General features: G+C 46.6%; 86 protein-coding genes and 4 pseudogenes (2 of these 90 cut by a window edge). 47 read left to right on the plus strand and 43 right to left on the minus strand.

What is annotated here, in order from left to right; genetic code table 11:
* Positions 1 to 1186: the 5' portion of a multidrug effflux MFS transporter gene (locus tag EPB59_RS16345; RefSeq protein WP_154173879.1), read on the minus strand. The gene continues 26 nt to the left of window position 1, outside the view; only the first 1186 of its 1212 coding nucleotides appear in the window; it begins with the start codon at positions 1184 to 1186; its stop codon lies off the left edge, out of view.
* 89 nt (positions 1187 to 1275) lie between these two features.
* Between EPB59_RS16345 and EPB59_RS16350 the strand changes: the two genes are divergently transcribed.
* Entirely contained in the window at positions 1276 to 2163 is an 888-nt protein-coding gene (locus EPB59_RS16350; protein WP_154173881.1) for a LysR family transcriptional regulator, read from the plus strand.
* 233 nt (positions 2164 to 2396) lie between these two features.
* Positions 2397 to 4238, plus strand: coding sequence for a putative bifunctional diguanylate cyclase/phosphodiesterase (locus EPB59_RS16355; RefSeq protein ID WP_055050283.1), 1842 nt, complete (start codon positions 2397 to 2399; stop codon positions 4236 to 4238).
* A gap of 52 nt (positions 4239 to 4290) precedes the next feature.
* Here EPB59_RS16355 and shyA read toward each other — a convergent pair whose 3' ends face one another.
* Together shyA and EPB59_RS16365 are read right to left on the minus strand one after the other, a co-directional pair.
* On the minus strand, positions 4291 to 5538 hold the full coding sequence (gene shyA / locus EPB59_RS16360) for a peptidoglycan DD-metalloendopeptidase ShyA (protein ID WP_055050282.1): 1248 nt from the start codon (positions 5536 to 5538) through the stop codon (positions 4291 to 4293).
* A 232-nt stretch (positions 5539 to 5770) separates the two neighbouring features.
* A complete protein-coding gene (locus EPB59_RS16365) occupies positions 5771 to 6070 on the minus strand; it encodes an isoamylase early set domain-containing protein (protein ID WP_055027939.1) in 300 nt (99 codons plus the stop codon).
* A 329-nt stretch (positions 6071 to 6399) separates the two neighbouring features.
* Between EPB59_RS16365 and EPB59_RS16370 the strand changes: the two genes are divergently transcribed.
* The 4 genes from EPB59_RS16370 to EPB59_RS16385 all read left to right on the plus strand — a co-directional run bounded on the left by EPB59_RS16370 (position 6400) and on the right by EPB59_RS16385 (position 11683).
* Positions 6400 to 8076, plus strand: coding sequence for a SulP family inorganic anion transporter (locus EPB59_RS16370; RefSeq protein WP_154173883.1), 1677 nt, complete (start codon positions 6400 to 6402; stop codon positions 8074 to 8076).
* A gap of 365 nt (positions 8077 to 8441) precedes the next feature.
* Entirely contained in the window at positions 8442 to 9818 is a 1377-nt protein-coding gene (locus EPB59_RS16375; protein ID WP_154173885.1) for a YjiH family protein, read from the plus strand.
* A 300-nt stretch (positions 9819 to 10118) separates the two neighbouring features.
* Positions 10119 to 10586, plus strand: a complete 468-nt coding sequence (locus EPB59_RS16380) for a molybdopterin-dependent oxidoreductase (protein WP_154173887.1) — start codon at positions 10119 to 10121, stop codon at positions 10584 to 10586.
* A complete protein-coding gene (locus EPB59_RS16385) occupies positions 10583 to 11683 on the plus strand; it encodes a GGDEF domain-containing protein (protein WP_055050278.1) in 1101 nt (366 codons plus the stop codon). The genes EPB59_RS16380 and EPB59_RS16385 overlap by 4 nt, the downstream gene beginning before the upstream one ends.
* A gap of 48 nt (positions 11684 to 11731) precedes the next feature.
* Here the strand turns inward: EPB59_RS16385 and pstB are convergent, their stop codons facing one another.
* From pstB to EPB59_RS16405, 4 genes are all read right to left on the minus strand, one after another.
* Positions 11732 to 12487, minus strand: a complete 756-nt coding sequence (pstB, locus tag EPB59_RS16390) for a phosphate ABC transporter ATP-binding protein PstB (protein WP_000858875.1) — start codon at positions 12485 to 12487, stop codon at positions 11732 to 11734.
* A gap of 28 nt (positions 12488 to 12515) precedes the next feature.
* A complete protein-coding gene (pstA, locus tag EPB59_RS16395; protein WP_055031288.1) occupies positions 12516 to 13379 on the minus strand; it encodes a phosphate ABC transporter permease PstA in 864 nt (287 codons plus the stop codon).
* A 5-nt stretch (positions 13380 to 13384) separates the two neighbouring features.
* Positions 13385 to 14305: a phosphate ABC transporter permease subunit PstC gene (gene pstC, locus EPB59_RS16400; protein WP_000150745.1), complete on the minus strand. Its 921-nt coding sequence runs from the start codon at positions 14303 to 14305 to the stop codon at positions 13385 to 13387.
* Positions 14306 to 14383: 78 nt separating this feature from the next.
* On the minus strand, positions 14384 to 15205 hold the full coding sequence (locus EPB59_RS16405) for a phosphate ABC transporter substrate-binding protein (protein ID WP_055050277.1): 822 nt from the start codon (positions 15203 to 15205) through the stop codon (positions 14384 to 14386).
* 370 nt (positions 15206 to 15575) lie between these two features.
* Between EPB59_RS16405 and EPB59_RS16410 the strand changes: the two genes are divergently transcribed.
* Positions 15576 to 17219: a methyl-accepting chemotaxis protein gene (locus tag EPB59_RS16410; RefSeq protein ID WP_154173889.1), complete on the plus strand. Its 1644-nt coding sequence runs from the start codon at positions 15576 to 15578 to the stop codon at positions 17217 to 17219.
* A gap of 85 nt (positions 17220 to 17304) precedes the next feature.
* On the opposite strand, the gene EPB59_RS16415 is transcribed toward EPB59_RS16410, so the two are convergent.
* The 6 genes from EPB59_RS16415 to EPB59_RS16440 all read right to left on the minus strand — a co-directional run bounded on the left by EPB59_RS16415 (position 17305) and on the right by EPB59_RS16440 (position 27270).
* Complete coding sequence (locus EPB59_RS16415) at positions 17305 to 17868, minus strand: DUF1566 domain-containing protein (RefSeq protein WP_055064105.1); 564 nt, start codon at positions 17866 to 17868, stop codon at positions 17305 to 17307.
* Positions 17865 to 19301, minus strand: a complete 1437-nt coding sequence (locus tag EPB59_RS16420) for a DUF1566 domain-containing protein (protein WP_154173891.1) — start codon at positions 19299 to 19301, stop codon at positions 17865 to 17867. Before EPB59_RS16420 ends, EPB59_RS16415 begins: the two co-directional genes overlap by 4 nt.
* On the minus strand, positions 19298 to 21574 hold the full coding sequence (locus EPB59_RS16425; protein WP_154173893.1) for a proprotein convertase P-domain-containing protein: 2277 nt from the start codon (positions 21572 to 21574) through the stop codon (positions 19298 to 19300). The genes EPB59_RS16420 and EPB59_RS16425 overlap by 4 nt, the downstream gene beginning before the upstream one ends.
* Positions 21575 to 21583: 9 nt before the next feature.
* Positions 21584 to 23725, minus strand: coding sequence for a TonB-dependent hemoglobin/transferrin/lactoferrin family receptor (locus EPB59_RS16430; RefSeq protein ID WP_154173895.1), 2142 nt, complete (start codon positions 23723 to 23725; stop codon positions 21584 to 21586).
* Positions 23725 to 25725 carry a prolyl oligopeptidase family serine peptidase gene (locus EPB59_RS16435; protein WP_154173897.1) on the minus strand — a complete coding sequence of 667 codons (2001 nt, stop codon included), beginning with the start codon at positions 25723 to 25725 and terminating at the stop codon, positions 23725 to 23727. The genes EPB59_RS16430 and EPB59_RS16435 overlap by 1 nt, the downstream gene beginning before the upstream one ends.
* Positions 25726 to 25923: 198 nt before the next feature.
* Entirely contained in the window at positions 25924 to 27270 is a 1347-nt protein-coding gene (locus EPB59_RS16440) for a DEAD/DEAH box helicase (RefSeq protein ID WP_055050455.1), read from the minus strand.
* Positions 27271 to 27597: 327 nt separating this feature from the next.
* Between EPB59_RS16440 and EPB59_RS16445 the strand changes: the two genes are divergently transcribed.
* Positions 27598 to 27846 carry an Lpp/OprI family alanine-zipper lipoprotein gene (locus EPB59_RS16445; RefSeq protein ID WP_001038492.1) on the plus strand — a complete coding sequence of 83 codons (249 nt, stop codon included), beginning with the start codon at positions 27598 to 27600 and terminating at the stop codon, positions 27844 to 27846.
* Positions 27847 to 27916: 70 nt separating this feature from the next.
* On the opposite strand, the gene EPB59_RS16450 is transcribed toward EPB59_RS16445, so the two are convergent.
* From EPB59_RS16450 to EPB59_RS16465, 4 genes are read right to left on the minus strand one after another with little or no spacing between them, the layout of a single operon-like run.
* Positions 27917 to 28837: a L,D-transpeptidase family protein gene (locus EPB59_RS16450; protein ID WP_154173899.1), complete on the minus strand. Its 921-nt coding sequence runs from the start codon at positions 28835 to 28837 to the stop codon at positions 27917 to 27919.
* Positions 28838 to 28845: 8 nt separating this feature from the next.
* Entirely contained in the window at positions 28846 to 30255 is a 1410-nt protein-coding gene (phrB, locus tag EPB59_RS16455; protein ID WP_154173901.1) for a deoxyribodipyrimidine photo-lyase, read from the minus strand.
* Between the two features lie 9 nt (positions 30256 to 30264).
* Positions 30265 to 31065, minus strand: coding sequence for a MerR family transcriptional regulator (locus EPB59_RS16460; protein ID WP_154173903.1), 801 nt, complete (start codon positions 31063 to 31065; stop codon positions 30265 to 30267).
* Positions 31055 to 32008, minus strand: coding sequence for a YbgA family protein (locus EPB59_RS16465; protein WP_195707126.1), 954 nt, complete (start codon positions 32006 to 32008; stop codon positions 31055 to 31057). Before EPB59_RS16465 ends, EPB59_RS16460 begins: the two co-directional genes overlap by 11 nt.
* Before the next feature lie 313 nt (positions 32009 to 32321).
* On the opposite strand from EPB59_RS16465, the gene deoD reads away from it, so the two are divergent.
* The 4 genes and pseudogenes from deoD to EPB59_RS16485 all read left to right on the plus strand — a co-directional run bounded on the left by deoD (position 32322) and on the right by EPB59_RS16485 (position 37772).
* Positions 32322 to 33032, plus strand: coding sequence for a purine-nucleoside phosphorylase (deoD, locus tag EPB59_RS16470; protein WP_000224891.1), 711 nt, complete (start codon positions 32322 to 32324; stop codon positions 33030 to 33032).
* 66 nt (positions 33033 to 33098) lie between these two features.
* A pseudogene (locus EPB59_RS16475) lies at positions 33099 to 34567 on the plus strand (transposase).
* Positions 34568 to 34723: 156 nt separating this feature from the next.
* Positions 34724 to 36211: a hypothetical protein gene (locus tag EPB59_RS16480; protein WP_195707190.1), complete on the plus strand. Its 1488-nt coding sequence runs from the start codon at positions 34724 to 34726 to the stop codon at positions 36209 to 36211.
* Positions 36192 to 37772 carry a GGDEF domain-containing protein gene (locus EPB59_RS16485; protein WP_154173909.1) on the plus strand — a complete coding sequence of 527 codons (1581 nt, stop codon included), beginning with the start codon at positions 36192 to 36194 and terminating at the stop codon, positions 37770 to 37772. Before EPB59_RS16480 ends, EPB59_RS16485 begins: the two co-directional genes overlap by 20 nt.
* 56 nt (positions 37773 to 37828) lie before the next feature.
* Here the strand turns inward: EPB59_RS16485 and EPB59_RS16490 are convergent, their stop codons facing one another.
* Together EPB59_RS16490 and EPB59_RS16495 are read right to left on the minus strand one after the other, a co-directional pair.
* Positions 37829 to 41086 carry a S41 family peptidase gene (locus EPB59_RS16490; protein ID WP_154173911.1) on the minus strand — a complete coding sequence of 1086 codons (3258 nt, stop codon included), beginning with the start codon at positions 41084 to 41086 and terminating at the stop codon, positions 37829 to 37831.
* A gap of 142 nt (positions 41087 to 41228) precedes the next feature.
* Complete coding sequence (locus EPB59_RS16495) at positions 41229 to 41516, minus strand: GNAT family N-acetyltransferase (RefSeq protein ID WP_055029280.1); 288 nt, start codon at positions 41514 to 41516, stop codon at positions 41229 to 41231.
* Positions 41517 to 41646: 130 nt separating this feature from the next.
* On the opposite strand from EPB59_RS16495, the gene EPB59_RS16500 reads away from it, so the two are divergent.
* A complete protein-coding gene (locus EPB59_RS16500; protein ID WP_055029279.1) occupies positions 41647 to 42405 on the plus strand; it encodes a PilZ domain-containing protein in 759 nt (252 codons plus the stop codon).
* Between the two features lie 116 nt (positions 42406 to 42521).
* On the opposite strand, the gene gltS is transcribed toward EPB59_RS16500, so the two are convergent.
* On the minus strand, positions 42522 to 43748 hold the full coding sequence (gene gltS, locus EPB59_RS16505) for a sodium/glutamate symporter (protein ID WP_001071813.1): 1227 nt from the start codon (positions 43746 to 43748) through the stop codon (positions 42522 to 42524).
* A 609-nt stretch (positions 43749 to 44357) separates the two neighbouring features.
* On the opposite strand from gltS, the gene EPB59_RS16510 reads away from it, so the two are divergent.
* From EPB59_RS16510 to sstT, 5 genes are all read left to right on the plus strand, one after another.
* The gene (locus tag EPB59_RS16510) at positions 44358 to 45269 is read left to right on the plus strand and encodes a DUF368 domain-containing protein (RefSeq protein WP_195707127.1); all 912 of its coding nucleotides are present in this window, start codon (positions 44358 to 44360) and stop codon (positions 45267 to 45269) included.
* A 168-nt stretch (positions 45270 to 45437) separates the two neighbouring features.
* Positions 45438 to 45860, plus strand: coding sequence for a hypothetical protein (locus EPB59_RS16515; protein WP_154173915.1), 423 nt, complete (start codon positions 45438 to 45440; stop codon positions 45858 to 45860).
* Entirely contained in the window at positions 45857 to 46447 is a 591-nt protein-coding gene (locus EPB59_RS16520) for an SCO family protein (protein ID WP_000042308.1), read from the plus strand. Before EPB59_RS16515 ends, EPB59_RS16520 begins: the two co-directional genes overlap by 4 nt.
* 4 nt (positions 46448 to 46451) lie before the next feature.
* On the plus strand, positions 46452 to 46904 hold the full coding sequence (locus tag EPB59_RS16525) for a copper chaperone PCu(A)C (protein WP_000769875.1): 453 nt from the start codon (positions 46452 to 46454) through the stop codon (positions 46902 to 46904).
* Positions 46905 to 47237: 333 nt separating this feature from the next.
* Positions 47238 to 48497, plus strand: coding sequence for a serine/threonine transporter SstT (sstT, locus tag EPB59_RS16530; RefSeq protein WP_055029276.1), 1260 nt, complete (start codon positions 47238 to 47240; stop codon positions 48495 to 48497).
* A gap of 43 nt (positions 48498 to 48540) precedes the next feature.
* Here sstT and EPB59_RS16535 read toward each other — a convergent pair whose 3' ends face one another.
* On the minus strand, positions 48541 to 49293 hold the full coding sequence (locus EPB59_RS16535; RefSeq protein ID WP_154173917.1) for a phosphatase PAP2 family protein: 753 nt from the start codon (positions 49291 to 49293) through the stop codon (positions 48541 to 48543).
* A gap of 231 nt (positions 49294 to 49524) precedes the next feature.
* On the opposite strand from EPB59_RS16535, the gene EPB59_RS16540 reads away from it, so the two are divergent.
* Entirely contained in the window at positions 49525 to 50355 is an 831-nt protein-coding gene (locus EPB59_RS16540) for an HDOD domain-containing protein (RefSeq protein ID WP_154173919.1), read from the plus strand.
* Positions 50356 to 50415: 60 nt separating this feature from the next.
* Here the strand turns inward: EPB59_RS16540 and EPB59_RS16545 are convergent, their stop codons facing one another.
* Positions 50416 to 52290 (minus strand): PhoX family protein, encoded by a 1875-nt coding sequence (locus EPB59_RS16545; RefSeq protein ID WP_154173921.1) that lies wholly within the window; start codon positions 52288 to 52290, stop codon positions 50416 to 50418.
* A gap of 292 nt (positions 52291 to 52582) precedes the next feature.
* Here EPB59_RS16545 and EPB59_RS16550 point away from each other — a divergent pair, with 292 nt between their 5' ends.
* Positions 52583 to 53143, plus strand: a complete 561-nt coding sequence (locus EPB59_RS16550) for a hypothetical protein (protein ID WP_154173922.1) — start codon at positions 52583 to 52585, stop codon at positions 53141 to 53143.
* Positions 53144 to 53231: 88 nt separating this feature from the next.
* Positions 53232 to 54797, plus strand: coding sequence for a methyl-accepting chemotaxis protein (locus EPB59_RS16555; protein ID WP_154173924.1), 1566 nt, complete (start codon positions 53232 to 53234; stop codon positions 54795 to 54797).
* Positions 54798 to 54874: 77 nt separating this feature from the next.
* On the opposite strand, the gene EPB59_RS16560 is transcribed toward EPB59_RS16555, so the two are convergent.
* The 3 genes from EPB59_RS16560 to EPB59_RS16575 form a co-directional block, all read right to left on the minus strand.
* Positions 54875 to 55711 carry an arginase family protein gene (locus tag EPB59_RS16560; RefSeq protein ID WP_195707128.1) on the minus strand — a complete coding sequence of 279 codons (837 nt, stop codon included), beginning with the start codon at positions 55709 to 55711 and terminating at the stop codon, positions 54875 to 54877.
* Positions 55712 to 55717: 6 nt separating this feature from the next.
* Positions 55718 to 56452 (minus strand): IclR family transcriptional regulator, encoded by a 735-nt coding sequence (locus EPB59_RS16565; protein WP_001006058.1) that lies wholly within the window; start codon positions 56450 to 56452, stop codon positions 55718 to 55720.
* Between the two features lie 376 nt (positions 56453 to 56828).
* Positions 56829 to 59378 carry a glycosyl hydrolase family 18 protein gene (locus EPB59_RS16575; RefSeq protein ID WP_154173928.1) on the minus strand — a complete coding sequence of 850 codons (2550 nt, stop codon included), beginning with the start codon at positions 59376 to 59378 and terminating at the stop codon, positions 56829 to 56831.
* Between the two features lie 433 nt (positions 59379 to 59811).
* On the opposite strand from EPB59_RS16575, the gene EPB59_RS16580 reads away from it, so the two are divergent.
* Positions 59812 to 60447: a DUF2057 family protein gene (locus EPB59_RS16580; RefSeq protein ID WP_154173930.1), complete on the plus strand. Its 636-nt coding sequence runs from the start codon at positions 59812 to 59814 to the stop codon at positions 60445 to 60447.
* A gap of 96 nt (positions 60448 to 60543) precedes the next feature.
* Here EPB59_RS16580 and EPB59_RS16585 read toward each other — a convergent pair whose 3' ends face one another.
* The gene (locus tag EPB59_RS16585) at positions 60544 to 61932 is read right to left on the minus strand and encodes an SLC13 family permease (RefSeq protein WP_154173932.1); all 1389 of its coding nucleotides are present in this window, start codon (positions 61930 to 61932) and stop codon (positions 60544 to 60546) included.
* 313 nt (positions 61933 to 62245) lie between these two features.
* Between EPB59_RS16585 and EPB59_RS16590 the strand changes: the two genes are divergently transcribed.
* Together EPB59_RS16590 and EPB59_RS16595 are read left to right on the plus strand one after the other, a co-directional pair.
* On the plus strand, positions 62246 to 63202 hold the full coding sequence (locus EPB59_RS16590) for an AEC family transporter (RefSeq protein WP_195707129.1): 957 nt from the start codon (positions 62246 to 62248) through the stop codon (positions 63200 to 63202).
* Between the two features lie 130 nt (positions 63203 to 63332).
* Complete coding sequence (locus EPB59_RS16595; protein WP_195707130.1) at positions 63333 to 64358, plus strand: acyltransferase; 1026 nt, start codon at positions 63333 to 63335, stop codon at positions 64356 to 64358.
* Between the two features lie 172 nt (positions 64359 to 64530).
* Here the strand turns inward: EPB59_RS16595 and EPB59_RS16600 are convergent, their stop codons facing one another.
* The 9 genes from EPB59_RS16600 to EPB59_RS16640 form a co-directional block, all read right to left on the minus strand.
* On the minus strand, positions 64531 to 64932 hold the full coding sequence (locus tag EPB59_RS16600; protein WP_154173935.1) for an MAPEG family protein: 402 nt from the start codon (positions 64930 to 64932) through the stop codon (positions 64531 to 64533).
* 62 nt (positions 64933 to 64994) lie between these two features.
* Entirely contained in the window at positions 64995 to 66095 is a 1101-nt protein-coding gene (locus tag EPB59_RS16605; RefSeq protein ID WP_154173937.1) for a hypothetical protein, read from the minus strand.
* 2 nt (positions 66096 to 66097) lie between these two features.
* Entirely contained in the window at positions 66098 to 69382 is a 3285-nt protein-coding gene (locus EPB59_RS16610) for a toxin VasX (protein ID WP_241666235.1), read from the minus strand.
* Positions 69379 to 70245: a DUF4123 domain-containing protein gene (locus EPB59_RS16615; protein ID WP_154173939.1), complete on the minus strand. Its 867-nt coding sequence runs from the start codon at positions 70243 to 70245 to the stop codon at positions 69379 to 69381. Before EPB59_RS16615 ends, EPB59_RS16610 begins: the two co-directional genes overlap by 4 nt.
* On the minus strand, positions 70245 to 72329 hold the full coding sequence (locus EPB59_RS16620; protein WP_154173941.1) for a type VI secretion system Vgr family protein: 2085 nt from the start codon (positions 72327 to 72329) through the stop codon (positions 70245 to 70247). Before EPB59_RS16620 ends, EPB59_RS16615 begins: the two co-directional genes overlap by 1 nt.
* Positions 72330 to 72456: 127 nt before the next feature.
* Positions 72457 to 72975 carry a type VI secretion system effector Hcp-2 gene (hcp-2, locus tag EPB59_RS16625; protein WP_001142921.1) on the minus strand — a complete coding sequence of 173 codons (519 nt, stop codon included), beginning with the start codon at positions 72973 to 72975 and terminating at the stop codon, positions 72457 to 72459.
* A gap of 304 nt (positions 72976 to 73279) precedes the next feature.
* Positions 73280 to 75469: a 1,4-alpha-glucan branching protein GlgB gene (glgB, locus tag EPB59_RS16630; RefSeq protein ID WP_154173943.1), complete on the minus strand. Its 2190-nt coding sequence runs from the start codon at positions 75467 to 75469 to the stop codon at positions 73280 to 73282.
* 212 nt (positions 75470 to 75681) lie between these two features.
* Positions 75682 to 77862 carry a 4-alpha-glucanotransferase gene (gene malQ, locus EPB59_RS16635; RefSeq protein WP_154173945.1) on the minus strand — a complete coding sequence of 727 codons (2181 nt, stop codon included), beginning with the start codon at positions 77860 to 77862 and terminating at the stop codon, positions 75682 to 75684.
* 85 nt (positions 77863 to 77947) lie between these two features.
* Positions 77948 to 80401 carry a glycogen/starch/alpha-glucan phosphorylase gene (locus EPB59_RS16640; protein WP_154173947.1) on the minus strand — a complete coding sequence of 818 codons (2454 nt, stop codon included), beginning with the start codon at positions 80399 to 80401 and terminating at the stop codon, positions 77948 to 77950.
* A gap of 576 nt (positions 80402 to 80977) precedes the next feature.
* On the opposite strand from EPB59_RS16640, the gene malT reads away from it, so the two are divergent.
* Entirely contained in the window at positions 80978 to 83686 is a 2709-nt protein-coding gene (malT, locus tag EPB59_RS16645; protein ID WP_154173949.1) for an HTH-type transcriptional regulator MalT, read from the plus strand.
* Positions 83687 to 83755: 69 nt separating this feature from the next.
* On the opposite strand, the gene EPB59_RS16650 is transcribed toward malT, so the two are convergent.
* On the minus strand, positions 83756 to 84112 hold the full coding sequence (locus tag EPB59_RS16650) for a YibL family ribosome-associated protein (protein ID WP_055050237.1): 357 nt from the start codon (positions 84110 to 84112) through the stop codon (positions 83756 to 83758).
* A gap of 152 nt (positions 84113 to 84264) precedes the next feature.
* Between EPB59_RS16650 and EPB59_RS16655 the strand changes: the two genes are divergently transcribed.
* Positions 84265 to 85926 (plus strand): methyl-accepting chemotaxis protein, encoded by a 1662-nt coding sequence (locus tag EPB59_RS16655; RefSeq protein WP_055050236.1) that lies wholly within the window; start codon positions 84265 to 84267, stop codon positions 85924 to 85926.
* An 82-nt stretch (positions 85927 to 86008) separates the two neighbouring features.
* Here EPB59_RS16655 and EPB59_RS16660 read toward each other — a convergent pair whose 3' ends face one another.
* The 4 genes from EPB59_RS16660 to EPB59_RS16675 form a co-directional block, all read right to left on the minus strand.
* Positions 86009 to 86884 carry an NAD(P)-dependent oxidoreductase gene (locus EPB59_RS16660; protein ID WP_154173951.1) on the minus strand — a complete coding sequence of 292 codons (876 nt, stop codon included), beginning with the start codon at positions 86882 to 86884 and terminating at the stop codon, positions 86009 to 86011.
* Between the two features lie 74 nt (positions 86885 to 86958).
* Complete coding sequence (locus EPB59_RS16665) at positions 86959 to 87678, minus strand: YebC/PmpR family DNA-binding transcriptional regulator (protein ID WP_000533703.1); 720 nt, start codon at positions 87676 to 87678, stop codon at positions 86959 to 86961.
* Between the two features lie 87 nt (positions 87679 to 87765).
* Complete coding sequence (locus EPB59_RS16670; protein ID WP_055050234.1) at positions 87766 to 87975, minus strand: DUF3283 family protein; 210 nt, start codon at positions 87973 to 87975, stop codon at positions 87766 to 87768.
* A 161-nt stretch (positions 87976 to 88136) separates the two neighbouring features.
* The gene (locus EPB59_RS16675) at positions 88137 to 88334 is read right to left on the minus strand and encodes a PA3496 family putative envelope integrity protein (protein ID WP_000026551.1); all 198 of its coding nucleotides are present in this window, start codon (positions 88332 to 88334) and stop codon (positions 88137 to 88139) included.
* Between the two features lie 318 nt (positions 88335 to 88652).
* On the opposite strand from EPB59_RS16675, the gene EPB59_RS16680 reads away from it, so the two are divergent.
* Positions 88653 to 89117 (plus strand): transcriptional regulator, encoded by a 465-nt coding sequence (locus EPB59_RS16680; RefSeq protein ID WP_195707131.1) that lies wholly within the window; start codon positions 88653 to 88655, stop codon positions 89115 to 89117.
* A 213-nt stretch (positions 89118 to 89330) separates the two neighbouring features.
* Here EPB59_RS16680 and EPB59_RS16685 read toward each other — a convergent pair whose 3' ends face one another.
* Positions 89331 to 91307: a replication initiator protein RctB domain-containing protein gene (locus EPB59_RS16685; protein ID WP_154173955.1), complete on the minus strand. Its 1977-nt coding sequence runs from the start codon at positions 91305 to 91307 to the stop codon at positions 89331 to 89333.
* Between the two features lie 1211 nt (positions 91308 to 92518).
* Here EPB59_RS16685 and EPB59_RS16690 point away from each other — a divergent pair.
* Both EPB59_RS16690 and EPB59_RS16695 read left to right on the plus strand, forming a co-directional pair.
* Entirely contained in the window at positions 92519 to 93736 is a 1218-nt protein-coding gene (locus EPB59_RS16690; RefSeq protein ID WP_000817993.1) for an AAA family ATPase, read from the plus strand.
* 7 nt (positions 93737 to 93743) lie between these two features.
* Positions 93744 to 94715, plus strand: coding sequence for a ParB/RepB/Spo0J family partition protein (locus EPB59_RS16695; protein WP_154173957.1), 972 nt, complete (start codon positions 93744 to 93746; stop codon positions 94713 to 94715).
* 61 nt (positions 94716 to 94776) lie between these two features.
* On the opposite strand, the gene EPB59_RS16700 is transcribed toward EPB59_RS16695, so the two are convergent.
* Complete coding sequence (locus tag EPB59_RS16700) at positions 94777 to 95811, minus strand: ABC transporter substrate-binding protein (RefSeq protein WP_055050231.1); 1035 nt, start codon at positions 95809 to 95811, stop codon at positions 94777 to 94779.
* A gap of 219 nt (positions 95812 to 96030) precedes the next feature.
* Here EPB59_RS16700 and EPB59_RS16705 point away from each other — a divergent pair, with 219 nt between their 5' ends.
* From EPB59_RS16705 to EPB59_RS16740, 8 genes and pseudogenes are all read left to right on the plus strand, one after another.
* A complete protein-coding gene (locus EPB59_RS16705; protein WP_154173959.1) occupies positions 96031 to 98037 on the plus strand; it encodes a tRNA(Met) cytidine acetyltransferase TmcA in 2007 nt (668 codons plus the stop codon).
* A 251-nt stretch (positions 98038 to 98288) separates the two neighbouring features.
* Positions 98289 to 98891, plus strand: coding sequence for a thermostable hemolysin (locus EPB59_RS16710; RefSeq protein ID WP_095456454.1), 603 nt, complete (start codon positions 98289 to 98291; stop codon positions 98889 to 98891).
* A gap of 10 nt (positions 98892 to 98901) precedes the next feature.
* Positions 98902 to 100400: pseudogene (locus tag EPB59_RS16715) on the plus strand (AMP-binding protein).
* A 2-nt stretch (positions 100401 to 100402) separates the two neighbouring features.
* Positions 100403 to 101086, plus strand: a complete 684-nt coding sequence (locus EPB59_RS16720; RefSeq protein ID WP_055050228.1) for a TenA family transcriptional regulator — start codon at positions 100403 to 100405, stop codon at positions 101084 to 101086.
* Between the two features lie 9 nt (positions 101087 to 101095).
* On the plus strand, positions 101096 to 101893 hold the full coding sequence (locus EPB59_RS16725; protein WP_154173961.1) for an SDR family oxidoreductase: 798 nt from the start codon (positions 101096 to 101098) through the stop codon (positions 101891 to 101893).
* Positions 101894 to 101920: 27 nt separating this feature from the next.
* Positions 101921 to 102553, plus strand: a complete 633-nt coding sequence (locus EPB59_RS16730) for a tetratricopeptide repeat protein (RefSeq protein ID WP_055050226.1) — start codon at positions 101921 to 101923, stop codon at positions 102551 to 102553.
* 4 nt (positions 102554 to 102557) lie between these two features.
* Positions 102558 to 103214, plus strand: a complete 657-nt coding sequence (locus EPB59_RS16735; protein ID WP_055050225.1) for a response regulator — start codon at positions 102558 to 102560, stop codon at positions 103212 to 103214.
* 43 nt (positions 103215 to 103257) lie between these two features.
* Positions 103258 to 104619 carry a sensor histidine kinase gene (locus tag EPB59_RS16740; RefSeq protein ID WP_154174257.1) on the plus strand — a complete coding sequence of 454 codons (1362 nt, stop codon included), beginning with the start codon at positions 103258 to 103260 and terminating at the stop codon, positions 104617 to 104619.
* A 54-nt stretch (positions 104620 to 104673) separates the two neighbouring features.
* Here EPB59_RS16740 and EPB59_RS16745 read toward each other — a convergent pair whose 3' ends face one another.
* The gene (locus tag EPB59_RS16745; RefSeq protein ID WP_154173963.1) at positions 104674 to 106326 is read right to left on the minus strand and encodes a phosphoethanolamine transferase; all 1653 of its coding nucleotides are present in this window, start codon (positions 106324 to 106326) and stop codon (positions 104674 to 104676) included.
* Positions 106327 to 106922: 596 nt separating this feature from the next.
* Between EPB59_RS16745 and EPB59_RS16750 the strand changes: the two genes are divergently transcribed.
* The 10 genes and pseudogenes from EPB59_RS16750 to EPB59_RS16790 all read left to right on the plus strand — a co-directional run.
* Positions 106923 to 107192 carry an STAS domain-containing protein gene (locus EPB59_RS16750; RefSeq protein ID WP_055030083.1) on the plus strand — a complete coding sequence of 90 codons (270 nt, stop codon included), beginning with the start codon at positions 106923 to 106925 and terminating at the stop codon, positions 107190 to 107192.
* 10 nt (positions 107193 to 107202) lie between these two features.
* Positions 107203 to 107562 carry a response regulator gene (locus EPB59_RS16755; protein WP_055030084.1) on the plus strand — a complete coding sequence of 120 codons (360 nt, stop codon included), beginning with the start codon at positions 107203 to 107205 and terminating at the stop codon, positions 107560 to 107562.
* Positions 107563 to 107609: 47 nt separating this feature from the next.
* Positions 107610 to 108336: pseudogene (locus EPB59_RS19060) on the plus strand (Hpt domain-containing protein); the annotation flags it as partial.
* Positions 108337 to 108554: 218 nt separating this feature from the next.
* Positions 108555 to 109796, plus strand: a pseudogene (locus EPB59_RS19065) (chemotaxis protein CheA); the annotation flags it as partial.
* Positions 109797 to 109805: 9 nt separating this feature from the next.
* Positions 109806 to 110333 (plus strand): chemotaxis protein CheW, encoded by a 528-nt coding sequence (locus tag EPB59_RS16765; protein WP_055031857.1) that lies wholly within the window; start codon positions 109806 to 109808, stop codon positions 110331 to 110333.
* A complete protein-coding gene (locus EPB59_RS16770; protein ID WP_055050220.1) occupies positions 110330 to 110794 on the plus strand; it encodes a chemotaxis protein CheW in 465 nt (154 codons plus the stop codon). Before EPB59_RS16765 ends, EPB59_RS16770 begins: the two co-directional genes overlap by 4 nt.
* A gap of 10 nt (positions 110795 to 110804) precedes the next feature.
* Positions 110805 to 112853: a methyl-accepting chemotaxis protein gene (locus EPB59_RS16775; RefSeq protein WP_055050219.1), complete on the plus strand. Its 2049-nt coding sequence runs from the start codon at positions 110805 to 110807 to the stop codon at positions 112851 to 112853.
* Positions 112854 to 112867: 14 nt separating this feature from the next.
* Positions 112868 to 113698, plus strand: coding sequence for a CheR family methyltransferase (locus tag EPB59_RS16780; RefSeq protein WP_154173967.1), 831 nt, complete (start codon positions 112868 to 112870; stop codon positions 113696 to 113698).
* A complete protein-coding gene (cheD, locus tag EPB59_RS16785) occupies positions 113685 to 114338 on the plus strand; it encodes a chemoreceptor glutamine deamidase CheD (protein ID WP_154173969.1) in 654 nt (217 codons plus the stop codon). Before EPB59_RS16780 ends, cheD begins: the two co-directional genes overlap by 14 nt.
* Positions 114335 to 115343 carry the 5' portion of a protein-glutamate methylesterase/protein-glutamine glutaminase gene (locus EPB59_RS16790; protein WP_154173971.1) on the plus strand. Its footprint extends 32 nt past the window's final position, so only the first 1009 of its 1041 coding nucleotides appear in the window; its start codon is at positions 114335 to 114337; its stop codon lies off the right edge, out of view. Before cheD ends, EPB59_RS16790 begins: the two co-directional genes overlap by 4 nt.

Consider the following 115343-nt stretch of genomic DNA (forward strand, 5'->3'; position numbering starts at 1 on the left):
CTTGTACGTGGGCTTTTTTCGTTGCGATCAACACACTCAACATCGTGATGCCGACCAGAATATAAAACACGCCCATTGCATTTTGGCTAGTCACCCAATGCTCCACCAAATATCCTCCCAGTAAACCTGCGATCCCCATCTGAATCGAACCAGAAAGTGCTGAAACCGCCCCCGCTTGTGATTTATGAGGTGATAACAAAAGCGTTGTAGCCAATGGAAAAGAAATGCCCTGCGCGATGCTCAGCCAAGTAAAAGCCCAAATCAGGTTAAACACGGAGAATTCGGTCAGCAGCAGCCAAAGGCCCGCAAATACCATCAAGCTAATCGCACACCCTAGCAGTTGACGCACCGAGAAACGAGAAGTCAGCATGTTCACAAGCACGCTGCCCAGTAATAAACCAGAGGAGGGAATAATAAGGGTCGAGCCGTAATCGGCTGCGGTCATACCTAGCTGTTTTTGGAGCAGAAAGGGCAAAATGGATAAGGTGACCAAGCTAGCTAAATAACTTAACCAGTTGTAACTTGCACTACTAGTGACTTGTTGATTAGCAAGAAGTTTAGCGTAGTTAATCACAATGCCACGCCATTGAACTCGCCGTTTTGGGTAAGGCAACGTTTCTGGCAGGATCATCAGCCCGAGCGTAAAAATTGCCCCGATATAGATCAGCACAAAAATAAACACAGATTGCCAACTCAAGTGATAGGCCATCCAGCCCCCGAGCACTGGCGCAATAATCGGCATGATTGACGCAGTAATCGACAAATAAGAGAGCGCTTTGGTGAGATGAAAACCGTCATAGCTGTCGCGTAATACACTACGCCCAAGAACCGAAGCACTGCCCGCCCCTAATCCTTGCAATAAGCGTCCAAATTCAAGAGCTTGAAAATGATCCGACATCATCACGCAGAGCACAGTACCTAGCAAATAGATACCTTGTCCAAGCAAAAACGTCGGGCGTCGGCCTACGGCATCGGACAGTGCGCCATAAAATAGCTGTGAGCCACCAAAACCCAGTAAAAAGAGCGTGACGAGCATCTGCGCACTCGCTTGATCGACCTGTAAATCGCGACTAATCAGAGGCAGTGAGGGCAAATAAATGCTCACACCCACTTGGCCAGTCGCGATGATCATCATCGCAAGTAGCATGGGGGTGCGGCGAAAACGAGTAGAGGTTTGTGCGTTCATGGCAGAGAGTCTATATTGGCAACTCTCATTTGATAATCTCGCAAATTGGAAATAAATTAGTTCCAATAAAGAATGAATAAGGTCATGAGATGGATTGGTTACAAAGTGCAAAAACCTACATCAAAGTCGTTGAGGAAGGCAGCTTCAATGGCGCAGCACGCAAACTCAACACCACCAGTTCGGCGGTCAGTAAGCGTATTCACTGGCTTGAGGAGCGTATTGGAGTTCAACTGCTGAAACGCACGACACGTTCTGTTACGCAGACCGAAGCCGGAGCTCTTTTTTATCAACGAGCCAAAGCACAGTTAGAAAGCTGGCAATCCGCGGTCGATGAAACACGCTCGGTCAATCAGACGCCTGCCGGGCTACTGCGAATTGGTGCCACGCTGGCCGTCGGTTCAAAGTTCTTGATGCAATATCTTGATGAGTTTTTGCAACGCTACCCCGATATCCGTATTCAGCTCATCACCACCACTCCGGGACAGTTACCAGAGCTACATCTCGATCTCTTTATCAGCCGAGAAATTGATCAACTCAATTCACTCAGCTTTAAAGCAACCCCGTTGTTTGAGTATCAAGCGGGCTTTTATGCTTCACCTCACTATCTTGCAAAGCAAGGAACACCGCAAACGTTACAACAGTTAACTGAACATAATGTTCTGTGCTGGGGGGAAAACACTTTTCGGGAAGTAAAAACCTCGCAAGGCAAGCGCATTACGCTCACGGGTAACTTTGCCACCACCAACCCAGAAGCCCTATTTTATGCAGGAAAAGCGGGGATGGGCATCATTGTCACCGGACATATCATGATCAAAGATGAACTCAAACAGGGTACTCTGGTACGCATTTTGCCCGATGTCACCATAGATCAAACCACCGTGTTCGCGTATTACCCTAAATTGGAGTATCAGCACACTCGAACTCAGCTGTTCCTTGATCACTTAAAACAAAAACTAGGCCAAGCTAAATCAGCCTAATTAATTTATCTATCAGTTAAATATTGGGAATTTCAATTCACAATCAGATTTTTTTTGTTTTTTTTCGCTCGACTAAACGGTTGAATTCAAAAAGCAAGCTCAAGTAACGCCCAATCCTCTGCCTCGAACGGCTGGAAAATCACCGCGATCTCAACAATAGTAACTACATGCATATAAAAGTATCTCGCGGTGATGAGATCCATTTTGTCAGAAACGGCTAGAGAGATCAGAATATGACTAACAGTCAATTGGTAGCAGAAAAACTGAGTCTGGACGCCATACATCATTTCAGCATGCTTTGTGGTCCAGAGTTGCTTTCGCAAGTGACTCAGTTCCTACATAAAACCTTTAATAGCCACAGCTCAATGGTCATTGAATTGGATAAAATGCGTTATAAAGCTCACAACTTGTGCTGTGCCAGTATTGAACCAAGCAGTTTAGAACAACATTACGAGCTGCAAGGCACCCCCTGTGAACAGGTAGGATTACAGCAACAGCCTTATTGTATTTTCACAAACAAAGTGGCGGAGCTCTTTCCATCAGACACCTATTTGGTCGAAAACAATATTGAAGCGTATTTAGGGATCCCGATTTATTTTTCGAGTGGTGAAAACTACGGGGTTCTGATCTCGACGTTTACTCGCCCACTAGAAGATTTTGCCAACCTCGTTTTAATCCACCAAATTTTGGCACAGATGATCGCCCATGATTTGGAATGCAAACAAATGGCAGCGCGGTCCCAGAGTTTGGTTAATCAATTACGCCATGAAATTTCTCACGACAACTTAACCGGACTAATGAACCGCAATGATTTGGCCGATAAACTCGATGCCTTGATCCAACGTGGACAACACCATTTCACTTTGGCGTTTCTCGATATTGATGAGTTCCGTTCAATCAACGACTTATACGGACATTTTCTCGGTGATGCTGTACTCAAATTTGTCGCCAGCGCGATAGAGCAAGCGTTACCTGAGGAACAGCACGCGTTTAGAATCGCCGCGGACGAGTTCGCGTTTCTGACCACCGATCATGAGCCGATGAAAATCTGCCAAACCATCCTCAATAAGCTCTCACAAGACTATGTTGATCAAGATCGGCGAATTAAAGTCAGCGTCAGCATTGGTATTGCCAAATACAGCGGAGAACGGCTCACAGCTGATCAAATCCTGTTCAATGCTAGCTTAGCCTTGGAAGAGTGCAAACGTAACCACAACACGCATATCCGGTTTTATGATACGTTGCTGAGCAACCAGTATTACCGACGCACACAAATTATCGATGCTCTGCGCAGCGAATTGAGTAAACCTATTCATCAGACCGAGTTGTATGTGGTTGTGCAACCGATTGTGAAAAGAAACCAACAGAAATGGGACTATTTTGAAATTTTGACGCGCTGGAAAAGCAGCTCACTGGGTTTTGTCACTCCTCTTGAATTTATCGAGGCAGCAGAGCAATCTGGCCTGATCATCGAGTTGGGTGAACGTATTTTGGAGCTCGCTTGCATCGCAAAAATGGAGTTAGAACATGGACTAGAGCGAAAAGTGCACCTCAGCATCAACTGCTCTGCCGATGAACTGACCAATTCCAATCGCTATCTTGAACACTTATTAAAATCGATCCAAACCTATGGCTTCCAACCCACAGAATTCACCATAGAACTGACTGAAACTGTCCTACTTTCCAAAGCAGCCGAAGTATGCAGTGTGTTAACAGTATTGCGTGAACTAGGCTTTAGAATTGCCTTGGATGACTTTGGCACTGGTTATTCAAGCTTGAATTACATTCATAGCTACCCGATTGACTGCATCAAAATCGATGCGGCGTTTGTGCGTAACTTACTCACCAACCAAACTTCCGAAAGCATCGTATGGCTAATCATTCAGCTCGCGAACCAACTCAAACTCGACCTAGTGGCAGAAGGGGTAGAGAACCAACAAGCCTTAGATAAGCTTTACCAAATGGGCTGTGAGCAAATACAAGGCTATTACTTTAGTAAACCCGACTTACCCAGTGTCATGGTCGAACGGCAGTTACCTTCAACCCAGCAAACTCCGGCCAACCCGAATCACTAAGATGCAGAAACAACAAAGCCCCTAAGAGGGGCTTTGTTGTGAAAGCTTGGTGCTATTGCGCAGCAAGCATGCTTTCTTGACGAGCGAGCATCTGATCGAGCTCTTTACGTTTCGCGATAAATTGTGCCATCTCTTTCTTTGGCACCGAACTCGCCATCGGAATATTCGCTTTCATCGCATTCACCGCACGACCACGTACGATTAACTCATAATGCAAATGAGGACCGGTCACACGACCTGTATTACCCGATAAACCAATGCGCTGCCCACGGGATACCTTTTGCCCTTTCTTGACCAATATTTTGCTCAAGTGCAGGTAACGAGTCATGTAGGTGCTGCCATGCTGAATCACCACATAGTTGCCCGCATAAGGGTGGTTACGAGTCATCACAACCACGCCATCACCCGATGTGTACACTGGGGTACCAATTGGCATCGCAAAGTCGGTACCGTTGTGTGGTGCAACCCGCTTGGTTACTGGATGAAAACGTTTTGGATCGAAATTTGACGAAATACGCCATTTACTATCAACCGGATAACGCTGGAAAGCGCGCTGTAAGCTATCACCATTCTTATCGTAGTATTGGCCATCTTGGTGCAGATACGCTGTGATTTCTTTACCACGATTAAAAATCTTGATCGCCTGAATTTCAGAGTTACCTGTGAGTTTTTCACCCACAAACTGACGTGACAGCACGACCTCAAAACGATCACCACGACGCAAGTCGCGGCCAAAATTAATTTTATCTTTCAGCAGAGTAACGATTTGATCAACGTCTGCCGTGCCGAGACCAGCGCGGTTTGCTGAGAGAGAAAAACTACCATCCACTTCACCGATCAGCGGTTCAACTTTCCACGTGCCGGGAATTTTCCGCTCTTCAAACTCATAGCTGCCATCGTTAAGGCGGGTGTATACCGCACGATCGACAAGGCTAAACTCAAGCTCCATTTTAGATAGCGTATTATCACTGCCTTTCCAAAAACGCAGCACGTTGCCAGGTCTTAGCGTATCAAGAGCCAGATAGTTTAAATCCGTCTCCATGATCTTCATCAGTTCAGTGTAAGGAAACCCAAGCTGGCTAAAAATCGTGCTTAGATTATCGCCCGGTTTGATTTCATATTCATAATCTGGGTACCCCACTTTCACCACGTCTGAATGTTCAGCAGACGAAAATTGCACGACCGGTGAGTCAGGCAGAGACAACTCAATACGCTGTTGCCGTATTGGACTGTTGAGCGAAGACGAGATCGCAGCCACAGCCAAAAGCGGCAAACCTACCAGTGTCGCTTTCTTTCGCATTGAAAGCTCAGAAAACCGCAAAACAATAGATTTATGTATCACCAATTTACCTGTGGAAAAAAGTCAGAACTCGGCCAAGAGTAAGGGTTTCAGCGCAGCTTGTCACCTACGCTTTCGTCAATTTAAAGCAAAAAGGCACGTATGTGCCTTTCAAAAATATAAGATTTAGTGTGTCAGCAGCAACTTAGTTCTTTGTGATTTTTTGAGCTTTCGCGCAAAAATGCTACCGAAATCACTGATAGGTGGTGAGCAAGCAGTTCTCTTCCCCAAAACCATTCTCGATGTACTGATCGGCATCTGGGTCATTTACCCATTGCTGCTGATCAAGCAAATAACGGAATTGAAATTCGCTGTCTTTCGGCAAGCGCGTTTTAAATTTGAAGGTGCTCGATTTAGCGACTTTTTTCATTGGCTCTGGCTGCCAACCTAAAAAATCCGCCACGATCGCCACTTCAGATGCCGCTTGTGGTGCATCGCATTCAAAAGTGACTTCCACTTCATCTTTTGTTTTAAGGAACTTCTTGTTAATCATGTCAAACTCCATCTTCGAACAAAAAACAACCAACTCAAGGCATGATAGGTAATTTATTCCTTATACTCAACCTAACTATCATTCAATTAAACGCATAATCTATGCGCCAAGGGGAACTAAGGTTTTCCGCATGAAATCCTAATTAACGCCGCCAACCGAGATTAACCTGAGGTTAACGAAAGTTAATCATATGAAATTAAAAGATTAATTTTATCAACACTTCACCACTAACCTCTTTTATCTTGCGGGAAGTATCCCTTTACAGCCTATAAAATGAGCGTAGAATCCACGGCGTTTTCATTTCCCTATTTTTGCTAAGGTGATCAATTATGTTTGCCATCTATGAATCCTATAAAGCCGGTCAGTTGCAACCCAAGCACTGGGTCAACAACATTACAGCGGGGTTGATAGTTGGGGTGGTTGCTCTGCCGTTGGCTATGGCATTTGCTATTGCTTCCGGCGTAAAACCAGAACAAGGAATTTATACCGCTATCATCGCGGGGATCATTGTTTCCCTGTTTGGTGGTTCACGCGTACAAATCGCCGGCCCAACCGGCGCGTTTATTGTTATTCTTGCCGGCATTGTCGCTGAACACGGTATTGCCGGATTACAGATCGCGACCATTATGGCAGGCTTTATTCTGGTCATTCTTGGTTTGGCTCGCTTAGGTAGCATCATCCGTTATATTCCTGATCCAGTTATCGTGGGCTTTACTTCAGGAATTGGTGTGATCATTTGGGTCGGTCAGTGGCGCGATTTCTTCGGTTTACCTGAAATCAAAGGTGAACATTTCCACCAGAAATTAATCGCGATTTTCCACGCATTCCCACAATTCCACCTCACGACAACCTTGCTAGCGCTTTTATCTCTGGCCTTGGTTATTTTCGGTCCTAAAATTCCGAAACTGTCCAAGATTCCGGGGCCGTTGTTGGCGTTAGTTGTTGTAACCTCACTGCAATATGTGATTGGATTTGAAGGGGTAAGAACCATTGGTTCTGCGTTTGGAGGAATCCCTCAAGGCTTGCCTGAGTTTGCCTTGCCGGATTTAAGCCTAAGTCAGATGATTCAGCTGATTGGTCCCGCTTTTGCCATTGCAATGCTGGGCGCAATCGAATCTTTACTTTCAGCAGTCGTAGCCGATGGTATGGCAGGCACGAAGCACAATTCTAACCAAGAGTTGGTCGGCCAAGGCATCGCTAACATTATTACACCGTTATTCGGTGGCATTGCGGCAACCGGCGCAATTGCGCGTACAGCGACCAACATTCGTAACGGTGGCAACAGCCCTATTGCAGGGGTTATGCACGCACTGACATTAGTGATCATTCTGCTGGTTTTAGCGCCCCTTGCCGTCAATATTCCTCTAGCCACCCTCAGTGCAATTCTGTTTGTCGTGGCGTGGAATATGAGTGAAGCCCCTCACTTCGTACAACTGGCCAAACGCGCCCCACGTGCTGATGTCGCGATTCTCTTGCTCACTTTTGGTTTGACGGTCTTCGCCGATCTCGTGGTAGCGGTCAATATCGGGGTGATCATCGCGATGCTGCATTTCGTGAAACGTATGGCTTCAAGTGTCGAAGTCAAAGCGAACGGTTCACAAGATATGAGCTATGAACTCGCCCAACAAGGCAGAAGCGCGTTGCCTCGTGAATTAGCGGTTTACGCATTAGAAGGACCTTTCTTCTTTGCCGCTGCTGAGACTTTCGAACGAGTGATGAGTAGCATTCAGGAAACGCCGCACATTCTGATCCTACGTTTAAAATGGGTGCCATTTATGGATATTACAGGCATTCAAACACTGGAAGAGATCATTCAAAGCTTCCACAAGCGTGGTATTAAAGTGCTGATTTCAGGGGCGAACCCACGCGTTTCGCAGAAGTTGATTAAAGCGGGTATCGTCGATTTAGTGGGAAAAAACAATGTTTACCCCGTTTTTGAAAGCGCACTCCACGCTGCGTTAACGGAAATTGACGTAACAGCTCCCGTTGAAACTCAGCACGGCTGAGTCAAACGCTAACGCACCGATTAATGGTTAAACGCCCCCTGCATGCAGGGGGCGTTTTTTTATCTTTATGCTTTCGATTCGCATATCTTCGCGGTTCAACGTCTTCATCCTCGCCATTTCACCGATGATACATTTAACAATAAATATACAAAACTCCGTCATTATTTGAAACATCAGGAAATTAATTTGAATGCATACCCAAAATAATTGAATAGTATTGCGAACGGTGTGAAAAATAGCTATTCTTGCGCCCGCTGAATCAATCAGGATGATCAGTGAATTTTTATGCCATGGAAGGGTGAGAAAGACCGAACCGCGCGTCTGAAGGACGCAGTCGTCAATGCAGTAATGATAGAGATAAACCCATGCAAGATAACGCGCAAACCCTAGAGCCGCCAGTAAAGAGCCATTCTGCTAATCTGTGGATGTTCCTGATCCCTTCTTTGATCGGGCTTTTCCTGTTTATGGCGCCCATCAGTTACGATGGTGCCTTGACTATTCCTGTAGCCGTATTAGCCAAGTCAGTCCAAGCTTTATTGGGTGATTCTCTGGTCACCGTCGTCACGGTAATTATTGCGTTTATGTCTGTCGCTTCTTTAGTGACAAAATTATTCCAACCAAGCGGGATCATGAGCCGCCCTTTCCTAAACAGTTTGCTCAATCCTTCTTGGCTTTGGCTAACCGTGCGCATTATTGGTGGTGCAGCAGTCATCATGACCTTCTTTCAAATCGGTCCGAAAGCGATCTGGGAAGAAAACACCGGCGGATTAGTGTTACAAGGTTTGCTCCCTACGCTCTTTTCAGTGTTTATCTTTGCCGGCTTACTACTGCCGTTGCTGCTCAATTTCGGTTTGTTAGAACTGTTTGGTAGCCTGCTGAGCAAAGTGATGCGCCCTGTTTTTAACTTGCCTGGCCGCAGCGCAATTGACTGTATGGCATCTTGGCTTGGTGATGGTAGCGTGGGGATCCTGCTCACCAGTAAGCAATACGAAGAAAAGTTTTATACGCAGCGTGAAGCCGCGGTAGTAGGTACCACTTTCTCTGCGGTTTCAATTACTTTTAGCTTAGTGGTGATTGCTCAAGTTGAGCTGGAGCACCTGTTCTTACCTTTCTATGGTGCGGTCTGTTTAGCGGGCTTTGTGGCTGCGGTCGTTATCCCTCGCCTACCCCCACTGTCATGGAAGAAAGATACCTACATCGATGGCACTAAGCCACACCCAGATGCCGATGCGATCCCTGAAGGTCATACCGCTTTTTCTTGGGGCATGGAACTGGCGCTAGCAAAAGCAGCAAAAGTCAGCTCAGTCAAATCGGTGATTGCTGAAGGTGTGCGTAATGCTGTCGATATGGTATTTGGCGTGCTGCCTGTAGTGATGGGCCTTGGTACGATTGCGCTCGTGATTGCGGAGTACACTTCTGTATTCTCTCTGTTAGGTCAGCCTTTCATTCCATTCTTAGAATTGCTAGGAGTGCCTGAAGCGGTGGCGGCATCAAAAACGATTGTGGTCGGTTTTGCTGATATGTTTATCCCAGCCATTTTAGCTGCGTCTATCGATAATGAGATGACTCGCTTTGTAATTGCCGCAATGTCGGTCACTCAGTTGATCTACATGTCTGAGGTCGGTGCTCTACTGCTGGGTAGCCGCATTCCGGTCAATATCGCCGAGCTGTTTGTCATCTTCATTTTGCGCACTCTCATCACTTTACCCGTCATTACTGCGGTAGCACATTTACTGTTCTAACCCGTCTCTTTATTAAGAAGCGCTGCCAATGCAGCGCTTTTATTATTTCAAGTCTCACTATTGAGTCTTTTTATCATCAATTTTATTAATATCAGTGATTTTCATATCATCCAACTCCGCCTATAATTCAACCAAATAATGGTTATTAACCCATCGTGTTGTCATAGCACTAGCGCTCAACGTTGCTAACCCATCAGCAACTCAGGTTGAAATGGCACGCGACAAATATCACTCCCATTGTCCAAACGTTGGTATGGATAAGCATCGGGAGTTCTGTCAAACAGCACGGAATAAAGAATCATGAGATGGATGTGGCTGATATTGACCTTATTGTGCAGTTCTTTTGCTTATTCGTCGGAAATTTCGATACAGATTGCAAATGAGCAACCTAAGGTTTTTTCGCTCAAGCAGTTAAGCACAGATTTACCTAAGGTTTCTTTCTCTACTCAACTACCCTGGCTACAAGGTGAGCATAACTATACGGGTTTCAGGGTGAATGACCTTCTTGAATATTTGCAACAAGATCAAGTCAGTTCTGTCACTTTTATGGCACTCAATGACTATGCTGCTAATATTTCATTAGCAGACATCCAGCAATACAATCCTATCGTGGCTTATTATATGGATGGGACAGAAATGAAGATCCGTAATAAAGGACCATTTTGGTTGGTGTACAACCTAAACAACAACCCGAAGCTGAACAATCCCATTTACTATAACCATATGGTTTGGCAGATAAGTCATATTCTGATTCATAAGAAGCCATGAACACACAGACCCAGAAAACGCTACACCCCTTGATTCTGCACGCTAAGACGCTATTGATCGTCATGTCGGCGATCCTAATTCTGGCTAATTTGTATTTACTCAATACCACTCGTGATTTATCTAAATCCTATTCTTCGCAGACGAATCAAGCGATATGGTTTTTATTTCAACTCAATAAAGAGTTTACGGAGATGCTTTCGCTATCCCCTTATCTATTGAACTCAAATAGCAATCGCCAACAGGTGATGGTGAAATATGAGCTGACATGGAGCCGCTTTGATCTCATTCTTAGTAGCCCAGAAGCCGACGGCATCATCGGAATGCCTAGCACTCGTGACTATTTCCAAGCGGCTTTTGCACGTTTTCAACAGCTTGAGCCTTTACTGTTGGCAGCGAAGGATCCCGATAGCTTACAAACTTTTATTTTAGCGGCCGAGCAGGAATTCGATATTTTCATCCAGTTTATTAACCGTACTTTTGGGGTGCAAAGCCCTTTGTATATGGAGCAGAAAGAACAGGTCAATTACCTCAGCCGCATCCAATTTATGCTAATGCTATTGATGTTTGGTTGTGTGGGATTGGTGAGTTTTATTTTGCACAAAGAGTCCGAATTCCATCGTATTTTAGCCCTAACCGATCCACTCACTGGGCTGGAAAACCGGACGGCGATGTTTAGCGAATTAGAACGCTCCCGCCGTAGCGGTGGATTTTCGCTGTTTCTACTCGACCTTAATGGTTTTAAACAGATTAATGATACCTATGGTCACCAAATGGGTGATGCGGTGCTTAAGCAAGTTGCCTATCGTTTAAATCATTCAATTCCGGCGTTTGATTACCGAGTTTTTCGAATGGGAGGCGACGAATTTGCTTTGATCTTCAGTAGCATCAACACCACAGAGCAAATGATGATGCAGCGCATGATAAAAGAGTGCTTTGAACAAGAGTTTGAGTTAAATGACTCTTTACGCGCCAGACTGAGCACTAGCGTGGGTGTCAGCACTTACCCGCTCGATACCACCAACCTAAGTCAGCTGATTTTTTTAGCCGATAAAAACATGTATGAGATGAAGTTTCTACAAAAAAGCCCCTCATCGTGAGGGGCAAAATTTACCATCGCTTATAGTTATAATTCCATCAAATAAGGCTTAACCGAAATCCCCGTTAACGTAACCGCGAGTACGGTCGTCACGTGGGTTACTGAAGATCACTTGAGTGTCATCGTGCTCCACCAACTCTCCCATTAGGAAGAAAGCGGTGCGGTCAGAAATACGACGTGCTTGTTGCATCGAGTGCGTCACGATAACGATGGTGTAGTTCTTCTTCAGATCTTCCATCAATTCCTCAATCTTGTGGGTCGCAATCGGGTCAAGTGCGGAAGTGGGTTCATCCATCAAAATGACATCCGGTTCCATTGCAATCGTGCGCGCAATGCACAGACGCTGTTGTTGACCACCCGATAAACCAAACGCGTGAGACTTGAGGCGATCTTTCACTTCATCCCACAATGCAGCACCGCGCAGTGAACGTTCAACCACTTCGTCGAGATGCTTTTTGTCTTTAATCCCTTGCGCACGCAAGCCATACGCCACGTTTTCATAAATGCTCATTGGGAATGGGTTTGGCTTTTGGAAAACCATGCCAACGCGGATGCGTAGGTCTGACACATCGATATTGCCATACACATCTTGGCCATCCATGGTCAGTTTACCTGTGATAGTAACCCCTTCGATCAGGTCATTCATACGGTTAAGGCAACGCAGCAGGGTGGATTTACCACAACCTGATGGGCCAATCAGCGCCGTCACTTGACGGGTTGGAATTGGCAGGTTGATCGATTTCAGGGCTTGGTTCTCACCGTAGAACAGATCAAGATTTTCGATATTGAATTTGGTCGTTTTCATTGTGTTATCTCTAAATTCTGTCAATGACTTAGTACGTCGCAGTATTGAATCGTTTGGCGATGAGTTTGGTGACCATGTTGATCAGCAGTACCACCACAATCAGCACCGTGGCGGTGCCATACGCTTGGTTCCATTCTTCAATGGTGAACAGTTCTGTGGTCAGTTTGTACAGGTGAACGGTTAGGGTACGGCCAGAATCCAGTAAAGAGTCTGGAATACGCGCCACCATACCTGCCGTCAAAAATACCGGTGCAGATTCCCCGATAACACGACCAATACTCAGAATGACAGAAGTTAAAATCCCCGGCATTGCACTTGGCAAAATCAACCGACGAATGGTGTAAATTTTTGAAGCTCCGACACCATAAGAACCTTCACGGTACGTTTGTGGTACCGACATTAACGCTTCTTCCGTGGTGCGGATAATGACTGGCAGGATCAAAATACTCAGGGTCAATGCACCGGAGAGAATCGAGAAGCCTAAGCCCAAAATCGCCACGAAGAAGGTCATACCAAACAGACCGAAAATGATCGATGGAATCCCCGCCAGTGACTCAGTACAGAAACGGATGATTTTGACTAAACGGCTGCCCACTTTGGCATATTCCGTTAAGTAAATCGCCGTCATAATGCCGATTGGCGCAGCCACCGCAATGGATGCCACGACCATGTAGATGGTGGAAATGATCATCGGGAAAATACCGTGCTCATCACCAGTATGGGTGTAATTATCGCTAATAAATTTCCAGTTAACGTGCTGCAAGCCGTTCGACAGGATGTACCAGATAATCCAGAACAGGAAACCCACCGTCAGTGCCGCAGAAATCCAGATAAAAGCACGCAGGATATTGTCTTTCAATACACGCGCTTGTTTGAGTTTTACGCGATCCATAGCCATTACCTCGCCTTCTCACGGTTCAAATACAACAATGCTGCGTTCAACATCATGATAAACACCAGCAGTACCACACCGGTTGCGTAAAGCGCGTTGGCATGCACACCACTCGCGTAAGACATTTCAATCGCAATGTTAGCAGTCAAGGTACGAGCAGAATCAAGCAGGCCTTCTGGCATCGCAGGTGCGTTACCCATCACCATGATGATCGCCATGGTTTCACCCAAAGCGCGGCCGATACCCAAGATAACGCCCGTCATGATCCCGGAACGCGCTGCAGGAACCAGCAGTTTGAAGATGGTGTAGATGCTTGAAGCACCCAGTGCGAGCGAACCTTCTTTGTAAGCACGCGGTACCGCACGAATCGAGGTTTCAGACACGGTGATTACCGTAGGCAGAATCATCACACCCAGTACGATAATCCCAGCTAAAATCGTGTTACCCGCAGGAACGTTAAACACGTTTTGGATCAACGGAACGATGATCACCAAACCGAAGAAGCCGTACACCACAGAAGGGATGCCAGCAAGCAGCTCAACCGCAGGACGAATGACATCGGCTACACGTTTGGGTGCCACTTCCGCAATGAAAACGGCAGTGAGTACGCCAACTGGAACACCCACAATCACGGCACCAAAGGTGGAAACAACAGAAGCGACAATCATAGTCGCGACACCGTACAGTGCTGGTGGTAACCAGTCTTGACCAAGCACAATGCCTGTTACGCCAGCCTCTTGGAAAGCAGGAATACTTTCCCGAACAATGAAGTAGGCAATGATGCCAAGAGAAACAATGCCGATCACGGCACTGGTAAGAAACAAACCGTGAAAGATACGTTCTTTCCAGTCAACACGTCGTTGCTCACGCAGACTACGCATAGAGGTATTATCCATAAGCTTGTCACTATTTGTTGCGATGGTCATAAAATCACCTATCGAACTAAGGTCGATGTAAACAAAGTACCCGACCCAAATTGGGTCGGGAAAAGAGTGTAGAACGAATTAATTAATTGCGATGTAGCCTTTGTCAGCGACAATCTTCTGTGCGTCAGCAGACAGCATCCACTCTAGGAATTTTTTCGCTTCCGCAGATGGCTTATCTTGCTTGTACAGCACGAGGAATGGACGAGAGACTTTGTAAGTACCGTTTTTCACGTTATCTACGCTCGCTTCAACGCCGTTCACAGACAATGCATGAACAGAGCTATCCACGGTACCCAGTGAAATGTAACCGATAGAGTATGGGTTTGATGCCACCATCGTTTTCAGTGCACCGTTGCCGTTAGCCACTTGAGCACGTTGAGAAATTGCTGATACTTCTTTATCTGCAATTTTCTTTTTCAGTTCCATGATGTCTTCGAATGCACCACGAGTACCCGAAGCGGTATCACGAGTGATCGCAACGATTGGCTTGTCTTCACCACCGACTTGTTTCCAGTTGGTGATTTCACCTTTGTAGATTTCAGAAACTTGCTCAGCCGTCAGGCCTTTCACTGCATTGCTTGGGTGAACCACTACAGCGATACCGTCCAGCGCAATTTTCTCTTCAACTAGCGTTGTTTCTTTTTCAGAATCTTTCAGACTACGCGATGACATACCGATGTCCGCGCTACCATTTTTTGCGGCTTTGATACCCGCAGAAGAACCTGGGCCTTGTACTTCAATGAAAACTTCAGGATTCATTTTTGCGTAAGTTTCAGAAAACACTTCCATCAGCGGAGTAACACTGCTTGAGCCCACTGCTGAGATTGTCTCTTTCGCCATAACTGGAGTTACTGCAAGTGCGCCCATAAGAGCGATAGCACCGATTACTGTCTTTTTCATCACAAATTTCCTATAAGTGGCTTTGTTGCCGTTGTGTTTCACTTGAACGAGGCTCACTTTAGGCTGCGAATATGACAATTATGTTTCAGTTAATTGAACCCTCTATGACACCTCCCTCTTATTGTTCATAAAATCCACACACATAGCATTTTCACTCCAGTTTTTATCAGGCTTGAAACAAAAAATTAACCACGAAAATTAAATATTTCTTCTATCGACAAGCAGAGATTAAAAGCGTGATTATCGTCAACTTTTTATGGTTGTTTAAGGTTTGCAAGCGATTGCAATCTCACCGCCGATGCTTATTATCGATGGGCATTTATTTCAAATAACGATAATTATTCTTAATAATTTTTAGAAGAGGATCACCATGCGCCAGTTACTCAGCGGCTTGTCTATCAAGCTGCAGGTTGTAGTACCGGTATTTTTCACTCTGTTGTTACTGATCATTGGTATTACGTTCAGTACCTCCAGCTTAAAAACCGCCTTCCACCAAGTTACCGTCTCCACAGAACAACTCATTACCGATAAAGATAATCTCACCACCTTGATTGATAACACTTATGCGATGCGCATTAGCGCCATTTATAGTCTGTTTCGCCCCGCAGAAGTCACCGCCCTTCCTAACGTTCTTAAAGAAAAACAAACCGAAAACTTGGCGCTCTTACGCAGCCTTGCGGATAATCCCGAACTGAAAAATGAAGTCGCAGGGCTTACACAAGCCATGCAGCGTTATGTGGATTACTCGATTCAAACCATGATCCCGTTACTGAACATTCAGCATGGTGACCAAGAGAAAGACGAGCGGTTTACCACCCAGTATGAACAAGCCACCGCCGAGTATCGCAAGGTGGGCAATGACATGATTAAAGCCATCGATGTGCTATCCAATCGCTTAAATCAAGTGGCCATGAATACCATTGATGAAAGTGAACACGAGCACGATTCGGTGATGTCTCAATCCACTTTTGCCTTAATCGGTATTTTACTGGTCGCTGCGCTAAGCAGTTGGCTACTGGCGGGCATCATTGTCACTCCGATTCGTCAGCTGCAACAAACTGTGCGTGAAGTGGCAAAAGGTAACCTACTGGTTAAAGCCCAGGAAGTGGGTAAAAACGAGATCACGTTACTGGCACGCGATGTGAATGCTACCGTGACCCAACTGCGCCAAACAGTAGAAAATCTAGTGCGCATCAGTACCGATGTGGCTTCCGCTTCAACTGAATTAGCAACCGTGATGACGCAAGCCAGTGTTAACTCCGATCAAGAAAAGCAGGAAGTTGAACAAGTGGCTTCAGCCGTCAATCAGCTGCAAAGTACCGCGCAAAGTGTGACCGACCATGCGCACAGTGCGGATGGTGCAGCCCAACAAGCGAACCAGCTTGCCTCACAAAGTTTGCGCATGTTTGAAGAGAGCAATCGCGCCACAGCCAAAATGGCCGATCAGCTTACCGAAGCTGCGCAAGTGGTCAATCAACTCAAAGATCAGTCGGAGCGTATCGGTAACGTGACCGAAGTGATCCGCAGTATTTCAGAGCAAACCAACCTGCTCGCTTTGAATGCGGCAATTGAAGCGGCGCGCGCGGGAGAAAGTGGACGCGGCTTCGCCGTGGTGGCCGATGAAGTGCGAATGTTGGCTGCTCGTACCCAAACTTCAACGCAAGAGATCCAAACCATTATTGAAGAGCTGCAAAACCAGTCAAGCACTGCCAACAGCAGTATGCACTCAAGCTTGAGTCTACTTGAACAAAACCAAGCATTGGCGGCAAAGGTCAGCGCATCACTCACCGAAATCAATCAAGCGATCACCGCATTGGGGCAGATCAACGCTCAAGTCGCAACCGCCTCGGAAGAGCAAAGCCAAGTGACCAAAGACATCAACCGTAATCTAAGCAACATCTATGAGTTGGTTAGCCAAAATGTCACGGGGATTACCCAATCCGCCGCGGCAAGCCATGAACTTTCTGACCTCGCCGAACAGCAACACCAGCAGCTCCAGTATTTCCGCGTGTAAATGACTCGGTGCTCTTTATGACATAAAAAAGGTCTGGCTAAGCCAGACCTTTTTACTTTTCGGCGTATCCGTTGCCCACTTGGGTTTATTCGTCATCCGATACCAGTAGCATCCCCATTTCATAACCGTGAATCGAGTATGCGTAAAGTTCACCATTGATTGCATCCCATACCCAAGCTTGTTCACGCTCAATACGCATGGTGTTACTCCACAGATAACCCGATAGATTGCCGACTTCAGTCACTAAGCCAGAGGCAAACGCTGTCTCATTCGCCGCAGGTGCAAAGCAGGCGTGCTCAGTCAAACTATTGAGCTCTTTGATGTTGGGCATACGCCACTGTTTTACCCCCGCAAACTGGTGCAAACGGTGACGACTGTTGGGATGGTTGATCGCTTGTACTTCTTGCAGCGCCGCTTGCCAACGCAGAGGTTGCACTTGCCCCGAGCAACGCCCTTGTGCGGCATTCCACTCTTTACCAAAGGTGCAGCGCATCCACGTTAACCCGGTGTACAAATCTTTCACCGTTCCTTGAGTGCTGTACACGTAGCGCAAATTGGGCGCAGTGCGCGGAATATCGCTGGCGCACTCCTGCGCCATAACGGGCAAGCTCAATATCAGCCACATTGTTGCCATTGAGAATCGTCTCATTCCTCTACCTCCACAACATCCGCCACCATACGCACGGGAAGCACCAAGGAGGAGCCAGCATCGGCGACCTGATCTTGGTTATAGACTTCAAGTATACTTAACTCTCCCTTGTTCAAGCCTAAGTGACTGATAATTTTATAGTTCCTAACGCCTTCACTCAAAGCGAGTGCATAATTGGTATGGCTCAGTGCCGAAGTCCACGTATGCCCAGAGTAATCTTGGTTTTGGCTCTGTTGCGGGAAATACACCACACTCAGCGCCTGCGCGTCTTCGCCCATGTCACCAAAATCAAACAGATTGAATAGCTCAGCATTGGTGGGTAACCGCCATTGGCGAATGCCACAACGCGCGGTTTGGTTCAAGTGTTCAATGTATTGCGCAGTCGTACACAAAGCATCACCCGCACTGCGGCAAGTCGCTTCAGCTAAATCGTCAGCATAAGGACTAAAGCGACCGGGAATTTCGAGGGCGAATAACCGTTCTTTGTTGTTGGTCGACGCCGGATCTGCACTTTTCACTTCCCACACCAATCCGGTCAGTTCATCACGCACACAAGACCACTCACTCGCACTCTCACTCAGCCGTTTCCCTGCCGCGTCTAACTTACTGAACATAAAGCCTTCTTTGCCCAATTGCGCATCACGACCGTATTCGGCATCCTGCTCAGGGTAATCACTGTTGGGGACATAACCGACTACGCCCCCTTCCTCATAAAAGGTGACCAACCCTGTGTCATTTAACGGCACTTGGCGAGGCACTCGTTTCGCCAACTGCACAACGTACTGCGTTAATTGCGCTTCATCCAAAACGTTGTGCACAATGCCCGGATCCTCTTCACCAAAGGTTTGTGCCAAGGCGGCCAGCACTTGTGGGCGCAGCTCAGGCTCGATCAGCGGCAACATTTCCAACATATTGGCTTCGAGCTGCGCCAAAGCATTGTCAGTCAGTAGGGAGCTCAAATCGCGCGCGGCCACGATGCCACGTTGCTCCAATTGCCCAACAAACAAAGTGAGTGCGTCATGCTCGGTATAACCGGCGAGCATTAACGCGGCGAACAACGTACTCACGCCATTAATCACTCGCTCTCCGGCACGATTGAGCCCAGGAGCGGCTAACACCATGCGGGATGATGTGGGATGGGAGGAACGAGCGGCACTGCCGCTGAATTCGGCCAAAATCGGTAGCGAGTAGAGCGATTTATCCACACTGCGCAACGTGAAGCGGCCATCGCTATCAGCTTGTGTCGTTAACTCTCCCGCATCACACGTAAAATTCTGGTTTTGGTCTAAGCAGATTTTACTGTTTAGGGCGATATTCTGTGCGACCAGAGACCCAGAGACCACATACTCAGGTAAGCTCACGTCCGTGGTTTCCTCACCACCACAGCCCGCTAACAGCAGCGCGCTATAGATCAAAGTGTTGTGAAATTTCATTGTTGATTACCTTTTTTCGCCACACGACGACGGTGAAAAACACTCAGTAACAGCAGCAATATGCCGCTCAAGGAAGTGCCGCCTGCGGTAATTTCTTCCTCTTCTAACGGTTTGTTTTGCTCTTGCGTTGCTTTATCGCAGGTATAGCGTTTAACTTGTCCTACCCCCCACAGCTGCAAGGTGCCGGTATTGCCCGCCACATTGTCGAGGATTTCCAAACGCCAGTAGCCATCTAACCGCTCACCGCGTAACACTTGTAGCGCCTTTTGGTGAGCCAATACCCAATAGTCATCCAATTGCGCAACAGGCGTCGTTTGATTATTGAGGATTTCCACCCGAGTACCCTGCGGCGAAATCAAGGTGATACGAAGATCCTGCATATTGCTGTGATTGAGTTTTAAACGCAGTGCAAAATCATCTCCGACCGTGCGAGCTTCCCCATCCACGAAGAAATTGTAACTTTTGAAGCCAGAAGCAAGTTTGCCATCGTCACCCAACTGTGCATCACGCAGCTTTGAATCAATCGCAGTAAAGGTGTGATCCATGTTCGGAATACCAAACACGACAGGCAGCTCAGCTTGCCAAGTTTGTATGGTTAAGAAGTGGGCATATTGGTAACTAAGATCGACTTGAACCGAGGTCGCGACACCACATTCATAGTGGCTTGGTGCGGGTAATCTCCACACCACACTCGCCAGATTTTCTTGGTTAAACGTTTGGGTTTGCCCTGCCATCACAACGGTTGCTTGGGTGGTGGCAGAACGTTCAGTCGCATTCACGTAGATGTTTTGGTTTGCCAGCGGATCAAGATATTGCTTGGCGAAAGCCACCTTAAACGGTGCTTTAAGCAAACCATGATGCTGAAGATTGCGCTGTAAGATCTGCTGATAGTCTTTTTCTGGATAAAGTGCGTTGGCAACATACAGCATGTTTTGCGCAAGATCGTGCATCAGCACTCCACGCCCGACACCGAACATCGACTCCAACACCACCGTGTTGAATTCATCAAAGGCACCCACACCATACTGCTCCACCGATTGCTTCAAACTTTGAAACAGCGGTGTTGACCACAGTTCATCCCCCAAGTAACCCGCTTCATGTTCATGAGCACGATAATCACCGGCTGAATAATAACGCGCGGCTAAGTTAGCCAGACTGCGAGTGGAAATGGTCGTCCCAAAATAGCCATCCCAGTTGAAAAGAGTATCAACTTCAAATGCTTTGCCCTGCTCAAATTGGTTGCGGTAACTATGCGCTCCTGCCCAATAATCGCCAAAGCCTTCGCCTAAAGCCCCCGAGTGTCCGTACGCCCAATCTGGCACGATCTGGTAATGAATCGCGTGACCAAACTCATGCCAGATGATATCTGCATCGAGCGCGTCGGGAGATCCACCTTGTCCAAATAGGATGGCATTCGGCCCCACATAATAAGACGAGTTATTGGCTGAGAGCGCCGCAGCATCAAACAAAATAGGTTCCTGAATTGGATAACCCAGCGACGTCAAATACTGTATCGAGCTATCCAGATGCGCAAACGCCATGATGTGAGCAAAGCCCTCATCGGCGAATTGCGTCGCTTGTAATGACGCAATCGAATCCCAGCTCACCACGCCTTTTGCTGCTAATAAACTCACATCACTGTCGGTGTAAACCGCACTGTCAGCGGCTTTCTCTTGGATCGCTTGCGCATCAACCATCTTTACTCGCTCGTTAGCAAGATAATAGCGGCCACCCGATTGAAGCAATGACACTTGGGCTCGAACATACTGTGCGGAGTTGGGGTAGTCCTCTATCGTTAACCAAGGCGTCGCAGGAGCGGCCAAACCATCCATGGTGCGCAGATCTGGGTCAACAATCGAGACTTCAACCTTAACCAAAGTCCCCGCCGTTAATTCTGGTGGTTGAAGCGCATTTAAACGCTGTGGGGCAACCAATTCGGCGGCCACACTCGGCACGCCATTCACCAACACGGTATCGTTTAAGCTTTTAAACACCCGCGTGACGTAGCCCTGTTTGTCGGTGGACAGCACGATCGTCTTTTGCCCTTGCAGTTCACCATTTTGGGTCAAGTCAAAATTGTAGTGTGTGCCTAACAAGCTGGTTTTATGGTAACGCAGCGTGGCTTGCCCAACTTGCGGGTAATACTTTTGCACAAACGCTAATGCATCTGCGTCACTAAAAACTTTATCGCTCGTGGCAGGGTAATCCCACTGTGCTGCTAGCGTGAGAGGCGCGAAGAGGCTGGCTAACGTTAGAGTTAGTATTGATTTCATCGTGAACTCCTAGAACACATACTTAGCGTGGAGGGTGAAATAGCGTCCCGGCTCCGTGGAATAACGCGTGTCACTTTGCGCCACACCCGCGACGTCTTGATAGCGGATGTACTCTTTATCAAGTAGGTTGACCACGTTGAAGCTGGCACTCCATTGAGCGTTCCATTGGTAGTTGAACCCCATGTCCCAACTCACCCAACCGGCGGTGGTCGCACATTCCGTTTCACTGCCTTGCTCTGTGACGCAAGTGGAGACTCGGTTCATGGCACTTGCCCAATTCAGGCGGCTGTATGCATCCCACTGTTCACGTTGGTAGTTGATCTGCACATTGCCTTCTAAGGGCGTCAAGGTACGAACATACTGGCCTTGGCCATCTTTTCCGTTCACATACCCCAGTTTGTTTTCAAAGCTCCAACGCTCATCTAGGCGATGAACTAACGACATTTCAGCCCCGTAGGTTTTGACTCCGGCAATATTTTGGTACTGCTGGATCACTGAACCCGTGGTGTCGTCATAGCCGACTTGTTTGACATCGATAAAGTTATCGAAGAGGGAATAAAAAACCGCCACATAGAGCTGAGTCTGACCATTGTCGTATTTGCTTCCCAACTCGAAACTGTCACTGGTTTCAGCGCGCAACTTATTGTTGGGTTTGATCATAAATGGCGTCAGGGGAACGAAACTGTGGTCGCTTGCCCCATAGGCTTTATCGTAACTTGGCGCACGAAAACCGTGGTTATAGCTCAGGTACGTGTTCCACTCTGGATGCCATTGATAGGCAACGGAGGCACTCGGCGACCATTCGCTACTGCCCATCGTCACCACTTTGTAGCCCTGAATGCGATCGGCACTTTTTGGCGTCAGCTTTTGCGCATCAAAGCGTAAACCGGCCGTCAGTGCCCAATCACCGAACGTGAAGTGATCTTGCCCATACACGCCAAAACGATACTCGCGCGCGGGTGCAAAAGGTTCGTCCGGTTGCTGCTGCTCGCCCGACGATTCAATCACACGCATGGTTTTCGGACGTTGATAATCATGCCCATCAACGCTCATTCCATACGTGAACTGGTGCAACTTCTCTGCTTGTGGCCACTCTTTTTGCGCATTGAGTGTGGCTCCTAACGCGGCATCGTCAAAACCTTCATCTCGCAATTCACGACGATAGGAAAGGATGCCCGAGCCAGAAAGATCGTTCGACATTAAACGGTTCGTTTGGGTGATGTTGTTTGTGCTGCGCCAGTAAAGTTTCCCTTCCAGCGTATCCATCCAAGCCAAGTAAGCATCATAATCTGCGCCAACACTTATCAGGCGCGTCTGGCTACGTTGATACTCATTAAACGTCACTAAATCCCATTTATCGTCTTTTTGGATCGAAGCGGAACCTTCACGGCGTTGCGCGTTATCATCAAAATATTCTAAGCGGGTTTTCAAACGCAGCGTATCGTTCAACCAGTAATGGTGAGTAAGCGCGAGGTTGTAACCCTCCACTTCACGGTGATACAAATCCTGCTCAAAGTTACGCGTTTCTTCACCTTGCCAATAGTCTACCGTCAACAAGGTTTCGCCATCACCACGACGCATCGCCAACGCATGGCTGCCTTGGTAACGATTGCTGATACCGCTGTAAGTCAACGCGGCATCGACGTAATAGTCACGGTCATACAGATAATCTTCCGGCGTTTTGCTCTCGATAATCACTACACCGCCAATCGCACCAGAACCGTATAGCGTTGAGCTTGCCCCTTTCACAACTTGCACTTGTTTGACCTGACTCAAGCTAAAGGTATTGCGGCCATATTTGTCGTTAATATCGGCTGCGCCATAGCCATCAGCGCTTTGTACCCCATCGCGCACAATCGCAATGCGGTTGCCGGTCATACCACGAATCGTGATATTTTGTGGACGCCCCGCTCCGCCAGTGACGCTCACGCCCGGCTCTTGGTTCAGTGCATCATACAACTCAGTCTTGCCTTGCTTTTCAAGAGTTTCCCCTTCAAGCACCGCGACTGAACCTGCCACTTCTGACAACGGTTGTTCAATTCGATTGGCTGTTACCACCACTTCTTCATAGTGGCTTGGCTCAGATTCGGCATGAGCGAACCCCGCCGCGAGTACACTAAGTACCGCAGCTGATACTGGAGAAAGCTTCATTACTGCCCCGCTTTTCTGTTTTTATCTAAGGTGAGAAAGAAAGCATATTCACGCGCCTGTTTTTCGAGCGCTTGGCGCCGATCACTGGCGTGACCCGCCTGAAAATCCGTGGATAAAAGATAAGGTCCCGCCCCTTGTGACAAGTCACTCAGACGAGCGAGATAACGAGCCCCTTCCCAATAAGGCACTCGGTTATCCCACCAACCGACATTAACGAATGTCGGCGGATAAACCGCGGCGCGCAGATTGCTCACCGGATCATAAGCAGCCATGACTTGACGCTGTTCCGGTAGTGTTGGGTTACCCCATTCCTGATACTGTTGGGCGGTCAATGCTTGACTGGTATCACTCATACTGGCCAGCACATCGACAAACGGTACTTGCAGTACGGCTGCGGCAAATAAATCAGGCTGCTGATTGAGCGCCGCCGCGACTAACGTGCCGCCCGCACTCCCACCGATGGCATAAATGGCTCGGGTGCCTTGATCAAAATGCGTCAAAAATCGAGCCGCTGCGAGGAAATCGTCAATGCCGTTTTGTTTATTCAGTCCAGCGCCAGCTTGATGCCACGCTTCACCGAGATAGCCGCCGCCACGCACATGAGCAATCGCGTAGATCATGCCGCGATCAAGCAAGCTGACAATTTGCGGCATAAAATAGGGCTTCATCGTCACGCCGTAAGCACCATAGCCATACAGCACCACACTGCTGCTTGGTGTCAACTTGTCTCGCCGATACGCCAACGTGACAGGGACCTTAATGCCGCCTTGCGCAACCCAAGCCGTATGAGTTTGATATTGAGCAGAGTCAAACCCCGCGTAGCTATCTTGACTTAACGTTTGCCACTGTAACTGTGCTACATCCAATTCATGCCAGCTGGCTGGCTCGGTCATCGACATGGCACGCACTCGCAAGCGATTGCTAGGTGCATCACCATTACGGGAAATCCAAGCCACTTGTCCCAAGGCTTGTAACTCAAAGTGAGTACGCACTTCGCCTTGGTAATCGAGAACCCAAATTTTCGGTGCTAAGGATTGATCTTCCACCAACACAATCCCTGCATCAAACAAATAAAAATTGCTCAGTGAGCCTATTTCTTTGTGTGTGATGAACGGTTGCCAATTCAGCTCCGCTTGCGGTAACGGTTGGCGATAAAGCTGGAATGTCCCTTGATGATTACTGTTGATGTAAAGCGTGTCACCCAACACATCGACGTAATACTCCACCCCCTCTTCGGCACTGCGCAACCATGGCATCAAACGACCCGTTTGCGTATCCAAAAGACGTTGTTGGGTCGCGTTTTCATTATTTTGCTGTATCACGACATAACGCGGATTACTGGCAGAATAGAGCGAAAACAGCCACTCAGCCGAGCGCCACTCATCAAGCTGAGTGGATTGGCCACTCGCTAACTCAAAACGTTGCAACTGAGTGTTGCCATTCAAATCGGATAAGTAATAAAGGCTTTTACCATCCGGAGCCCAAACAAAGTAAGTGCTCGCAGTTGCAGAAATAACTCGCTCGGTACGATCGGTTACATGCACTAGGGTGATCCTATACTGCTCGTCACCACGGGTATCTTCCGCTAATGCAATCCACTCTCCTGAGGTATCCGGCATCCACGCCGCTAATTGGTAGTAATCAAAGGCGTCAGCACGCACCGAGAGATTAAGAAGTGGTTTTATGTCATCCGGTGCATTGATTTTGACCAGCTGTCGATCGCCATTCCATTGGATATCGTTGTACTGCTGATGCGATCGGATCAATGCCGGTGATGGCGCTTTATGCTGCGCCGTTTGTTGCCATTCTCCGACCAATGCCTGAATGTCAGAGCTATGCGGTTCAAACCAGCGGTCGGCTTTCACATTTTGATCGTTCAGGTACTGTTTCACACGAGGCTCTGAACGGGAGTCATCACGAAGCCATTGGTAGGAATTGTCTGCGTAGGCATGAAAAACCGACAGAGATGTCGTCAGTGCCAATACATTGAGCAGTTTCATCGAAATAGTGATTACTATAAGAAATAAAAATCGGTCGCCACTCTAACACAAATACAAACAAGATCAATTATCATTTAGATTTATTTAGAGTAAAACCCCTATCGATAAACTCACAGCTCAATAGATAGGTTTTCTTTCGGCATAAAAAAACCGCCAGAAACGGCGGTTTTTATTCAAGCTCAGCTCAAGTTCGAGCAATTATTCGATCTCATTTTCCTGATCAAGTTCAGGCTTCGGTGCCACTTTCTTTTTCGGAATAAATACCGAATCACCCACTGCAACGTTTTGATAGAAACTCTTATCACGCGAAACTGGTTTTTTCGCTTTGGCCGGAGCTTTCGTTTTGTTCACACGTTTACTTGGCGCAGCTTTAGGCATCGCTTGACGTGGTTTTAGGCCTTTAAACTTACCTTGCAGTCCTTCCAGCACTTCAAACTGAATATCTTGTTGTAAGAAAGCTTCCACTCGTTTGAAACTATCCCAATCTTTAGGCCCAACCAGCGACATCGCATCACCTTTGTTACCCGCACGACCAGTACGACCAATACGGTGAACGTACTCTTCCGTATGTTTTGGCATATCAAAGTTGATCACATGGGTGACCGATGGAATATCAAGCCCGCGAGAAGCCACATCGGTTGTCACTAAAATCTTAAATACGGTGCGCTCAAACTGACTCATGATGGTGTTGCGTTGTGTTTGGTTTAGGTTACCGCTCAACGCAACCGCTTTGAGGTTACTCTTATTGAGTTTTTCGGTCAGGCGATCGGTATCAGCACGCGTTGCGGTAAAGATGATCACTTGACGGTACTCTGCATCTGCAAGAATGCGATCCAACAAAGCTTCTTTATGGTCCAAATGGTCACACAGGTAGAAGTGTTGAGTAATGTCTTTATGCTCTTCACAACCCACACCAATAGCGATGCGTTTTGGCTCATTGAGCATTTCCATCGCCATGTCATTCACATCGGCGTGATCCAAAGTTGCAGAAAACATCAATGTTTGACGGCGACGATGCTTCGCAGCGTTATGGATACGGCGCAACTCTTTGGCAAAACCCAAATCCAGCATACGGTCGGCTTCATCTAGCACTAGCGTTTCTAAACCTTCCAGAAACAGTGAACGGTGATCCAAATGATCGGCTAAACGTCCCGGCGTGGCCACAATAAAGCGAGGACCACGAGCTAACGCCTTCACCTGGTCGTTAAAGTTCTCACCACCCGTGATTAACGTCGCCGTGTAGCTAAGGCCTGCAAGCATAGAACGCAGTTCACCATACACTTGTTTTGCCAATTCACGAGTTGGAACCAAAATGACGCCACGAGGATCTTTTGCTGAAAATGCTTTGGTTTTTAAAGATTTGTGCAACATCGGCAGCACAAAGGCCAGCGTTTTGCCCGAACCTGTCTTAGATGAAGCCAACAAATCGCGACCAGCAATCGTTAACGGAATCGCCTGTTGTTGAATCTCTGTCGCTTGTTTGAAATTGTAATGCGCTAGATTTTTCAGTAAGCGATTATCTAAGCCTAAATCTTTAAATTGCAAAGTATTCTCCATCTTTGGTTCTGTTTAAAAGTACGAAGTAGATCACGAAAAAGCCCAGTATGATAACGCAACTCACCCATTCATAGATAGTCGAGGGATAAAATAATCCCAAAATGAATAAGCCTATCGAATACAAAAACTCAACTCATAATCTAAAAAATAAGATGCCCGACAATTTGTTGATTCGTTGTCAAATTCTTGGATTTTTTTAACTTTTGAGGGCTAGTTTTGCGCAAAATAGCGACTACAATTGAAGCGTCCATATTTTAATTTCTCATAAGTATAGGACGTAACTGATACCGACTTTACCAAGTTAAGGAGTTCTCTATGAACAAGATGTTAATCGCAGCAGCAGCGTCTTCCGTACTTCTACTAGCGGGTTGCGCCTCTGGTCCTGATGAAGCTACCACTGCAAAAATGAACGAAATCAGCAATCAGGTCAGCGAACTGAACTCGCAAGTTGCTGCACTGACATCAAAAGTGGATCAAGCAACTGAAGCAGCTAAAGCCGCTCAAGAAGAAGCTGCTCGCGCAAACGAACGTATCGACAACATTGCTCAGTCTTACACCAAGTAATTCCTGAGTCATTGACTGAATTGAAGAGCCAGCGATTGCTGGCTCTTTTTTCTCTGACGTTAAATACCGATTATTGCTCAGCCGATTCCCAAACTGGTGGAGCAATTTCTACTGGAACACCATTTTGCGCCAAAATAGCGGCACGCGCTTTAGCATCTGAGACCTTATTTTCGTCTAACCACCAGCTCAGTTCTTGTGGCATCACTAAGGCGTGTTTAACACCGTCACTGCGGGTTAAAGGTTCGTGCACTTCAATAAACACACTGCGATCCGGCTCTAAAGCGACTTTGATCGGCTCGTTAATAATGCGAACTTTTTCGCCGCGTTCCACTTGCTGAAATAACCACTCGATATCTTTCGGGTCCATACGAATACAGCCTGAACTCACGCGCATACCAATCCCAAAATCTTTGTTGGTGCCGTGGATCAAATACTCACCCGACCCATAAGCCAATCGCATCGCGTAATCCCCCAGTGGGTTATCTGGCCCAGCCGGTACCACTGCGGGTAAAATATCCCCTTTGGCTTTATGTTCACGACGAATCGATTCCGGCGGTGTCCACGTCGGGTTCTTGCGCTTACTGCTGATGGAGGTTTGCATCACAGGGGTATCACGCCCAATCCGACCGATACCAACGGGGAAAATATGCACTTTCCCTTCATCAGGACGAAAGTAATAAAGACGCAGCTCAGCCAGATTAATTACAATTCCTTCATAAGGAATTTTCGGCAGAATAATTTGTGCAGGAATTGCAAGAACAAAGCCTTCTTGTGGTAAGAAAGGGTCGACACCGCGGTTTGCTGCCATCAACGCTAGCAGACCAATATCGTACTGTTTTGCAATGTCCGACAGGGTTTGTCCTTTTTGAATTTCATGGTACTGCGTATTGCCGACAATACTGCTGCCCTCAACAGGCAATTCAAACACAGCAGCATTTACACCGTAACTGATGGCCCACGCACAACCGATTGCCCAAACTTTCTGCCACATACTGCTGATTATCCCTTCGCTGTTTTATACAAGCGTAAGGTTACTTCTCTTTCCTGTTTATGATCAACTAGTCGCGCAGGATATGACACGCTATTGACCGCAGGATAAGTCCAAGGCTGGTGAATATACGCGGCCGACATTGAGCGTAATTCCGGAACCCAGTGACGGATGAACTCTCCTTGTGGGTCAAATTTCTCCCCCTGACTGACTGGGTTGAAAATTCGGAAATACGGTTGCCCATCGCAGCCCGTGGAAGCGCACCACTGCCAGCCACCGTTGTTGGCTGCATAATCACCATCGATCAGCTTACTCATAAAATAACGCTCGCCCCAGCGCCAATCGATATGCAAGTCTTTAGTGAGAAAACTCGCCACAATCATGCGCAACCGATTATGCATCCATCCCGTTTGATTGAGCTGTCGCATCGCAGCATCAACAATCGGATAACCGGTGGTTCCTTCACACCAACGTTGGAATTTTTCGTTATCGTTCCACCATTCAAGTCGCGAACCCCATTCATGAAAATCACGGCTTTTTGAAATGTTGGGTTCAATCGCCACTAAGTGTTGATAGAACTCACGCCAAATCAGCTCGCTCAACCAGACTTGCGCCCCCTCGCTAAGAGCCCCCATCGAGGATTCTCGGTACAGACGCGCCACACATTGTCGTGCCGATAACGCCCCAATCGCCAGATAGGGAGAGAGTACACTCGTCCCTTCGCGCGCTGGAAAATCACGCTGCTGATGGTAATTCTGTACTTGATCTCGACAAAAATCGCGCAATTGATTACGTATGGTTTCAAAATCGACTGGCCATGATTGGCTATCGACTCTTGGGTAATCGAATGGTTGTGCTGAATTCCAAACCCAACTTGCCCATTCATTTGAGAGCGCCCATGGCTCCGCAGGCGGATTTTTGGCAATGATAGGCGGCTGGAACAGACTCAACCAAGCGCGTTTAAACGGAGTAAACACTTTGAAGTGTTCACCTTGCTTGGTACGAACGCAACCGGGGGGAAGGAGGCATTTGTCATCAAACGTAGCCCACGAAATGCCTCGCTCATCCAACAAAAGCTCTGTATGTCTATCGCGTTGCTGCTCATCGAGTTCATAGTCACGATTGGCGAAAACTTGCGTGGCGTTCAGCTTGCTTGCCAACTGACTCACCACCTCTGCAGCGGCCCTAAAATCCGCCACTTGTTGATATAACAGCGGCACATTAAGCGCGGCGAGTTCTTGTTGCAGTTCGCCTAACCGCCGCCAGATAAAATCGGCTTGAATAGGTGCTAAATGATGTTGTTGCCACTGTGCCGGCGTTGCAATATAAACCGCAGCGACAGGTTCGCCGCTCGCCATCGCGGCACTCAGTGCCGTGTTATCAAAACTACGCAAATCGCGCCGAAACCAAACCAATTTCATTCTGATACCTTACTGCTGTTGAAGCTGCTGCAATACTTCAGATAACACGCATTGTTGACCAAACTGCTGCTGCAAATGTACCAATGCCGATTGCTGAATAGCGGGTAACGGACGATGAGCATGCAGGGCTAACGTATGGAACTGCGCTAAACCAACGTGGTCTTGTAAGCCACGAATATCGTCAACGGCTTCAAGCAAGGTAACTTGGTAGCCCTTTTCCGCCCATGTAAGCGCCCAAAGCCATGCGTTAAGAGACCCAGCGTCATCCAAGCTCAGGCACAAACATTTGCCTTTACTGGCCGCTTTATTTTCGGCATCTAGCACAAATGCCAATTTAGTGAGCATAAGTGTGCGAAATAACCCCATTTGCAGTGAGCGCAGCGGCCCTTTCACCCGTTCTAACGCTTCTAACACAGGGTGTATAAATTGGTTTTGCATCACCTCTAGCGGATACTCTTTCAGCACGGTGGCAATAACCTGTTCAGCTTTAGAGCGTTGCAACGCAGCCAAAGCGGTCAATAACACCTCGCACTCTTCCAACTGGGTCACTGACTGCTGGAGAAATTCCGCTTCTGGCGTACCACTTTGTAATAGAGCACCCACTTTGCCAATCGCCACCCCTTTTGCTAGCCAACTTTGGATCTGGCGGATCATCTCGATGTCTTGTTCTGTAAATAGACGATGGCCCTTTTCGGTACGATCGGGTTGTACCAAGTTATACCGACGCTGCCACGCTCGCAGCGTCACTGGTTTTACGCCCGTTATTTCCGCCACTTCACGTATTGCGTAGTGTTTTTCATCACAAGCCATAGCGTAATTTCAACTCCGAAGGATAAGGATTGAGGTAACGTTGCTGATCCAGATACGGATCGGGGTACAACGCGAGATAATGTTTCAATAAAGTCAGGGGGGCGAGCAAAGGCAGTTCCGCTAAGCGGTAACTTTCGATGACCTGTGCTAACTCCGCTTTTTGCAGCTTGTTGAGTGAGCGTTTGAAATATCCTTGTAAATGCATCAACACATTGGTGTTATTTTTACGGCTCGCGGGGTGCGCGAGTGCTTGCATTAAACCTAAACGATATTCCTCAATAAACCGATCCAATGGGTACTGCTTCACATTGGCCACCCATTTTCCCAAAGCACGGTAGGATTCAGGATGATGCGCCATCAAACTCAATTTGTAGCGTGAATGAAATTCAACCACTTTCCTTGCACTCGGAGTTTCACCCATACTGGTATAAAAATCATGTAGGCAGTAAATCCGTGTAATAAAGTTTTCACGCAGTACCGGATCATGCAGGCGGCCATCTTCCTCAATCGGCAACCAAGGCATTTTCTCCATTAAGATGCGGGTATAAATCCCCACCCCTTCTTTTTCGGCACTATTGTGCTTGTACACTTTGACTCGTTCCATACCGCAACTGGGTGATTTTGCGCAGACGATATATCCACACAGTTCCGCATTACTAAGCTCTGCCACTTTTTGTTGCGAGTAACTTTCTAACGCTTGGGTATGGTCACGCGTTGCATCTTTGGTTTCCACCAATGCAATACGTTGATTTTCTGAAAACAGCCGCAGAGTTGGACGTGGCACCGGTAGACCCATTCCCATCTCAGGACAGACAGACACAAACTCCGCGTAGCGTGCAAGCTCATCCGTGACGAAATGGCTGATTTTATGCCCGCCATCGAAGCGAACTTTGGCTCCGAGAAGACAAGCACTGATGCCAATTTTGAGTGGTGTGGTCGGCATACGAGTCTCCAACACTTATCTGTACAATAAAAATTTATGTACAAGATCTATAGCACGTGATTTCATGCTGTACAAATAATATTTTTGTACACCAAAGACAAACATATAAAACCAAACGATTGGCTCAACGCTTGCCTTATCAGTTTCAACATATTTGGTTATCAACTAGGGATATCAGGAACTAAAGAGAGTAATTTGTGACGATGCTCTCAAGGAGCCTTACCCATAGTGGCTAGTATTGGCGCAACAGATAAATCCTCAGCCAACAGGATTCGTAATCAATGTATTGGCTGAATTGAATTGGAGAATAACCATGGCAACCCCACACATTAACGCGCAACCTGGTGATTTTGCTGAAACCGTACTGATGCCAGGTGATCCGCTGCGTGCGAAATACATTGCGGAAACCTTCTTGGAAGACGTGAAGCAAGTGTGCGATGTGCGCAGTATGTTTGGCTTTACCGGCACTTACAAAGGCAAAAAAGTTTCGGTGATGGGCCATGGCATGGGTATTCCATCATGCAGCATCTATGTACATGAATTAATTGCTGAATATGGTGTAAAAAACATCATCCGTATCGGTAGCTGTGGTGCCGTGCGTGACGATGTAAAACTGATGGATGTGGTGATTGGTATGGGCGCCTCCACCGATTCCAAAGTAAACCGTATCCGCTTCAGTGGTCATGATTTTGCCGCCATCGCCGATTACGACCTGCTGGAAACCGCAGTGAATCAGGCACGGGCTCAGCAAGTCCCTGTAAAAGTAGGGAACGTATTTTCAGCCGATCTGTTCTACACACCAGAGCCAGAAATCTTCGAAAAAATGAAAAAGCTGGGCATTTTAGGGGTGGATATGGAAGCCGCGGGCATCTACGGTGTTGCCGCTGATCTTGGCGCACGTGCGCTGACTATTCTGACGGTGTCTGACCATATCCTACGTGGTGAAAAACTCAGCTCAGAAGATCGTCAAAAGTCTTTTAACGACATGATGAAAGTGGCGCTTGAAACCGCAATCAACATCTAATTTATCTTGTCATCACCGTCAGGCTGAAATACTCCTGACGGTCAGAAATACCCCGAGGGGGAGATCGTGCCTAACGACCAACTACCACCGGACGCAGAAGGTTTACAACTCAACTTTTGTAAAACATTGGCGTGTGACAACTTTGGATTGAGTGAGGCAAAGCATTACGTTTTGCAGCGCGTAAACCCGAAACGGCCAGCGATGGTTTGTCGTGAATGTGGAGCTTTCCCCCCTTACTTAATAATCACGAAGTGGTGAATGAGCTACACCGCTTGCGTCAGCTGCACAGCGAAGGGTTACCCGCTTGCCATAATCCGGCGTGCCAGAACACGGGATTATCCGTCCATACTCACAAACAGCTTTATCACGCCTTTGGTTACAGTGGTGATCGCCAACGTTATCGTTGTAAAGCCTGCCACTCGACGTTTGTGGATAAATGGTCAGGTGCCAATCATAAGCTCAACTTCCAAGAATCTCTGCTCGGGTTACTGTTTACAGGTTATTCCGTACGTGAAATTTGCCGTAAGCTCTCGATTAATCCGAAAACGTTTTACGATCACCTTGACCATATCGCGAGCCGCTGTCGGCGTAAACTCGCCATGATTGATGCCCGCTGGGTCAATCACGCCAAAACTTACCAATTCGCATCTCACTATCAACCGTTACAAGCACACAGCAATAATGGGGTATTTTGGGTAGCGACTGGGGATGCCAAGACAGGCTATATCCTGTGTCAGCATCTCAACTATTCTGCCAATGAAGAACCAACCGGCAGTTTGGATCACGATCCATACCAAACCCCTGCTCGTTTTGTACCCCGTGAGTATTTGGTTGAAGCGCAAGCTTCCACTCACAAAGTTAATACCTCGCTGCGTGAACGTATTGATAACCGCTATCAACTGATTTTAGCGCGAGGCAACGTGGAAGACCCATTAGGCAATATGGCTCAGTTCCACTACCCATCGAAAGGTGCAGTAATTCGCCCACCCTACACCTCTTATGCCCATTATTTACACGTGTTGGATATGTGTGACCCTGAAAAACGGGTTTCGATTTTCATGCCGCAAGACCCTCTGTTACGTTCAGCGGCATTGAGCATCAGCCTATCGAGGATTCAACGTCAAAATGTTGACCTGATGTACGTAGAAGAAGACCCAGATTGGCAAGCACCGGCTTCATTCGACAAGACGGATATCGTGCACATGGGATGGTGGCGAGATCGCTGGGCTATCGCCCATTCAGGCAGCAAAGCCAAGGGGATCTGCTACCTAGCGGGTAGTAACTCTGACCCACAGCACTGGTTACAGCACGCTTCAACTCGGCAAATCGAATACTATCAAAACCGATTCCAGCTGCTGTTTGAATCGTTTGTTAATGAACCTCGTCGCAAACTACGTCCGGGAGGGATCCAACCCTTATTGGATATTTTCCGTGCATGGCATAATTTATGCTATCAAGATAAACACGGATTCACGGCAGCACAAAACTTAGGTTTATCGCAGCACCCTCTAACATTAAAGGAACTTTTGTCCTAAATTGCTTAGAAGAACAGAGTGTGAGATAGCACCAATTATTGTCGAATGACTTGATAAAAGTGTCCGTTTTTTCACATGAATTCGTGTTTAATGACGCCTTGTCCCTATAATGGACAAGTCATGACGAGCATTAAATCGCCTAAGGACGACTGTATTTTGGATAAAAGCCAATATCTTCTTGAAGTGGAAATCGAACAGCTCAGATCCCGCATTGAATCTGAGCCTGAGAAGGTATTCATCCAAGCAGAGCAGTGCTTAGCGCGGGCTCGGCAAATTCATTTTACCTCAGCCATTATTGAGTCGCTGATCATTATGTCCCGCTGCCTCTGGTGCAAAATGGACTACCGTTCAGGCCTCAAATACATCAAAGAAGCGAATCAGAACCAGAGTAACCTCGATACGGATCACTTCTTGCCTGAAATTCTGCATATTCATGCCTTACATTACTGGGGACAAGCCAAGTATTACACCGCACAGCAGTTTTGGATTAACGCATTAGAACAATCCGCATTGGTGGATGAACCGGAAACCGAAATTGAGTGCTTGATCGGCCTTGGTAATATTTGGCGTATCACGGGAGAGTATAAACTCGCCTGTTCTACGCATGAGCTTGCCGTTAAAGTGGCTAATAATACGCGCATTGGTTGGCTTGAAGGTAAAGCTCGGATTTTATGGGCATGGGATCTCTACCACCTCAATCAATATGTCGATATGTTGACCGTACTTGATGGGGCAGAAGAAGTGCTACAAAGTAACAGCAATGTGACTTGGCAAGCCGAAGTATGGGACTTTCGTGGTTTAGCTTTACTTGGACTAGAGCGGATAGAGGATGCCGAAGAAGCTACCCGCAAAGCCCATGAATTGGCTGTAGCGAATAATCTCACTTGGATGAAAGCCCACTCCTTCATCAGCCGTGCACGCCTTGAGCTACTGCGCAAAAACTTTGCGGTGGCGGCGGAGCTTCTCAGCAACGCAGAAAAGGCAGCCACGTCCTTTGATAATGGTGAGCTCTTATCGCAAATCTGCTACCAACAATCGCGCGTAGCAGAAGAAAATGGTGATGCGCAGGCTGCATTAGTCGCCTTCAAAAAATACCGCCGCTATACCGTTATGATGCTGCGTGAACAAACCATGCGTGTGGGTATGGATAAAGCACGTTCCTCAAAACGCCAACTCGAACAACGTGCACGTAAGTTGATCAATCGTATTCGTGGGCAACACGAATTTGATCCTGAAAAACATCTTTCCAATGTGGTATCTGAGACCTATTGGTGGGAACAGTTGGTACTATTCAAAACTGAGCTGAAAAAATCAAACCACGCTGTCGTGGTGATTCAACACCCGAGCGCCAAATACATTGATGTGTGTACCGAAGTCATCCACTCTCTGTGCGCACCGCAAGATTTACTATCACGGATCAGCAGTGACCGTCTCGGTTTGCTGTTGGCAGAAAAGGGCGAAGCCGCCTTAGAAGTATTCCAAGTTATGGCCAAAATGATTGAGATTTACCCGTGGCACCGTAAAGGATTAGAGGGCCCACTCCCCAAAATCACTCTCCAAGATATTCTGTCTTTCCCGTTTACATTGGAACAGTTGATTGATAGCCAAGCACAGGAAGCATCGTATGGAAACCCTGCTCAGTAAGGTTAAAGAAGCGGGGCTAGACGCGGCCGCTGTCGCTGGAGAAGAGGCGATCATCTTCTGGAACCATGTCAGACAGCATGTGGCGACGACCTCTCAAGAGCGTGCACAAAGTTATATCATCAGTGCTGAGTACCGCCGAGAAATGAAACAATGGCAAACCAGCATTGAAGAGCTGCGAGCCGCACTGTCACTCTTAGAGCTGCCCGCGGATCTGGAGCTACTCCTTTCGGTTAAACACAGCCTAAGCGAGCGCTTGCTTGATCATGGCGATTATGTCGCTGCACTTTCCGAATACGTTGCGATTTCCAATATTGCCGTAGAGCATGGCATGATTGATGACTACGTGTTGGCCATTCTTGGTATGGGCAATTTGTGTGATGCCTATGGCGACCATAACCGTGCATTACGCTACTACCAGAAAATTGACAGCATAGATCATGCGATTTCCAGTCGAGCACTGCGTCTGCGCTACAAGCTGTATATGTTAGCCTGTTACATCAGCCTTGGACGTTATACTGCCGCGAATGACCTGATCAAAGAGTGTGAAGAACTCAGCATTTTGGTGAGTGACAAACAGCTGACGGGGCAAATTATGCTCTATCAAGCTCGGCTTTACCTACAACAAGGCAAAGTGCAGAAAGCGATGATGACGTTAGCTAATGCGCAGTACTCGTCATCCCTCACCCCATCAGACTGGCTCTCAAGCATGCTGCGTATTGAGCTCGCACATTGTTTATCTAAAGCCGGTAAAGCACACCTTGCGACTTTGCTGCTCAGTAACACCGAAAAGCGGTTAAAGAGCATCCATTCCCCCTTTCTTGAGAAGTGCCTCTATGAAGCTTTCAGCGACGTTTGTGAGTTAGAAGGTATGTTCAAAACTGCCCTGCAGTATGAAAAGAAAGTGTTTCGCATTGAAAGTGACTTAATGAAGCGGATCCCAATCAGTGAATTAGGTGCGATCCAGCTACGTCGTCTGTCACGCTTTGAGTTACAACTCAAGCTGATCCTCTCCGAACTAGAGAATAGAGAGCTAAAAGAAACCACAGAAAACCAGAAGAATACCGTATTGCAGTTACAACAAGATGTGTTCACCGATCCATTAACCAAACTGCATAACCGTCGTTGGTTAGATGTGAAGCTCAAAGATTTACTCCTTCACGAAACATCGTTTGCTTTCTTAGTGGTGGATATTGATCACTTTAAATCGATCAATGATGAGCTCAGCCACTTAGTCGGCGACAAAGCGATTGTGAATGTCTCTAGCGAGCTCGCGACTTATTTTAAATTTCGCGGCGCTTCCTGTGTGCGCTTTGGTGGCGAAGAATTTCTGGTGATCTTAGAAAACGTGACCAGTGAAATGGCACAAATGCACGCCGAGAACTATCGTCAGCGCATTTTTGATTTCCCATGGCAAGAGGTGCTGGGTGAACGTGGCTTAACGGTCAGTATCGGTATCACCCTGCACCGCGAGGGTGAAAACACGCAGCGTACCTTTTATCGGGCTGATAAAGCGCTATACCGCGCGAAAGCAAATGGTCGCAACCAAGTGTGTTTGGAGTAAGACGATGGAATGTAAAAGCCGCTCATTTGAGCGGCTTTTCACTTTCAAAACCGCGTTTACTGCAAACCTATTTCGATGAGTAACGCTTCAACTGCAGCGGAGAGCTGGCGATCTTCTCCGGCGATGATCGATTCTGGGTCGTTGTACACCAAAATATCTGGCACGATTTCTTGGTTTTCAAACCAACGCCCTTGATCATCTTTCAGGCCCAACTGTGGCACTCCATAAATTAAACCCGGCTCTTGTTGCTGCTCCCAAATCACAGCAGTTCCCGTACCGGGAACACGTTCACCAACGAGCTTACCGAGCCCCTCTCGTTGATAAAAATAAGGCACAATAGAGCCATCGGAGTAGCTATCCGCATTCGCCAACATAATGCTCGGTTTTGCCCAACGACGCTCAGGGAATGAAGAAACGACATACCCATCTCGCGTCTGTAGTGATGAATGCCGAGTGCCGGAAAGAATTTCCATAATTTGATCATGTAGCCAACCCCCTGCGTTAAAGCGTACATCAACCACCAAACCTAATTTATCTCTTTCTCGGCCAAACATATCGTTCTGCATTCGTTCAAAACTGGCAGCGTCCATAGCGGCCAGATGCACATAACCTAAGCGTCCACCGGAAAGTTTTTCCACTAAAGCGCGTCGCTGTTCAACCCACTGTTGGTAGAGTAATTCGCTTTCTTCTTCTAACCCAATCGGAACTAAGGTGAAGTTTTGGGCTTTCTCCTCTCCAGGCGTCAGCACACTTAGCCGAGTCAACTTACCTTGGGTAAAATTGAGAAAACGGTGTATGTCTTGCTGATCAGAAATCTCTTTACCGTTAACCGAGTAAATAATCGCTCCCGCTTTGATGGGGGATTGATAGGTATCGGCAGGGCTACCCGGTAATACGCTTTTCACTCGGATCCCTTTGCCTCTGTAGCGATCATCATAATAAAGCCCAAGCGAAGCAGGCTCTTCCCAGCTTGGGTTGCTGGCAGCAAAGGAAGCCCCTGTATGTGAAACGTTCAACTCACCAACCATCTCACTCAATAACTCAGCAAAATCGGAGTAAGTTCGAATACTTGGGAGATGTTTACGATACTGTTCACCATAGCCAGCCCAATCCACACCATGCATTTGGGGGTCATAAAATTTGCTTTGTGTTAACCGCCAAGCATGTTCGAACAGGTAAGCCACTTCCGCACGAAAATCAAAATAAGCATTCGCTTCATAACGTACAAACTCTGTCTCTCGGGTCACCACATTGAGATTTTCGATCCCGTGTTCACCAATAATGAGTAGGCTTTCGTCATCCGCCGCCATCGCCAACAACATGGCATCTTCACTAAAACGACTGAACAGCGTCATCATTTCACCACTGCCCAAATCAATCTGCGAAATTTGTACAGAATCGCCGACACGGTGAGCAATGATCAAATGGTGGTTATCTCGGGTTAAGTGTTTAAAAATGATATCCAGTGATGTCGGCGTCATGCGCATGGTGCGTAATTTCAGCCCTTGGCTTTCAACCATAGTCGCAGTGATGGGGACCGATTCACGATCATTGAGCTCATGATCGGCAGCCTGTTCGTCATCAAGCCATTGCTGCTCAGCGGTCTTACCAAAATTAAATTTGGCTTGGCGATTGAGCGCCACACCGTACACATCAAACTGTACAGGCAGGTCATCAATATCACGTAATCCTTTGGCATCCGTTAACCAATAGACCCATTGCCCATCCACACTAAATTGCGGAGCCGACTCAGAAAATCCGCTATTACTCAGGTTGATAGGGGCTTCACTACCATCAAATTTCAATAGCTGCACATCGCTATTAAAAGCCGCACGATCTCGCGTCACGATATATTGGCTGTCAGGAGACCACTGGTAATCAAGATCTGAATCGATATAGGAATACAACGTTTGTGCATCTAACAGGGTATACGTTTTATCTTGCCCAATATCATACACTTTGAGCGTATTGCTATTTTCACGGTAGGCAATTCGCTTTCTATCAGGAGAGTAAAGAGGCTGTGTCAGGTCTTCTGTCGCAGTCAACACGGGTTCCTCCACAATATCGAGCGATGTGGAGAAGCTTTTTCCGCCATCATTCACGTAGCTTTGGTAAATATCCCAACTCCCACCGCGCTCTGAGGCATAAATCAATCGATAACCATCGCTCGAAAATGTAATGTTGCGCTCTGCCTCTGGGGTATCAGTGATCCGCTTGGTTAACCCTGAGAGTAAGGAGACCACATAAACATCTCCCCGTGCGATAATCGCCACCTCAGGAGAGCTGGGTGATACCACCATTTCGGTCGTTTCATGGTTAAAATTCACCGAATGACGACCATCCGGCATTGCGCTACGGCGTATCGATACGGCAACTTTTTGAGGTTGTTTCGCTCCAGCTTGGAGTCGCCAGATCTCACCATCAAAACCGTATACCAAGTCGCCTTGTAAACTGGCACTCAAAAACCTTACAGGGAGCTTCTCATGTGCGGTGATGGCGACGGGCTCGGAACCATCAAATCGCTGTTGCCATACGTTAAAGCTGCCGCCCCGCTCCGAAAGATAGTACATCGATGAACCATCGGCGCCCCAAACTGGGTTACGGTCTTCACCTCGGAAGGAAGTCAGTTGAACATGTTGCCCGGTTTGGGGCGACCATCGCCAGATGTCCCGTGTTGCATCTGATATTGCACCTTTGCGCCACGGCTGTTCATCTGAGGGTTGATTGGTATAGAGAATATCTCTTTGTGTCGGTGAGACTGCGAGATCGCTCACTGCAATCGGCAGAACCATTCGTTCACGCCCGCCCGTCACGGGGATGGAATAAAGCTGAGCGGTGAAACTCCCTTGTTTCACATTCGCATCGGCTTGGTCATCTCCCAATCGGCGTGATGCAAAATAGAGTTGTGTTCCGTCGGCAGAAAAAGCGTAGGGAGTATCTTTAGCCCCATGATAAGTCAAACGACGGCTTTCACCGCCTTGCACTGCAAGAATAAATACATCGCCTTCACCATAACGGTTCGCAGAAAAGGCCAAAGATTGGCTGTCAGGAGACCACACCGGCATCTCACTGTATACGCCACTTTCAGTTAAGGCAGTAGCCTCTCCTCCTTGTGCCGGCACCAACCAGATTTGCCCAGCATAAGTAAACGCAATCTGCTGCCCATTCGGTGAAAGCGCAATATCTCTTAACCACGTGGGATGGGAATAAGACGGTTCTAGCTGCTGATTTGCGCTTGCAATGCCCACCATTGGGGCATTCATAAACAGAGCCAACAGCAACGCAGAACGCAAAGTGAAACGGGGCAAGGGCATCGTTTTTCCTTATCAGTAGATTGGCATACATCATTTTTTAAAATGAAACGTTACCCTAACTCGATAAGAACGTCTAAATCATTTCATCTGATAAAGACGATTGCCCCACCCTCATAACCTATATTGGCGAGAAATGAGCGATTTACACCGCGCGATGACGTAAGTGTTGCCACTCAGGATGGCGTTCAAGGTAGTGCACAACATAACTGCATACCGGTACCACCGTGAACCCTGCACGTTCAATTTCAGGTAATACACTTTCCATCATCACTTTTCCGTACCCTTTGCCTTGTAACTCGTCAGGCACTCTAGTCGAAGTAATATGCAGCACGTTATCTTGTTGCTGATATTTCACTACGGCTTGATAGTCGCCTTCCAGTGTCACTCGATAGCAGTTATTTGCAGCATCATGTTGCACAACGTGGGTCATACTGAATCCTTTTCTGATAGATAGATCAAATTTGTTGGAGACTCTCTGAATTGAATCTACACTTATCTCACCATAGAATTCAATGGACTGAACGACATGTATAAGTCGTATCGCAACACGGAGAGGTTAAATGAATTCACGGCCCGCTGAAAAAATTGATGATAATAATGGGCAACTGCAGACTCAACGAAGCAAGACCGTTTCGACGATAAACAGCACGGATGCGCTGGCGATGGTCGAACACGGCAGTGAACTGACTTTAAGTATTACCACCCCAGTGGGAACAAAATTTGTCTGCCGGACCCCGTTTATTGGGACTCATACCGACAAATTTTTGCTCGTTGAAATGCCCAAAATTTCTGCTGACGATTTGCAATTCTTCTTTCAAGAAGGGTTCTGGATGAACATTCGCGCCATCTCACCAAGAGGAGAAGGCGCACTGATTCATTTCCGTAGTCAATTGATGCACATCTTGCAAGAGCCCGTTCCACTCGCCTTTTTATCGATCCCGAATACGATGCAAGTCTCGCAATTGCGTAAAGAGCCAAGGTTTGAGCTGAATTTGGCAGGTAAGGTCGTGTTTGATGAACACCGTGGTGATTGTGAGCTGCGTGACTTATCCCGTAGTGGCTGTCGTTTCATTACGCCACCTTTAGGCAAAACTTACCAAGTCGGCGACCTTGTGGCTCTTGAGATATTTTCTGACTTACGGGGGACCCAAAGTTTCCCACCTTTGACTGGTAAAATTTGTAACTTACAGCGTTCGCTACATCATGCGCGCTATGGGTTGGAATTTAATGAAGAAGGCAAAACTAACGCTAAAAACTTGCTCGCTCAATTGAAGTTTAATGGCACCAAATTAACACTCAATACAGACAAGAAAGCGTAACCCTTTGAAAGCACCACGGCGAATAGCGATGGTGAGATGACCATAAGAAAACCCCCAGTCGATCTATAACGACTGGGGGTTTTTGTTAATGAAACAGCGCGCGATCAATCAAGAGATTATCCCAAAAAGGAAATGTACCCTTGGAGAATGATCAAATTCACGATATCGATGAAAAAAGCCCCCACAATCGGTACCACCATAAACGCTTGTGGTGAAGGGCCAAAGCGTTTCACCACTGAGCCCATGTTCATCACGGCAGTAGGGGTTGCGCCTAAACCAAAACCGCAATGCCCCGCAGAGATCACAGCGGCATCGTAGTTTGCTCCCATCACTTTGAACGTAACGAAGTAGCAAAAAATCCCTAATACCACGGATTGAATAGCCAAGATCACCAGAAACGGCAGTGCTAAATCAAAAATATTCCACAATTTCAGGCTCATCAGAGCCATGGCCAAAAATAGCGATAAAGAAACCGTCCCCAAAATATCGACCGTTTCAGCATCCACCTTGCGTAACTTAGTCACCTCCAGCAGATTAGTGATAAAGACCCCAATGAATAAGGCATACACAAAATCTGGGATCATCAACCAGCGGATCTCAAATGTCTTAACCCAAGCCTCAAGGTACTTCGCCCCTGTAACGCATATGAGCAAGATAAACAGAATTTCAATCACCTTTTTCGCGGTGACTTTATCTTCTTCATATTCGTTATACGTCACTAACTCAGGAAAACGCGAGTGCGTTTGCGTACCGCGCCCGTATTCAGATTCAATACCGTGTTTATCGATCAGCTTCTGCGCAACAGGGCTACCAATGATACCGCCAATAATTAAACCGAACGTGGCTGATGCCATCGCGATTTCTAAAGTGTTCGTTAAGCCATAGTTTTCCGCAAACGTATTGGCCCATGCGGCACCCGTGCCATGCCCACCAGATAACGTAATCGAGCCTGCGATTAACCCCAATAACGGATCCAAGCCCAGCCCAGCAGCCAGCGAAACCCCCACCCCATTTTGGATGATGATGAACACTGAAGCGACCGCCAAAAATAGAAATACTTTCGCCCCACCTTTCACAAGCTGGGTGTAGTTCGCGGCGAGCCCCACAGTGCTGAAGAACATCAGCATGAAAACGTTTTGCAGTGGCAGTGAAAATTCCATATCGATGCCCTGAAAGTGTAATCCCGTGATCACACAAGCAACCACTAATCCACCGACAATCGGTTCGGGAATATTGAACTTCGTTAGAATGGGCAATTTGGCATTAATAAAATGCCCTAAGAATAGGACGCTGATAGCAATCAGGAAAGACTCTAATGCTCCAATTGAAATGATCTGATTCATAGTACCTCTTTATTTTTCAGGCTCATCTCTCCTTGATAAGCGGGCGTCAAAACCATTTGGCGACGCCAAAACACAACATCACTCCAGTGCGATAGTTATCCTCTAATAAACGGCCAAACGACCATATAAAGCAATGATATTGAACGGACAAATTTCCATTTAATGCTAATTTCTAGCAAAAAATTAGTGAAAATGGCGGGCGATCATACCCAAAAGACAAAAAAATAGCCAATCGCAAGAACCGCGATTGGCTTATATATGGTGTGAACAATTCTATTCACTAACAACGTCAGTTGGCTAGGTGACCCTCGGCTTAACAAGGGTCACATAAACTAATGCACGAACTGTGCCAACTTAATAAACCCTTATTTTTGTGATGCTTTGTCAGAAAATTCTGACTCAAACCCCGATTTGTTGCAATTTGCAATTTGCAATTTGCAATGAAACCGCAATATGAATATGAACCTTATTGTTGAGCATCAGGTAATGTTATCGCTCGCCGAATCTACCGGAGTTGCAACGATGAAACCGATCAACCGCTTAGCGCTTAACTACAAGTGAAAAAAGAACGGGTATACTATCCGCCTAATTCAATTGGCAGGAAAAACAATGAACTACTTGAGCACCTACTTCAAAGGGCTAGCAATGGGCGCCGCCGATGTTGTTCCCGGCGTTTCTGGCGGAACCATCGCCTTCATTACCGGCATTTATGACACTCTGCTTGAAAGCATTCGCCGTATCAACCCTAGCCTAGTGGGTGTGCTAAAAGCACAAGGCTTAGCCGGTGCCTTTCGTCATATCAATGGCTGGTTTTTGATCACGTTATTTGGGGGCATCTTCACCAGTATTGCTACCTTGGCCAAACTCATTTCTTGGCTGCTCGTGGCCCATCCCGTGCCAATCTGGTCATTTTTCTTTGGTCTGATTGTGGTTTCTGTGTGGCATATGCTGCGCCAGGTTGAGCAAAAAACCTTTTCACGCCTACTGTGGCTGATTGCCGGAGCCCTATTTGCTTACGGGATTACCGTGCTAAAGCCGTTACACTTAGAGCCCACTTACCTCAATGTCATGCTCTCCGGAGCGATTGCCATTTGTGCCATGATTCTACCCGGTATTTCTGGCAGCTTTATTTTGCTGCTGATCGGTATGTATGCTCCAGTACTTGGTGCGGTAAAAACACTGCAGATCGATATTCTGCTGCTGTTTTTAAGTGGATGCGTGATGGGCCTGCTCAGTTTCTCACATGTGCTCTCTTGGCTATTACGGCGCCATCGAGACATTACCTTAACTTTCCTGACTGGCCTCATGCTCGGCACATTACCGAAAATCTGGCCTTGGAAAGAAACTCTCTCTTGGCGTGTGAATTCCAGTGGAGAACAAGTTCCTTTGCTGCAACGCAATCTCTCTCCTTTTGAGTTTGAAGCGCTCACATCACAACCGTCGCAATGGGTGTTGGCGATTGTGGTCATGCTTGCCGCGGTTGCACTGGTATTGGGGCTAGAAAAATTCGCAGAGAAGTAATTTTCTACCCCGATAAAACATTCCATCATCCTCAATATCATCACATCAAGGCGATCAGTATCGCCTTGATTTTTATAAGAGCCGCTGCACATTTCTCCCGTTGACAAACCTCGAAATAAGTCGGCTCATGCTAACATCACCTCACTCACTCAATTTGGGATTACTGATGTGAAGAATATACTCAAAGGAATTGCGCTCCTCCTTGCGCTCTGCGCAGGTTTTTTTGCCAATGACCTCCTCACCTGGTTGCAACAACCCCAACGAAACCTCAGTGATTACTGCTTACTTTCGACGAGTGATTGTCAGCAAGCGGGAGTCACTATGCGCCTTGCCCAAGATAACGCTCATCCGCTGATGGCAAATCGACTCACTGTGCGCTGGCCAAATACCAACGCACAAAACCTGATCTTGACCTTAGACGGTCTTGAAATGAACATGGGCAGCGCAAAATTTTCGCTATCTCCCACCGAAGAAGGCACCTACGTCGCAGACATTATTTTGCCTGTCTGTACCGCTGACGCGATGACTTGGATTGGCGAGTTGAGCGATGGTCAACAAACCGTTTACCCAGCAATTAGGATGGAACGATGAGTAAGAATTGGTCACTGATTTTAGTGGTGGCTTTCACCCTCGGGTTTGGTGTGAAAGCGTATCTTGATAGCCAACATAAACTGGCGGCAGAAAGCACTGCTCCGCTAGCATTATTGGGTGAAAACCAACAAGCGGTACAGCTCTTTGATCCAGCAGATCCCAGAATCCGCATCGTCTATTTTGGTTTTACGCGTTGCCCAGACGTTTGTCCAACTTCTTTAGCCATGCTATCGGCGGCCTTAAACCAAGTCGATGACAACGCTAAATCACAATTACGTCCGATGTTTATTTCGCTTGATCCTGAACGCGATGATGCCAAGCTCGCGGCTCAATACGCCCACTATTTTCATCCCATGATCGAAGGTGCATCAGGCTCAATCGAGACCACGCAACAGCTTGCCCAAAAATACGGTGTCATTTTTCGTAAAACGGAATTACCCAATTCAGAGCTGAAATACACCTTAGATCACAGCTCTTATTTCTATTTCTTGCAGCCAGATGGCACCTTGATCAATAAAGTGCCGCATACCCAAGACCCCGCACCGATCGTGGATGCGATACAAAAAGTCATACATTCAAAAGGATAATTTGATGAAACTGAAAACCATGCTTCTTGCTAGCCTACTGCTTAGCACATCAGCCTTAGCTCAATCAGACATCATGGTTCACCAAGCTTATGCGCGTGCGACTCCTCCTGCCGCAGTCAATAGCGCCTTTTTTGGTGAAGTAATGAACCACAGTGATGTGGAGCGCTACATTGTTTCCGCCAGCAGCGAAGTGGCTGCCAAAGTGGAGCTGCATGACGTCATTAAAGAAGGTGATGTGATGAAAATGCGCCAAGTGCCTGAATTTGTTATCCCTGCCAAAGGTACCTTAGTGTTAAAACCAGGCAGTTTCCACATCATGCTGCTTGAATTGAAAAAGCCACTGCAAGAGGGCGAGAACATCGAAGTGGAAATCACGTTTAAAAACGGGGAGAAGCAAATGATTACGGCACCGGTGAAAAAAGTGATGTCCGGTATGGCTGAGCACAGCTCTCACTAGCGTCTTGATGAGTAAGCACTGTACCGCAGGGCTTACTCAACTAACTTCCCCTCACCACTACCCTCTCACCTCTTTCCAAGACTTATCCATCGTTCTGTTTTCCCCTCTTTTTATTACGTTTTTTACTTATCTGTGTCGCATGCACAGTCCTCAAGCTACGCTTTTTCAGCACTTGGCAACAAATTCATCACTTCCTCTCAAAATCCACAACTTATCACGCCGATTATCAATTATCGGTAGACACATTATCTTGTGCGGTTAATATTGGAGACCTTCAGGATTTATGACTGAAGTAACAATAATTCAAATCTTTTATGATTCGCAGGGATAACTATGCAAAACAACTCGTTTTTCGCCCGTTTTGCGCGTGGAAATCTGGTATTACAAATCTTAGCTGGCATCCTGTTAGGTGCTGCCCTAGCTATTTTTTCACCAGAAAACGCCCAAAAAGTGGGATTACTAGGTAATTTATTTGTAGGTGCATTGAAAGCCGTTGCACCAGTGTTGGTGTTTATTCTGGTTGCGTCCTCTATCGCTAACCAAAAGAAAAATCAACACACTTACATGCGTCCGATCGTTGTGCTGTACCTATTCGGCACCTTTTCAGCAGCACTGACCGCCGTTATTCTTAGCTTCCTGTTTCCAACCACACTCGCGCTTGTCAGCGGTGCGGAAGGAGCAACACCACCGCAAGGTATTGCAGAAGTTCTTAACACGCTGCTGTTCAAATTGGTCGATAACCCAGTGAATGCTCTGATGAGCGCTAACTACATCGGCATTTTGGCTTGGGGGGTGGGTTTAGGTTTAGCGCTTCATCATGCCTCTGCAACCACCAAAGCGGTATTTGAAGACCTCAGCCATGGCATCTCACAAATTGTGCGCTTTATTATTCGTCTCGCACCATTTGGTATTTTTGGCCTAGTAGCCGCAACGTTCGCGACCACAGGTTTTGGTGCTCTGGCCGGTTATGCTCAATTACTCGCCGTACTGCTCGGGGCAATGGTCTTTATCGCATTGGTCGTGAACCCGCTGATCGTTTACTACAAAATCCGTCGTAACCCTTTCCCACTGGTTTTACAGTGCTTACGTGAAAGTGGCGTGACCGCATTTTTCACTCGTTCTAGCGCCGCGAATATCCCAGTGAACATGGCGTTGTGTGAAAAACTCAAGCTCGATGAAGATACGTACTCAGTTTCCATCCCTCTGGGGGCCACCATCAACATGGCTGGCGCGGCCATCACCATCACGGTACTGACTCTCGCTGCGGTTCATACTATGGGCATTGAGGTCGATCTGATGACAGCACTGCTTCTGAGCGTAGTTGCCGCTGTATCCGCGTGTGGTGCATCTGGCGTTGCTGGCGGCTCACTGCTGTTGATCCCGCTGGCGTGTGGTCTGTTTGGTATTTCCAACGATGTCGCGATGCAAGTCGTCGCAGTTGGTTTCATCATCGGCGTGATTCAAGACTCAGCAGAAACGGCGTTGAACAGCTCAACCGACGTTCTTTTCACGGCAGCGGTTTGCCAAGCAGCCCAAGAGCAAAAGGCGACAAGTTCAGCAAACCGTTATGATTCAGAAGTCACCATGAAATAATGCTTTCGCATGACGTAAAAAATGGGCGTAATGCCCATTTTTTTTATACCAAATGCATACGCTGCAACCACGGCTGCCAACGGGTGTGTTGTAACGGGTACGTCTGGGGTACCATCAAATACAACACCCCTACCAGTAAAGCCGCGCCCAACAGATCAACTGGATGATGCATTCCAAGCCAAAGGCGGCTATAGGCAACACTGGCAGCCCATGTGATCAGGAAACCTAAGCTTAAGTAATGTCTCTTCTCTGCTAATAGGCTACCAAAGTAAAGTAAGCAGACCATCGCAAACACGGTATGGCCAGAAGGGAAAGAGTAATCGGTTTCACCCTGCCAATGCTGTACTCGCCACGGGCTGACTTTAGATTCCATCGCAATCATCAGGGCTTCTTGTCGGGGCTCTGAAAGTTTATAAAAATGTCCCGCATTCGGGAGAAGTAGAGATTGTGTCATCAACTCGGTGTATGGCCTTGGTTCTTGGGTTACCGCTTTCATCCCAACTTTCATTACCATCGCTAAACCCAGCAATAACACTAACTGAATGGCTTTATTTAACCATTGCTCACGTGGAATTTTGCAGCGCCATCCGACCCACACTAACAAAAACAGTAGCGAGAATAAGAAACCTTCTTTACCTGCCGAATGTGTTAGATAAGTCATGATCTTGCCCACCGTATCATTCACCGGTTGAGTAAAATCCAGTTGCAACGACAAGATGGTCAAAGGAACCAACAGAAAGACAAACATCAACAGTAACATTAAGGCACCTTTGCAACTCATAATCCGCGCTTTCATCATCTACTCCCATCCCAATACAGGATAAGCATTGTAAAAAAACCTTATTCTGCATTGCCAATATCCTGTCAATTTGCTGGCAAAAAATCCTCGCTAATCCTCATTTCCCCCGCATAAAATTCAATAACAAAAAATTAACAATCAGATTCCAGTTTTATCTCATCTGGGAGTTGTACTAGTAAAAAACCATAGCCTATATTTTGATTTAGCCACTCAATAAGGAGAAGGAATATGGTCAAAGATGCTTTGCTTAAACGTTTGAATGAACTCCCCAGACTCTCTAAAGTTCTACAAGAGTTATTAGATTTGGCCAATCAACCGAATGTAGATTTTCATCAGCTCAGTAAAAAAATCACGTTAGATCAGATCCTCACCGCGCGTTTACTACGTATGGCTAATTCGGCTTATTTTGGAGGTAATGGTCATATTGCGACAGTGAATGATGCCATTATTCGCGTGGGTATTGATTCGGTTCGTACCTTGGTTGTGGCTTCAGTCCTCTCAAGTACCTTTCCGAAAATTGAAACGCTCAACCTCAACGACTACTGGACAAATACTTTTGAAACGGCGCTAATCGCCAGCAAAATTGCAGAACAAGTAGGCTTAGACAAAGCAGAAACTTTCACTACAGGCGTACTGCACAATATTGGCGAGCTGATGATTCACACATTAATGCCAAATGAAGCGAAGTTAATCGAACAGAAAATTGCCCAAGGCATCGACCCGATAACCGCTCAAGAAGAGATCTTAGGGATTTCCGCTCCGCGGATTGGAGCGATGTTGGCAAAAGAGTGGAAATTTCCATCAGAAATGGTCGATGCAATAAAGCATTTTGATGAGCCACGTGAGGCAGAAATATCACCTAAATTAGCCGTAGCAATTCACTTTGCTCGTGATATCAATCGATACTGGGATGAACTTACACAGACTAAAGATAAGTCAGTTTATCTCGCCGATCATCCAGACTCTCGCTTGCTCAACATCTCTGCAACTTTCCAAGCCACCATCGATGGGGTTCGTGGTAATGGCAAAGAGATAGCAACACAAATGATGGCAGCCTAAAAAAACATCCCAAGAAACCATGATGTCTTCTTGGGATGAAACTAGAAAAAGTGAAAACGCTTATGCGCCAATCACCCCACCATCTTCACGAGTGATCATCATAATGGTAGAACGAGGCTTGCTATTACCACCATATGGGAAATGCGATGGCGCAGCCTCTTCACCCGGATGTTGTACACCCACAAACATGGTTTTTTGATCTGGACTGAAAGTTAAACCAGTAATTTCGCAAGCAATTGGTCCAGTAAGGAAACGCTGCACTTCTCCGGTAATCGGGTCACCGCATAACATTTGGTTATTCCCCTGCCCTGCAAAATCACCTTCATTCGAATAGTTACCGTCCGTTAAGATCCATAAGCGACCTGCGTCATCAAAACCTAAACCATCAGGGCTATTGAACATGTTGTCTGCAGAGATATTTTCACTTCCTGCATACAAGTTGCCTTTATGTACGGTTGGGTTACCTGCAATCAAATAGAGATCCCATGCAAACACATCATTGGTGTGATCGCCTTGTGCTGGCATCCAACGTACGATTTGCCCGTAGTTGTTCTTCTCACGAGGGTTCGGGCCACCCACAGGTTGACCTTCTTTACCGCGGTTTTTGTTGTTGGTCAGCGTGCAAAACACATGCTTTTTATCCGGGTGAACCGCAACCCACTCAGGACGATCCATCGTTGTTGCGCCCACTTGAGTCGCAGCACGGCGTGCAAAAATCAGCACTTCCGCTTGATCTTTAAAACCGTTCTCTGGCGTCAGCCCATTTTTACCAAAACTAAGTTCGATCCAGCGACCGCTGCCTTTGAGTTCCTTATCATTCATCTCGAACTTAGCCACGTACAGCGTACCTTCTTCGAGCAATTTACGGTTCTGTTCATCATTACCCGCTTGATAACGATTTTTTGAAACGAACTTGTACAAATGTTCGCCACGTTCATCATCACCCAAGTAGACAACAACATGGCCATCGTTATTGACCACTAATGCCGCATTTTCATGTTTAAAACGGCCAAGAGCGGTACGTTTCAGTGGCGTAGAATTCGGATTGTGTGGATCAATCTCAACCACCCATCCAAAGCGGTTCGGCTCTTTAGGGTTCTTGGTTACATCAAAACGGGCATCGTGTTTATGCCACTGGTAGTCACTGGGTGCCGCAGCAATCCCGTAACGCTTCTGGTCAGCATCGACACTGCCTTCTTGGTCCGCACCAAAGAAATCATCGAAGTTCTCTTCACAAGTCAGGTAAGTTCCCCACGGGGTTTGACCGTTCGCGCAGTTGTTAAAAGTGCCTAGCACTTTTAAGCCGCTTGGGTCATCTGCTGTTTTCAGCAGATCATGGCCAGCGGCAGGGCCGGTCAATAGCATCGGAGTATATGCGGTGATTCGGCGGTTCCGCTCACCTTGGCGATCAACCATCCATTGGCCATTCTTACGAACCACTTCCACGACAGTGACGCCGACAGCCGCTTGTGCTTTACGCACATCGTCAGCGGTCATCGCTTTACCTTGATGATCAAATAAATATTCGTAGTTGGTGTATTCATTGTTGATCGCGAGCACACCGCGATCATCATTGATGGGGAAAAAGCTCATGCCATCGGTGTTATCACCAAACTGCATTTCTTGTGCTTTGGAATCCTGTTTGCCGCTTTGATCGAACTCTGGGGCCTTAGCAAAAATAGGATCACCCCAAGACATCAAGGGTGTTGCTTTGTAGCCTTTAGGAACAATGACTGCATCTGCTGTTGAAACTGGGATCGGAGAAAAATTAAGCAGTTTGGATTTAGCAGGCGAAGCAACGGCCTGCGCTACAGGATTAAGTGCGAGAAATGCACCGGCACTCACCGCAGCACTTCCGGCCAAGAAATGGCGTCGAGACAGTTGCGCTTCAATCATTTCACTAAATTGGGATTCTTGCTCATCACGCTTCCACATTGGGGGCTCCTTGACTTTATGTTTATATCCTGATGATTCAGGTTAAGTAAATGTTGCGCAAGAGTAGCTACCTAAGATGACTGCTCGGTGAAATTTATGTTGCTAAAACATGACAAAGTGAGAAAAAAAACCAAAAGCTTAATCATAATTTAACTATTGAATTAAGCGCTCAACGCTAAGTTGTACTACCTTTCCTTTATTAGCACACTGCTAATCAATCAGTTGTATAGATGGCCATCCCATATTCGATCCCACGACTTGAGTTTATTGCTTCAAGTAAAAAGGAGTTTTTATGTACAAATCTCTGGCTCTTCTGGTTCTTGTCAGCCTCCCAACTCTGGCTAACGATTATCAAGCTCAGCTCACACAATATGTCCAAACAGAGGTCAAACAGATCGCTGCTGATCCTATGATCATCGATGCCGTCAAAGCGCAGAATGCGAAAAATGCCAACCTCACTCAGGGTGATATTGATCAGCTCGACAAAAAGTGGCGTGCCGAAGTCGGCCAAACGGATCAGCCAATGATTCAATCCATTCTCGCTACTCCTGCATCGCAAAAACTGCTCAACATTCAAAATGCGAGCGACGGAAAAATCACTGAAGTGTTTGTAATGGATAATAAAGGCCTCAACGTCGCACAAAGTGAAGTGACATCCGATTACTGGCAAGGTGACGAAGCAAAATGGCAAAACACATACCCTAAAGGTGCAGGGGCGTTCGATATCAGTGATATTGAGGAAGATGAATCAACTCAAATGTTCCAAGCTCAAGTGAGCTATACGGTGACAGATCCCAGTTCAGGAGAAGCCATTGGAGCGATTACCGTCGGCATCAATGTCGATGCACTGTGATCCCCACACTCTCCTGCCCACTTGAAGCTGAGATTTCTGGCAGCTTTAAGTGGGCTGAACCCTACAGCTTGGTTAGGTGGTTGAACTTATGAAATTAAGCATCAGTCGAATTCTCTTGCTCAGTGTGTCTATTCTCAGCTCTCTTGCTCTTCTGTCTTTGACATATTTAACATGGACAAAAAGCGTACGGGAAATGAATGCCATCAGCGCTGAAACCTTTGAAAAAACGGCTCTTTCTCTATCGGATAATGTTGCCACTGCAGTACGTTTTAATAAAACCAATGCACTTGCCGAACGAGTGGAGATTGAACTCAATGCGAACCCTGTCCAGCTGAAGAATGTGTACGCTTTTAATACCAAAGGAGAAGTGCTCTATAACGCTAAAAACACCAACGATACCTCCTCAAATTTAGCTCAGTGGTTTTCTCAGCTACCTACCGAAGGCGCCCAATTAAAAAACTCGGCCGATGGCAATGGATTATTCATTATCGTCCCTTTAAAAGCCGGAAAAAATGCAGATTTAGTCGGCTACCTCATGACTGAATGGGGATTCGATAAAGTTCAAAAAGTAGCTAGCCAGCTTCGTAATCAAGCTTTTATGCTCAGCCTCATTTTTATTGTTCTTACCCTCGTTGCGCTCTATTGGTTACTACGCCGAACATTATTAATGCCATTAAATGAGCTAAGAGTATTGTGTGATGCGTTAGCCAGCGGCAATTGCGACCTTGGCTCGCGGATTAACTTTCGTAAAGAGAACGAATTGGGGCAATTGGCAAACGCGATTGATAGTTTCATTGCCAAAGTAGAAAGTACCTTTGCTCCCATTAAAGATCGGATTGTGGAAGTCACCGACATCAGCCACAAAGTAGAGCAGCAAATTCGTAACTTGGAGGGGAATATCCACAACCAGCAAACGGAGATCACTAGCTCAGTGGATATTGGCCATCAAAGCCAAAACAGCATTCAAGCGGTAACCGAGAGTATTTCTGCGGCATCAGAATCTTTAAAACAAGCAGTCACCAGCAGTGAAGACAGTAAAGTTCAATTACGTGAAGCACAAACACAAAATCATCAATTAGTCGAAAAAGCCGAGATCACGACCAAAACAGCCGCAGAATTAAATACTCAAGTTGAAAAAGTGACCGACATTTTGCAAATGATCCGCAGCATTGCCGATCAAACTAACCTTCTCGCCCTCAATGCCGCGATAGAAGCAGCAAGGGCGGGAGATAATGGGCGCGGATTTGCCGTCGTTGCTGATGAAGTGCGCCACCTAGCGGAAAAAACCTCTGCGTCCACCAACCAAGTTGAAGCACTGTTGACTCAGCTCTCGGGTTATTCCAAAAACCTAATTGTGTATATGGAAGAAAGTTTAGTTGCATCAAAAAATTGTGTGCAAGCCATCGAAAGTGGCTCAAGCCTCGTAGATAAAGCGATTATCGATGTCAATCAAGCTAACCGCACGAACCAAAATGCCGTGCATGATAGTCAACTGCAGCATCGTTTAGTTGAGCAACTGTTAGGACAATTGAGCTTGCTGGATGAGCATGCGCGTGAGCTATTAGGCGACAGTGCGACGATGAGTCAACTGAGTCACGAACTCATGAAATCCGCCAACCAAACTCGTAATAATCTCAATCAACTCTCTCATTAAGAACAAAAATGCAACTGGCAGACGATGAAAACGTCTGCCAAATTCAATGATAAAAGGGGATGAAATCGTTTTGTAAATTACGCGGCATGCACTAAATGAGGTGCGATATCCATCAACTCATCAACAATTTCTTTAGTCTGTTTTGAATAAATCAGCTTATCTTTCGCACCTACGACTTGGATGTAGCGCACTTTGCCGGACAGCACCACTTGGCGCAGTACACGCAACACCATTTGATTATCCAAAACCTTGTGTTCTTCCAAACCATGACCAGGAACCAAAGAAGCCAAATCAATGTTGATCACTAATTGTTCACTGTGTTCAATATAGCTATTCAGTTGGTTTTTAAGTTGCGTACGATTTAAAAAACCACACTCTTCATGGCTTACCCAATCGCACCCGAGATCTTCGGCATACTCGCGTGTTTGTGTATTGGCATGTTCTGTATCTATCCCGATACAAAACAGTTTCGCTTGTACAAAGCGGGATAACGCAAAATGAAATGCGCTTCCCAGTTGCAAATCCAAGGTTTGCTTTAACTCGAAACCGTGTCCGATATGAACAATGCCGATATTCATGTTGTCTTGTGCCAACACAGGCAAAGTATGTAATACCATTTCATGGCAATTAACAAAAGCAACCGGAATTATTCCCATTGCGACCGATTGGCTAAGTGCTTGTTGGTAGTGTGTATCGCCTTTACCCTCAAGCACATAATGGTTTGCATCGGCATATTTCATTCCAGATTGTTGTTGGTACAACCAATCGGAAGCCACATCTAAACTTTGCTGCGCAAACTCAAACTCTACCAGCGACATCGGCTTTACGCGCTGACACACTGTCATAAAGCCAAACGTAGACGTTGGATGACTGGATGTACGATGTAAACGGTAGCGTTTGAATAAGCTAAGCATGATCAATTACCTTTCTGGTGGCAACGCGCGTGCGGCTTGCAGTACATGTAAAATTATCCGTTGTTTGTTGCTTTCGACTCGATGAGCAGGTGCCATCACCGAAATTGCCCCAATCAACTTACTCCCTTTCATTACCGGAGCACTGATCCCCGAAACTCCGGGATCAATTTCAGAGGTACTCACGGCATATCCATGACGACGTATTTTTTCAAACTCGCTCTGCCACTTGTCTAACGTCGGATCTTCGCCAAAATAGCGCAGGATCTTTTCACAACGAGCAGCAGGCATATACGCCAACATTACTTTAGATGAGGCACCTCGAAGCAGGGGTTGACTTTGACCCTGGACGAAGCTGCATCGAAGCGCCTGCATACTTTCTCTTTGGCTAACGCATAGGGCTCGATAACCGACAGGCACCATATACGCGGCCATTTCCCCAGTCTGTTTTTGTAGACGACTTAACACAGCTTCAACCGCATCGAGGTTATGTTGGCTGGTTTCGTAACTTCTCATCAGCAGCAATGCCGCTGGACCGATGATCAAGGTTTTGTCGTGCGGACTCTCTTCAATCAAGTTCCATTCTTTCAGCAGCTTCAAATGTCGATATAGGCTACTGAGCGGTACTTGCAGTTGTTCACTGAGTCCTTTCGCAGAGACAGGTTCTGGGTTTACTGCGACTTGCATCAGCAATTGCAGTGATTTTTCATTAACTTGGTTTGCTGAAATCTTTGTTTCGTTCATGTGTGCTTTTTAGCCTTTAATGGTGGGCACCTCAAATCTTGATTCTTGTATATCGAGAAATAGAGAAGAATTAAAGGATTGCATTCCCAATTGGTGAGAATGAGAGAGAAATTGGGCAAATTAACCAGAAAAATAAGGCTGACTCAGTCCAAAAACAAAGCCTGTTCAACGCAGCGACACCTCTTTTGCTTTGCCGCTGTTTGTATTTTGGGGATGGGGTCGCATCACGCTATTCCCTTATCCACCAAGAGAATGGCCATTCCCTTTACGACGAATGTATGGCGAGAATACACCAATAGAAAGAGGCTCTGCCTGTGCAGAGCCTCTCTTATCTGTTGAGAATCGTTACGTCTGAGGCCAGCTCAGATGCAGCCGATTAATGAGTAGAACAACTCGCGGCACCGAGGTCTTTCCATACCCCCCACTGACCTGATTTGCTTGGGTCTTCACCGCGGGTCCACCATTTGGCTTCCCACGTTTTTCCTGCCCAAGTCACTTGCTGACCGCCAGTGTAGATGCTTTCGGCATTCCACAAGTTGGTACAAGCATCACCACCTGTTCCTGCCTTTTTCTCAACCAATACGGAGGCTGAAGCTTTACTCGTGGCTTTCCCATCACTCACCGTTACCGTGAAATCCAATGTGGTGTCTTGCGTATACTCTCCTGCCACAAAGGTCACTTTTGCTCCTTGTACCGTTGCATTGACACCAACAGGTAAATCCCAAGTAAAGCTCAACGGATCTTGATCTGCATCGCTCGACGCGGAAGCATCGACCACCACTGTTGCTCCGGCTTTGACTGATGCAGGAGCAGAAACTGCCGCAACAGGTGCCGTGTTCACAGGTGTGGTGGACTTCGGATTGACGGTGACCACCACAGTATCGGTTGCCGTAGCACCTTTGTTGTCTGTCACGGTCAGTTTGAAAGTAAGCGTCTGCTTCTCTGTCACTTCTGCAGCGTTAAAAGTCGCTTTAACACTGTTTGCCCCCGTCAAGGTCACTGCAGGACCTGCGGTTTGCTCCCACAAGTAACTTGCAATACTTCCATCACTGTCTTTTGAAGCGCTGCCATCCAAAGATACGGCGGCTGGCCCCGTAACCGTGATGTCCGCTCCAGCATTGGCAACCGGTGCTTTGTTTGCTGGCGGTGTCGTTGTGCCACCTGCTAAACCTTCATGCATTGCATTCAGGATGTCACCGTTGTCGGCATCAATTTCCCATGAGAACAGGCCCGCTAAGCCAAGGTTACGTACGTAAGCCCCTTTTGCTTTCACTGAGCGATCATCATCAAAAGTGACAAGCTGACCTGTAGTACGGTTCCAAACCCAAGGCGCTTCCGCTTGCTCATCGTAGCCGTATTCAAAACCATTCACGCCCGTTTTATTGGCACCCAGCATGAAGTTTTTAACGCCTTTGTAATCAATGACACCCGCTTCCCAAACACCTTGTGCTGTCGTGCCTTTCAACTTGCCATTACCAACGCCCGTCATTGGATCGTTAGGATCTTTAAGCGAGGCAGGAGTCACCCCTTCCCAACCACGGCCATACATTGCTGCGCCCACGACAAGTTTGCTTGGTGGAACCCCTTGAGCCAGCAGCAGTTGAATACCGTTATCGGTCGTGTAAGCTGGGCCTTTGTACGGCTCGCCATTTTCATCCACGCCTTTACCATCACATTGACCAGGGCGCATGAACGAGCCACAGTTCAGCGCCGTTTGGTGGCCCAGTACGTTGTTCCAACCACCGTAGAAGTCATAAGTCATTGCGAAGATATAATCCATGTACTGAACGGCTTGGCCATAGTTCACATCTTCAATCTTGTCATGACCAACACCGATAGCCGACGTCAGTTCATATTTACGACCCGTTTCCGCTTCAAGCTCATCAAGCATAGCGCGCAGCTCTGCCATCAAGGCTACGTAAGCTGGGCCATCTTTTACCGGATCGCCAAGATCAGCCGCTTGACCGCCGCCGCCCGGGTATTCCCAGTCAATATCCACACCATCGTAGAATTTCCATGTTTTCAGGAAACGTTTCACAGAAGCGACAAACACATCGCGCTTCGCTTTATCGGTAAAGCTGAAGAAGGGATCAGAGAGTGTCCAGCCACCGATCGATGGGATGATTTTCAGATCAGGATACGTTTTTTTCAGCGCCATCAACATGGCGTAGTTACCTTTGATCGGTGAACTGTACTGATGACCCGCTTGTGGGAAACTCTTTTGATAAGCAGCCCATGGATCGTGAATGACCACTTCAAAATCTGGCACACCTTTACATGCAGTTTGCAGAGCGTTAAAACTGTTACCGCCAACCGATTTCAACGATTCATTTTGACCACAGATCGGAATAAAACCATACAAAATATGCGTTAGGTTCTGCCCTGGGATGTTATCTACCGTAAACTTACGATCATAAATACTCCATTCAACAAAATAAGTGCCAACCACGGTATTCTGCGGTGTAGTGTAAGGCTTGTTGTTAGGGTCAACGTTCATTTTCAATGGCTTGAGGTGTGAACCATCGGTATCCGCAATTGTGATTTCGCTTGGTGTACTCTTAGTACAACCAGTGGCATCACACGCTTCAACCATCAATTGATATACACCGCCCTTAGGATAGGTAAATTGCGCTGTGGTTTGGCTACCGTTGATTGGACCAGAAGCGACTTCCACACCATCAAAATAAATCTTATAAGTGTTGCCAGTTTCACCGCTCCATTGATTGAATTTAAGTGTGATCGGTGCTTGGTCGTGGTATTTCACCATCTGGTTGTAACCCGCCGTGCTTTCCATCGCGAGTTCAATTTTCGAGAATTGCAGATTGTTCGACCCATACACGTCAACACTAGGAGCCGAGGGTGCTGCCATTACCATGCCCGAAAGAGCACAGGCAATACTTGCGGCGCACAGAGTAATTCGATTCATAAGTTATATCTCTCTTTCCTTAGATGTTTCACTTTTATCAATGACTGCTAACACACCTATAAATGGCGTGAAGGCATCGATTGTCAGTATCTGAGAGACTTTTTTATTTGCGAAAAAAAATTAATCACTTTTCGAGTCATAAGTCGCTAATTTTCCGAAATCAGCGAGAAGTTGCAGAAATTAAGCAATCTTGAGTCAAGAATTTAGAATTTTGACAAAACAAATTGGCATTCATTATTGATTTACGCTATCAGACCGCTCGTTTTCAGAATATTTACCTTATATTGTACGAAATGTATTCTGATTGATTTTTCTGTTAAGTTTCAGTGAATTTGCTTTGCTTTGTGGCGGTCAAACCTTGCCTTTTACTCCTGAAGAGCGCACCCTTTGCCGCACTCGTCACAGAACGAAATACACAAAAAAGGATTGAAAAATGAAACCTATGCAACGTCTCACTTGCTTGCTCGCCCTTTGCTTTGCCGCATCAGCAAGCGCCAAAGTGACCATGGATATTCCCGATACGATTGATCTACTGGTTGTAAACGGAGAAAGCCCGAAACTCTCCGGTGGCTTTTTTGACGCCACGAAAAAGCTTGAACTAGAAGATGGTGAGCAGCAAATCGTCTTTCGTTATGTACCATATTTCAGCCAAGGTAATGATCGCATCATCATTGAGAGTGAAGTGGTGATTGCCACTTTTGATGCGGCTAACCAAGAGCTCAATTTTGATATGCCCAAATATCGTGATGCTCCGCAGGCAACTAAAGCGATCAAAAACATGCAGTGGCGACTGGTTGACCAACAAGGTAAAGCAGTTGAGCTGCGTCAGGATCGCCTAATCAAAGATGGCATGCAGATTGGACGTAATTTTGAATTTGAAGCTTCTGAATATAATAAAAAAAGCGGCGTGGCAGCATTAACTAGCTCGATCACGGTTCAACCAATGGCTCAGCAAGAGATTTCCAATGCAACCGCCATGGCAGCGGCTGAAGAGATGCTGCATTTTTGGTACAACAAAGCCGATGTAGAGACAAAAGCTCGCTTTAAAACCTTTATTAATCAACAGTAAAGACTTTTTTCTGCTGATTACTCTACGCAAGGCGGAATACAAAACTAAACGAGGCCTCAAGGGCCTCGTTTTTTATCCTTCAATACACCAGTTAACTTACTGCCAAAATAGCATCGCAATCGCGGTGAGCAGTCCAATACACGCAATATTGAGATAAAGCCCAACGCGCATCATCTCGCTCTGCTTAATATGACCTGATGCAAACACAATAGCATTCGGCGGGGTTGCCACTGGCAGCATAAAGGCGCAGGAGGCCGCAACCGCAATCAATACCGATAAGAGCACAGGTGACATGCCAAACGCTTCTGCTACGGTGGCAAAAACAGGGATCAGCAGAGCCGCACTAGCTGTGTTACTCGCAAACTCCGTTAAAAACACCACAAAGGTTGCCACCACTAGAATCACTACGAAAATCCCCATATGGGAAACCATATCGCTCAAAGCGTTGGCTAAAAATACACTGGTTCCGGTCTGTTTCAGCACATTACTCAAACACAGACCGCCACCGAACAGCAGCAATACGCCCCAATCAGCGGTTTTCTGGATCTCTTTCCAATGCACAACACGTGCAAAACTGAGCATTAAAATCGCCCCTAGCGCCACCAGCGTATCAAAGCTTTTGAAACCACCCAGCGCAGCGTTAATTGGGCTACTGAAAATCCATAAAAATACGGTTAAACCAAAGATGCCAAGGGTGACAACTTTGCCTTTATCCCAATTAACAGGAGTATGATCCAATTCAAACGTGCCATTGAGAGTCGGCTTTAACAGGAAGTAAAGGATTGCAATCGCCATTGGCAACATCATCATCGCCGTCGGTAAACCAAACTTCATCCAGTCAGTAAACGAAAGTCCGACTTCAGCCGCTGCAATCGCATTCGGAGGACTACCAACCAGAGTCGCGATACCGCCAATACTTGCGCTGTATGCGACGCCCAACAGAACAAACACGTAAGTGCTGCGTTGTTTGTCTGCATCGACTTTACTTAATACCCCCAACACCAGAGGCAGCATCATCGCAGCTGTGGCGGTATTGCTGATCCACATCGAGAGCACTGCGGTAACACCAAACAGCATAAAAACCGCCACGCTCATTTTGCCTTGCGCCATTGCGAGGACTTTATCGGCAATCACTTTATCCAGTCCTTGATGGTGCATAGCTGCTGCCAGTGCAAAACCACCTAAAAATAGGAAAATGATCGAGTTGGCAAAGTTATTCAGCGCCGCTTGGGTTTCGAAAATACCGAAAAAAACCGCCATCACGGGGACAAGAATCGCGGTAACCGTCACGTGCAGCGCTTCGGTTAACCAAAGCACCGCAATGAAGGCGAGCATACTGATCCCCAACACCACATTGTGTTCAAAGGGGAGAAAATGGTAGAGCGCGAGAAAGAGTGCAACATCCGCCAAAACAATCAGGCTGTTACGATGAAGGAACCATTCTCGGGTATTGGTGGGCAGAGGGACACTATCGTTTCTGTTCATTATTATTTTCCTTATGAGGGCCTTTAGGCGACGCCATGATCCCACAGATTTAAACAGAAAAGATAATTATCATTGCAAAATTGTTAAGCTTATCAAAAGCGCGATTACAAATTTAACATATTGAAATGATTTGAAATTCATTGTTGGAACACTTTGTAATCAGGAAAGTTATGCAAGCGTTTAAAACCTATTCACCAATTGGATACTAGATGCACAAAAATCGCTCACTGAGAATTGCCGCAAATTCCAATTTGTCTTCACCGCGATCTGTGGAAGAATGCAAAGCTTGCGAGCGTATATCCAAAGGATTGATATGACAGATATCATTGCTCAATTACAGTTTTCCGCCACCATCACAGGCCCGATCTGCCTTATGCTCGGCTTAGGCGTGTTTTTTAAACGGATTAACCTGATCAATGAGAATTTTATTGAAGTCGCATCGCGGATTGTTTTTCAGGTCACCCTCCCAGCGATGTTATTTTTGAGCATCGTCAGTTCAAAACACGATTTTTCATCTAGCACTTCTTTAGTGCTTTACAGCCTAACAGCCAATATTCTGTTTTTTCTCTTTACTCTATTCAGCACTCGAAAGCTGATCGACAGGCCTCATGATTGGGGAGTGATAACGCAAGGTGGATTTCGAGCCAACACCGCGATTATTGGATTGGCTTATGTTGCCAACACTTATGGCAACGCGGGGGTCGCCCTTGCGGCTATCTACGTCGCCTCGACCACGGTTTTGTTCAACATTCAGGCGGTGATTGCTCTCACACCACGTGGAGAAAGTAATGGTTGGCAAGCGGGAAAATTGATGTTTAAAACACTGACCAAAAACCCGTTGATCATCTCTATCCTACTTGGTTTTCTATGCTATCTCGCCAGTGTACCAATTCCTAAAATTGTGACTGATGCTGGCCACTACTTCGCCAATATGACCCTGCCATTAGCCCTGCTTTGTACTGGTGGTTCACTGAATCTCAACTCTTTGAAAGACGATCGTAACTCCGCTTGGTTTGCAACCGGTTATAAGCTAATTCTCTCGCCTTTACTGATTACTGGTGGCGCTTGGCTACTTGGCTTTCGAGGCTTAGATCTCGGCCTACTCTTTTTGATGACATCCGCACCCACCGCGGCAGCCAGTTATGTGATGGCAAGAGCCATGGGTGGAAATGCGACACTGGCAGCCAATATTATTGCCCTGACCACCGTGTTTTCACTGTTTACCTGTACGCTTGGTATTTTCCTGCTTTCTAGTTTTGGAGTGATCTAATCACCACAGGTGAGCACTGGATCGCAAATTCTCTCTTAGGGTTAAGTGCAAAGGTAAAAAACGACATAAATCAATAGAATTGAGATTTGAATGGCGTAATGTCGGCTTTTTTATTTTGCCGAGTGTCGTTATGTCAAACCATCAGAAAATCGCTAGCCTTGAGCTTGGGCGAGTAATCGCCATGCTGGCAATTATTGCTTTGCATTGCCAACTTTTTACCAGTTATTGGTACACCAATGAAGAACCATGGGTGGCCTACTTATTTAACCAATCCACCCGTTTTGCTGTTCCACTGTTTTTCCTTATTTCGGGCTATTTGCTCCAACCCAAACTCAGCCAGAACCCAATGCAAACCTTGCGTAATTACTGCTCACCATTACTGAGGATATGGGTGATTTGGAGTGTGATTAGCCTATTGATGCCCTTCAATCTCGGAGTGGTAGTTAATCAAGGCTACCTCGCTGAGCGTTCAGGCTATTGGGGATTTTTGCTACAACACCCACTTAACTCACTGTTTGAAGGCGGGCTTGTACACCTTTGGTTTTTACCTGCACTGATGATTGCGGTTGCCATCATGGCACTGTTGATCCGCCAACAAAAAACACACTGGATGCTACCGTTTGCCATCGGGTTATACCTCTACGGTGAATTTGCAGGAAGCAGCGCCGTCGTCACTGGCATGAGCGCGCCCATCTATACTCGTAACGGCCCATTTTTCAGCACTTTGTTTGTCGTGGTCGGTTATCTGATTCGTGAAAGGCGCATCCTGTGGCAAGCGCGCTCTGCATTGTTATTGGCGATGCTAGGAATGGCTTTTCACTTCGTTGAAGCCTATGGCTTACATCAACACGGGCAGGTGTTTAACACCAATGATTATCTGTTTGGCACCGCTTTGTGGGCGATTGGGCTATTTCTTTTCCTGCTCGCCAAACCCGATTTAGGTCGAAAACCTTGGGTATTTTCACTGTCACAAAGCATCCTCGGCTTTTACATCAGCCACCTTTTAATGGTTATCGTAATGATGAACCTCGCTGGTATTTTAGGCCTAGCAGGCTTGCAGAAAGACGCACTGATCCTATTTGGCACTTTGATCACCACTTATCTGCTCGTGAAAGGCATAGAACGTACACCACTTAAGCACCTGTTATTTCGATAGCAATAAGCGTGAAACCACAAAGGGAGCGAACGCTCCCTTTGCTTTTTACCGGAAATAGTACTTATCCCCAAACGACTTGGAGTTGCAGGTAGGCGGCAAGTGGGTTCATCCCCATGAGCATAGACAAACTATGTGATTGGGTTGAACGAACGAAGCCAACACCGCTGCAGCTTCAAGTAGGAAGGGGATAGAAGAACTTGCTATAAGGCAATTCCCATAAGTTTAACACCATCAGCACCACTAAGCAGCCAAAAGTGAGCTGCATACCGCGCACACGATTAGGAATGGTGGCTTTAAACATCGAATCAGCGTGTAACACCCGCCCTACCACAAAGGCCACGCCGAGTGCGTGAATCCACCACACATTAACCCCATTCATTTCAGCTAAACCGAGTAGGATTAGGAAAATGGGAATGTATTCCGTCGCATTACTCTGCGCACTGCGCGCCCGGACTAAGGCATCCACACCACCATCGGCAAACAGCACCTGATGTTTACGCCGCTGACGAATCACCTGTACGGCTAAATAAATCAACCAGCCGCACAGCACGACGGCATATCCTGTTGTGACCATAATCTATCCTTATTTCTTATTGGCTTGACGCGATGAGTGTAAGTGCAAATGGGAAAAATAAACTATTGAGTAGCTGGATTAAAATCCATAATGCCACCACCCGCTTCATAGTGTTTTTCTATCGCTGCGCGTTGCCTCAATAATTCCTCACTCGGTTTAGCCCATTCACTTTCAGGAATAGGCTTAGACCACTCCTCAACCTCTTTTGGTAAGTCAACTTTTGCAAGATTATCCGTCCATTCAGATACCCAATAAGGCAACTTCCATCCACTCAGAATATGAAATAAGTAATAAAAAAACATCGAGGCGTAAGACACCCAAGGCGCGTTAGAATTAAGAATAAACCAACACTTGGGGCCTTTTTGAAATCTATCACACATCTCGCGACGGCTCTTGTCAAAATAGGCACGATCCTCTTTGATAAAGGGACTTGGCACCGGGCGTCGAGTGAGTGGCTCATCCATATACATACGCATCGTCTCCCACATACGCTGTCCATCAGTTACAGAGGCTATCGGGCGTCGCAGTGTCCAGTAATCCTTACCATCTGGCGTAGGAATAGCAAGACCAAAAGTAAAATGCGTTACCATACTGTTACCTGTAGTGCCTCTATTCAATGCCAGCCAACACACCACCTCTTCCCATGGGGCAATAATCGATTTTTTCTCTCTGTCAGAGTAATAGCAAATCTCACGGCGTTGTCGATTTAGCCGAATCGGGCGCTGACGGGCAAAATCGATAGACGTGCCGATAATGACCTGACAGCTAACACAAAGTAAAAGAAAAAAAGCAATAGTTAGTGACACGGCAACGTCATTGAAAGACTCGAGAAATGCGATAAAGAACGAACCGAAGAGTTGCATATCTCGATGACCTACATAAAACAAAATCAGCAGAATCACGATGGCAGAAACACTTATCCCAGAACTCATTATCTGCACCTGCCAAGCTTTACCCTGATTGCGTTGCCCAATATCTAGGTAGGTATCGTTGATTTCCAGAATCTCGGGTGACTGAACTATTGTCTCTGAGGCAATTTTGGCCGAAGGCAACGGTTTAGGTGAAAAAAACACCGCCTCTCCGGTTAAAAATTTGCGCGTATTGCCAGCCTTAGGCACAAGCTCTTTGAGATCGATATCTTGACTCTTCTTTTTCCAAAACATAATTATGTCACTTTCCAATAAATTTGCTGGGTAGTTAACGGAGCAAGATGACCAGCAGAGAGGTTTCTCGCTTTAAACAGCGCAACTTCACTAAGTGGACCAACACGGGTAAAGCTTTCTGCTTGAAAACGCAGAATATCTTTCTCTGACGTATCTGCCATCGGGAAATAATGCAACTCAATGGCAATCCCGTGCTCGGCATTGATTTCAGAACCATACAAAGGTAGTGCTACCACTAGCGGCTCGTGAGTCTCACTCAAACATACCCATTGTTGTTCTAGCTCTTGGGTCCATGGCTGCCAGTTGTTATCACGTAAGCTAGTTTTCCAATAGGCCGACAACATCACACCCGCATCATCCAATGTTTCGCGACTAATACCTGGAAAGCTCAATATCAAAGCTTTACCCTGCTCAAACTCACGGATTTCGACACTCGGCTTAGCTGAGATTCTTGCTAACTGAAGGTTACTCTGTTCAAGAGAAATTGACGAAGGCGACTTACCCCACTGGCAGTTTGCAAACCAAGTGAGGTATTGAGAAAGATTAGTGCGGTTATACCACACAGTCGCCCCTAGCTGTATGGCAGAGATAGCAATACCAATCAAAGTTAAACGAATACTTAGTGAAAGCAAATTAGCGCCATTTCTTGCCCAGATACCAGCGCGAACAGCTTTATCTGCTTTAAAAACTGCATAAGCAACCTTTCCGCTCTCTCTTATACCAACGTAATTGACTCCAATCATTACACCTTCTGCCGCCAATGTAATAGAGGCCTTGGTATCACCTTTTACAACCGCATCGTACCCAGCAGAGGTTGCTTTTACGACTGAACTAATACCACCAAATATATATGCCCATCCACCCAGCATCACGGTCCATTTACCAAGATTGGCACCATAAACAAGTTGACTGACTTTACTACTGACCAACTTGATGGCAGCCATATCTGTTGCAGCCCGTACCCCCTGCACAAAACCTAAAATACCACTTAATGCACCAGTCATCTCTGAGATAAGCAATGCAGTATCCTTATTACGTGCCTTATAAGCATTACTGATGGAAAAACAGACTAGTATCAAAGACAGCACATCCCACTTTCCTGCCTTAATACGTACTGAATATTTACCCAAATTGACGCTTCTAGTTTTCAACTGGTGCAGATCAGCTGCCATCTGCTTCATATCTGCGTGTGTTTCTGCAGACAAACCTTTGATGTAATAACCAACTTTGGCAGGGCTATCACCAAGAGGTGAAAGGGCTTCTGCGAGTTTATTTTCCATAATAAGTAGATTTGACTGATTGCGTTTCAAATCCTGACGCATCTTAGATATCGAAGCAGACTGATTAATTGATTTTCCTTGCTTACGTAATTTTACCAGTTCCTGCCGGAGCTGATTTTTCAAGCTGACGTTCTCCTCACGCATACTCACCGCTTGATTACGCAGCATATCAAAAGCTTCAAATTCTGCTTTATTGGCCAACCCAACGGAAACTCCACTAACTTGATAAGCTTTAAGCATATTCAACCAAGCACTTCCAGAAAGATCTCGAAAAACCCTCTTAGGATCAAACTGTTTATTGGCATTAGCATCTTCCAGAAATTCCGACGTCGCTTTAGCGAGTACTAACGTATTCGCCTGGGCATAACTGGCGTCGATCAAAGAATCAAAGGCTCGCATGCCTTCATCCAGTGAAATCAACCTACTGCCCCAGTCTTGACCTGTAAATTCTTGAGCCAGTAAGCCGTTTAGCTCTAAGCCTATGGTGTTGATAGCTGTAAGATCATCTTCAGCTGCAACCAACTTTTGCAGCTCGCTGATTTTCTTTTGTATTTCCTGGGTAATTTTATCGAAATTTTCGGCAGGCAAGGTAAACAGACCACGATAGGCAATCCAAGGCATTTTATCCAACTGGTCAGCGATGAGCTTACTGGATGTCTCACTCCAGCAAATATCCTGAATACAGGCGTATTCGGTTGCGAGCAAATTTTGCAAGCTCTCAACGTTTGTAGCATCAAAATACCAAGCCGCTGGATAAAAACGACTAAATAATGCCACTCTGTCTTCGGTGATTTGTTCTAGTAGCACTTGCCAGTAAGCCAGTTTTTCTCGTTCTTGTTTTAGAAACGCTTTCATCTCATCTTCATTGATAAGATCCAAAATACCAAGCGTACCCGCATTAGAATCCCAAAACTTGAAACTATTTATACCATGCATTTGACGTTGGTATTGATCTTCAATATCACCGATTAATTCTTGATATTTCTTCCAAAGATCTGCACCAAGAGCATCTTTTAGCTGATTCCTTTTTATCGCATTGAGTCGAGCATGGTTACTACCACGTTCTTCTTGAAATTCAAGCCACTCAACGATTGCTTGCTTTTGGCTGTTATTGAGCTCGTTTATGAAGGTAGTGTCACCAATCGCAACAGCGAGTTGGTCAACTTTATCTGGAGAAAGAGTGATTTGCGATTCAATATAACATCCTTCGACAAACTGTTGATATCGTTTCTCATCAGACGTCCAATCTTCTAGTGATGTTGCGACCAGTGCTTGAAATGAAGCTAAGTCTCTGAGGATACCAATATCATCATTAAGGATAAGGTAAAAATGGCCGTTTCTATATTGGCGTAGAACTTTGGCACTTAACTCAGTAAAGTCGATTTGACGGTATAGTGGTTTATGCTCCCATTGATAAGTCTGGTAACTCAGTGATGACGTCTGTGAAACTACTTTTTCCGCACATTCAGCAATCAGGGAAGATGCTTGTTTAGGCGTCAACAAATTTTCTCCACCAGTCAGCGGGTTTACCTGCAATAAGCTCACCCGCTGCATAAAGCGTTTTCTATCTTTATCATTCTTAATGACTTGTGAACATTTTCTCGCTGTCCATTGAACTTCCGAGTAGCACGCATAAAGGATATCGGTCTTTTTGAACACAAGATTAGCATCACCAACAGTCGTTGTTCTGACATCTTTATCAACGTCACTATCTTGCCATAACAAAGTAGTAATCTGTCCACCTTCGGTCCGATACTCATGAAGTAGCCACGCTTCCTCTTGCTTCATCAAAATATATAACCAACCATCACGAAGTAAGCGAACTCCGATAGGTTTTGACTTAGTTTCGAAAGGAGGTGAAGCAACACCTTTAACAGAAAGAGTTTCTACTAGCCCATATCTAACTGGAATAAGTTGTATTTTATCAATGGCTAATGGACAAACAGCAACGGGGCTTTGGGCATCTTTAGTATCACCACACATGGCGGCTTGAAGAGGTGAGCTCACGATCTTTGCTCCTGAATATATTGATGAGAGTATTGCTCTGCTAGTAAGGCAGCCTGCTCGATACGCTGCGAAGGTGTCTGCTGTGATGTTTGGTGTATAAGCTGATAAATGTCAGGATAAATTGGAGATGCAATGGCCTTAATACCAAGAAACCCAATTACATTAAAGAATAACAACAAGTCTCGTTCAGAATTAAAACCCATTTGATATGCATTTTGCGCTTGTTGATTAAGCCACCCCTCTACATCTGCATACTGTGAAATTGTTTCGGGAAACCATTTACACATGTGATATGCAATATTTTCCAGTGCATTACGCCAAGAAATCTGCCCCATCATCTGCCACTGTTCATCAGACAATTTGTACATACCCTCTGAAATAGTGGGTATAGAATCTGGTTTACTTAATAACTCCCAGCCACTTTTAGTAGGGAGCCAAGCTTGTTCCATCACTTGCCATAACCGAGCAACTCGAGTTTGCAGCAAGACATAAGCACATTCACTATTGGCCATTTTCAAAAATACCGATGTACCATAGGGTGAAAGTACTTTAATCAGACATCTTATGCTCTCTGCTACATCATCCAGTGGTAATGAAGATGAGAAAAAATAACCGACTCGGGTGTTATTCAGATCAAAAAACCATTGCTTTACGGGGTCAGTGGCTTGCACTAAATACGGGGATACCTCGATCAGTTGGTTGTATGGTTCATAGAGATAAATTGGCTCTAAATTTAACTCGCCACTCAAGCTATACAACTGTTTAGCAATGTGCTCAACCTGTGCTCCATCAACCAATAGATACAACGTTTTATTCGGTGCAATAGCGGTATCAGGCAAAACCGTAATCATCTCCATATGCATCACAAACTTTTTGCCTCTTCACACACTTCACACACAGGTGCAGGACCTTTGAGTGCTTCAATTTGTCGCGCCTTAAGTAAAGGTGACATGGACTGCTGAGTGGGAGTTACCGCGGCTAGCTCAATCTCTTGCGGCGTTTTGGCTTTATCCACCCCTTGTGGCAACTCGGCCATTTTACCGCCATAGCCTGAGCCGCTGCCTGCGCTGCCGCCAGAGTTGAGGTTAATAGCAGAGCCGACGACGTGCACACCGCCAGCATCGACTTTAATAAAACTGCCGCCGGCTTTGATGGTAAGCTCGTTGCCTGCTTCCAAGACCAGTTTGTTACCCGCTTTAAGGTGAACCTCTGTGCCTGCATCATAAATCGCTTTGCTGCCGATTTTTTGCTGCAATGAACCGCCGATTTCGCTGCTGCTGTCGAGTTTGACGAGCGTGCGACTCTCCCCCTCCACCGTCAGGTGTTGGTTGTGCTTAATCTGAGTAAATTGGTCATTTTCAACGGTCAGGTGTTGGTCGTGGCGAATGACCGTGGTGTGGTCGTTTTCAATCAAACCATCAAAGTCTTTCTGCGCATGCAGGTAGATTTGCTCTTTGCCTGCTTGGTCTTCAAAACTGAGCTCGTTAAACCCTTCCCCTTGGTGCGTCTCGGTGCGCAGCACGGTTTTGGTTTTGTGCTCAGGCAAAGTGTATGGCGGCGTGTTGGTCGCGTGATAGGTGCGACCGGTGATGATCGGTTGGTCTGGGTCGCCGTTTAAGAAAGAAACAATCACTTCATGACCGATGCGCGGAATGGCGATAAAGCCGTATTGGCTGCCCGCCCAACCTTGTGACACCCGTACCCAACAGGAGCTTTGCTCGTTACCGTTCGAGTAGCGGTCCCACGGAAAGTGGATTTTCACCCGTCCGTGTTCATCACAGAAGATTTCTTCGCCTTCAGGGCCGACAACCGTCGCGATCATTGGGCCATCGACTTGCGGTTTAGGTTGTGGCTCAGCACGCCAGTGGAGGTGCCCTGGAATTAAACTAAATTGGTTACTGTAGGTAGTAGCGCCGCTGCCGCCCTCTTCTTGCAATGCCTGCGGCTGCTCACCTTGGTGGTTAATAGAGACCACCACCCAATCGCGGTTCATCTTGGGGTCAAGGTGCTCTTGCAGGTCAAACTTATAGCCGGCACGCAGCAGCGGCTCGTTGCTCTGCCCTGTTGCGGTGTGGGCATGGCGGCGCAGGTAGTCTAAACGGATTTGGCTAAAGGCTTCACCATTTGCATCGTCTTTATAACGCCCAGGGGCATCAAAATGTTGGTAGCGGGTTTGCTGATAATCCAGCTCCGTGCCCTGTACGGTTTGTAAAAAGGAGTACGCTGGCTTTTTGAAGCTGTAGTCTTTGAGCTGAACTTCGCTCACTTCCGCTTGGGTGCGATAGGTTAAGCCGTGGATATACGGCGTATCCATCGTGCCGCCCGCTAAGGCGTTGTACGGGATGGGCTCCAGAAGTTTGCTTAGGCTGTCACTGGCATCACTGAAATAGAGAGTATGTTTGCCCGCTTCATGGACAAAGCTGTACACCAAGCCTTCTTCAGCGGCGAGGCGGTGCAGAAAGTCGATATCGCTTTCGCGGTACTGCACACAAAACTCACGCTGCACGCAATCACACTTGAGCGCAAAAGCGTAATCGTTAATGCCCATCTCTTGCAGCAAGATAGAGAGAATTTCTGGGACAGTTTGCTTTTGGAAAATGCGGCTATTGTGGCGCAGAGATAAGCGCTCTAAGGCAGGCACTAAAGCGAGTTCGTAGAAGGTGTGGTGATGGCCGATGTCACCTTGGCTAAAGGCACGCACGATGCCATGGACGCGCTGCACCAGCTGTGAGTTGCGGTAAAGCTTCAGCTCAGCACGCTTATCGACCATCTGCTCAGCGGTCAGGTTTGATACCCGACTCGCCAGTTGCACTTCGTAGCGAAACCCGTAACAGGCTTGCTCTAAAAAGACGCTGTTGGAGAGTGACTCCTGCCCATGAAAGCCTCTGACCACCAGAGTCTCATCTTCCAGCCCTTCCACCTCAATGCTGTACGCTAATGTCGCCATCCTGCCTTTCCTTCTCCTACATTAAAAATGGCAAAACCTTAAACCCACAATACCGCGCTAAACGATACTCTGGGTTTAAGGTTTACAATCGCCCACCCGAAGGTGAGCGACATTCTCGGAGCGTAAATTACGCTTCGATTGGCTTACGCCAGTCATCCGCACCTGAAGTACCCGCGTTAACGTGGTCCCAAGTGATTTTGCGGTAAGACAGAGACACAGTCACATTCTGAGTAAAGTCAGATTTTGCTGGGTCTTGGCAGTGTGGCATTTCACAGTGGATATCGACGATAGACGCGTTTTCCAGCTTAGTGGTGAAGAAGTTTTCTTGTTTACCTTCGATAGACGTGCGGTACCATTTCAGTTCAACGGTTTTCAGCTTCTCACCAGAAGAGAGCGCGTTGTACAACAGAGGAACCGCTTTGTTCAGCGCCACAGTGAATTTGAATGGTTTGTGCACGCGTTGGCCTGAAGGCTGACCAGATTGTGGGTCAGTCGGTACGGTCACGACGTGGTCAAACTGTTGAACCAGCATCTCATCTTCGTGGCCTTCAACGAATGAATCGCCGATAGAGTCTGCAGTACATGCGCCAGCAGTGATAAGGCCCTGAGTTTGGCCGTCGATAGAGATATAACATGGAGTTGGCATGGCTATTTCCTTTCTAAAAAATCATTAAATAAATGAAAGCGTTAACGCGCTAAGCGCACCGTCGCCATAGAAAGAGCAAGGTCGATGCCAACTTGCTTACCATTAGAAATCAATGTGTTATCCAATCATCTCCATCAATAAAGCAAAAAACTGCCTGTGATTGAGCAAGATCTTGCTTGGTGGGCAAAAAGTCTCGACTGAGTGAAAACAGCTCTCTCTGAAAAATCCAACCATCAGCGATAAACAATCAACCCGCCGCAGCGGGTTGACTGTTTGATAATGAAACAACGAGAAGTCGCGAGAATTACTCGGCCATCCACTGATAAAACAGCGTCGCAAGCGGAGGAACACGCAATAACAGAGATTGATCTAAGCCTTCACTGCCCACGGCTTCGCTACTGACTTCCTGCAACACAGAGTAATCGCTACCGTTGTATTGCTTGGCGTCGGTATTGAGTAGCAAGCGGTAACGTCCCTCTTTGGGAACGCCTAAGCGAAATTCCTGCTGCGGAACAGGTGTGAAGTTGGTGATCACTAACACGCGATCACCTGCTTCATCCATGCGCTCATGGGCGATCACACTGAGATCGGCATTATCTTGCAAACGCCATTCAAAGCCACGCGGATCGCAATCAAGCTGATGCAGCGCAGTTTGCGATTGGTACAGATGGTTCAAATCACGTACTAGGCGCTGAACCCCAGCATGGCGTTCAAACTGAGTCAAAAACCACTGCAACTGACCATCGTGATTCCATTCAGCAGTTTGCCCTAACTCGGTGCCCATAAAGTTGAGCTTTTTACCCGGTTGGCCATACATATAGCCCAAGTAAGCACGTAAGTTGGCGGTTTGCTGCCACTCGTCACCCGGCATCTTGTACATAAGTGAGCGCTTACCATACACCACTTCATCATGTGACAAAGAGAGCACGTAGTTTTCGCTAAACGCGTAAATCAGCGGGAAAGTCAGGGTATTGTGGTGATATTTGCGATGAACCGGATCTTCTTTAATGTATGACAAACTATCGTGCATCCAGCCCATGTTCCACTTAAAGCCAAAACCTAATCCACCCATGAAGGTCGGAGCAGAAACACCGGGAAACGCGGTCGATTCTTCGGCAATCGTCATCGCATTCGGGAAGTGTTTGTACACTTCTTCGTTCATCCACTTAAAGGTGGCGATGGCGTCGTAGTTTTCACGCCCGCCATCAATATTCGGGATCCATTGATCGTGACTGCGTGAATAATCGAGATAGAGCATCGAAGCCACCGCATCAACACGAATACCGTCGATGTGGAACATCTCAAACCAATACAGCGCGTTAGCAACTAAGAAACGGCGTACATGCTCACGACCGAGATCGTAGATGTAAGAGTTCCAGTCTTGGTGCCAGCCGCGGCGCGGATCCGGATCATGGAACAGCGGTGTGCCATCAAAATTGGCTAGACCGTGAGAATCTGATGGGAAGTGTGCAGGCACCCAATCGAGCACCACTCCAATCCCCGCTTGGTGACACAAATCGACAAAATATTTGAAATCATCTGGCGAGCCGTAACGGCTAGTGGGCGCAAACAGACCAACTGGTTGATAGCCCCAAGAGCCATAAAATGGGTGCTCAGCGACAGGCATTAACTCAACATGGGTATAACCCATCTCAACCAGATAAGGCACCAATTGATCGGCCAATTCACGGTAATTAAGAAACTCGCCGTTTTCACCCCGCTTCCATGAGCCAACATGTAGCTCATAAAACGAGAGCGCTTGTTTACGCTTTTCGGTCACAGGACGTTGCTGCCATGCGCTGTCTTGCCACTGATAGCTTTGATGATCGTATGTGACGGAAGCAAAAGAAGGGTATTGCTCGGCATAAAATCCCCACGGATCGGCTTTATGCGGTAAGCCTTCTCCGTGTGGGCCTTTCAATTCAAATTTATATTGGGTGCCTTCCGGCAAGCCGGGGATAAAAATTCCCCAAATTCCGTAATCGAGACGCTGCATCGGATGACGACGCCCATCCCAATGGTTAAACGCGCCAATCAAACTGCACGCCGCCGCGTGAGGGGCATACACTAGAAAACGTACGCCAGAGACCATTTTTCCATCGCGCTCTAAAGTGACAAATTGCGCACCCATGTGGTGATACATCTGCTTCGGTGTGTGCAAATCATCATATTCGGCATAAATGGTGTGATATTGGTATGGGTCGTCCAGTAACTGTTCTGTGCCTTCCCAATCAACAGCCAATTGGTAGCGGGTAAAACGCAGGTTACGGCCATCTTTTAGAATAAAGCCGCTCTCACCTTCTCGCTCTAACGTAACTCGTGGTTCCCCTTCAACCACCAACTCAACTTTATTGGCTCCCGGCATCCAGACCCGCAATGCGCCTTGCTCTGCGGGAATGTAAGGGCCTAAAAATGAAAAGGGATCAGCAAACGCAGCACGCGCCAACTGATCATAAATTTGTTGAACCTTGGATGGTTTTTTTGTGATCTTCAAACCTAACTCCTAACCTAGCTAGCGAAACATTCCCTTCCGGCTTAAAGAATTATGTCGTTTTGAATCGGTATCTTTAAGTTGTTTGGGTATAGCAGAAAGCCCGCAAACCGCGGGCAAAGCGTGTGTCCATCTTACCGGACTTATCAAGGTGGAAAGAGTGACCAACCCTCAACTTCTTTGGGTCATAGTTAAGAAATTGGTCACTGAGTTCCTTATTGGCTGGCTTTGCTGCGCACTTCAGTCAGTCGAGCCGCAATGCGGTTCACTTCTTCGCGTGCAAAAATCTCGTCCAGATTCATGGAGAGCTTACGTCGCCAGTTCGGGTATTCGTTGACCGTTCCCGGAATATTGACCGGCTTATCCATCTCTAGCCAATCTTCCAACTGCACGCTCAGTAACGCGGAAGAACCTGCCGCCACATGCAGTTGCAGTGCTTCGCTCAGGTAGGAATCCATCGGAACCTGCGTGGCATCACGCCCAACGCCGGCTGGCAAATAACCGTGCCACGCCACAGAATCGAGAATGCCTTGTTTGGATTTCAGGCGATCGTCAAACAAGCCTTGCAGTTGCTCTTCATCGGGATAGAGGCCAATTTCACTCCCCATTTTAAGATCATCACAGTGCCAGAAGCCGCGTAGGGTTGGCATGTCATGGGTACAGAGTGCCGCCATCGATTGCTCCGCGTAATGCGCCGGAGAAACGTAACCACCATCTTCCTTCGAAGTTTCGAAGAAGAAGACTTTGTACGAATGCACGCCGGCATCGCGCAGCAGCTCGACGATTTCATCCGGTACGGTTCCCAAATCTTCGCCAATCACACTGCACTGATGACGGTGAGATTCGAGCGCCAAAATCGCCAACATATCTTTGACTGGGTAGTAGATGTACGCGCCTTTGGTGGCGTTTTCACCTTTCGGGATCCACCATAAACGCAGCAAACCAAGCACATGATCGATACGCAATGCGCCGCAGTGCTTCATATTGGCACGCAGCAGTTTGATGTAAGCATCATACGCCGTCGCTTGCAGCACTTGCGGGTTGAGTGGCGGTAAGCCCCAGTTTTGTCCCAAAGGTCCCAACACATCTGGCGGCGCACCAATGCTCACATCTTGCAGCAAGTTGCCATGATCGGCCCAGGTTTCGCTGCCAGAATCGGCCACGCCTACCGCGAGATCGCGATAGAGGCCAACGGCCATGCCTTTCTCTTCCGCTAATGATTGCGCTTCATGGATCTGCGCATCGGCGATCCACTGCAAATACATGTAGAGATGAACTTGATCTTTCTGCTCATCAACAAATTTCTGTACCGCAGCACTGTCGAAACGGCGGTATTTTTCAGGGAAAACGGGCCAGCCCCACACTGAAGCATCTTCCGCATGCAATTGGGCATGCAGCGCATCAAATGCCGCTTGATGCAGTAAGCTCTCACCACCCTCTTCCACAAAATTCAAGAAAGCATGAGCGCGATCGGACTGTTTATCCAGATGACGCTTTTTGAACTCAGCAAACAGCAGCGGCAACACGCTCAGTTTCAGTTCGGCCACTTCGCTGTAGTTCACCCAATGCGCATCACGTACTTTTTGTAGGCGCTGCTGGAACTCTGGACTACCGACTTTTTGCTGCGCTTCAGCACTGAGTGCAAATTCAGGTACTGAGCTGACATCAATGTACAGAATGTTCAGCCAACGACGAGACGATGGGCTGTACGGGCTGGCACCTTCAGGGTTGGCTGGGAACAATGCGTGAATCGGATTTAACCCAACAAAATCGCCACCACGTGAAGCAATATCCGCCACGAGCTGTTTCAAATCGCCAAAGTCACCCATGCCCCAATTGTGCTGAGTGCGTAGGGTATAAAGTTGAATGCTCGGCCCCCACAGCTTTTTGCCTTGTACCAAGGCGGGCTGCTTATAACAGGCTTGCGGCGTGACAATCAGCGCCATTTCGTAAGGTGTTTTGCGGCGCTTACGCGCAATCAATAATGTGTGATAACCGAGCGGCAGATCATTCGGCAACGCAAACACCAGTGGGCCGCCTTCGGCACGTTCATCACGTACAATTTGTGATTGCAGATAGCCTTCCAGCACCTCGCCTTGCTCGGTCTGCAAGCGCCAATCAAATTCGCTTTCGCGCGCACTCACGCCAAGGTAGAGCGGCACTTCGATCGCCGCACCTTGGTGAACCACGAGTACCGGATCCACCACATCTTTCTTGTGTTTTTTCTCGGCCGATTGCAGCAAGGCTTCATCGCTACTGGTGTCGTAGCCAAGAGACGCCAAAAGATGACGGATCGTGTCATCTTCTACTTGAGCTTCACTGCCCCACGCGCTGACGTATCGATCGGCAATTTTTGCCATTGCAGCGACTTGTTTTAATGCATTGTCTTGATTCATCGCTCTCTCCGAAGGGACTGCTTTCCCCTTCCGTGTAGGGTATGTAAAAAAGGTGAGTCAGAGGGGTCTAACTCACCAAAGGGGCTTAACGCTGTACAGCGCTCAGTTTCCAAATGTTATTCACGTAATCGCGGATACTGCGGTCGGAGCTGAATTTGCCCACTAACGCGGTATTGAGGATGGCTTTTTTCGCCCAGCCCGCTTGGTCACGATACTGTTTGTCGATCGCTTCATGCGCTTTCACGTAAGAGGCGAAATCCGCCAGAACCAGATACGGATCACCGCCATCGAGCAAGCTGTCATAGGTCGCGCGCAGTTTGCCCGGAGCACCCGGCGTAAACTCTTCACCCACCAGCAGATCCAGCGATGCTTTGAGCAGCGGATCGGCATGATAGAAATCGTATGGGTTGTAACCACGCGCTTTCAGTGCTTCTACACCATCCACTTCAAGACCGAAGATGTAGATGTTGTCATCGCCCACTTCTTCACGAATTTCGACGTTCGCGCCGTCCATCGTACCTATGGTCAGAGCACCATTGAGCGCCATCTTCATGTTGCCAGTACCGGATGCTTCTTTACCTGCGGTTGAGATCTGCTCAGACACATCCGCCGCCGGAATGATGATTTCGGCCACGCTGACGCGATAATCAGGGATGAATACCACTTTCAGCTTGTTGCCGACCCGCGGATCGTTATTCACTTTCTGCGCGATCATGTTGATGGCGTAAATGATCTCTTTCGCCAAGTGGTAGCCCGGCGCCGCTTTCGCCGCAAAGAACACCACACGTGGATGCATGTCAAAGCTTGGATCATTGATGAGACGATGGTAGAGCGACAAAATGTGCAGCATATTGAGGTGCTGACGTTTGTACTCATGCAGACGTTTGATCTGCACATCGAAAATCGCATTGGTATCGAGCTCGATGCCCATGTGATCTTTCACCCAATCAGCCAAACGCGCTTTGTTGGCTTTTTTCACTTCCATAAAACGTTTTTGGAACGCGGCATCTTCCGCGTACTGCGCCACTTTGGTCAGTTGATCCAGTTTCGCTGGCCACTCGTGACCAATCTTCTCGGAGATGAGCGCAGACAAATCTGGGTTACAGAACTTTAGCCAGCGACGCGGAGTAATACCGTTAGTCACGTTCTGAATTTTGCCCGGATAAAGCTCAACAAATTCAGGGAACAGGTCACGCTTCACCAATTCAGAGTGCAGCGCGGCTACGCCGTTCACCGCATAAGAGCCGACCACACACAGGTTGGCCATACGCACCATGCGGTGGAAGCCTTCTTCGATGATCGAGAGCTTTTGCTGTTTCGCTACATCACCCGGCCATTTGGCACGCACTTCTTGCAAGAAGCGATGGTTGATCTCGTAAATGATCTCCATATGACGTGGCAGTAAGCGTTGGATTAACGATTCACTCCACGTTTCTAGCGCCTCTGGCAGCAAAGTATGGTTGGTATACGCGAAGGTTTTCGAACAGATCGCCCACGCCGCTTCCCAAGACATCTGCTTTTCATCGATCAGAATGCGCATCAGCTCAGGGATCGCGATGGTTGGGTGCGTATCGTTAAGCTGAATGGTTTCGTATTTCGGCAAATCCGCTAACGCATGACCTACGGCCTCATGGCGACGCAGAATATCGCGCACCGATGCTGCACTGTGGAAATACTGCTGCATCAAACGCAGGGTTTTGCCTTTTTCGTGGTTGTCATTCGGATACAGGACTTTGGTGATGTTACCAGCATCGATCAACGCGTGCTGTGCTTCAAAGTAGTTACCGTTGTTGAAGCTTTCCAACGAGAAAGGCGCGATAGCGCGACACTCCCACAAACGCAGCGGGTAAACCGTATCACTTTGGTAGCCGACAATCGGCAGATCCCACGGCATCGCTTGCACCAGCATGCCCGGAACCCAACGACGACGCTCTTTACCATTTTCATTAACGACTTCAACGTGACCGTAGAAGCCAATTTCCTGCTTCAGTTCGGGGCGCGCGACTTCCCATGGGTAGCCTTCAACACCACACCATGCATCAGGCGCTTCTTTTTGACGGCCTTCTTCAAATGACTGTTTAAACAGACCATATTCGTAGTGCAGACCGTAGCCTACGGTCGGATATTCTTGCGCCGCGCAAGAATCCATAAAACAAGCGGCAAGACGGCCTAAACCACCGTTACCTAATGATGGGTCGCGCTCTTCTTCTAGCAAGTCGGTCAGGTTCTGGCCGAGTTCTTCCATCGCTTGCCCTACGGCTTCATACACGCCCATGCTGATCAAGTTGTTGCCAGTTAAACGGCCAATCAAAAACTCCAGCGATAGGTAGTTCAAACTTTTGCTATTGAGGATGCGTTCATCCTGTTCGGTTTCCAGCAAATCAAAGGTGGTAAATTCAGCAAGGGCTCGCCCCATCGCCAAGTACCATGCACGCGCCGAAGCGTGCTCTACCGTCGTGGCATAAGTTGCGGTTAAATGGCGCTTCACGTTTTCTTGGAACAACTTCTTGTCAAACTGTTTCTGTTGAGTAGGTTTCATTGTGAACTCTCACTTTTTGGTTCTAATCCATCTGACCTCTATCCTGCCTTCACGACTTTGGCAAAACATCCTCCTACTTTTCTCATCAATTAGGAGGAGGAACCAAGGCGTAGAGGCGCAGGAGTCCGGTAGTGAGTGATCTAGCTCCCATCAATGCTTAGTTCAACCAGAGATAGCAGTGATTCGGATCACACCACCCGCCGATTAACCATAGCTAGGCTTTATGAAAGTTCGGAAAACAAGAGGTTGAACATTTGTCCACTCTGCTAAATAGATCACAATAATTTCGTTTCCGTTACCTACTTTTCACTTAATTTCGTAGAGGCTTAGACAATACCCTTGCTCAGGCGCAGATGGATTAGTGACAAGAATCACAAATATGGGGCGTAGTTATGAGCGAAACGTGAAGAACACAGAAAACTCAGTATGGATCAATAAACGCGCAGAATGACTTCAAGTAACATTCGTCCATCTGAGTGTGATACGCCTCGCGTATTCACCTCTCCCTACGCTTGGAACTGGTGTTCCAAGTTAAAAGAGCATGACGCTCTGATTGGAATAGACGAGAGAAAGAAGATGTGGATCCCTTCGAAACTGACTCGCCCGGGACGTTTGCATAACGCCATCGTCCGCCCCCGTGTTCTGGAATTATTGCAACACGCGACTTGCTACAAATTAGTGCTATTCCGCTCTCCGGCGGGGTATGGCAAAACCACCATGGCCGCACAGTGGCTTGCCGATAAGCCCAATCTGGGTTGGTACAGCATTGATGATAGCGATAACGATCCGTTTCGCTTTATGAACTATCTGCTGCAAGCGATTAATAAAGCAACCCACAACGCCTGCCCCAACGCGCAAAAATTGGCAGAGAAGCGTCAATTTTCCTCACTGCACTCACTGTTTAGTGAAGTGTTTGCCGAGATGGCCGACTACCACGGCGAATGCTATGTGGTGCTGGATGATTACCATCTGATCAGCGATGAAACCATTCACGAAGCGATGCGCTTTTTCTTAAAGCACATGCCCGATAATTTAACCTTGGTGGTCACCAGCCGTTCAACCCCACCTTTGGGTACGGCTAACCTGCGCGTGCGTGATTTAATGATTGAGATCGGCAATGAGCTTTTGGCTTTTGATACCGAAGAAACCACGCGCTTTTTCAACCAACGCGTTTCCGATGGGATTGATGCGCTGACGGCGAATCACCTACGTGATTATGTGGAGGGTTGGCCTTCCGCGATGCAGCTCATCGCGCTGCAAGCACAACATCAGCACCGCACGCTCGCTCAAACCATCGAATCAGTTTCGCACTTTAACCATGCGCATCTTTGGGATTATCTGGTCGAAGAAGTGTTTGATCTGCTCGACGATGAAACCCGCTATTTCTTGATGCAGTGTTCGGTACTCGATCATTTTGACGATGCATTAGTCAGCAGCTTAACGGGGCGTGACGATGCCTTGGCGATGATCGAGTCTCTCAATCGATTTGGGCTGTTTATTTCGCCACTGGAAGGAGAAACCAACTGGTATCGCTTCCACAATCTGTTTGCTGAATTTTTAGCACACCAACGCCAAGCACGCATTCCGCAACAAGAGCAAGATTTGCAACGTGCTGCCGCCAAAGCCTGGTTAGAAGCGGCAACACCTCACCAAGCCTTGCGTCATGCGCGTTTGGCGCAAGATAGCGAGTTGCTGGCGAGCATTTTGAGCCAGTTTGGTTGGAAGATGTTTAACCAAGGTGAGCTTGAGGTGTTGGAATCGGCAATCAATCTGCTTACACCCGCTCAACTGTATCGCGAGCCTAAATTGTGCATGCTGCAAGCTTGGCTAGCGCAGAGTCAGCATCGCTATAACGATGTGGGCGCATTACTCGCCAAAGCAGCGAAAGAGATGCAGGCACTGAATGTCGAGCTCTCCACCAAAGAGCAAGGCGAATTTAACGCGCTGCGTGCCCAAGTCGCAATTAACCAAAACGAGCCAGAAAAAGCACTGGAACTCGCCGAGCTTGCTTTAAGCCAGTTGGATCACACCACGTATCGCAGCCGTATTGTCGCCACTTCTGTGGTTGGCGAAGTAAATCACGTATTAGGTCATCTCAGCCGCGCACTCTCCATGATGCAGCAAACGGAAAAACTGGCGCGTCAATATCAGGTATATCACCAAGCGCTGTGGGCGTTGCTGCAACAAAGCGAAATTCTACTGGCGCAGGGCTATGTGCAAGCGGCTTACGAAGTGCAGGATAACGCGTTTAAGTTGATTGAAGAGCAGCAACTGCACCAAGTACCGCTGCATGAATTTTTGCTGCGGATTCGCGCGCAAATTTTATGGTGCTGGAACCGCTTAGATGAAGCCGAACAAGCCGCTTATAAGGGGCTGAGCGTGCTAGAAAACCATTCGCAAAGTAAGCACCTGCACTGTTATTCGATGCTGGCTAGAATTGCGATTGGCCGAGGTGAGCTGGATAAAGGCGGACGCTTTATTGAACAGATACAGCATCTACTTAAACAATCGACTTACCATGTGGATTGGACGGCGAATGCTTCGCTATCTTTGCTGCTGTACTGGCAAGTCAAAGAAAACAGCACCGAGATCCGTCAGTGGCTACAGTCCAGCACTCGACCAGATAAAGCGTGCAACCACTTCTCCCAATTGCAGTGGCGTAATATCGCACGCGCGCAGATCCAACTCGGTGAACTCAGCGAAGCGCGCCATACCTTGGACTTTATTCAAGAGCAGGCGCAAAAATATCAACTCGTCACCGACACCAATCGCAATTTGATTGTGGAAGCGCTGCTGGCCATTACTGAAGGAGATGATCTGCAAGCCTGCGATAAGCTCAAACAAGCTCTTCGCCTCACCAACCAAACCGGCATGATTGGTAATTTCCTGATCGATGGTAGCAAAATTGGTCATCTACTGGAAAAACTGGTTCACAAAGGTGAGCTAGGGGATTTGGAACGTCATCGCGCCAATCTTCTGCTCAAAGAAATCTCGACGACTCAACGTAGCCGCTCTATCCACTTTGATGAAGAGTTTGTGGAAAAACTAGTGAATCACCCGAACATTCCAGAGCTAGTGCGCACTAGCCCACTCACGCAACGAGAATGGCAAGTGCTTGGGCTTATCTACTCAGGTTTCAGTAATGAACAAATTGCTCATGAGTTGGATGTGGCAGGCACCACCATCAAAACCCACATTCGGAATCTGTATCAGAAGCTCAATATCGCCAACCGTAAAGAAGCGGTGCAAACCGCCGAGCAGTTATTGCAATTAATGGGCTATTAAAGTTTGCCTATCCCAAATGTAAAAGAGCCAGCAAATGCTGGCTCTTTCTATTTCAATTCTTTGCCATATTTAGAATGGCTTAGGCGCAAAACCCGTCATCACTTCAACGCGTAATGCTTTGCCGATTTTGGTGGTTGGATGAACAAGTACCAAACCTTTCACTGATTTTTTCAGCTTGCCGAGATCCGCTTGCTCAAGCTTGGTGATTTCACGTGAGAAAGGCATATCGGCAATCGTTTTACGCATTTTATTCAGATCGTAATCTTGCTTGCTTTTCACGCTATTCAAACGCTTAGTCAGCGTTTCTAATTCGTCGGTAAACTTGCTGACCATCTCTGAATCGGCGCGACTTTTTGCGGCATCCAACTTACGACGGCAAGTATCGATGCGATTGTTGAGTTGTTGAATATCGGATTTAAGGTTCATGATTGTCGCTCTATCGAACAGAAAGGGCGCAGAGTATAGCATGGCAAATGGGTGAATACCCAAACAACTTCCAATTGTTGACCACACAAGCCCAGCTTTTGAACTAGGCTTAATAAGAAAGCGCCCATCGCACTACATTGTGAGTCACTACTATGAGCCTAACTATTCGACAACGCCTATACATCCTTTCCTTGGTGCCTTTGCTCACCATAGCGTTAAGTATGATGTACTTTAGCTTCAGCGAAACTCGCCAACTCAGCCAAGAACAAATGCACAATACCCGTGAAGCCATGATGGAAATGAAGCAGGCCGAGCTGAAATCCTATCTACAAATCGCGGATACGGCACTCACGCCACTCAAGGCACGCCAAGCCTCATTAGAAGAAGTTCTCACCGTACTACGTGAGATCCAGTTTGGGCAAAGCGGTTATATCTTTGGCTACGATTCAAAAGGCACTCGCCTATTGCTGGGAAAATCCAGTAATGGGTTGGGCGATAACTTTATGAATATGCAAGATACACAGGGAAACTATCTGATACGGGACTTGATTAAAAACGCTAAGTTAGATCAGTTCACCACTTACTATTTCCCCAAACCGGGTGAACAAACACCGTTACCTAAGTTGAGTTATTCGGTCTACATTCCGCAGTGGGATCTCACCATCGGTACTGGTTTTTATACCGATGACGTGGATGCCGAAATAGCCGCCATGGAAGCACGCGCAGAAGAGCAACTACAACAAGGTCTCTACACGATCACCAGTATTACGTTCGTGATTGTTGTTCTGGTGAGTGTGATGGCCATTTTGATCAACCGTAGCATCATGCATCCGCTTGAACTGTTTGATCGTTCTATCAACTCATTTGCCAGCGGCGATGCCGATCTCACAGCACGAATGGAGCGTTTCAATGTTCCCGAATTTTCGAAATTAAGTCAAAACTTCAACCGTTTTGTTGAGAGCCTGCAAAATATCATTAAACGAGTCAATCAGGTTGGGCAGCAAGTGGTTGAAGAGACTAACGCCATGAGTCAACGCGCTGAGCAAGTGGATCATTTGGCCTCCAACCAGCGGGAAGAAACAGAACAAGTCGCAACGGCGATGACTGAAATGACCACTACAGCACAAGAAATTTCCAACAACGCCAATAATGCCGCCCAATCCGCGCGCGATGCGGAAGACAACGCGACTGATGTACATAAAATCGTTAATGCCGCGGCGCGTTCCGTCCAGTCATTAGCTGAGGAAGTCGCGGATGCAAGCAACGTCATTGGAAAACTGGAAGGCGATGTGAATAACATCACCTCCTCTCTCGCCGTCATTCAAGATATCGCAGAACAGACTAACCTACTTGCGCTCAACGCTGCGATTGAGGCTGCTCGCGCAGGAGAACAAGGTCGCGGCTTTGCTGTGGTCGCCGACGAAGTCCGTAAACTTGCCAGCCGAACCCAAGAGAGTACGCAAGAAATTCATACCATGATCCAGCAGTTAAAGTCCGGTTCAGATGCCGCAGTCAAAGCGATGGAATCAAGCCAACAACGCAGTATTTCTACAGTACGTGAAGCAAATGCCGCCGCGGATGCTCTGCAAAAAATCCAAACCGCGATCGGAACAATTATGGATATGAACGCCTTAATTGCGACCGCAACCGAGGAGCAAAGCATTGTAGGGCAAGAAATTTCACAACGCATTGTCGTGATTTCAGACCAAAGTAGTGAATCTGCAGCTCTGGCAAACCAAAATCGCCAAGGTAGCCAAACCTTGAATGGGCGAGCTCATGAACTGTATGAGTTGGTGGCGCGCTTTAAAGTGTGAGTTGTTTACAGTGTAAATTGACTAAGATAGACATAACTAACGAAAGAAAGCGCCTTGCATTAGGCGCTTTTTAATAAAAGAACTACTTACTGCCAGCATCTTTAATCGCTTTAATCAGCACCGAAGTATCCATTCGCCCTAGCCCTTGTTGTGAAAGGCGTTGATAAGCCGCAATCGTGCTTTCTGTCATCGGAAGCTTCAAGCCTAAGTGCGCGGCTTCATCAAGGCAGAAGCCTAAATCTTTGATCATCCAATCAATCGAAAAACCAAAATCGAACTTCTCTTGGCTCATGGTGAGCGCACGGTTTTCCATCTGCCAAGATCCTGCCGCACCATTTTTCAAACACGACACCAGATTTGGAATATCCAACCCTGCTTGCTCTGCCAACATCAGTCCTTCAGACAGGCCATTTAGCACACCAGCGATACAGATCTGATTGACCATTTTAGCGCGCTGCCCCTGCCCTGCTTTCCCCATCAGTACAGAAGAACGTCCGTAAGCGGCAAAAATCGGTTGCATCTCTGTAAAGAGAGCTTCGTCACCACCACACATAATGGTTAAAACACCATTCTCGGCACCAGCTTGTCCACCAGAAACTGGCGCATCCATAAAACGTAAACCCGCTTGTTGCGCAGCCGCTGAAAGCTCTTCGGCAAGCAGTGCGGAGGTCGTAGTGTGGTCGATCAATACCGCGCCCGGTTTCATCGCGGGTATAGCTCCTGTGGCTGCCGTGGTCATGTTGCGTACGTCATCATCATTACCGACACAAGTCAGCACCACATCCGCATCCTTAACGCATTCCGCGACGGTTTCAGCATATTGGCCGCCAAACTGTTTCGCCCACGCCGCGGCTTTCGCTTGAGTACGGTTAAACACCGTCACCTCAAAACCGGCTTTCTGGAGATGACCCGCCATGGGGTATCCCATCACACCTAATCCAATAAAGCTGACTTTCATTTGGTTCTCCTTATTATTTTTGTTCTGTTCCTAAAAGAAAAAGCCGAGCTTTCGCTCGGCTTTTAAGATAACGATTATTCGATATCCGCGTTGTGGTAAACCTGCTGTACGTCGTCGCAGTCATCCAACATATCGAGGAACTTCTGGAATTTTTCTGCGTCTTCGCCGCTCACTACTGTGCGGTTTTGTGGAACGAAAGTGATCTCTTCCACATCCAGAGTCAGGTCTGGGAATGCTTCGTTCAAAGCGGTTTTCACTTTGAAGAATTCTGTGTTTGGTGCAAACACAGTGATCACACCATCTTCTAGTTCAATGTCTGTCACTTCTGCGTCAGCCATCATAAGCGCTTCAAGAATCGCTTCTTCATCATCGCCTTGGAATTGGAAAACTGCTTGGTGATCAAACATGTGTGCAACGACACCAGGAGTACCAATTTTTGCGCCCGTTTTCACGAAGCATTGGCGAACATCTTGGTAAGTACGGTTGCCGTTGTCACTCAGACAATCAACGATCACGCTTGCGCCACCAGGGCCAAAACCTTCGTAACGTGCTGGTTGGTAATCTTCACCTGCACCACCGCTGGCTTTATCCAGTGCTTTTTCAATAACGTGCGCTGGTACTTGGTCTTTTTTCGCTTTCGTGATCAAGTGACGAAGCGATAAGTTCATGTCAGGGTCAGTACCGCCGTTTTTCGCACAAACGTAAATCTCTTTACCATATTTTGAGTAAACTTTAATTTTTGCGCCTTGAGTTTTCGCCATAGAGGCTTTGCGCACTTCAAAACTTCTTCCCATTGGGATGTTCTCTCTAATTCAATTTGTTGCGACGGATTTTAGCAGAAGGCTTGCTGTTTGCAATTTGCCACCTACAGAGCATAGACGCTACGCAACGCCCATCACTCTTTTGTACTTATCTACTGACTGTTGAAACCACTGTTTTTCGCTTTCAGAAACAATCTTGGTCAGCTGCTTAGTGATCTCTTCCGGTCCTGATTTTACCTGCTTAAGTCGCCAAACAAGATAAGAAGCTTGTTTATCAAGTTCTACTTTGTTTTTCTCTTCCGCAGTCAGTAATGCAAGGTTGAAAGACATTAGTAAGCCCACAGTCAGTAAAATCGTGGAGCGAAATATAACATAGGAATGTAGAAAATTAAGAGTCAAAATGTTGCTTTGACTGCTCAAAATCAACTAAAGCGATAAAAATAAGTAAGGGTGACCCAAGCCACCCTTAATCGATTGTTTGATGCCAAGAGCTAGTGTAGCAATCCAAGCTCTTTAGCTTCCTCTATTGTCAGACCGCTCTCACGAATCTCACGTAAGGTTTCGATACGGCGTCTTGCTTCCGCTGACTTCACGTTTTTTGTGGGTCGCTGGGATTCAATTTCTTCAATTGAATCCCATTTGTTGGTAATGCTCGTCATATCATCATGGTCAATTGAATTAATGGACATAAATACCTCCGAAAAACCATGCTAGGAACAACTCATCTGTAGCAAAGGGGCCATGCTTTGTTAAGTAGATTTAATCCGTATTGTGACTGTGGCAATACTTCACAAACCTTATCATTAAAACTATAGATATTCTTTTTGCCAACCCCCAAGTTCCTCGTTAAATTAGCCAGCTATTTCGCAAAAGCCCCCACCACTAAATCTTTTCCTGCAACACACATTTGGCAAAGAGATTGATCCTCAACCACACTATTTAAACGTAGAGAAGCGGGTATTCACTGAATGCTTCGTTTCATTTCTTTGATCATTGGATCTGCCTATATGAATGAGTTGCAAGTTTGGTTGAATGATGTTCATCACTGGTATCAAAATCGCCATAACACTTCTGTGACTGAGTTACAGCCATTGATATTCAATGTCCCACCCCAACTTTGGAGTACACCGTTAGATGCAACCCAAAGTAAAGCCATTGCCTGTTGGCTTGATGCATGTCTGCGCCAATTTGAGTTTTATCGTACTATCAATGGTTCTCAGGCTCAGCAGTACCTCAATCTCGCCTATGGCCGATTTCAGCTCTGCGTCGCTCAATCTGGAGGGGATTTGGCATTGAAATCTTGGTGTATGCGCAGGATGCAACAATTGATGGTGCTCAGTCTTGAGCATCTCAATCAACAAGCAGATGGAGAAACACTGTCTCATGATCTGATCGAAGCTCATGTGAAATTCATGGCTTTTCATGCATGGAACGATGATCAAGGTGTAAAACATCGCACACCAGATCAGTAACAAGGATCTATGTTGCCGATAGGCAAATTGCAGGCAAAAAAATAGCGAGTGGTTAAACTCGCTAAAAACATATGAGCCAATCTACAATTCATCAGATAGGACAAAAGGTTGTCTATTCGTGAAGCAGTGTATCTATCGTAAGCACTCAAAATGTCAACGGTTTGTCAGGTTTAAGTCACAAAAGTGACGTGAATCAACTCTCCCCATTCACACTCAAACACCGGCTGCCATTTCATCTAATGCGCGGTATACCATTTCATCAATATGTCCGTCTTGAACCATCTTGCACACTTTACGACGTACAGCTAAACCTGCGATCAGTTTTTCAATCGAAAGGTGCTTACTCTCATTCTGGTTGTTGTAGAGCTCAAGGAGCTTGCTCAAGGTGGTATATTGGATCACATCATTTTCGACTCGTAGCCAATCGAGCTTGTCAATCAACTCCACACACTCTTCTTTGATTGATGAAGGGGCATGTCCAGTCATAGCTGCTAAGGCCGTTATACTGCGTTCTAGAGCCTCTGGAGAGGTATAACGAGATAAGGTAATCGTAATTTCATCCGCATTGATCTCAACCAGATGTTTACGCAGTTTCACACGGCGGCCTAACCGGCCTCTTGGCGAAGGTGCTTTACGCTGAATCGGCTCAAATTCACCATCAATAATACTCGAAAGTTCTGCCAATTTTTGTTTAGAAACCAGTTCATTACGTAGTGGGTTAGGCAAGGTTGGAGCCATATTACGTTTACCGGCGTTGGTGGTTTTGGCACGCGAGTAACGCAGAACTTCCTCCACATCACATTTGATGTCTACTTGATAGTCCACCACTTTGCCTTTGTCTTCGGTGCTTTTCACTGTCAAGTGGTAACCCCAAAGATTGACCACAAACAGATCCTCACTCCCCTTCCCTTCTGAAAGGCGGCGAAGTTCGCGGATCAGATCCATTGAGAAACGTCGCCATTCAATATTTCTGGCCAGTTTCTGGTTCAATTCACTGAGCATCATGACATCAGAATGTCGGCGCGACATGCGGCTGCGGAAATATGAGTAGAGTTGAAACACCAACGTGTGCTGTTTCAAGATCTCCGGTGGAAACAAGAAGAAATAGTCACGTGTGAGCAATTCTTCAAAAAATGAGGGTTCCCACACCAAAATATACAGGTTCGGTTTAATCCGAATTTCACCATCACTTCCCTCGATAGGAGCCTCTTCAGACGCTGTAATGGTACGAGCTAAAAAGCGGAAACGATCGCTTTTAAAACCTTCTGGCATGTTTTCGCTGAGCCAACGCCCAGTCAGTTCGTGCAACTGAAAATCGGTAAATTCAATACGGTCAATACTGTCACGGATTGAGTCACGCGCCGGACCGCTGTCTTTTTTACCGCGCAGCGAAAGAATATCCGTAATGTACAATGGCGTTTTGTTGGGAGCTTGCTTGGCGTTGAAGTGATAATCATCTTGATGGTGATCATGGTACTGAACGGTTAACGTGAACAAGGCAAATAACGTCATCAGATCATCGACAGTCATGATGTTTTTAGACGATCGAGTTTCGATCACTGCGCGAGTACCGGAAATCGATACCATTGATTTTTGATAATTTTTACGGGTGCGGGGTGGCGCTAACGCTTGATCAATGATCCCAGCCCAATTAGTGGGTGATACCACAAACTGATCAGCTTCATCTTTCATTGCTGGAGGAGTATTCAAGCCATGCTCATGCAGCAAACGTTGATTTACTTGTGTTTGCGCTAGCGCTTTTGAACGCTTTTGTTTTTCACTTTGCTTAACAGACTCTGTGACCAAACTGGTTGATCCTAGCACGGAGATCAATTGGTTGGGGTTGATAAAACAATGCAACATGGTTTTACCGGCTAGCCCTTCTTCAAAGCGCACTGGTATTTGTTTAAATAACCCAATGGCAACTGCCGCTCTCAAACGCTGTTGAATTGCAGCACGAGTGAGTTGACCATCTGTGGCATCAATTAGCTCTGTGGTTGAAACTAATCCATCTTTGCTGCGCAAACCGCGTAGTGAGATAAGATTCAACAGTTCAATAATACTTTTGGTCACGCCTTTAAAGTGTTGATACTGTTCAATCCAGTCGATTGCAGCTTCAGAGACCTCAAAAAGATGACCATCTTTGTGAGTTCTTGGCAATTTGATCAAGAGTTTTTCTTCTGAGCTCATGGTTAGATCCGTATCACACTTACCGTAATATCACTATAGTTCCAAGAGAATAAAGAAAAAGAGATCATAAATAAAGAAAAATTTATTGTTTTTAAATAACTGATCTTTCTGATTTAAATGATTAATTATGATTAGAGTGATCTTATGATCTAGTGGCAGATTTAGCTGTAACTTATTGTATATAATAGACTATTTTTTTAAGTCCACAGAAGCATGATCATCGCTTTAATGAAACCATGATCAATGCGAGATCGAAAGCATGATCAGTTTTTACCTAAAGCATGATCAAATGCTACTCGTATCAATGATCAACGCAATTAACTAAGCATGATCAAGGTAGCAGCACAGCTTATCCACAGATCGAATTTAGAATTTAGACTTTTTCCGTCTTTCCTGCTTTGTGGTCATCATTTTAGTCTCGGAAATATGATCAAGAGTAGGTTGAACTTTGCCCAAATTGGCTAAACGCTTTCCGATTCGATGTTCGATTAGCAGTATATCTGAGTTCCTACGCCTTGTACTGTTTGGTGATGTGCTTATGAAAGCATGATCATGGTGTTGGCTTTGTTTGTTGCACCGAGACTTCTCTTATTATGTGCTTAGTACTTTTCATTGATTGAGAGTCAAAGCCTTACTCTGTCTGACATCATCCGTAAACTGAGATGAAATTTACATGCTTCCGCCATTAATACGCTCTTGATCATCGATCCGGAAAAAGATCATGTTGATAGGATCATCTTTCTTCAATTTCGTAGAGATTAACCTGCTTGATCATCTTTCCGGTTTATCTCATTTCTTACGGAAGCATGATCATGTATGTGCTCTTGATCATCGTTTCGACATCATCTCGGTATTGACTCAATGAGAAATGATGTACGCTTTTTTGCTTAATTCATCTCATACTACAAATGTAAATTGCATTAACCGTAAGTTAGTTGATAAGTTCAATCGTTCCGCACCTTACTTTATTTTTGTTGTCTTTACATTGTAAATAAGTGACGTTGTAATATTTAAAATCTCCTGTAGTTTTTGATGCATTGTCTTCTTATTGAGTCATCATGTTGTTGAGTTAGTTTGCCTATTTAATATCAATTCTCTGTTAGAGATCTAATATATGTGATTTTAATATAGAGTTTAATGTTCACCTTTTTGTTGTTTTGTGTAACTTATGCTGTACAATTGGCTTTAAGTCCTAATAACGGAAATTGGCAATGAAAAGAGAACAAACAATAGAGAATCTCTACCAACTTGCACAACTGACTCAGCAGGTGCAGGCGGATCGTATTGAGATTGTATTAGAGGAACGCCGAGATGAGCATTTTCCTCCAATGTCAAAAGCGCTGATGGAAACTCGATCTGGCCTCACTCGCCGTAAGCTCGATGAAGCGATTGCGAAAATGGAAGAAGCTGGCCATCAATTTACAAAAAATAACGCCAACCACTACTCTATCTCTCTTTCTGAAGCCCATATGCTGATGGATGCGGCGGGGGTGGCTAAGTTTCATGAACGTAAAAAGAACAATGAAAATAAGCCTTGGATCATCAATGTGCAGAACCAGAAAGGTGGGACTGGCAAATCGATGACGGCTGTCCATTTGGCGGCTTGCTTGGCACTTAACTTGGATAAACGCTACCGTATCTGTTTGATTGACTTGGATCCCCAAGGTTCTCTACGCTTATTTTTGAATCCGCAAATCAGTTTAGCGGAGCATACCAATATCTATTCTGCTGTTGATATTATGTTGGACAACGTGCCAGATGATGTACAAGTGGATGCTGAATTCCTGCGTAAAAACGTGATGTTACCGACGCAATACCCGAATTTGAAAACCATTTCAGCCTTCCCTGAGGATGCGATGTTTAACGCCGAGGCATGGCAGTATCTATCACAAAACCAATCATTGGATATCGTTCGTTTACTGAAAGAGAAACTTATTGATAAGATTTCAGGTGATTTTGACATCATCATGATTGATACAGGGCCGCACGTTGATCCGCTAGTGTGGAACGCGATGTACGCATCAAATGCCTTACTGATCCCTTGTGCGGCGAAACGACTCGATTGGGCTTCAACGGTGAACTTCTTTCAACATTTGCCAACGGTTTATGAGATGTTCCCCGAAGATTGGAAAGGGTTAGAGTTTGTCCGTTTAATGCCGACGATGTTTGAGGATGACAATAAAAAGCAAGTGTCGGTATTGACTGAAATGAACTACTTGTTGGGCGATCAAGTGATGATGGCGACCATTCCACGTAGCCGAGCTTTTGAAACCTGTGCCGATACGTACAGCACCGTGTTTGATCTCACAGTGAATGACTTTGAAGGCGGTAAAAAAACGCTCGCCACCGCTCAAGATGCCGTTCAAAAAAGCGCACTCGAACTGGAACGTGTGCTTCATTCTCATTGGCCTTCACTTAATCAGGGGTAAGTAACTTATGGCAATTAAAACTTCTGAACTCAACGCAAAACTGTTTGGGAAGGCGGATAAACGCCGTGCAACTACGCCAGCTGAAGCTCAATCAGCAGCGAAAGCACAGGCTCAAATGATTGAACTGGCAGTCGCTGGTGAGGAGATTGTCACTTTCGAGCTGATGCGCATTCCGGCGGATGAAGTTGCACAAAAGACGGTTGTGTTTGCTCAGAATGCTCGTGAACAGGCCTTTTTAACGGAACATGCGCTTTCTGATGTATTAACAACCCTGCGTGAACGGGGACAACAATACCCTGCTGTGGGTCGTAAAACTGCAGAAGGCAAGATTGAAGTGCTTGATGGTAGCCGTCGTCGCATGTCTTGTATCTTGGCGGGTAAAGAATTTCTGGTTTATGTGGCAGAAAATATTAATGCCGAGCATGCCAAGTTCTTATCTGATGTTGCGAACGCGCATAAACCTCTTTCCCTGTATGAAAAAGGTAAAGAGATGCAAGCGAAGCTCGATAGTGGGGAAGCGGAAGATCAAAAAGCGCTGGCCAAAATGTTTCAGTGCAGTGAAGCCTTAGTGAGTGGCGCATTGAAAGCAGCAGCGCTACCGCTGGAGCTTCTACAAGCCTACCCAAGCGTCGTTGAATTAGGACGCCCAACGATTGTGAAGTTGCATAAGCAGTTTAATGAGTTGAATGAGGTTCAGCGCGAGCAATTGTTGGCAAAATGCCATCAAGAGCAAGGATTCGTTTGGCAGCTTTCTCAAGCTCAAGGTGTAGCGCGCATTACCAAAGATGTGACAGAAACCATCGAAAGTTGGATTCAAGATGTACTGCCGCCGAAACGCACTGAAACACCGAAAGTTGAGTTGATTAAAGGGCGTGCAAGTTATGCGCGCAAAGGCAGTAACTTAGTGCTGAATTTGAAGAGAATCGATGATGAATTGATGCAGGATATTCTTGATTTTGTTCAGCGCAAGCTCAATTAGTTGTGTTCTCTAATAACAAAGCCCGCGTTATGCGGGCTTTGGACGTTTTAGGTAGTCAGTATTATTGGTTTCTTAGACGCTGCCAGTATTTCTCGTAGATCGCCAGCGTTTCTGGGCCGACATCGTTAGTAAATTCGCCTTTTTTCATGTCTTCATCGGATGGGAAGATCGTCGGATTATCGCGTAGCTCTGCGGGCAACATTGCACGCCCACCTTTGGTTGCAGAAGCGTAACCTAGGCTTTTTACAATTTCTGCTTGGTTTTCTGGCTGGTACATGAAGTTGATGAACTTATGCGCCAACGGGATATTTTTGCTACCAGACGGAATGGTGAAGTTATCCATCCACAGTACCGCACCTTCTTCAGGCATCACGAATTTTAGCTCAGGCATTTCTACTTGGCCTTGATACGCGTTACCGTTCCATTGCATACCCAGTGTTGCTTCACCGGAAACGTAAGGAACGTGTGGAGCGTCTGAGTTATACAGCAGTACGTTATTTTTTAGTGCTACTAACGATTCGTACGCTTTTTTGATTTCATCTTCATTTTTTGTGTTGATACTAAAACCATTAAGCTTTAGAGCCATGCCGAAAACGTCACGAATATCATCGATCAGCATAACTTGTTGTTCATATTGTTTATCCCACAGGTCTGCCCACTTACTGATGCCGTTAGGTAATGTGGCAGAGTTGTAGTAAAGACCTGTGATCCCCCAAATGTATGGGAGCGAGTATTTGTTTTGAGGATCGTGTGCCAAGCCTAATACGGCAGGCATTGCATCTTTCATGTTCGGGATTTGGTTATGATCGATTTCTGCGAGCAGCCCTTCACGGCCCATTTTTTCGATAAAATAAGCAGACGCAAACACAACATCATAACCAGTGCCTTTCAGAAGTTTGAGTTTGGTGTACATTGACTCATTATTCTCAAAGGTTGAATAGTTAATAGTTACGCCTTCTTGTTGTTCAAAAGCTTTCAGCGATTTCTCTGGTAAATAACCGCCCCACGCATACACGTTAAGTGTAGGTTGTTCAGCATAGACCTGAGATGACGCAACAACTGCAGAAAGTACCAATCCTTTAATGAAAGTTTTCATTGCATTTTGATTCCTTTTTAGCCCAGCCCAATGCTGAGATTCGAGTGCATAATTAGTGAATTTTTTGTTTGGATAAAGCAAATATAATTTGTCGTTAAGAAAAAATATTTTAGCCTTCTATTAACAAATAGCGACATTGCTTGTGATGTGTTTCAAGGCGTTATAGCGATGTGTCCGCATGTGCTAACATAGCGCATCACCTTTGGAAATTCGTTTGTTATGACTCAACCGCTCACAGACTTCGTGCGTCTTCACCAACTTGCTAAACAGCACCATACTCGCTTTGGATGCTGGCTACGGGGTGATCCACAATGGCAGTCTTCTTTACTGAACGCATTGATTTGCCACTTTACCGATCAATCGATATTTATGTTAGGCAATACTGAGTTGGATGGTGTGACTTGTGTCGATTATCGCCAAGGTCAACAGTGGTTGGGGAAAGAGTGCCAATGGCTGATTTGTGATTTAAACCAAGGATGGGATGCCAATAGTTTTAACGCAGCGCTCGGTACGTTAGTTGGCGGCGGATTACTTTTAGTGGTTGGCGAGCCTTCTTCTCTGAACTGGGCTGCTCGTGATTGGTTGGAGTCTGCACTAGGTGAGTTAATTCAAATTGATCCACAGTCGATATGTACTTTGCCAAATTGTGCTGGGATTTCCTCTGTCTCAACGTATGAACAACAGACACAGGCGATTGAGGGGATTATCAAAGTCGCTACGGGGCATCGTAAGCGTCCTTTGGTTCTTACAGCGGATCGTGGCCGTGGCAAAACCAGTGCGCTTGGGATGGCTGCGGCGCAATTGATGCAGTCACGTACAATGAATATTATTGTGACCGCACCTGCATTAGCGTCTGTTGATCCGCTGTTTGTCCATGCTCAGCGTAAACTTCCGGATGCGGGTGTTAAGCGCGGCCATCTACAGTGGGGAGACTCAAGCCTACATTTTATGGCTCCTGATGAGCTGCTTCGCTGCCAGCCCGAGTGCGATTTATTGCTAGTTGATGAAGCGGCAGCACTGCCATTACCTCTATTAAAACGCTTGGTAGAGAAATATCACCGAATGGTTTTTTCATCGACCATTCATGGTTATGAAGGTTGTGGTCGTGGTTTTTCGCTCAAATTTCAGCAGTGGTTACGAGAGCTGCGCCCGCAGATGCGCGCATTGCATCTTGACCAACCGATTCGCTGGGCGGCGGGAGATGCCCTGGAGCAGTGGCAAAATCGTGTGTTTTTACTGCAAAGTGAGTTAACGGCACTACCATCATCAGCACATCAGGCATTAAGGTTCTCCCCTTTAACTCAAGAAATGGCCGTCCATCAACCTGAACGTTTGGCACAAGTGTTCTCATTGTTGGTCAATGCACACTACCAAACTTCTCCCAATGATCTGTTTTCTCTACTGAATGATGACGCGATGACGCTGTTTGGCGCTTATCAAGGGGATGTTTGTATTGGATGTGTGTGGGCGGTGCGTGAAGGGGAGTTAGATGATGCACTGATTGATGCGATACAACGTGGCACTCGTCGCCCTAAAGGGCATTTAGCGCCTGTGACGCTCGCCAATCAACTAGCGATTACTGAAGCGGCGCGTCAGTCTTGTTGGCGAATTTTACGCATCGCCGTTCATCCAGCTTGCCAGCGTGAGGGGATTGGTAGCCAATTACTCCAGCAATTTATTGAGCACTATGAAGCTGACTATTACGCGACTAGCTTCGGGGTGAGTGAAGATTTGCTGCCATTTTGGCTGATGAATGGGTTTGTTCCGGTGAAATTTGGCTCACATCGCGATCAAGCCAGCGGTTGTTATTCCATTTTAATGGTACTGGGAAGTGGGTTGAGTTGGCTGGAGCAAGCTCAACAACAATTTACCGCGCATTGGATTTTTGAACTCAGTGATTCGTTGCAAGCACTAGAACCTGAAATTATTCAGCAGTTGTTACCTCTATGTGCACCAACCCACAAAACACGGCCGTGTGTTGGATTGATTGAGCGTTACGCGCAAGGCGGCTCTAACTATGAAAGTGTTGCCGTTTGGTTATTTGCTTGGTTACTGGAAATATCGGGTTTAAACCTGACTCTTTCGCCTTTGTTGATCAGTAAAGTGTTACAACGCAAAAACTGGGGAGAGTGTGCTGAGCAGTTTCAACTCACGGGTAAACGACAAGTTGAACAAGCCTTACGTGATGATATTTCCGCTTTGCTGAGCAATTTACACTGTAAATAGCCCTCTTCTTAATATGACCAGAGTGATGTTACACACTAGCCTATTTCGGCTATCGGGTGGATGCCGCTCTGGTTTGTCTTTTCTTGAGTTATCACGTTTGAGCATTTTATCTGGCTTGGGTTCTTCGTTTATGTCGCCCCGATGAGGGGCATTCTGCGTGCATCATTTTTGTGTTTCTTAGTTAGTGACTAAGGGATTCTTAAGTTAAGTGGATTACTTTTGACTTAGAGAGTAAGCAAAGGGAAACGCTGATGAAACACTTACCTTGTCTATCGGATCTCACATTAGAAGTGATCAACCCAATGCACCCGCGCTGGAATGAGGCGACAGCATTGGTACGTGAGCGTTACCAACAAGCTTTTGATGCTCACCTTACGGTCTATATGCCCGCCTATTTAGCACTGCTTGAACACAATGAAATGAAATCGGTGTGTGGTTTTCGGATTGCTGAGCAAGAGTCTCTCTTTCTTGAGCAGTATCTCGATCAGCCCGCTGATGAAATTCTGGCCCAACGTTTTGCTTGCTCAATTCCTCGCGGCAAATTAATTGAATTTGGTCATCTTGCTTCATTTGGCCGTGGCTTATCGGCATTTCATTTTTTGTTGATCGCACAGCAATTAGTAGCGATGGGGTTTGAGTGGTGCATTTTTACCGCGACGGATCCGCTGCACGCGTTAATGCGCCGCTTTGGTTTACAACCGACTTTGATTGCCAAAGCCTCTTCTACTCGTATTCCCAATGCATCTCAAGTTTGGGGAACTTACTATCAGCATAGCCCTCGGATTTTAGCTGGGAATTTGGCACAAGGTTGTGAGCGTTTAAATCAATTATCCCTCAATCAAAAACAAGCGTGAGTCATGAATGATGAATCAAATTATCACTGCGTTACAGCAACATGCTCTACATCAACCACAGAAACTGGCGTTTGTTGGCCATGATGCACAGCAAAAACCAGTGAGTTTAAATTATTCACAGTTGCTGGACGAAGTTAAGCAGACCGCGCAGCAGTTACAGCAATGGCAAGTAAAATGTATTGCGCTACGTGCTGAAAATAGCTTGGATTGGGTTGTGATGGATCTGGCGGCAATGTGGTCACATATTGTGATGGTGCCAGTACCCACGTTTTTTACGCCTGAACAAGTGGCACATCTGCTGAAGGCGGCTGAAGTGGATCTTTGTGTTGGCGATTGGCCTGAGTTGGGTGAGCCCATCGCGCCATTAGGTCGATTTTCCGCTTGGCAGTATCAAACCCATACATCAGGTCGTGTTTTGCCAGGTACGCAGAAAATCACGTTTACCTCAGGCTCGACCGGCACTCCTAAAGGCGTCTGCCTGAGCGAGCAAAATTTAGAGCGGGTTTCAGTGGCTATCGCAGAGCAGATGAGCGCACAAGTTGAGCTGCACTTAGTCATGTTGCCGCTATCCACCTTGCTCGAAAATATTACAGGCATCTATGTGCCGCTATTATTAGGGGTGACATCGACGGTATTGTTTGGTGAGCAAGTGGGGTTATCAGGCTCTAGCCAGTTCTCCCCCGTTTGTTTTGCTCACGCTCTCAGTCAACATTCTCCTTCCAGTTTGGTACTCACGCCGGCCTTGTTGATCGCGTTAATCCATGTGGTCAAGCAAGCCCCGATTTTGGCTCAATCGTTACAGTGGGTTGCGGTGGGGGGGCAAGCGTTGCTGCCGAATTGATTCATTCAGCCCGTGCGCTTGGTATTCCTGCTTATGAAGGGTACGGCCTTTCTGAATGTGCTTCGGTGGTCAGTATGAACACCCCACAATATGATCAACCGGGTCGCTGTGGCAAACCGCTCAACCATCTGCAAATCAAACTGGCTGATGATGGAGAATTGTGGGTTCGTGGCAATAGTGCACTTGGGTATATCGGAGAGCCATTTGTCGATGAATGGTTGGCTACGGGCGATCTAGCGACACTCGATGCCGAAGGTTTTTTGAGTATTGTCGGGCGCAAAAAAAATCTCATCATTACACCATTTGGGCGCAATATCGCCCCAGAATGGATTGAATCACATGCTCAAGTTTGGATGCCAGAATGCCGAGTCGTCGTGGTCGGTGATGATGAAGCAGGGCTCACCGCAGTCATTGATAGGCCGTTACCAGAACTTGATCAACGGATTCGAAAACTTAATTGTAGTTTGCCTGACTATGCCCAGATTCAGCATCTACTCTTAGTGAGTCAGCCGAACGTTTGGCAAACCTGGTTAACCGCCAATGGTCGACCGAAGCGTGCTTTGATTGAACAGGCACAACGACAATACCGCATGGGTGCTATTGCTCCAGATTCAGGCTGGCAACGCCTATCGATTCCCCTTTCTTCCTCTTCACTGCTAGGAGAATGATCATGACTTCATTTTTTCAACGTTTACAAATCGAAACGCAAGCTGCGCAACAACATATGTTACAAGCTCCTATCTTTGAAGCCTGTGCACGGGGTGAAATTACATTAGATATGTACTTGCGCTTTTTGACCCAAGCCTATCATCACGTGAAGCATACGGTACCTCTGTTGATGGCGTGTGGCAGCCGCTTGAGTGACCGCTATGAATGGGTTCGAATTGCGATTGCGGATTATATTGATGAAGAGAAAGGCCACCAAGAATGGATACTGAATGACATTCGAGCTTGTGGTGGTGATGCGCAAGCGGTACGGAATAATCAGGGAGAAGGCGGTGTGAGCACGCCAATCGAATTGATGGTGGCTTATTTGTATCACCAGATAGATCGCGCTAATCCACTGGGTTTATTTGGAATGGTCTGGGTGCTGGAAGGCACCAGTGTTGGGGTGGGCGGCAATATCGCACGCTTGGTTAAACAACAGCTTAATTTGCCAGATAAAGCGATGAGCTATCTCACTTCTCATAGTGAACTGGATCAAGACCATATCCGTTTCTTTGAATCCTTGATGGATAAAATCACCAAAGACGAAGACCAGCAAGCGATCATCCATTCAGCGAATCAAGTCTTTTATCTTTATGGACAGATGCTACGTGAATTAGTGCCGCTCACCAATCAGAAGGCGGCTTAGGAGCCTACAATGGATATTAAACACCAATATGTGTTGTTGACGGGGGCGTCTGGCGGAATTGGTGAGCAAATCGCTCATGTCTTGGCTGCACGTGGAGCATGGTTGATTCTTGTTGGGCGTGATAGTCAAAAGCTCGAAACGTTACGCCAATCATTACCCACAGCAGAAAAGCACACTGTTTTGAGTGCTGATTTGAGTAGTGAAGAGGGTGTGGCACAGCTTCAAGCGCTCGCTGAAGAGTTTGGCCTGCGGCATCAGCCGATCAGCGTTGTGATCAACAATGCAGGAACCAATCAATTCTGTTTACTCGCACGGCGCTCAATGGAGTCGGTACAGCGTGAATTAACCTTAAACTTAATGACGCCCATTCAGATTACCCAGATGGCACTGCATTGGGTCACGAAACCGGAACTTATTGTTAATATTGGTTCCAGTTTTGGGGCGATCGGGTACCCAGGTTATTCGACCTATTGCGCGGCGAAAGCGGGATTGCATCGCTTCAGTGAAGCAATGAACCGAGAGCTGGATGGCACTGGTGTCAAGGTGCTCTATCTTGCGCCTCGGGCGACCAATACAGCCCTAAACAGTGAATCGGTCAAGCAGCTGAATCAGGCATTGGGGCATCACAGTGATGAGCCTGAATTTGTGGCAGAGCAAGTGGCAAAGATGATTGAGACCGAGCAAAGTGTGGTGTGGTTGGGTTGGCCTGAAAAATGGTTTGTTCGTCTCAATCAGCTGTTACCGGGCCTGGTCTCGGGAGCCATTAAAAAACAACAACACATTCTATTGTCATTTTTAAATCGTTAAAGCGTGAGAGTTCAAGGAGATCAAAGCATGAACACTGTGTTTAAATGGATAAATATCAGCGCATTATTAGTGGGTTATACGGCGTCGGCGTATGCGATTACCCCTTTAGAACAAGTGCAGGCGGACTGGGCAAAATGCCAATACCAAACGCCGTCTGGCGATGAGCAAGAAAGCTGTTTCGAACGTACGATCGCTCGCACTCGACTTGAGCTAAAGTTGGCGGGAGATAATCCAGAACTCAAAGTATGGTTAGCAATCAATCAATCCTCTTTAGCTGGCGCTAGAGGGGGGTTAGGTGCACTCTCGTTAGTAAAAGAGGCCAAAAGTTTGTTTGAAGACGTCATCGCCAAGTCTCCTAACACGCTCGATGGTTCTGCATTTACTAGCCTTGGAACGTTATACTATAAAGTGCCAGGTTGGCCAGTTGCCTTTGGTGATGATAAAAAAGCCGAGCAATTATTAAAGCAGGCACTCGATATGAATCCGAATGGCATTGATGCCAATTATTTTTACGGTGATTTTTTGGTGCAACAAGGACGTGATGCAGAAGCGAAACACTACTTGTTGCTAGCACAACAAGCACCAGCAAGGCCACAAAGAGAGGTCGCTGATGCTGGTCGTCAACAAGAAATCGCCCATCTGTTGGAGAGTCTCAAATAACGTTATGCGTTTATTATTAGTGGAAGATGACACGCTGCTTGGCGAATCGATGCAAGTCGCTTTAAGCCGACAAGGGTATACGGTTGACTGGTTAGAGCGAGGCAGCGGTGTTGTAACGGCGTTAAAAACCGAGCAGTTTACCGCATTGATTTTAGATTTAACCTTGCCGGATATGGACGGGTTAGAAGTGCTGCGCCAAATCCGGCGAGCGGGTTACACCTTACCCGTAATGATATTGACGGCTCGTGATGACATTAGTGATCGGGTCAAAGGTTTAGATGGTGGGGCAGATGAGTACATCGGTAAGCCGTTTGCTCTCGAAGAGCTGCTCGCACGCTTGCGGCTGATTATTCGGCGAAGCTCGGGGAGTGCGGAGGAACTCATCTCCGTGGGTGATCTCGATCTTTCGCTCTCCAAACAAGAAATCTACTACGCTCAGCAAGCTCTGAAATTAACGCGTAATGAGTACAAAATCCTCGCCAGTTTGATGACTCAAGCTGGAAGAGTGATGAGTAAAGAGCTATTACAGCAAGCATTGCATGGTTGGGATGAAGGCAGCAGTGATAACGCGATAGAAGTACACATTCATAATTTGCGTAAAAAGTTGCCGGATAATCTGATTCGAAACGTACGAGGTGTGGGGTACATGATTGAAAAATAAACGCGTATTTTCAATTAAACGCCGCCTGACTTTGACATCGGTCGTGCTTAGTGGTGGCCTTTTACTTGTCTCGCTCTATTTCAGTTACTCCAACGCAAAACATGAAGTAACAGAAGTGTATGATGCTCGGCTAGGGCAATCTGCCAAATTGTTACTGATGGCGACGTCGGTCTCAGGCCAAAAGATGGCAATGAAAGACCAGCGTGAGCATTTTGATTCATGGATGGAAAACATACAACGCCTATCTAAAGCGAAAGAGGATGTGGCAACCTTATTTGGGCATCCCTACGAGCAATATTTTCTGTTCCAGTTTTATCGTGATGGCAAACTGTTGTTTAGCTCGGATAACAGTCTACCCGGATTTAGTTCCGGAGTTGAGAACATTGGATTTTCGAACATTTCCATTAATGGTGAGTCTTGGCGGTTTTTTCAATTGACTCAGCCGAATGGCACGATGGGCAAAGAATATGTTGTGGTGGCGGAAAGACAAAGGATTCGTCGGGAAATGCTCAACGAAATTGCGCTTTCTACAGCGTTACCTCAGCTGATTCTTTTTCCTTGTTTAATGCTCTTATTAGTCACTCTGATTGATCGAAGTTTTCGGCCCATTCAGTCTCTTAAGTCGGCGATTGCGATTCGTAGTGTACATAAATTAGATCGTATCTATGTTGAAGAGCCAACTCTCGAATTATCCCCTTTGGTTGATACACTCAATCAACTCCTTTCCGAATTAGAGCACGCATGGGAACGTGAAAAGCGTTTTACCCGCATGGCCGCTCATGAGTTAAAAACGCCGTTAACCGTGCTCAGATTAAATGCTGAAAATGCTTTGCGTAGCACCAATCCCGAGCAGTTGAAACACGATTTAGAACGTATTTTCAAAGGGATTGAACGCACGGATAGATTAATTCAACAGTTGCTGATGTTGGCGAAAGTTGAGAGTACCCAAATCTTAGCTAAACAACCGGTTGATTTAGCGGGCGTGATTAAACAAGTGATTGCTGATCTTGCCCCAATCGCGTTTAAGCAGGAGCAACAACTGAGTTTTAGTGGTGAGAGTCCGCGCCTCTGGGGGGATGAACTACTGCTTGGCATTTTATTTAAAAATCTCATCGATAACGCAATTCGCTATTCTGGTTGTGCGAGTCATATTGAAGTGATACTCCGTCATCAAGAGGGAGAAATTGAAGTTTGCGTGCTGGATACAGGTGCGCCAATCGATGATCTGACTCGTGAGAAAATGTTTGATAACTTCTATCGTGCCAATAGCCAAAAAGGGGATGGGGCTGGATTAGGTATGTCCATTTGCCGAGATATTGCCACATTACATGGTGGCGAGGTAATGCTTTTACCGCGCACGAATAAGTACAACAGTTTTGTGGTTCGTTTTCTAAATATTGAATAAAAAACGCCTGATTTGGTGATAAAGCCAAATCAGGCGAGGTATTACAAGCTCTGATTAATTGGAAGAGGCGGCATTCGCTCTACACTGAGAAAACAGGTCTAGAGATGTGTCATAAGCTTCAGTTGAAACATCCATTACGCCGAGCAGTGAGTGGAACAGGTTGCCGTGAGAGTAAGGTAAATGGGTTTTACTACGTAAACAGTCCATATCAATCCCTTTACTCTGGCTAAATCCTTGAGACATCCAAACTAACAAAGGTACTTGCGTTTGGTAATCTGGGGCCAAGTTGTAAGGCATTCCATGTAAGAACATTCCATTTTCACCTAACGACTCACCATGGTCAGAAACATAAATTAAAGCGGTGTTGTAATCCTTTTGTAAGGATTCTAACTTGCTCATTAGCTGTGCCAGAACGTAATCAGTGTAACGAATGGTGTTGTCATAGGTGTTAACGATCTGTTCGACACTACAGTTTTCAATATCTGCACGTGGACAATCAGGTTGGTACACAGCCATTTCTTTTGGGTAACGCTTAAAATAGGTTGGTCCATGACTACCAATGATGTGCATGAAGATCATGCGATTGCCATTTTGGTCAGCGATCTCTTGATCCAAGTTTTCTAACATCGCGATATCGTAACAAGTATCGCCATCACAGAAACCTTCTCGCTTATCTCTTGCGAGCTCTTTTAATGGGATATTTTTGGCTACACCTTTATCGCCACCATCATTTTCTTTCCACAGCAAACTGATCCCAGCACGTTGCAGAATATCCAATACGTTATCTTGGTTATCGGCTTGGTTACGATCAAAGTTATCACGTGTCATGTTGGAGAACATGCAAGGTACGGAGATCGCCGTTGCGGTGCCACAACTGGCGACATCTTTAAAGAAAATTGGTTGGAACGGTTGTGTATAAGCATTGGTATCACGTGGATAGCCGAAGTATTGATAGTTTTGCACTCGTGCTGTTTCCCCAAGAACAAAAAATACTAAGGTCGGCTTTTGACCTGAGCTATCTGTTGCGGTGGTTTTTTGTTGCGCGTCAGTCCCAATCATTTTATAGACCATGGGTTCGGTGAAATAACGCTGTTTGACTAAGCCCACACTGCTGTAGATAAAGTGAGTCGGGATGATCATTTTTTTGAGATAGCTGTTATTACGTCCAACCGAAGAGTAATTTTGGTAATAGAGTGCGGCAATTAATGCTACCGCCAGTAGTGAAACCAGCATTGATAGGCCTTTCTTACCCAAAAAACGCCACACTCCAGTCTCTTTACGAATAGGGGTGAACAGTAACCAAAGCGCAGGTAATACACCTAAAAAGACAAACCAAAGGACAGAGTAAACCGTGAGATAGGAGCTTGCCTCGCTACTGTTGGTTTCGAGCACATTCACCAACATATCTCTATCAACGATGGTGCCATATTGAAAACCTACAAAACTGAGTATCGATGAAATAATCAGTAGCAATGCAAAAAATGGCTTAAACAGATAAGGCCAACTGAAGATCTGAAAAATGAAGTTCAAAGCAAATAGAAAAAAGAGCGGAATGGAAATGACAAATCCCCAGTGTATTTGAGCAGACTCCGTAAAGATTTGCGCTAGCTTTTCGTAAACGGGCAAATTGAGTGGTAGGGCGAAATAGACGGCTAGAATCAGTACTAGCTGATTATAAGAGAAAGTTTTTAAATTCAATGTTCGCATGCTTACCTCAAAATTCCGAACCTATTGATAATGGGTGTTCCAAAAGAGAACTCATTTCACCAGCTCTCGCAAGAAGAGAGAGCTGATGGGTTAACGGAACATATCCATATGCGATTAGAGAAGGATTTTTTCACTATTGTTCCATAACGTGAGAATTCATCTAAATGAATGAGGAAACTAGCAAAGTTTTCTTAATAAAGCCTTAAGGGTATTGGTTCACCATTCCATATTATGATGAGGGTCACAGCCTGGATGACATTCGTTCCCTCTCTAAATTATCGATTATTTACAGTGTAAAACTTTTGACTTAGGGCTCCTTATAGCCCAAGCATCTTTCATGCCGTTACAGATTCATCTTTCTTATCAAGAACAAAGTGAGATTGCGTGGAACCATATTGGTAGTCGAATAACTTTATCTCAATTTTCTTGGCTTTGGTTGTTATCAACAGTGTTGTGTTTATGCGTGTCGTGGGGATTAAGACTTTGGTGATAGAGGTCATACATGCAGTTGATAATTGGCTAATCCCTCCTAAACTCAAATACGAGCAGTAAAAAAATGGTTGATTATTCTACTCATCTTAAAGTCTGGGTTTTCCATGTTGATACTAAATGAAGCACTAGATATCGCGCATGTTCAGGAGTGTAAGCTGCAATTTTTGCCGTGGATTACTCAACACGAACCCATTGTGGTTGATGGTTCAGCCGTGGTGCGCGTGGATGCAGCCGGTATTCAGTTACTGGCATCACTATGGATAACGGCTCAACACAACCAGCTTGAGATTTACTTTGACCAATTATCTGACGTATTAGCAGAAGGGATAGCCCTGTTAGGGATGACAGACCTAATGCAAATGAAGAGTGAATGAGGGAAACGCTATGGCAAGAGTTTTGGCAGTGGATGATTCAATTTCGATTCGACAAATGGTCTCCCATACACTTCAAGATGCAGGGTATGAAGTCGAAACGGCATCGGATGGGCGTGATGCATTGGCCAAGGCGCAAAAGTCACGTTTCGACGTGATTATTTCTGATGTCAATATGCCAATTATGGGCGGTTTTGAGTTTGTGAAAGCAGTTCGGCAACAAAGCCAATATAAATTCACCCCTATTTTGATGTTAACCACCGAAACCAGCCCAGAAAAAAAACAAGAAGGTAAAGCGGTTGGTGCGACTGGATGGCTTGTGAAACCCTTTAACCCGGAAACTTTACTAAAAACTTTGCAGCGCGTTTTATAAAAGCTGAGCTCTCAAATAATCAAAATTATTCAGTTGGCGGGTGAGTTATGGCTTTAGATATGGAACAACTGCGCAAGATTTTTCATGTCGAGTGTCGTGAGAATCTTGAGACTTTGGAAGGGGAGTTGCTACAACTTGATCCCTCCCAAGTCGACATTGAAGTATTGAACACCATTTTTCGCGCCGCTCACTCGATCAAAGGAGGCGCGGGTACTTTCAATTTGCATGAAATCAGCGAGTTCACCCATGCTGTTGAAACGTATCTTGACTTGATCCGCACCCAGAAAAAACAGCTAACACCGCAAGGCATTGATACACTGCTGAAAAGCTGTGATGTGATCCGCAATATGCTAGACAGCCGTGAACAGCAGACGGGTAGTGATACTGTGCTGAAAGATCAGGTGAGTGCGGAGTTACAAACATTACTCGCGGATACCTCAACAGTTGAAATGGCTATACCCTCAGAAAGCGTTTCAGCTTGTGCTGCTGAGGTGCCGCAAATGACGCCAGCAATAGAAGGGTGGTGCATTCGGTTTGTACCTCATCAAACCCTATTTTATAGCGGTAATGACCCGCTACGAATCTTGCGCGAGGTGCGTGAGCTAGGTTCTCAGTACCAAATTGAAATGCATCAGCAAGCGCTGCCAGAATTTGCCGAAATGGATCCAGAACTTTGCTATTTAAGTTGGAGCATTGATCTAACGGGCAATGCTTCAGAAAGCGAGGTTCGTGAACTGTTTGACTGGGTTGCTGATGAGTGTGACTTGGAGATTACTCCAGTGTTGAGCCACGCCACAACTCCGACTGAATGTGATGAAAAAATAGGTGACGAGAAGGAAACCCTTTCTTTGCCTTCTATGCCAATAGCAACACAAGAACACACTCAATCCCCCATCTTGAATGATTCGGCCGAGCCTGAATCGTTGCTTATGTCTCAAACGGCGTCCGCAGAAGTGAATTCTTTACCTAATCCATCGGTGCCAAGTAAGAAAGAGGCCGCTAACAAACCAGCCAAAATGGACACCAGTGTTTCTTCGATTCGGGTAGATATTGAGAAAGTCGATAATCTCATCAACCTGGTCGGTGAACTGGTCATCACACAATCGATGCTCACTGAATTGGGCAATGATTTTTCAATGGATAAACTGGAGAAGTTAAAAGCCGGTTTAGCTCAGCTGCTGCAAAACAGTAAAGATCTTCAAGAAAACGTACTCAATATTCGTATGTTGCCGATGAGTTTTGCGTTTAGCCGCTTTCCCCGTTTAGTTCGGGATTTGTGTGGTCGTTTGGGGAAAAAAGTCGATTTACAAATTCAAGGTGAACAAACAGAGTTGGATAAAACAGTGCTCGAACGCATTGTTGATCCCTTGGTGCATTTGGTGCGCAATGGTATCGATCATGGCGTTGAAATGCCAGATGTACGGGTGGCCAAAGGTAAACCAGAAACGGGTGTGATTACGCTGCAAGCCTTTCATCAAGGTGGTTCGATCATTGTCGAAATCCGTGATGATGGTGCGGGAATTGATTGCGATAAATTGTGGCGTAAAGCGGTGGAAAAAGGGGTGTTAGACCCCCAAACCCAACGTAACGATCTGACCGATAAACAGATCATCAACTTAATTTTCGCCCCAGGATTTTCGACCGCAGAACAAGTTTCCGACATTTCAGGTCGCGGTGTCGGCATGGATGTGGTGAAACGCAACATCGAGGATCTCGGCGGACAGATTGAGGTTGAGTCGGAATTGGGGCGTGGCAGCCGTTTTACGATTAGCCTTCCATTAACGTTAGCCATCTTAGATGGTCAGCTTGTGAAAGTGGCTGACCAAGTTTATGTCATTCCTCTACTGACCATCGTTGAGTCCATTCAAATCAATATTGCCAGTGTTAAACATGCTGCGGGTGGTATTGAGCTGTATCGGCTGCGTGAAGAAAACATTCCTATTCTACGTCTGCAGGATGAACTTGCGATGGGGCGCAGTGGTGGTTTAGAGAAGCGGCTACTCTGTTTTGTCGAATCGGCAGGACATCGAGTGGGGTTGTTGGTGGACGATTTATTGGATCAACAACAAGTGGTGATCAAAAGCCTCGAATCGAACTATGCCAAAGTGGCGGGTATTTCTGGCGCCACCATTCTAGGTGATGGCTCCGTCTCTTTAATTCTTGATATTCCGGGGTTGATTACGCATTTCATGAAGCGCACTACTTCGTCTGTGAATAAAGGCAAAGCGGCGTAAGGAGTCGGCATGAATTCAGCTCATCTTGATACTTCACTCTCGGCATCATCGGTTCCCATTCTTTCTATGGATATGGGGTTAACCGGGGGCGCTGACTTCTTAAGTTTTATTTTGGGTTCGGAGCTTTATGGTGTGGCGCTATCTCATGTTGAAGAAATTCGTGTTTGGGAAGCACCGACGCCGATTCCAAGAGCCCCGCATTTTGTTAAAGGCGTGATTAACTTACGCGGCATGATCGTTCCTATCATCGATTTACGTCTGCGTTTTGGATTAACACAGTTCGATTATTTACCGACCACAGTCGTGTTGATTCTGAGCATACATCAGCAAGATCAAAAACGCCTGATGGGGGTGGTGGTTGACTCCGTCAGTGATGTGATTGGGCAAGGAGAGGCAGTGCTAAACCCCGCTGTGGGGGAAAGTCTCGTGGTGCCTTTTTTAAGTGGCATTTTAAATGTCGGGGATGAAGTAATGTCTCTGCTTGACGGTAATGCATTGCTGGATATGGACAGGATCCTCAGCGAGGGACAGGCATGATGCAGCGAGAGTTTCTGAGCTTCATTTTAGATGATGAAGAATACGGTATTCCGATACTGGAAGTGCGAGAAGTGCGAGGCTGGAGCCCTGTTCGAGTAATTCCCAATGCGCCCCCTTTTGTGATCGGCTTGCTGGATATCCGTGGTGAATACATTCCGATTTTGGATCTCAAACGTCGTTTGGGTTTAGTTCCGGTTGAGATTAACGCGACCACGGTTGTCGTGGTGATTAATGCGGCTAACCAGCAACCGTTAGGCTTAATTGTTGATGCGGTAGCGGAAGTGTATGCGCTATCAGAACAAGAGATAAAACGCGCCCCAAGTATTTCAACGGTGATTGGTAATCAGTATGTCAAAGGGATTGCCGCAATAAAAAATCGACATTTAGTTTTAATTGATATTGATGCGCTGTTCGATGTTGAGGCGCTGAACCTAAGCTCCACTGCCGAAAGCACACAATGAGGGAAAACACATGGCATTTTGGAATCGTAAGCAACAGGTTGTGCCGCAGTTTGTCGAGCCAGCCAAAGAGAGTGTGATCAGCGAGTTTGAAGAACCAGAAACAAACGGCGGATTATCGAATTATCAATTATTGTCTGCACTTAACGCAGCGCAAACTGCATTGATGATGATTGACCGTGATTTTAGAATCACCTACTTCAATCATCAAACGCTCTTGTTGCTGAAACAGCATGAAGCATTATTCCGCTCGGTATGGCCTGATTTTCGAGCTGAAGCCGATTTCCTACAAGGTTATTGTATCGACCATTTCCACATTAACCCTCGTCATCAACGTAGCATGCTCGCGGATCCTAAAAATTTGCCCTATACCACAGTGATCAACATTAAAGGGGTGAAAATTGAGCTGAATGTTGGGGCGATCATCGATGATCGTGGGGGTTACATCGGCAATACTCTTGAATGGCGAGATGTCACGGAAGAGATAAAACGTGAGCAGCAAATTGGCCGCTTAGCTTCAGCTGTGGAAGGGATGACGACGAACCTGATGATGGCAGATAAAGAAGGCATCATCCAATACCTTAACCCTGCGCTGTTACAGCTTCTTAGCCATCGTGAACCTGAACTGGCTAAAGCGTTTCCGGGCTTTAAAGCGGCTGAGTTGGTGGGGAAAAATATTGATATTTTCCATAAAAACCCAGCGCATCAGCGTTCCATCATCAGCAACCCCGATCGCCTACCGTTCAGCTCAATGATTAAAGTCGGCTCGTTAGAATTTAACCTCACTTGTATTGCAATGCGTGATGCCAAAGGGGAATACATAGGCCCTGCGCTGCAGTGGGTAGATATTACCGAGCAGCGTGATGGTCAGCGCCAAGTTGAAACGTTAATCCAAAAAGCGATCAAAGGCGACTTACATGATCGGATGAATACCAGTGCCTATACTGGCTTCATGCGTGAGTTGGGGGATGGCATCAACAATCTGCTCACGACCTTAGTTGAGCCTCTTGGACAGTGTATTTCAGTCATGAGCCGAGTGGCAGAAGGTGATTTAAACACCAATATGTCGGATGAGTATCAGGGTGAGTTCGGTCGATTAGCCAGTGCGGTCAATGCTTCGATCGTCAACATACGCAATATGGTGGACAAAATTACGGTCTCTTCTGCTCGCGTCGCAACGGCATCAACAGAAATTGCTGAAGGAAATAACGACCTGAGTCAACGAGTGGAAGCGCAAGCCTCTAACCTCGAAGAAACTGCTGCCAGTATGGAGGAAATCACCGCAACGGTGCGCCAAAATGCAGATAACGCGAAAGATGCGAATGTGTTGGCGACGGATGCGGCGAAAAAAGCAACTCGTGGCGGGGAAGTGGTCGGAGAGGCTATCAATGCGATGGGAGCGATTAATACGGCGAGCAAGAAAATCGCCGACATTATTAGTGTGATTGATGAAATTGCCTTCCAAACCAATTTGCTTGCGTTGAATGCGGCAGTGGAAGCGGCTCGGGCGGGAGAGCAGGGTCGCGGTTTTGCAGTGGTTGCAGGTGAAGTACGTAATCTTGCTCAACGAAGTGCGGGAGCGGCGAAAGAGATCAAAGGTTTGATCAACGACAGTGTGGACAAAGTGAATGAAGGTTCACGTTTGGTTAACGAGTCCGGTTCCACATTGAAAGAAATTGTGGAAGCGGTCGCGAGAGTTTCAGATTTGATTGCGCAGATTGCCGCCTCCAGTGTGGAGCAATCGACAGGTATTGATGAAATCAATCGTGCGATTGCCGCAATGGATGAAATGACGCAACAAAATGCTTCGTTAGTCGAGGAAACGTCAGCTGCTAGCCAATCCCTCAAAGATGAAGGAAAAGAGCTGCTCAATCTCATGAATTTCTTTGTGACAGAAAACAACATCACGACTTTTGAGCGTAAAACGGCGCATCAGGCTGCGACGCCTTCCAAAGTTAAAGCCGTTGTTGGCATGCATAAAGAGAAAGCGCCTGTGAGTAAAGTGGTACATAAAATGCCACCTCGCGCAGCAGATGAGAGTGATGAATGGGAAGAGTTTTAATCCAAGGATGACGTATGTTGGCGGTCAATGAGCAAGAGTTTGAACTCACTGATAAAGATTTCAAATTCATTCAATGGTTTATGCATAAAACGGTGGGTATTTATCTGCCCGACTCCAAACGCGCCATGGTATATGGTCGTTTGAGTCGGCAGATGCGCCGTAAAGGGCTGCGTCGTTTTAAAGAGTTTCGTGAACTGATTGAAAGTGATGATCAGGAGCGCATTCACTTTATTAATACGCTGACCACCAATAAAACGGAGTTTTTCCGTGAGATTCACCACTTTGAGTTTATTGAAAAAGTTCTAGTGGAAGAGTGGCGCAAAGAGCCTGCGGATCAACTGCGGATTTGGTCCGCAGGGTGTTCAACAGGAGAAGAACCGTACACCTTGGTTTCTGTTCTTGAAAATGCAAGGGTTATGGATTTTTGCCCAGATTTGAAAATTTGGGCAACCGATCTGGATACCGCCGTATTGGAAAAAGCACGTTTAGGGATTTATCCCATTGAGTCACAAACCTCGATTCCGGAGCCTTATCTGCAACGTAGTTTTGTTCGAGGGGTAAAAACGCAACAAGGCAACATGAAAATCAAGCAAGAACTACAACATTATGTTGATTTTCGCCCTTTAAATCTGATTCAGGCTTGGCCATTCAAGCAAAAATTGGATCTGATTATGTGCCGGAATGTGATGATCTATTTTGATCGACCGACCCAAGAACAATTGATCGAGCGCTTTCATCAACAACTTAAACCGGGGGGCGTGTTGATGTTAGGCCATTCGGAGAGTATTGGGCGCTGTGTGTCCCTTTTTCATCATCTCGGGCATACCATTTATGTTAGACAGTAAAAGTACCAGACAGCGCAGAATTGAACGGGAAGAGGCCAATGGCCATTACCATCGTTTCAATCATCCTAGCGATCATCGGTATTGGGTCAAGGTGATGCCGGGCGGAGTATACGCCACTGGCGAACAGGAAATTATTCATACCGGACTCGGTTCCTGCGTTTCGGTATGTGCATGGGATAGTGAGTTAGGCATTGGTGGTATGAACCATTTTTTACTGCCCTTTAACAGCCAGTTTGAGAGCCAACATTGGCATCCTCAAGCGTTGCTATCGGATGCGTCACGCTACGGTTGTTATGCCATGGAACTCCTGATTAACCGTTTGTTATCGATGAATGCTGAGCGAGAAAGATTGCATTTCAAGCTGTTTGGGGGGGCCCATTTACTGGGGTACCAATCTCAGGTTGGAGAAAAAAATGTCGAGTTTGTTCTTGAATACGCCAAACGAGAAAAGCTGCATGTGGTGGCTCAAGACTTAGGGGGATCACAACCTAGGAAACTGCTGTTTGACCCGCAAACCGGCCAGGCATGGATTAAGCGGATCGGGTTTAGTGCCGCACACGCAATCAAACAAGATGAAGAGCATTACCAGCACAAGATTGATAAACAAAGCCCCTACAATGATGTGGAGTTGTTTCAATGAAAAAAATCAAAGTATTGATTGTGGATGACTCTCCTGTATTCCGAGCTCTTTTGACGCAACTGATCGAAAGTGATCCGGCTCTGGAAGTGATTGCGAGTGCGGAAGATCCTTATCAGGCCCGAGAGTTAATTAAGCTGTATAAGCCGGACGTTCTGACCTTGGATGTAGAAATGCCAAAAATGAATGGCGTACAGTTTCTAAAAAACCTTATGCGCCTCCATCCATTACCAGTGGTTATGATCTCAACCTTAACCCAGCATGGAGCAGAGGCGACATTGGCGGCGCTAGAACTTGGAGCGGTTGATTACTTCCCCAAACCCTCCTCTGATAACCCAGCAGAAATGCTTAGCTACAAAGCTTTGGTTAATGAAAAAATTAAGATGGCTGCACACGCTAATGTGGGGGTAGGACAGAGTGCTGCTCCTTCCCCAAGCCTGAATGGAGGGGTTTCAAGTGATTATCAATTGATCGCGATTGGGTCATCGACGGGAGGTACGGAGGCGGTTAAGCAAGTGTTATCCGCTTTGCCAACAGGGTTGCCACCAATTGTCATGACACAGCATATCAGTGCACTGTTTACTCCCTCATTAGCCAAACGGCTCAATGACAGCAGCGCGCTTCAAGTGCATGAACTCACACAGCAAACAACCTCTCTGGAAATGGGATGTGCTTATTTGGCTCCGGGAGATAAGCATATTGTCGTTGTGAAGCGGAGCGGAAAATTGTATGCCGAGCTAGATGATAGGCCCGCTGTTAATCGGCATAAACCTTCGGTCGATGTCATGTTTGATTCCATTGCCCAAACGGTAGGCAGTAAGGCGTTAGGCATTATTTTGACGGGTATGGGGCAAGATGGAGCAAAAGGCATGCTAGCCATGCATCAGCAAGGTGCGGTCACCGTGGCGCAGGATGAGCAATCGAGCGTGGTGTGGGGTATGCCACGAGTGGCAATTGAATTAGGCGCGGCCGATGCAGTGAAACCCTTAGGGTTGATGGCGGCATGGA

The sequence above is a fragment of the Vibrio metoecus genome (assembly GCF_009665255.1).
Classification (GTDB): Bacteria; Pseudomonadota; Gammaproteobacteria; order Enterobacterales; family Vibrionaceae; genus Vibrio; species Vibrio metoecus_B.

Coding starts and splice junctions, on each gene's coding strand:
- gltS (WP_001071813.1), bottom strand. CDS start 43,748: ATGAATCAGATCATTTCAATTGGAGCATTAGAGTCTTTCCTGATTGCT.
- EPB59_RS16410 (WP_154173889.1), top strand. CDS start 15,576: ATGCGCCAGTTACTCAGCGGCTTGTCTATCAAGCTGCAGGTTGTAGTA.
- EPB59_RS16460 (WP_154173903.1), bottom strand. CDS start 31,065: ATGGCTTGTGATGAAAAACACTACGCAATACGTGAAGTGGCGGAAATA.
- EPB59_RS16600 (WP_154173935.1), bottom strand. CDS start 64,932: ATGGTCACAACAGGATATGCCGTCGTGCTGTGCGGCTGGTTGATTTAT.
- EPB59_RS16350 (WP_154173881.1), top strand. CDS start 1,276: ATGGATTGGTTACAAAGTGCAAAAACCTACATCAAAGTCGTTGAGGAA.
- malT (WP_154173949.1), top strand. CDS start 80,978: ATGTGGATCCCTTCGAAACTGACTCGCCCGGGACGTTTGCATAACGCC.
- phrB (WP_154173901.1), bottom strand. CDS start 30,255: ATGAAATTGGTTTGGTTTCGGCGCGATTTGCGTAGTTTTGATAACACG.
- EPB59_RS16765 (WP_055031857.1), top strand. CDS start 109,806: ATGAATTCAGCTCATCTTGATACTTCACTCTCGGCATCATCGGTTCCC.
- EPB59_RS16720 (WP_055050228.1), top strand. CDS start 100,403: ATGACTTCATTTTTTCAACGTTTACAAATCGAAACGCAAGCTGCGCAA.
- EPB59_RS16670 (WP_055050234.1), bottom strand. CDS start 87,975: ATGTCTTTCAACCTTGCATTACTGACTGCGGAAGAGAAAAACAAAGTA.
- EPB59_RS16700 (WP_055050231.1), bottom strand. CDS start 95,811: ATGAAAACTTTCATTAAAGGATTGGTACTTTCTGCAGTTGTTGCGTCA.
- EPB59_RS16510 (WP_195707127.1), top strand. CDS start 44,358: ATGAACTACTTGAGCACCTACTTCAAAGGGCTAGCAATGGGCGCCGCC.
- EPB59_RS16520 (WP_000042308.1), top strand. CDS start 45,857: ATGAGTAAGAATTGGTCACTGATTTTAGTGGTGGCTTTCACCCTCGGG.
- EPB59_RS16380 (WP_154173887.1), top strand. CDS start 10,119: ATGAGATGGATGTGGCTGATATTGACCTTATTGTGCAGTTCTTTTGCT.
- EPB59_RS16660 (WP_154173951.1), bottom strand. CDS start 86,884: ATGAAAGTCAGCTTTATTGGATTAGGTGTGATGGGATACCCCATGGCG.
- EPB59_RS16680 (WP_195707131.1), top strand. CDS start 88,653: ATGAATGAGTTGCAAGTTTGGTTGAATGATGTTCATCACTGGTATCAA.
- EPB59_RS16690 (WP_000817993.1), top strand. CDS start 92,519: ATGAAAAGAGAACAAACAATAGAGAATCTCTACCAACTTGCACAACTG.
- EPB59_RS16365 (WP_055027939.1), bottom strand. CDS start 6,070: ATGATTAACAAGAAGTTCCTTAAAACAAAAGATGAAGTGGAAGTCACT.
- sstT (WP_055029276.1), top strand. CDS start 47,238: ATGCAAAACAACTCGTTTTTCGCCCGTTTTGCGCGTGGAAATCTGGTA.
- EPB59_RS16375 (WP_154173885.1), top strand. CDS start 8,442: ATGCAAGATAACGCGCAAACCCTAGAGCCGCCAGTAAAGAGCCATTCT.
- shyA (WP_055050282.1), bottom strand. CDS start 5,538: ATGCGAAAGAAAGCGACACTGGTAGGTTTGCCGCTTTTGGCTGTGGCT.
- EPB59_RS16605 (WP_154173937.1), bottom strand. CDS start 66,095: ATGTTTTGGAAAAAGAAGAGTCAAGATATCGATCTCAAAGAGCTTGTG.
- EPB59_RS16430 (WP_154173895.1), bottom strand. CDS start 23,725: ATGAAGCTTTCTCCAGTATCAGCTGCGGTACTTAGTGTACTCGCGGCG.
- EPB59_RS16695 (WP_154173957.1), top strand. CDS start 93,744: ATGGCAATTAAAACTTCTGAACTCAACGCAAAACTGTTTGGGAAGGCG.
- EPB59_RS16415 (WP_055064105.1), bottom strand. CDS start 17,868: ATGAGACGATTCTCAATGGCAACAATGTGGCTGATATTGAGCTTGCCC.
- EPB59_RS16550 (WP_154173922.1), top strand. CDS start 52,583: ATGTACAAATCTCTGGCTCTTCTGGTTCTTGTCAGCCTCCCAACTCTG.
- EPB59_RS16495 (WP_055029280.1), bottom strand. CDS start 41,516: ATGACCCACGTTGTGCAACATGATGCTGCAAATAACTGCTATCGAGTG.
- EPB59_RS16725 (WP_154173961.1), top strand. CDS start 101,096: ATGGATATTAAACACCAATATGTGTTGTTGACGGGGGCGTCTGGCGGA.
- EPB59_RS16465 (WP_195707126.1), bottom strand. CDS start 32,008: ATGCCGACCACACCACTCAAAATTGGCATCAGTGCTTGTCTTCTCGGA.
- pstB (WP_000858875.1), bottom strand. CDS start 12,487: ATGAAAACGACCAAATTCAATATCGAAAATCTTGATCTGTTCTACGGT.
- deoD (WP_000224891.1), top strand. CDS start 32,322: ATGGCAACCCCACACATTAACGCGCAACCTGGTGATTTTGCTGAAACC.
- EPB59_RS16590 (WP_195707129.1), top strand. CDS start 62,246: ATGACAGATATCATTGCTCAATTACAGTTTTCCGCCACCATCACAGGC.
- EPB59_RS16710 (WP_095456454.1), top strand. CDS start 98,289: ATGAAACACTTACCTTGTCTATCGGATCTCACATTAGAAGTGATCAAC.
- EPB59_RS16565 (WP_001006058.1), bottom strand. CDS start 56,452: ATGAACGAAACAAAGATTTCAGCAAACCAAGTTAATGAAAAATCACTG.
- EPB59_RS16545 (WP_154173921.1), bottom strand. CDS start 52,290: ATGTGGAAGCGTGATGAGCAAGAATCCCAATTTAGTGAAATGATTGAA.
- pstC (WP_000150745.1), bottom strand. CDS start 14,305: ATGACCATCGCAACAAATAGTGACAAGCTTATGGATAATACCTCTATG.
- EPB59_RS16525 (WP_000769875.1), top strand. CDS start 46,452: ATGAAACTGAAAACCATGCTTCTTGCTAGCCTACTGCTTAGCACATCA.
- malQ (WP_154173945.1), bottom strand. CDS start 77,862: ATGAATCAAGACAATGCATTAAAACAAGTCGCTGCAATGGCAAAAATT.
- EPB59_RS16425 (WP_154173893.1), bottom strand. CDS start 21,574: ATGAAATCAATACTAACTCTAACGTTAGCCAGCCTCTTCGCGCCTCTC.
- EPB59_RS16650 (WP_055050237.1), bottom strand. CDS start 84,112: ATGAACCTTAAATCCGATATTCAACAACTCAACAATCGCATCGATACT.
- EPB59_RS16385 (WP_055050278.1), top strand. CDS start 10,583: ATGAACACACAGACCCAGAAAACGCTACACCCCTTGATTCTGCACGCT.
- EPB59_RS16580 (WP_154173930.1), top strand. CDS start 59,812: ATGAAACCTATGCAACGTCTCACTTGCTTGCTCGCCCTTTGCTTTGCC.
- EPB59_RS16620 (WP_154173941.1), bottom strand. CDS start 72,329: ATGGCGACATTAGCGTACAGCATTGAGGTGGAAGGGCTGGAAGATGAG.
- EPB59_RS16445 (WP_001038492.1), top strand. CDS start 27,598: ATGAACAAGATGTTAATCGCAGCAGCAGCGTCTTCCGTACTTCTACTA.
- EPB59_RS16555 (WP_154173924.1), top strand. CDS start 53,232: ATGAAATTAAGCATCAGTCGAATTCTCTTGCTCAGTGTGTCTATTCTC.
- EPB59_RS16575 (WP_154173928.1), bottom strand. CDS start 59,378: ATGAATCGAATTACTCTGTGCGCCGCAAGTATTGCCTGTGCTCTTTCG.
- EPB59_RS16355 (WP_055050283.1), top strand. CDS start 2,397: ATGACTAACAGTCAATTGGTAGCAGAAAAACTGAGTCTGGACGCCATA.
- EPB59_RS16405 (WP_055050277.1), bottom strand. CDS start 15,205: ATGAAAAAGACAGTAATCGGTGCTATCGCTCTTATGGGCGCACTTGCA.
- EPB59_RS16685 (WP_154173955.1), bottom strand. CDS start 91,307: ATGAGCTCAGAAGAAAAACTCTTGATCAAATTGCCAAGAACTCACAAA.
- EPB59_RS16435 (WP_154173897.1), bottom strand. CDS start 25,725: ATGAAACTGCTCAATGTATTGGCACTGACGACATCTCTGTCGGTTTTT.
- EPB59_RS16485 (WP_154173909.1), top strand. CDS start 36,192: ATGGAAACCCTGCTCAGTAAGGTTAAAGAAGCGGGGCTAGACGCGGCC.
- EPB59_RS16770 (WP_055050220.1), top strand. CDS start 110,330: ATGATGCAGCGAGAGTTTCTGAGCTTCATTTTAGATGATGAAGAATAC.
- EPB59_RS16735 (WP_055050225.1), top strand. CDS start 102,558: ATGCGTTTATTATTAGTGGAAGATGACACGCTGCTTGGCGAATCGATG.
- EPB59_RS16535 (WP_154173917.1), bottom strand. CDS start 49,293: ATGAAAGCGCGGATTATGAGTTGCAAAGGTGCCTTAATGTTACTGTTG.
- EPB59_RS16675 (WP_000026551.1), bottom strand. CDS start 88,334: ATGTCCATTAATTCAATTGACCATGATGATATGACGAGCATTACCAAC.
- EPB59_RS16755 (WP_055030084.1), top strand. CDS start 107,203: ATGGCAAGAGTTTTGGCAGTGGATGATTCAATTTCGATTCGACAAATG.
- EPB59_RS16560 (WP_195707128.1), bottom strand. CDS start 55,711: ATGCTTAGCTTATTCAAACGCTACCGTTTACATCGTACATCCAGTCAT.
- EPB59_RS16640 (WP_154173947.1), bottom strand. CDS start 80,401: ATGAAACCTACTCAACAGAAACAGTTTGACAAGAAGTTGTTCCAAGAA.
- EPB59_RS16585 (WP_154173932.1), bottom strand. CDS start 61,932: ATGAACAGAAACGATAGTGTCCCTCTGCCCACCAATACCCGAGAATGG.
- EPB59_RS16705 (WP_154173959.1), top strand. CDS start 96,031: ATGACTCAACCGCTCACAGACTTCGTGCGTCTTCACCAACTTGCTAAA.
- EPB59_RS16450 (WP_154173899.1), bottom strand. CDS start 28,837: ATGTGGCAGAAAGTTTGGGCAATCGGTTGTGCGTGGGCCATCAGTTAC.
- EPB59_RS16775 (WP_055050219.1), top strand. CDS start 110,805: ATGGCATTTTGGAATCGTAAGCAACAGGTTGTGCCGCAGTTTGTCGAG.
- cheD (WP_154173969.1), top strand. CDS start 113,685: ATGTTAGACAGTAAAAGTACCAGACAGCGCAGAATTGAACGGGAAGAG.
- EPB59_RS16370 (WP_154173883.1), top strand. CDS start 6,400: ATGTTTGCCATCTATGAATCCTATAAAGCCGGTCAGTTGCAACCCAAG.
- EPB59_RS16655 (WP_055050236.1), top strand. CDS start 84,265: ATGAGCCTAACTATTCGACAACGCCTATACATCCTTTCCTTGGTGCCT.
- EPB59_RS16750 (WP_055030083.1), top strand. CDS start 106,923: ATGTTGATACTAAATGAAGCACTAGATATCGCGCATGTTCAGGAGTGT.
- pstA (WP_055031288.1), bottom strand. CDS start 13,379: ATGGATCGCGTAAAACTCAAACAAGCGCGTGTATTGAAAGACAATATC.
- EPB59_RS16745 (WP_154173963.1), bottom strand. CDS start 106,326: ATGCGAACATTGAATTTAAAAACTTTCTCTTATAATCAGCTAGTACTG.
- EPB59_RS16730 (WP_055050226.1), top strand. CDS start 101,921: ATGAACACTGTGTTTAAATGGATAAATATCAGCGCATTATTAGTGGGT.
- EPB59_RS16540 (WP_154173919.1), top strand. CDS start 49,525: ATGGTCAAAGATGCTTTGCTTAAACGTTTGAATGAACTCCCCAGACTC.
- EPB59_RS16490 (WP_154173911.1), bottom strand. CDS start 41,086: ATGCCCTTGCCCCGTTTCACTTTGCGTTCTGCGTTGCTGTTGGCTCTG.
- EPB59_RS16615 (WP_154173939.1), bottom strand. CDS start 70,245: ATGCATATGGAGATGATTACGGTTTTGCCTGATACCGCTATTGCACCG.
- EPB59_RS16665 (WP_000533703.1), bottom strand. CDS start 87,678: ATGGGAAGAAGTTTTGAAGTGCGCAAAGCCTCTATGGCGAAAACTCAA.
- hcp-2 (WP_001142921.1), bottom strand. CDS start 72,975: ATGCCAACTCCATGTTATATCTCTATCGACGGCCAAACTCAGGGCCTT.
- EPB59_RS16420 (WP_154173891.1), bottom strand. CDS start 19,301: ATGAAATTTCACAACACTTTGATCTATAGCGCGCTGCTGTTAGCGGGC.
- EPB59_RS16780 (WP_154173967.1), top strand. CDS start 112,868: ATGTTGGCGGTCAATGAGCAAGAGTTTGAACTCACTGATAAAGATTTC.
- EPB59_RS16595 (WP_195707130.1), top strand. CDS start 63,333: ATGTCAAACCATCAGAAAATCGCTAGCCTTGAGCTTGGGCGAGTAATC.
- EPB59_RS16500 (WP_055029279.1), top strand. CDS start 41,647: ATGAATTCACGGCCCGCTGAAAAAATTGATGATAATAATGGGCAACTG.